The organism is Mesorhizobium sp. WSM4808, from assembly GCF_055811675.1.
Genome location: NZ_JBVVQX010000013.1, coordinates 1 through 109,029, shown reverse-complemented (window position 1 = coordinate 109,029; position 109,029 = coordinate 1). Strand labels below are relative to the sequence as shown.

Here is a 109,029-nt window from a genome sequence, read left to right as displayed (position 1 = left end):
CTTCGATTCGACCAAGGGCTGGGAAGCGCCGCGCATGTCGTTCATTGTCAACCGGCCGCCCAGCGAACCCGGGTTCCGGCTGCTGCGCCAGGAGCGCGACGGCCGCAGTCAGGGTTATTCGATCGTGCCTTATGCGACCGACAGGCCCGAGGGCGAGCGGAGCTAGCCGAACCATGCTGAACGCGATGACCAAGGACGCTGCCGCACAGGACGCGACGGTTGATCTGCAGGCCGAGTTCGAGGCGTCCAACATCGACGAGGTCATGGACAAGCTCGACCGTGAACTCGTTGGCCTGAAGCCGGTCAAGACCCGCATCCGCGAGATCGCCGCTCTCCTCCTGGTCGACCGGCTTCGCCGCAAGTTCGGGCTGACTTCGGGCGCCCCGACGCTGCACATGAACTTTACGGGAAATCCCGGCACCGGAAAGACCACCGTGGCGCTGAGGATGGCCGAAATCCTGCATCGTCTGGGCTATGTCCGCGAAGGCCACATGGTCGCCGTGACGCGCGACGATCTCGTCGGCCAGTATGTGGGCCACACCGCGCCCAAGACCCGCGAGGTGATCAAGCGTGCCATGGGCGGCGTGCTTTTCATCGACGAGGCCTACTATCTCTACAAGCCCGAGAACGAACGCGACTACGGCCAGGAATCGATCGAAATCCTGCTGCAGTGCATGGAGAACAACCGTGACGATCTGGTTGTGATCCTTGCCGGCTACAAGAACAAGATGGACCGCTTCTTCGACAGCAATCCCGGCATGCGTTCGCGCATCGCCCATCACCTCGATTTCCCCGACTATGGCGTCAGCGAACTGAAATCGATCGCCGAGATTATGCTCGCGGAGCAGAATTATCGCCTCAGCGAGGCGGCGTCCCGTGCGCTCGAAGAGTATCTTCCGATTCGCATGAGGCTGCCGCATTTCTCCAACGCGCGTTCGATCCGCAATGGGCTCGACCGGGCGCGGCTGCGGCAGGCCAACCGGCTTTTCGCATCGCGCAGCCGGGTGTTGACCAAAGCCGATCTTGTCACCATCGAGGAATCCGACATTCGCGGCAGCCGCGTGTTCGCGGAAGGGAAACTCGAAGGCGAACCGGAGACGAAGATGCGCTGACGGGATGGAGCCGGCTGGCGCAGCGACCAACACCCGCAGACAGAATTGGAGACGACGACCATGGTCACCAGGACAATCATCGCACCCTCCGTGCTTTCCGCGGATTTCTCGCGGCTCGGCGACGAGGTCGAAGCTGTCGTGCGGGCGGGTGCCGACTGGATCCATCTCGACGTGATGGACGGCCATTTCGTGCCCAACATCACCTTCGGTCCGCCGGTGATCAAGGCGATCCGCGACCGAACGGACAAAATTTTCGACTGCCATCTGATGATCGCGCCGGCCGACCCCTATCTGGCCGCCTTCGCCGACGCGGGCTGCGACATCATCACGGTGCATGCAGAGGCCGGGCCGCATCTCGATCGTTCCCTGCAGGCGATCAAAAATCTCGGCAAGAAGGCCGGCGTATCGCTGAATCCTTCGACGCCGGAGAGCGTCATAGAGTATGTGCTCGACAGGCTCGATCTGGTGCTTCTGATGACGGTCAATCCAGGCTTCGGCGGCCAGGCCTTCATTTCCGCGGTCATCGAGAAGATCAGGCGAATCAAGGCACTGGTTGGCCGCCGCCCTATTGACATCGAAATCGATGGCGGCGTCACGGCCGAAACCGCCCCGCTGGTCGCTGCGGCCGGGGCCAATGTGCTGGTCGCCGGGTCGGCCGTGTTCAAGGGGGGCACCGAGGCGGCTTATCGCGCCAACATTGGAGCCATCCGACAGACGGCCGACGGTGCGATCCGGAAAGCCGCGTAAACAATTCCATCGGAGGCAAGCATGGCGGCCGTCCCCCCTGTCTGCGATTTCGGCTGGCGCGCCATCGATGCCGTTTTGCCTGGCGTCGACGGGAGGTCGCATTCGATCTTCAGCCAGGCCGGCCCGAACGGTCTGGTCGTGGCCTTCATCTGCAATCACTGCCCTTATGTGAAGGCGGTGATTTCACGTATCGTGCGCGATGCCAACGACCTCAAGGCCGAAGGTATCGGCTTTGTCGCGATCAATTCAAACGATGCCGACACCTACCCGGAGGATTCCTTCGACCAAATGAAGCTCTTCGCCACGACGAACGGCTTCAGCTTCCCTTACCTGCACGACCAGCGCCAAACTGTAGCGCGCGATTACGCAGCCGTGTGCACTCCCGATTTCTTCGGGTTCAACAGCGAGTTGGGACTGCAATATCGCGGTCGGCTGGACGCCTCGCGACGAGAAGCTGGAGCGCCCGGGCTGAGACGCGATCTGTTCGAGGCGATGAAGCAGGTTGCCCGAACCGGCAACGGGCCGCTGGACCAAATCGCCTCGATCGGCTGCTCGATCAAGTGGAAGGATGCCGCATGAACGTCGGCGCAGGTAGGCCGCTTCGATCGCCGAAGGCGATCCTGTTCGATTTCGACGGCACGTTGGTCGACTCGGCACCGGACATAGCGGCCGCCGTCAACGAACTGCTGGCCAGTCGCGGTCTGCCGCCGCTGCGCCTGGATCAGGTCACGGCCATGATCGGCGGCGGCGTCAGGAAATTGATCGAGCGAGCCTTCGCGGCGTCGGGAGCGCCACTGCTCGGCAACGCTCTCGATGAGGCCAACCGCGTCATGGCGCCTATCTACCGCCGCCATCTGACCGGCCTGACAAGGCTGATGCCTGGAGTCAGGGAGGCTCTCACCCACTTTCATTTGGGCGGAGTAAGCATGGGGGTGGCAACCAACAAACCGCAGTTGGCGACCCGCGAAATCCTGCTTCATTTCGGATTGACGGAATATTTCGGCGCAATCGTTGGCGGAGACGCGGTGACATTCCTGAAACCGGCGCCCGATGCCCTGCTGCTGGCGTTGGCACAGCTTGGGGTCGACCCCGGTGACGCGCTGCTGGTCGGAGACAGTGGCGCCGACCTGGGCGCCGCACGCGCCGCCGGCATGCCCGTCATTCTGTTGCGCGGCGGCTACAGCCAAATTCCCGTCGAAGAGCTTGGCGCCGACCTTGTTTGCGACAGCCTTTTCGATCTGCCTTCGGCAATGCAGGGGCTGCAAGCCGATGCGTGATCGAGGCGTTCGCCGGCCGAACGCAAATTCGAACGGCCGGCTGCGCTCTATTTCGAGAATTGCTTCAGATAGGCAATGACATTGGCAATGTCTTCGTCCTGCTTAAGGCCGACAAACGCCATCTTCGTTCCTTTGACCATGGCCTTGGGATCGTGAAGATAGGTCTTCAGCGAGGGCTCATCCCATTTGACGCCCGACTTGCCAGCCGCGACCATCGCCTGAGAATAGCTGAACCCCGGGTGCGTGCCGGCCGTTCGGCCGATGACGCCGTTCAACGACGGGCCGACCTTGTTCTTGTCCTGGTCGGCGGTATGGCAGACCTTGCATTTGGCGAAGACCTTCTCACCAGCCGCCGCATCCTGTGCCTGGGATTGGCTCGCGATGAAGGGCACAACGGACATGACTGCGAAAAATGCGATTGCGCGCATGGTATTTCCTCATTGATCGTCTGGGTGCCCTGGACGATTTGCGCATGCCGATCCTTTGATCCGTCGGTATGCGCCTTACGCGGTGGAGTGGAAATTCCGCTTCTCCCGTGAAGCCGCGCCGCGTGACTCGGAAGCTAATTGGCATGTTGTGAAAGTCAATCGTACAAAGGTTTAGGGGCCTGCGAGCTCAAGAGACCTTTCCATTCGTCTTTGTTGACGGCTATCGGGCGAGCGCGTAGCTTGACCTCAATCCGGTTTCTCCATTGGCACCTCGGGAAATCCGGCAAGTGGCGGTTTGTCCTGGCTCCTGGTTGGGCTGGACTCGCCGAGATGGGCGTTTGGGAACGCGCAAGAGGTGCTGAATGGACATGGTCGATCTCATATTGACGGTTTGCCTCAGCGCCAATCCGAGCAATTGCCGAGACGAACATCTCTATTTCGAGAGCCGCGGCACTCTGTTCCAGTGCATGATCCTTGCCCCCAGCGAAATCGCGAAATGGTCTCAGGAACACCCGACCCTCAAGGTCATGCGCTGGAAATGCGCATTTCCGAGCAAGGAACGAGCCATCTGATTTGGCAGCGCGGAACCCTGGGGAGGAGGTGTCATGATGGTTTCACGGCGCATGACGCTGCGTCTGGCGGTTCTCGGGACAGCCGCTGTTCTTGCTACCAGGCCGGTCGTTGCGGCAGCCAGGATTCGCCTCGGTGTGCTGAAGTTCGGAACCGTGAGTTGGGAACTCGATACGCTAAGGCGGCACAAATTCGATGCCGCCAACGGGATCGATCTGGAGATCATCGACTTCGCCGGCGAGGATGCAACCAACGTCGCGCTGCTGGCTGGCGCGATCGACATGATCGTCTCCGACTGGCTGTGGGTCTCGCGCCAGCGCTCCGAAGGCGGCGACCTCACATTGACCCCCTATTCGACCTCCGTGGGGGCGATCATGGTGAAGGAGGATTCGCCGATCCGGACGGTCGCCGATCTCGAGGACAAGAAAATCGGCGTCGCCGGCGGCCCGCTCGACAAGAGTTGGCTGCTTATACAAGCGCTGAGCAGACGCGATCTCGGCGTCGACCTGTCGGCAGCCAGCGACATCGTCTTCGGCGCGCCGCCGCTGATTTCGGAAAAGGCGATACAGGGCGAACTCGATGCGGTGCTGAATTTCTGGCATTTTTGCGCCCGTCTCGAGGCCAATGGCTTCCGTCGACTGATCGGCGTGAACGACGCGGCAAAGGCGCTCGGGGCTCTGGGACCCGTTTCGGCCCTCGGTTACGTCTTCCATGACCAATGGGCAAACGAGAACCCGGATGCCGTCAGGGGTTTCGTGAGGGCGTCCACGCAAGCCAAGGACTTGCTGGCCAGATCCGATGACGAATGGCTGCGCCTGGCGCCGATCATTCGCGCGGAAGGCAAGGAACTGGAAAAGCTGCGCGATCGCTACCGCCAAGGCATTCCCAGACGGTCGGTCGCCGAGGAAGCGGCCGACGCCGGCAGGCTATACCATGTGCTGGCGGCGATCGGCGGCGCGAAACTTGTCGGCAGCGCGCCGGAGATGGCGCCCGGCACGTTCTGGCCGGGACCCGAGAAATGACCGCATTGGGAACCGACGGCACGCGTGACGCCCCGCCGAGCATGTCCGGCCGACGCAGCCTGGCGACGGCACTGGTGCCCGCGCTGACCGTAGCGGTTTCCCTGCTCGCGCTTTGCCTGCTGTGGAACCTTGCGGCAAGCGTCTGGCCAAGCCGTGCCTTTCCAGGACCTGCGCAGGTCTGGCAGGTGCTTCTCAGGGAGGCTGCGGGCGGCGACCTCTTTTACCATCTCGGCGTGACTCTCGGCCGGGTCGCCGCGGCATATATCGTCGCCATGATCATCGGATCCGTCATCGGCGTTTTGCTCGGCAGCCATCGTCGCGTCGACCGTTTTTTCAACCCGTGGGTGATCCTGTTCCTCAACATCCCGGCGCTGGTGGTCATCGTCCTCGGCTACATCTGGTTCGGCCTCAACGAGGCGGCGGCGATCGGCGCGGTGGCGGTGAACAAGATCCCGAATGTCGTGGTGACGATGCGCGAAGGCGCTAGGGCGCTTGATCCAAGTTACGCCGAAATGGCCACCGTCTATCGCTTCGGCCGCCTTGAACGCATCCGCCATATCCTGCTGCCGCAATTGCAGCCCTATCTTGCCGCCGCATCGCGATCCGGCATTGCCCTCATCTGGAAGATCGTCCTGGTCGTCGAACTGCTCGGCCGCTCGAACGGTGTCGGCTTCCAGATCCATCTCTATTTCCAGCTCTTCGATGTCGCCGCCATCCTTGCCTACACGCTGGCTTTCGTGGCGGTGATGCTTGTCATTGAACTTCTCCTGGTGCAGCCCGTTGAACGACATGCAACCCGTTGGCGCCGTCGTCCCGCTTAAGGTCGACATCGCCGAAAAGACCTTCAGGTCCACGCGAGGCGTCTCGATCACGGCGCTTCAGGACCTTTCCTTCGAGGTCCGGCAAGGCGAATTCGCCTGCTTGCTGGGACCGTCGGGCTGCGGCAAAACCACGACGCTGCGTATCCTGCTTGGCTTGGACCAAGACTTTTCCGGCTCCTTTCAGTTGCCGCAAGGAGGTTCGAACCGCATCGCCGCCGTATTCCAGGAACCGACCCTGCTGCCGTGGCGAACGGTGGAACAGAATGTCAGGCTGGCGTTGCCGAAAAGCTTGAGAGCGAAAAATCTGGACGGGCTGTTCGACACGCTCGGCCTCGCCGGCATGCGCTCGCTCTATCCTGCCGAACTGTCGCTCGGCCTTGCGCGCAGGGCAGCACTTGCCAGGGCTTTCGCCACCGAGCCGGCGGTGCTTTTCCTGGACGAACCTTTTGTCTCGCTCGACGAACAGACCGCCGAGCGGCTTCGGCATCTGCTTTTGACCGTGTGGTCGGCACGGCCAACGACCGTCTTGATGGTGACGCATAATCTACGCGAGGCACTGATGCTGTCGGACCGCATCATCGTGCTCGCGCCACGGCCAACCCATGTGCTCGGCGTGTTCGACGTACGGCTGCCACGGCAACATCGCAATTCGCAGGTGATGAGCGACCTCCTGCGGTCGTTCCATCATAGATTTCCGGACGTCACCTGATCGCCTGCAGGCGAGATGCATATCGGAGACCTTCATGTCGATCGATCGGCTAAGACGCAGGCTTGTGAGTGGCTTCACCTGCACCGCTGCCAGCGCCGCCTTGCTGCCATGCTGCCTCGGACGAGCCGTTCTGGCCGCAGGCGGCAGCTTGCGGTTCTCGACCAGGCAAATCGCCGACGGCGTCTTCGCCTTCCAGGGCGCGGATGAATTGATGACCGCCGCCAACAACGGTGCGATCTGCAATCTGGGCGCCGTCATCGGCACCGATGCGGTTGCCGTCATCGACAGCGGTGGCAGCCTGATCGAGGCGCACGCCTTTCTCGCCGCGATCGGAAAGCTGACAGCAAAGCCGGTTCGCTTCCTGGTCAACACCCACATGCATCCCGACCATATCTTCGGCAATGCGGCATTCCGGAAGATCGGCGCGACCATCGTCGGTCACCGCAATCTGCCGCGTGCTCTCGAGGCGCGTGGAGCGTTCTATCTGCACAACTATCGCGAACAGCTTGGCGAGGCGTTGATGGAGGGGATCGAGATCGTGCCGCCGACCATGCTGGTCGACGATCACCTGCAACTCGACCTCGGCGGGCGCATGATCGAACTGCGGGCATGGAAGGCGGCGCACACCGACAACGACCTGACCGTGTTCGATACCGCGACCAGAACGCTCTTTGCCGGCGATCTCGTGTTCATGGGCTCCTTGCCGACGCTCGACGGATCACTGCTTGGATGGCTCCGCCAGATGGATGCGCTCACCGCGATCGACGCCGCGCGCGTCGTTCCTGGCCATGGTCCTGTAACGGCCGACTGGCCACAGGCGCTGGCGGGGGAGCGACGCTATTTCGAGATTCTGGCGCGCGATATCCGAAAGGCGATCGCCGACGGAACGCCGCTGCGCGAAGCAATCAAAACCGCTGGCGAAAGCGAACGGGATAATTGGCACCTGTTCGACTATTACAACGAGCGCAACGCAACGGCCGCATTTGCCGAACTCGAGTGGGAATAGACGATGCCGACATGCGTCCAGCACCTGTAAGGCACGGCGATTTGCCAAGGCGTCGCCAAAGGCTTATCCTCAACGCCAGCCTGGGCACCACCTCTCTGCATTGGTGGAGGCATCGAAATGCAAAATCACGCTTACTCGAGCCGGCAGCTCGCTTTGCCGCTCGCATCCGTTTTTGTCGCGATCATCTTGGCCATCGGCACGCTGCTCGGCTCCTCGGGAACCGCCAGCGCACAGCAAACAACCGCGTCCTCGGACAGAATCTGGCATGACTTGAAGGGCGACGTGTTCGGCGATCGGGCAATTCTGGTCGATACCGGCGTCGTCAGGATCGAAGCGCCGAAGCGGGCGCAGGATGCCGCCATCGTGCCCGTCGACATCTATCTCGATCCAGCCAAGGCGCCGGACGGCATCAAATCCGTTACCTTGATCATCGATGCCAACCCTGCACCGGTGGCGGCAACGTTCCAGCTCGGCAAGGATGCCGGCGTGACGCATCTGTCGACGCGCGTGCGCGTCAACGACTATTCCTATCTGCGTGCCATCGCTGAGACGCAGAGCGGCCAGCTCCATATGATGCAGACCTTCGTCAAGGCATCAGGCGGATGCTCCGCCCCTGCGGTCAAGAACCAGGACGAGGCCAACGCGACGATGGGTCAAATGAAGCTGCGCCAGTTCCCGCCCAAAGAGACGATGACCAAGACTGAGGAACTGCAGTTGATGATCCGGCACCCTAACAATTCGGGCCTGCAGCGGGATCCGCTGACCCAGTATTTCATACCGGCGCATTTTGTTCAGAAACTGTCGATCTCGCAAGCCGGCCGGCCGATCCTCTCCATGGAAGGTGGAATATCGATTTCGGAAGACCCCAATTTCCGGTTCGATTTCACCGTGCATGGCAACGGCGAAATCCAGGTGGAAGCGACCGACACGGATGGCAAAACATTCCGCAATCAGTGGCCGCTGGAGACAACAGGTCTCTAAAGTATCCCTCTTGCGCCGTAATGCCGGATGCTTGCCAGCTCGATCCCCGAAGTGAAGCTCATTTCGGGAGGATCATGTCCAGGCAAAGGATGGAACTCCATCCGGCTTGCGGAGGGAGCAGGCTCTAAAAGCAGCGCACGTCGGCTTCCGACTGCGCGCGCTTCAATTCGGTACGGGCGGCCTTCGCCGGTGCGCTTTCGCGAAACAGCCCAGCGTTTTCGCCTGTGGTCAAAGACATACTCTTGAAAGTCTCGGCCCTCTCATAGTGGTCGTACGGAAGGATCGAGGCGATGACGTCGATCGAGCAGGAACAGCTTTCCAGCGCCTTACGTGTCTGGCCGTTCGTCTGCATGCAGCCGAGCACGTAATCGGCAATCGTTGCTGTCGGGTAATCTCCCGCGGCGCCCGCCGAGTTTGCGAAGGCCAGCGGCGCGGCCAGGAGCAGCGGCAAGGTCGAAAATCCAACATATCTGATCATGGGAAAACCTCCGGTTAGCCTGGGCGCGATGTGCCAAGTCGGGATCACCGTGGCAGTTGGCAACGAGCCGCAGAGTCAGTCAAGCGCCCATGGCTTCCGTATACGACCAAAGGAGGAATGCGGTACTCATCGACCGTGGTTCCGCATGGCGGCCTGATGGCCCGCTCCACACCCCAACTCCAACGATCATCTCATGCTTGGCCCACTATCGATTCCCCATGCAGCACGTAGATGGCTAGGTCGGGACCTCGAAGTGAATACCGCTAAATAAAATCCTTGCTTAGGTGAAATGTAAAACTCAAAAAATAATCAAATTTTATGCGGCCAACCGTTACTTAGCTAGTAGAAATACTTTATATAACAAATACCGTCCTAGTTATTTCCTTATATTGCACCGCATCATTTACGATATTGCGGTGCAAAAAGACACCCAGGTTTTTTTGCTTGCCTAGCGTTTTGCGATGACATAGCCTCACCCTGTTTCCGGCTTCAAGGGCGTCACCGTCATTAGGGAGCGGCGACAGTCTTTCGTAGGCCAAGGTGAGGTGGGCAGTAACGGTGCCCTCTGCACATCTGGCTTAGGTCGTGACACGCTGCCGGAAATATTTCCCCCCCGTGAATCGCTTGGGCAAGCCCTTGTGGGCTCAGCAAATGATTCATCACTATGAACCTCGGGAGGAATTCGGATGCGTGTACTTACGAAAGCTACCTATATTCTAACCACTGCGGCGTTTCTGTCGCTCGGCGCGGCCTATACGGCGTCGGCTAACGAGGACCTTGCAAAGCTGGCTTCGGATTCGAAGAACTGGGCAATGCAGACGGGTGACTACGCCAACACCCGCTATTCCAAACTCAACCAGATTACTGCGGACAATGTGAAGAACCTGCAGGTCAAGTGGACCTTTTCCACCGGCGTGCTGCGAGGCCACGAGGGTGGACCGCTTATCATCGGCGATGTGATGTATGTCCACACGCCTTTCCCGAACAATGTCTTTGCGCTCGACCTCAAGAATGACGGGAAGATCCTCTGGAAATACGAACCCAAGCAGGATCCCAACGTCATTCCGATCATGTGTTGCGATACGGTCAATCGCGGTGTTGCCTATGGTGACGGCAAGATCATTCTCAATCAGGCCGACACCACGGTCGTCGCCCTCGACGCGAAGACCGGCAAGGTCGTCTGGTCGGTCAAGAACGGTGACCAGACCGATGGCGGCAAAGGCGAATCCGGTACGGCTGCCCCCGTCGTCGTCAAGGACAAGGTGCTCATCGGCGTCTCCGGCGCCGAATTCGGCGTTCGCGGCTGGCTGGCCGCCTACAATCTGAAAGATGGCAAACTCGCCTGGAAAGCCTATTCGGAAGGTCCGGACGCAGACACCCTGATCGATCCCGAAAAGACCACGCATCTCGGCAAGCCGGTGGGCAAGGACTCCGGCACGAACACCTGGGAAGGCGAGCAGTGGAAGACAGGCGGCGGCACGACATGGGGATGGTATTCCTATGATCCCAAGCTGAACCTGGTCTACTATGGCACCGGCAATCCCTCGACGTGGAACCCCGTACAACGCCCCGGCGACAATCGCTGGTCGATGACGATCATGGCCCGCGATGCGGACACGGGTGTTGCCAAATGGCTCTACCAGATGACCCCGCATGACGAATGGGACTATGACGGCATCAACGAGATGATCCTCGTCGATGGCATGGACGTCAACGGCGCCAAGCACGACGTGCTGGTGCATTTCGATCGCAATGGCTTTGCCTACACCATGGATCGCGCCAGCGGCGAACTTCTCGTCGCCAAAAAATACGATCCGGCTGTGAACTGGGCGACCGAAGTCAACATGGACCCAAAGAGCGATCAGTATGGCCGCCCGCAGGTCGTGGCGAAATATTCGACCCAGCAAAACGGCGAAGACACCAACTCGACCGGCATCTGCCCGGCCGCGCTTGGAACCAAAGACCAGCAGCCGGCCGCCTACTCGCCGAAGACTGGGCTGTTCTATGTCCCGACCAACCATGTCTGCATGGACTATGAGCCTTACAAGGTAAGCTACACCGCCGGTCAGCCCTATGTTGGCGCCACCGTGTCGATGTACCCGGCCCCTGGCGGCGACGGCAGCATGGGCAACTTCATTGCCTGGGATGCAGCCAAGGGTGAGATCGTCTGGTCGAAGCCCGAGATGTTCTCGGTGTGGTCTGGCGCGTTGGCCACGGATGGCGACGTCGTCTTCTACGGCACGCTCGAAGGCTACATCAAGGCGGTCGATAAGGACGGCAAGGAACTCTACAAGTTCAAGACCCCGTCCGGCATCATCGGCAACATCACGACCTACGAGCAGGGCGGCAAGCAGTACATCGCCGTTCTGTCGGGTGTTGGCGGTTGGGCAGGTATTGGCCTGGCAGGCGGCCTGCTTTCGCCTGATAACGCCGCTGCCTGGCATGGCGCCGTCGATCAGGGCCGTGCCCAAGGCGATGAGGCCGCCGTCGTTGGCACCGCTGGTCTTGGTGCCGTCGGTGGCTACGCGGCACTTGCCGACTACACGACGCTGGGCGGTCAGCTCACCGTCTTCGGTCTCCCGGATTGATGCGCTGGGAACCTTGAGAACGCCTCAGGTCTTGTGAGACCAAAGGCTTGAAGAACGAGAGCCCGGATCATCCGGAAGCCATGGCCGGGCTCTCGATTCGGTTACGCACCCAAAACACCGATCAATGCCGGTCGCGCCAGCAAAACCGTGTCCATTGGCAAATGAAGGAAGTTTGAATGTCCGTTCGCATTGTAATTTCGGCTTTGGTCCTGGCTCTGCTGCCTCTGGCAAGCTCAGGCGTCGCCCAGGCCGACGACAGCATGGAAAAAGCCAAGGCGGTGAAGGAAGAAGGCGGCAAGTATTTGGATGCGGATGGAAATCCGACCTACAAGATCGAAAACGGAACCGTCGATTGGTACACGTTCAGCGGCTACCGCCGGTATCACTCCGATTGCCATGTCTGCCACGGACAGGATGCAACAGGTTCGAGCTATGCGCCGGCTTTGGTCAACAGCCTGAAAAACATGGATTACGGCACGTTCCTCTCGATCGTCGCCGAGGGCCGCAAGAATGTCGGCGGCGGCAAGGAAAACGTCATGCCTGCCTTTGGCGACAACAAGAATGTCTATTGCTACATGGACGACCTCTACATCTACCTGCGCGCGCGCGCAGATGGCGCGGCGCCCCGCGGACGGCCGCCCAAGCACGAAGACAAGGCCCAGGCGGCGAAGGATGCCGAAGCATCCTGCATGGGTGGGTGACATGATTGGCCGCGATGCATTGAAGCTGCGCGTCGTTCTGCCGATCCTCGGCACGCTCGCCTTGCTGCCGTCGAATGCGCATGCGCAAAGCGCCGGCCTTGGTGCGGCGGGAGAACTGGTCGACCCCGACATCTTGCGCGTCTGCGCCGATCCCTCGAATATGCCCTTCACCGACAAGAGCGGCGAAGGATTCGAAAACAAGCTGGCAGAGCTGGTTGCCGCGAAAACCGGGCGCAAGTCCGTCTCCTACACCTGGTTTCCCACGATCACCGGCTTCGTGCGCAATACGTTGGGGGCCAACCGATGCGACATCATCATGGGCTATGCCCAGGGCGATGAGCTGGTGCAGAACACCAACGCCTACTATCGCTCCGCCTATGTGCTGGTGCATCCGAAAAGCAAAGATATGGAAGGCGTGGAAACGATCGAGGATTCCAGACTCACGGGCAAGACGATCGGCGTCGTTGAAAGCACGCCGCCAACCGCCAACATGGCCGCCAACAAGCTCCTGCGGACCGCCAAGATCTATCCGCTTGCGGTGGATACGCGCGTCACCCCATCCATGGGGGAGGTCATGATCAAGGACATGCTGGCACACAAGATCGATGCGGCGGTGCTGTGGGGACCGATGGCAGGTTACTATGCCAAGGAACTCGGAGCTGATGTGACGATCGTTCCACTGGTGAAGGAAAAAACCGGCTCGCGCATGTCTTACCGCATTACCATGGGCGTACGTCCGTCCGACCAGGAATGGAAGCGGACGCTCAACCGGGTGATCAGGGAAAACCAGGCGGAGATCACCAGGATCCTGCTGAGCTATAACGTGCCGCTGATCGACGAACACGACAACCTGATTACCCAATGAATGGAAGGGAGACTATTTTCTTGCTGGTCGCCGCGAGCCTTCTGGGTCTGACCGAGCCGACATGGGCTGGCGATGTCGCCGAACCCAGCGGTTTCCGGATGGACGACTATCGGGCGCCGGTGCCGCGGACGCTGCAAGGCGCGAGGGTGGTGACGACGGTGGAAGCGGAAGCGCTGTGGCGGGCGAAAAAGGCGATCTTCTTCGACGTGATGCCGGACACGCCCAAACCGACCAATTTGCCGGCAGGAACCATATGGAGGGACAAGGTCAGAAAGGACATCCCAGGCAGCATATGGCTGGCCAATGTGGGATACGGCGCTATTTCGCAGGAGACCGCCAGCTATTTTCGCCAAGGCCTCGAGGCCAAGGCCGGGACGGACAAGTCGCGCGCGATTCTGTTCTACTGCATGGCGAATTGCTGGATGTCGTGGAATGCGGCGAAACGGGCCGTCGAGTGGGGCTACAGTTCGGTAATCTGGTATCCGCTCGGCGCTGATGGGTGGGAAGATGCAAACCTTCCACTGGAGGAGAAAAGACCCTATACAACGAACAATTGAAGTAAGGACTGCAATTATTCTCGATAGTTGGTTTTCAACTTTTCAAAACCTATTGTTTCATTTGTCCATTTTGAGACTTGATGGACGAGCCATTGCGTCGGTGCCCTGCAATGGTTGGCTAACGACAGGATCGGTCCCTTCGGGCTGGTATAAGAGGAGAAATGTCATGAAGAAGAACTGGAAAAAACCGACCATGTGTCAGGTTGCCGCTGGCTTCGAAATTTCACGGTATCTGCCTGCTGAAATTACTCCCAAGAAGTAGGCCGCAGAGGTGCGCGTCCCTGGCGACAGGGGCGCGCATCCCCTCGCCCCATGGATTTTCGTGAAAGATTTTGACGCACGCAAAGTGCGCGAAGCGTTTTTTGTGACTGCAAATTGCCTGCAGGTCAGAGAAGCCGGCGCGCGGGCATTTTCATGCATTTGAGGATCATCGGATCGGCGGCGGGCGGCGGCTTTCCGCAATGGAACTGCAACTACAGTCTGAGTCGTGCGGCTCGCACCGGCATGGCCGGCGTGCATTCACGAACCCAGTCAAGTGTCGCCGCCTCGGCGGACGGGTTCGGCTGGGTTCTTTTCAATGCCTCGCCCGACATTCGCCAGCAAATCGCTGCAACACCTGAACTGCAGCCTGCGGGCGATGCGCCGCTGCGCTCGACGCCTATTCGCGCGGTGGTGCTGACCAACGCCGATGTCGATCATATCGCCGGACTGCTCAGCCTGCGCGAGCGGCAGCCTTTCGCCATCTATGCAACGGCGCAGGTTCTGGCGACGCTGGAGGCGAATTCGATTTTCAACGTTCTCGATCCAGCGCTTGTGCCGCGGCGCATCCTGCCGCCGGCGAAAGAATTGGCCATTTGCGACGCAGAAGGCCGCGAGACCGGCGTAATGATCGAGCCCTTTCCAGTGCCCGGGAAGATAGCACTCTATCTGGAGGATAGAGACCATCCGGATGCCAATTTCAGCTCCGACGCAGGTAATACGATCGGAGTCCGAATTGCCGGCGTCGGCAGCCGCGGCTCCGTCTTCTATATCCCAGGCTGCGCGCGCATCGATGCGGCCTTGCGCGCGCGTCTCGCCGATGCCGCCTGTCTTCTGTTCGACGGCACGGTCTATACCGACGACGAGATGATCGTTGCCGGCGTCGGTCAGAAAACCGGCGCGCGCATGGGGCATCTGGCAATCTCGGGAGAATCGGGTTCGATCGCCGGCTTGGCCGATGTGAAGGTCGGCCGTCGTGTCTTCGTCCACATCAACAACACCAACCCCATCCTTGACGAGAACTCCGCCGAGCACGCGGCGGTCAAGGCGGCAGGCTGGGAAATCGCAAGCGACGGTATTGAGGTGGAATTTTGAGCGACTTCCGCGATGCAGCCAAAGGCGGACTCTCCACGAACGCTCTCGAAGCCGTGCTGAGGCAGGTTGGCGCCGAGCGCTATCACAATCGCCATCCCTTTCACCACAGGATGACCAGCGGCGCATTGTCGAAGGCCGAGATGAAGGCCTGGGCGCTGAACCGCTATTGCTATCAGGCGGTCATCCCCCGCAAGGATGCCATGATCCTCGTGCATGCCGAGGATCCAGCGTTTCGCGCCGCGTGGCGCAAGCGGATCGAGGATCATGACGGCGAGGACGGCTGGAGCGGCGGCATCGCGCGCTGGCTGCATCTGGCAACTTCGCTCGGCCTGGACGCCGAGGCCGTGAAGAGCGAAAGGCTGGCACTGCCGGCGACGCGCTTCGCGGTGGGCGCTTACCTTTCCTTTTGCACAAACCGGACGTTGTTCGAGGCGGTCGCGTCCTCGCTGACCGAGATGTTCTCGCCACTCATCATCGGCGAGCGGGTGCCGGCAATGCTGGCCAAATACGACTACATCACCGAGGATACACTGGCCTATTTCAGGCAACGGCCCGAACAGGCCTCGCGTGACGCCGACTTCGCCCTCGCCTACGTGCTCAGCCATGCCGATACGGCGGAGCGCCAGCAGCAGGCAATCGATGCACTGGTGTTCAAATGCGATATACTCTGGGCCATGCTTGATGCGCTTCAACACGCCTATGGCGAGCAGGGAAACATACCGCCCGGCGCCTTCCAGCCCGAGGCAGCCCTATGATGGCGCTGCGCGAAAGAGCCGTGGTGTCGCTGCAGTCGATACCTTCGCTGCCGAAGCACGTGCGCATACAGTACGATTCCGTGCGGCAGGCATTCGCCGTGCTTTCACCCGAAAAGATATTCTGGCCGAACGATGTCAGTCTCGATATTTTGCGCCGCTGCGATGGACGGTCAACGGCAGGCGATATCATTGCTGGCCTTGCCGCGGATTATGAGGCCGAACAGGAGGCCGTGGCGACCGACGTCATCGCCTTCCTGCAGGAATGGTCGGACAAGCTGCTGGTGAGGCTATGAGCACGCCCCTCCTCCCTCCAATCGGCATGCTGGCGGAACTGACGCATCGCTGCCCGCTGCAATGCCCTTATTGCTCCAATCCGCTGGAACTGCTGAAGGCCAATCGCGAACTCGACACAGAGACCTGGCTCGCCCTGTTCTCGGAGGCCGCCGATCTGGGAGTGCTCCAGGTGCATCTGTCCGGTGGCGAGCCGACACTGCGCCGCGACCTCGAGCAATTGATCGCAGGGCTTGCGGGGCGCGGCGTCTACACCAATCTGATTACCGCGGGCGTTGGCATCGTCGAGGGCCGTATCGAGGCATTTGCCGAAGCCGGCCTCGACCATCTGCAACTGAGCTTTCAGGGCGCGCGGCCGGCGACCACCGATCGCATCGGCAACCACAAGGGCGCTCACGAAAAGAAGCTGGAAACGGCACGCCGCGCACGCGCTGCCGGTCTGCCTCTTACCATCAACGCACCGATCCATCGCCATAACATCGAGGAAGTGCCGGAATTCATCGATCTCGCCCTTTCGCTGGGCGCGGAGAGGCTCGAGATCGCCAATGTGCAGTATGCCGGCTGGGCGTTGACCAATCGCGACCAACTGATGCCCGAGCGTGAAGCGGTCGACAGGCAGGCGGAGATCGTTGCGGAGGCACAGGAGCGACTGGCCGGCATCATCAACATCGATTTTGTGACGCCGGACTATTTCGCGATCTATCCCAAGCCGTGCATGGGCGGCTGGGCGCGGGACGCCTTCATGGTGACGCCTGACGGCACCGTACTGCCCTGCCATGCCGCACAGACGATCCCGTCGCTCAGCTTCGAGCGTTTCGAACCACGCAGGCTGTCCTCGATCTGGGCCGATTCACCGGGGTTCAATGCCTTTCGCGGCACGGACTGGATGCAGGAACCCTGTCGCGGCTGTGAGCGGCGCGAGATCGACTGGGGCGGCTGCCGCTGCCAGGCGATGGCGATCGCCGGCGATGCCGCTGCAACGGACCCGGCTTGCGCGAAATCGCCGGTCCATGCTCGCATGGCAATGCTGATCGACGAAGCCAAGCGCATTGCCACAGCCCCTTCGAGAGAAGAACCATTCGTCTACCGGCGGATCGGCGCCATGACCGAATCCGCCTGACCTGGCGAGAAAGCGCGTCTCACCCCCTCCGCAAAACGCGAAGCGTCTGCTCGTCAAACAATGGCTCGTCCTGGCCGATGCGCACAAACAGCAGGCTGTGCCCCTCATCCGCCGGCACCTCGAAATACTGGACGCCGTCAGGCATTTCGCCCCAGACGCCGCAGGGCGGCTCCGGAATCTCGTTGGGATCGGCAAGTGCTTTCAGCTCTTTCGCATAGGCGGCGTCGGGGCTGAATGTGTAGCGTTTGACGCCGGCGGGTACTGTGCTCTCGGTGTAAGGCGTCAGCACGCAGCGGGCGCTGACAGTCTTGTCGGTTTTTTCCAGGAACAGGCGGCGCAATGCAGCCTCGGCAGTTTCACCTGATATGATGTCGAACAGTTCGACGAGAGGATCGGCCGCGCCGCCGTCGCTGTATTTGATGGCAAGCGCGTTGTCGGCGAATTCGAAATGGATCTGGCGGAAGCCGAAGTCGCAGCGTTGCGCCCAGGCGGCCAGCCCGATATTTTTGTCAGACAACCTTTCCCAGACGCATTTGTCGATCGGCGGGCGCGACGGTGCCGGTTCGTCTGCCATCGCGGACATTGTCGCGGATGCAAGCAGGGCGCTGGCCCAGATGATCGATCTCATGGCGCTATTCATCGCTGCATCCTGTTTAGGTAAAGGCATCCCATGAGGAGCCGTCTGGATTGGCATTGGGGAAGTCGGCTGGCACGCTCAAACCAGCCCGAGCAGAAAGGCCGCGCCACCGAGAAAGCCTGCCGAGCAGAGCCATAGCAGCCAAAGCCCCCGGACCCGGCATTCGAGCACCGCCGAGCCGGGGTTGGCGGGGTCATAGTGCACGTCGACCTTGCTGCCTTCGACATACTGCCGTGCCTGGCCGCCGACGAGGCCCGGCAGCGAGGCAGTCACGGTGGCGCCGAAGGCCACACGATCGGCGCTGTAGCGCTGGCCGGCGACGCCATAGGAGTAGACGATTCGGGATTTGAAGACGGTGCGCCAGCGGCCATAGCCTGAATGGTTTCGGAGCGCCTGCAGACCTGAAGTGTCGATGCAGCCAACCACGATCGGCCATTTTGCCGCCTGCTCGGCCAACGCTTTCTGGGCGAAACCCATGCTCAGGATGAACAAGCCCATAAAAAGCAGCAACGCCGCGGCACCGAGATTCTGCGGCTTGGGCAAATGCGGCCCGATCGCTTCCAGAACACCGCCGACGGAAAACACCAGCACAACCGCGCCGAACACTAGGCCGGCCGAGAGTTGGACCATGAACTTGAAGGCGCCGTCCGGCAGGGTGCGCTCGATCACCGCTTTGCTCGGATCGGCCGGATTGTAGAAGACAGTCACCTCCGCGCCGCGGGGAAACTGGGCAAGGGTTTCAGCGACTTCGAAATTCCCCAAATTCTCTTTCACGCTGTAGCGCGAGCTTTGAAATTTCTTGCCGCCGACCTTGTATTCGAAGGTTATCGCCGGAAAATTGCGCATTTCGGTGGTGTCAGTGCTGTCCGAACCAACGCCCGAGTTTCTGACCTCACGTGCCTCGACGCGCGACGAGATGATCTTTCCCGGCGTCGGCAGCCAGCGGCTGAGCGCTTTCACCTCTCGCCATTTCATGAAGGTGATGAACGACAGCGCGCCCGCGACCACGCACGCAAAGCCGACAAGCATGATCTTGAGTTCCAACTCGTCTCCCCCCAGGAGTGCAGGAACTCGCACATAGACAGCATGGCGGCGGCAATGTCTTGTATTTTCGCAAATCTGAAAAGGCTGAGCAGCGCAAACGGCAACAGCCCACGCCGCGTCATGCAGGCTTCACGGCCAGGAACGTGTTCCATTCTTCGCTATCGCGGCCGACGTTGAAATCGTCCCTGATGAGGACGAGCCCGGCGCCTTCGAGACGGGCCGCGAAGTCGTCCCTGCACCAGTAGACCGTATGATATTCGCCTGATGTCTCGCCGTCGCCATTGCGCATCGAGACGAGGAAGGCGCCGCCCGGGCGCAGCGACCCGGCTATCTTGGCAAGCACCTGGTCGGTCTCAACGCGAGGCACATGGATGAGGACGCACAGGGCCAGGACCGCGTCGTAGGGGCCGCCGAGATCATCGGTGATGAGATCGAGCAACTCGCCATGCTTGCCACGCGCGGCCTGCAGTTCCAGAAACCGCTTGGTCGCGTCGGTGCGCCGGACTTTGACACCCAAAGTCTCCAGAAAATCCGCGTCGTATCCGGCTCCGGACCCGACTTCCAGAATCCGGCCGCCTGTACCGGCGATTGCCACCAGGCGCTTGAGCGATGCCTGCTCCCTCTCGTTGGGAGCATGGCGCACGATGGCATCATATTGTTCCGCATAATCCTCGTAAGCGCTGATCGTTTGACGGCTCTGTGCCAGAGCCTCCGATGACACACCCATCTTTTCCTCCCATGCGTCCATGTCGGTCAAAGAGCCGGACACTTTCCTCAGCCAATGCTGCCGGCGGAAGCGTGTCCATCGAGCAGCCCGATGTCGCGTTGCCCAGACCGCGGACATCAGGCAGAGCGAAGTGCGCCGGGACTGACGACTGTCTCAGTTGGCGTCGGCTACCGTCTGCCGGCCGCCGGCCCAGGCGCGCCATTGCCGTTCGTCGCCATGGAAGACATTGAGGTCTATGCGGCCGGTGACGCCGTGCGACAGGCCGGAGCCGGAATACTGCCAGAACAGCCATTTGCGGCCGGGATAGACCTTTGACGGATGCTGGGCCACGGCACGCAGCCAGAACGGATAGTCGAGGAATTCGCCTCTGAGATTGTCGCGGTAGAAATCGGGCGCGGTGTAGATGATGGGCCGCTGGCCGTAATGCCGCTCCAGCTTGTCCATGAACACCTGCATCTTTTCCAGCACCTTTTCGCGCGACGGCCGCCGCTTGCAGCTGGACTCGCCGTTCCACTCGACGTCGATCACCGGCGGTAGCGCGCCTTCGACCCTGGGCACGTTGCGGATGAACCAGTCCGCCTGCTCGCCGGCCGTGCGGCACCAGTAGAAGAAATGATAGGCGCCGCGCTTCAAGCCGGCGGCGTCGGCGCTGCGCCAGTTTTTCATGAACATCGGATCGAGGTGGTCACCTCCGTCGGTCGCCTTGATGTAGGCGAAGTTGGCGCCCTGGGCCCGCAATTTGTCCCAGTTGACGTTGCCTTGCCAACGCGAGACGTCGACGCCGTGCACTGCAAGGCGGCGAGGCGAACCCTTGCCGAAATTGATCGGCTTGGCGTCGCGAAATCCGTAACGGGTGAGCGGCCCGGCCAGCATGGCCGGTGCCGCGCGGGTCAACAGCTTGGGCGGCGACACCAAGGCTGCCGGCTCGACCGGCAGCCCGCCGACATCAGGCACTTGGGGATCAGGCACGTCGGGCGCGGCAAACACCCCCGTCTCTTCCTCCTCCGCCAAGCCGAACGGGCGCGTTTTTTCCCCCGGACCGTTGTCAGACATGGGAGCCAATCCGGCCCTTGCCGCCCTGTTGCCCCTTGCCGCCGGAGCAGCGGCGATCGGTGCCGGCGGCCGGATCACGGAACTGGTGGTCTCGTTGGACGGTTTCTGCAAATCCAGCGCATCGACGCCGGCCGTTGACGAGCAGCCGGCAAGGCATAGCGATGCGACCAAAAAACTGACGACGCCCGGAATCCGCATCTGGACCTGTACTCAAAACACAACAGACCGAGGGCAAAACGACAGCCGACGGACAAACCAGATCAGTTATGAATGAGAAATTACCAATAAAGTTTGAATCAAGTTTTTTTCGCCCATACCGAGTGCGGGCAAGCGCGATGGAAACCGGCTAGGATTTTTTGAAAACGCCGATCATCGGCCCGAGATTCCAATAGTCGTCTTTGCGGCCGATGGCAGGCGCAAACAAGCTTGATATCGTGCCGTCGAGGAACAGCGCGTTGTCGCAGCCGAGCGCATCGCGGAACAGACGGGCGAAGGCATGGAAGGTCACCGAGCCATTCGAAATCGCAAAAACCGCGACGCCGTCCTTTCGCACCCCGACACCGTCGCGGGTTTTCCGTGAAGTGCCGTCAGCCTGGAATTTTGGATGCAGCTTGCCGTCGATCACCAGCATCGGCCCCGATTGCGTCGCATAGTCGACTGTCGGGCGCCTTTTCACGAAATCCCTGGTGGCACGGACTGCGGCCTTGCCGTTTCGCATGTAGAAAATGCCGTTCGGCTGCAGGGAAAAATTGCCGCTTCCCGATCCCGTTTTCACCGAGGCCATCTCCTGGCCACGCTCGACATAGAGGCCGACCGGCGCGAGGTTCGGGTGATACATACCGGCATTGATGCCGAACAGCATGGTGCGCCCTGCCGCCTGTTGCGTGGCATGCAGATTGTGCAGCGACTGAAACGGCTTGCCCGCCGCATCCTTCCAGAACAGCTCGAGCTGATATCGTTTTGGATCGACCTCGCAAACGAGATAGCTGGTCGCCTCGAAGGTGAAGTCCCGGCATGGCGGCAGTGAAGCGGTCCACTGGCCAAATCCCATGCCAAATGCCGCCACCGACGGCAGTGCGCCCTTGGCCAATGCCAGCAGCAACGGCAATGATTGCAGGAGGGTCAGGAAATCCATGCGCTTACCGGAATCGAAGTTCGTGGTCCGGTACGGATATAACCTGTTTCAAGCGAGACTGTGAAAGGCTCTGGACTTAGGCAAGCCATCCCATGGCGACGCTCAACAACAAGACGATGCCGAGCAGGCCGCGATAGATGACGAACGGCCAAGCCGAGAAACGCTCCAGCACGTGCATCAGCCCCCATATGGCGAAGAAGGCGGAGATCGACGCAACGACCAGCCCGACAGCAAGCACCGACCAGCCATGGGCGTCGAGATGGACCTTGTGCAGTTCCCAGAGTTCCTTGAGGCCGGCGAGCGCGATGGCAGGCAGCCCGAGCAGGAATGAGAAGCGCGCCGCCTCGGCCCGCTTGAAGCCGAGCCCCAATGCCGCCGTCAGGGTCGAGCCCGAGCGCGACACGCCGGGAACAAGCGCGCCGATCTGGGCAACACCGACGAGCAGCGCATCGGTCAGCGACGCGCCCCCCATGCTGCGCCGGTGACGAGCAAAGATCTCGGCCAGCGCCAGCAGGATCGCCATTGCGATGCAGGCCCAGCCGATCACCGTCAGGCTGCGTAGCGGCGAATTGCAGGCGTTGAGCACGCCAGACAGCGCCACGCCGGCGATGACGATCGGGATCGTCGCCAGCACGATCCAGAGCGCCAGCTTGAAATGCCGGTCGGCGAAATCGCGTCGCGCCAGAGCGTTGAAAGAACCAAACAGGATATTCCTGACATCACTCCAGAAATAGCTGACCACCGCGGCAAGAGCCGCGAGTTGCATGGCGGCGGAGAAGGCGGAGCCAGGATCCTGCCAGCCGAGCACGGCCGGCACGATGCGCATATGGGCGGTCGAGGAAATCGGCAACAGTTCGGTGATGCCTTGCACCACGCCGAGGAACGCCACCTTGGCGAACCCCAGGCCGACGAAGCCCGTATCCAGGCCTTGTGTGCAGATATCGGCCAAAATCGAATTCCGTGCATGAGAGATCGGAGTTGCGTGGACCGACCATCGGTCAATCCTGGGCAAGCCTTATCGTCATGGGCCGGATAATCAATTTACGGATTTGTAAGCTGGCGTGCCGAAGTGCACGCCGTTCGAAACCGGCCCACCTTGGAGCCGGCTTGAGATACACAGCGAAAATCGCAAAGCGACTACGGGCAGAGCCAGAGTTTCTGGCATGTCCTGGCGATCACATGCGCCGGCGGCACTTCGGGCTCATCGGTCGAAGGCCGGCGAGCCCGTTCGAGCAGCATGCGCACCTGTTCGGGGCGCACACGATCGCGCTCCATCACAAGCAGGACCATCGGATCGCTCAAAAGCTCGTCCAGGGTGCTGATGCTGTCGTTCATCCGTCGTCTCCTCGAATGCCGTACCCGCGACCCATAAATAGGGAGACAATGATGGCCCGCCAATGACGCTTTGCCGGCTATCTCGTGTCGATTTGGATTAAATTTTGGCCATGCTTGCGCTCTCCCCTGGCCCTTGGCGCTGCGCGTCGATCCACTCCTTCCACAACAAGGGGAGAAGGGAAAAATCAGCCTGGCGGAGGGGCGCCTTCGTATTTCGGCAGGCTGTCATCGAGCACCACCCAGGGCTGCTTCGAGCCCGTGAAAATATGCATTTGCGGCTTGAAAACCGTGGGATCGTCGAGCCATGCGAGTGGGGGTGAAGCCATGACGCCGAAAGCCGTCATGGCAGCCACGGAAAGCGGCTGCCCGCTAACAGCCGGCGGCCTTGGCGTTCACTCCGTTTCGCCGACGACCTCGTCCCAGGTTTTGACCTTGGTCTGGCCGTTGAGGAACGGCAGCGCGGCGGCCGTCAGTTCGGGGGCGAAGAAAGTGTCGTAGTGGGTGCGGTTGGGCAGGATCGCCAGGCGGCTTTGCGACAGGTTCTCGCGCATCCAGCCGGCATCCTTCAGCCCGCCGCCGAGCATCTGATAGAACTTGATCTCGTGTTCGGGCTTGTACATATCGCTGTCGCCATAGACCAGCATGACCGGCATCTTCAGCTTGGCGACGTCGGCCGCGTAGTCGCGGTTCTGACGCATGAAGCCGCCCAGCGCATCGAGGAGCTTCGGGAACTCCTCAGGATGCGGCGCCACGGCGACGTAGGATTTGTACATCGGCGTCTCCTTCATGAACTCAGCCGCGGCCGCGCTCACCTGTGCCTGCTGGGGACGCATCTCGTCATAGAAGCCGTCCGTGGCGTAGCCGGTCGATACCAGGACGAGGCGGCGCACCGCTTCGGGATTCTGGACGGCCATGCGGAAGGCGACGCCGCCGCCCAGCGAATAGCCCATGACATCGACCTGATCGTAACCGAGCGCCTTGACGATGGCGGCCATGTCGTCGCCCATCGCCTCCACGGTGAATGGGCGGTCGCCCAGCGCGGTGCGACCGTGACCCTGCAGGTCGACGCCGATGACGGTGCGGTTTTCGGCAAGTTTCGGCAGGATCGGCGCGAACATATCCGTGGTGCCGAGACCGCCATGCAGCAGAAGCAGCGGCTCGCCCTTGCCATAGATGGCATAATAATAATTCAGGCCGTTGATCGGCAGCAGGCCGGACTTTTCCGGCTTCGGCAGTGCGTTCGTCTCAGTCGTCACGGCGGGTTTTGTCTCCTCCGCATTGGTGGTGCCTGGGCAGCCAACGAGCGCTGCAACCGAAGCAAGAATGGCGAAAAACAGGGTTTTAGACATATCGATCTCCTCTCGTCATGCCGGTATCAGAGCGTCATGCGGATCAAAGCGTTTTGGCGAGTTCTTCGAGCTGGTCGGCGCACTGTCCCCAACCCTCGTGGAAACCCATCTTCTCATGCTGTTCGCGGTCGGCGACGCTCCAGTGCCTGACCCGAGCGATGTAGCGGGTCTTGCCATTGCCCTCGTCCTCGAAGGTCAGCGCGACGGTCATGAACGGCTTTTCCGAAGGCTGCCAAGCCTCTGTGTAGGCGTCGGTGAGGACGATCTTCCTGCCGGGAACGACTTCGAGGAAGACTCCCGGGTTGGGGAATTCGTTGCCGTCCGGGCTAGCCATGACGACAAGGCTCGAGCCGCCGGTGCGCACATCCATCTCGGCGCGAGGCGTCGTCCACGGCTTTGGCGAGAACCAGCGCGTAATCAGTTTCGGGTCAGTCCAGCAGCGATAGACGTTTTCGCGCGGTGCATCGATGATGCGGGCGAGAACCAGTTCACGGTCGTTGGTGGGGGCGATGTCGAGCTTGATGGTCATGATGGCATCCTGCGTTTGATCTGGCTTCCGTCCCAAGGACGAGCCGATGAACCGCAAACCGACATCGCCCGCAAAGAAAATGTCGACACCGTCTCGATGGGCCGAGACGTCACCCACCTTCGTCATCAATGGGCGAAGCAGGAGCGCAGCGACGCAGCGCAGACCCGAGGATGACGAAGCGATAAAAACCTCTGCGCCGAGAAACCGGACGTGTCAGTGGCGTTTGGCTTGCACCAGATAAGCCTCGATCTCGGTCTCGCCGAGCCACCTTGCCGCCTCCAGCCGGTGCAGGCCTTCGACGAGGATGTGGCGCTTGCCGTCATGGCGGACCTGGATCGGCGTCTTCATGCCGTTTTCCAGGATGTCCTCGGCCAGATGGCGGACGGTCTCGGGATGCAGCGTCTTCTTGCGCGCCGTCGGCACGTAGATCTCGTCGACCTTGACCTTTTGCACTCTGAGCATTCCGACCCCCGTGGCGGAAACGCCGCCTCCCCTGAGATAGTCCGTTTGATGGAGGCGGCCAAGGGTGCGGCTAACGAATGCTGGCCCGATCGTTTCTATTTGACGCGTGACCGGCAGATCGCCGAAATGGCGGCCCTCGACCTTTTCAGGTGTTCATGACCCATCTGCCGACCGAATTCCCCGATTTCGGACTGACACCGGAGCAGCGCCGCCACGCGGTGCGTGGCCATTATTACGAATGGCCGGGGATGGATGGCGAGCGCGGCGAGATCTGGTGCTACAGCGACCGGTTTTCCTATCGCGCCGGAGAGACTGTGGCCTTGCATGTCAGCTCGACAGCTGCGACGTTCGGCATGACAATCATCCGGGATGGCGGCAGCGAAACCAAAGTGTTCGAGAAATCGGGCATCGCAGCACGCTGGCAGGAAAGTCCGGAACAATGTTCGGCTGAAGGCTGCGGCTGGGACGCTTCGCTCGAATTCCGTGTCGAGAACGACTGGCCGTCCGGAGCCTATCGGGTCACGCTGACCGCAGACGGGCGCGACGGCAAGCCGATCCAATACCACCATATTTTCATCGTCAGCCCGCAGCCGGGCCGTAAACCCGGCCGTGTGCTGCAGGTGGCGGCGACGGGCACCTGGCTGGCCTACAACACCTGGGGCGGCTCCAACCACTACCAGGGCATCACCGGGCCGGACCGCAACCAGTATTCGCCCATCGTGTCGACGCAACGCCCCTGGTGCCGCGGCTTCGTCGTGCTGCCGAAAGATGCGCCGCGTGTGCCGCTGGAAGTCGCCGTGCCGCCGAAGACGGTGCCGCGTTATCCGCATATGGAATGGGCGCTCGCCACCGGCCATTCGAAAAAGTACGCCTCGTCGGGCTGGGCGAGCTACGATAGCCACTTCTTCCGCTTTGCCGAGCGGGCCGGCTATCAAGTCGATCTCGCCAGCCAGCATGATCTCCATTTTTCGCCCGAAATTCTCGACGGCTACGACTGCGCCGTCTTCGTCGGCCATGATGAATACTGGACCTGGGAAATGCGCGACGCCGTCGACGCCTATGTCGAGCGCGGCGGCCATGCGGCGCGCTTTGCCGGCAATTTCATGTGGCAGACGCGGCTGGAAGACGAGGCCCGCCGGCAGGTCTGCTACAAATATCGCTCGCGTGCCGAAGACCCCGCCTATCTCCCAGGCGGCGACGTCACCCGCGCCACCAATTCCTGGGAAGCGCCGGAAATCGGCCGGCCGGGTTCGGCGACCTTCGGGCTCAACGCGACGCGCGGGGTCTATACCGGTTGGGGCGGCTGCGCGCCGCGCGGCGTGCGTGGTTTTCCGGTCTATAGGCCCGAGCATTGGGTCTTTGCCAGCACCGGCATCTACTATGGTGACCTGCTGGGCGCCGACAGCCATGTCTATGGCTATGAGGTCGACGGGCTCGACTTCGAGATACGCGGCGGCCTGCCCTACCCGACCGCTACCAGCGGCGCGCCAGACGGCTTGCAGGTTCTCGCCGTCGCCATGGCGAGCCAGGTCGAGGAAAGCGCCGATATCCCGATCGAGGACCAGTTTCTCACCGACGAAGACGGCCGCTTCACCGCCGAGACGCTGTTCGGCGAGGCGAGCGACGCCAATCTGGAAAAGGTCAAACGCGGCAACGGCATGATCGTCAATTTCCCGCGCGGCAAGGGCGAGGTGTTCCACGCCGGAACCTGCGAATGGGTCGCCGGCCTGCTAAGACAGGACCCGATGGTCGAACGCGTCACAAAAAATGTCCTCGATCGTTATCTCGGAAAGTCCTGACATGTCGAAAGTCCAGACCGCCACGCAAGCCACTGACGCCCGGCGAGACTCGCATCTGTTCTATCTGTCCAGCCTGCGCCGGCCGCTGATCGACCGTGCCGAGGGCATCTATATGTGGACGCAGGATGGCCGCCGCTTCATCGACGGCTCGAGCGGCCCGATGGTTGCCAATATCGGCCATTCAAACCGCAATGTGCTGGATGCCATGAAGCGGCAGATGGACCGCGCCACCTTTGCCTATCGGCTGCATTTCGAGAACGAGCCGGCCGAGGAGTTGGCACGCGAACTGGCCGGCAAGCTGCCGGAAGGCATGGACCGAATCTTCTTCGTCTCGGGCGGCTCGGAAGCGACCGAATCCTGCATCAAGCTGGCGCGGCAATGGGCCGTCGCCACCGGCCAGGTCAGCCGCTGGAAGGTGATCACCCGCTTCCCCTCCTATCATGGCGGCACGCTGGGTTCGCTCTCGGTCACCGGCGACGATGCGCTGGCCGAAACGTTCGAGCCGATGATGCGGGCGATGCCGACCGTGCCGGCGCCGAATGCCTGGCGCGACCGCGACAACCTCTCGATGGACCAGCGCGGCATCCGCTATGCCGACATGCTGGAGGAGAAGATTCTTGCGGAAGGTCCAGACAGCGTGGTCGCTTTCATCATGGAGCCGATCGGCGGTGCGGCGACCGCGGCACTGGTCGCGCCGGACAGCTATTACCCGCGCATCCGCGAGATCTGCGACCGCTACGGCATCCTGCTCATCCACGACGAGGTGATGAGCGGCGCCGGCCGCACCGGCAAATTCCTCGGCGGCGACCACTGGAACTGCAAGCCCGACATCGTCGCGCTGTCGAAGGGGCTGGGTTCGGGCTATGCGCCGCTTGGCGCGCTCGCCGCCCCGATGCGGCTGGTGCAGCCGCTGCTTGACTCCGGCGGCTTCCAGCACGGCCACACCTATGCCGGCAATCCGCTGGCCTGCGCCGCCGGGCTTGCCGTGCTCGGTGAAATGGACCGGCTTGGCCTGATCGCCAATGCGGCCGCCATGGGCGACGTGCTGATGGACGAGCTGAAGGGGCTGGCGAAGCGGTTTCCGTTCATCGCCGACGTGCGCGGCAAGGGCCTGCTCACCGGCGCCCAGATGGTTGCTGATCCAGAGACGCTGAGGCCGATCGACCAGACCAAGAAAGCCACGCAGCGGCTGCTCGACCTCGCCTATGAGCGCGGGCTGATCATCTATGGCCGCAGGGTCAAGGGCGGCGTCGACGGCGACAATTTCATGGTCGCGCCGCCGATGATCGTCACCAGCGAACAGGTCGGCGAGATCGTTTCCATCATCGGCGACTCGCTGGAGTCGCTGGCTGCCGAACTCGACCTGCCGGTCGAAGGCTGAGGCGACAAAGATGGCGCCTAGAAAAGTCATCATCACCTGCGCCGTCACCGGCTCGGTGCACACGCCGTCGATGTCGCCCTATCTGCCGGTGACGCCGGACCAGATTGCCACTGAGGCGATCGCCGCTGCGGAAGCCGGGGCCTCGATCCTGCATCTGCACGCCCGCGACCCGAGGGATGGCCGCCCGACCGCCGATCCGGACGTCTACATGCAGTTTTTGCCGCGCATCAAGCAGGCGACCGATGCGGTGATCAACATCACCACCGGTGGCTCATCGCTGATGACGCTCGATCAGCGGCTGGCAGCCCCTTTGCGGGCCGAACCCGAAATGTGCTCGCTCAATATGGGCTCGATGAATTTCGCGCTGTTCCCGATGCTCGACAGGCCGAGGGAATGGCAGCACGAATGGGAGCCGAAGCTGCTCGAAGCGACGCGCGACACCATCTTCAAGAACACGTTTGCCGATATGGAGGGCGTGCTGGAGAGGCTGGGCAAGGGCTGCGGCACGCGCTTCGAATTCGAATGCTACGATGTTGGCCATCTCTACTCGCTGGCGCATTTCCGCGACCGAGGGCTGGTGTCTGGCCCATTGTTCATCCAGTTCGTGCTGGGCATTCTGGGCGGCATCGGCGCCGATCCCGACAATCTCGTCCATATGAAGCGGATCGCCGACAAATTGTTCGGCGACAGCTACCAGTTCTCCGTGCTGGCCGCCGGCCGTCAGCAGATGCCGCTGATCTCGATCGCGGCGGCCATGGGCGGCAATGTCCGTGTCGGGCTGGAGGACAGTCTCTATGACGGCCGCCAGCTGGCGAAATCCAATGCCGATCAGGTGCGCCGCATCCGTGGCATTCTCGACGGGCTGTCGCTGGAGGTTGCAACGCCAACCGAAGCACGCGACATGCTGGCGCTCAAGGGCGGCGACCGGGTGGCGTTTTGAGAGACGACCGTGATCAATCCAACATCCAATGACGTCCTCTTACGCCCCGGCCGGATCGAAGACGTCGAAACCATCCACGCGGCGATCCTGAAGCTCGGCACGCATATCGGTGCGCCGGAGGAAATCATCTCCACACCCGACGATCTCAGAATGTACGGCTTTGGCGAAAAACCCGCCTTTTCGACCCTGATCGCCGAAGTCGGCGGGGAATTTGCCGGGCTTTGCCTGCATTTTCCGATCTTTTCAACCTGGATGGGGCGGCCTGGAGTCTATGTGCAGGACCTCTATGTCGAGGATCGTTTTCGCGGCCGCAAGATCGGCGAGCGGCTGCTGCGGCACGTTGCGGCGCAGTGCCGGAACGAAGGCGGCGTTTATCTCCGACTGTCGGTCGACACCGACAATGAAGGTGCCAAGACCTTCTATGAAAGGCTGGGCATCGCCTGGTCGAGCTATGAGCAGACCCAAAAAATCATCGGCGAGGCGTTCTTTGCCTTCGCCGATGCGCCCCAAAACGAGGATCCGGAATGAAAGCCTTCTATGCCGAGGAACAGAAGCGTCACGACCCCAAGGCCTTTCTGTCAAGCGGTGCGGCACAGCCCAATCCGGAAAAGCCGGAGCGCGTGGAGAGATTGTTAGCCGGCGCAAAATATGCTGGCTGCACGATCGAGCGGCCTCGGGATCATGGGCTCGGCCCGGTCGCGGCTGTGCATACGCCCGAATACCTTGATTTCCTCGAGCATATCTACACGCGCTGGCAGCGCATCGAGGGCGCTTCGGCCGAAGTGATCCCCAACATCCATCCGATCGCGCGCAACGGCTCCTACCCGGCCTCGGCAGTCGGCCAGGCCGGCTACCACATGGCCGATACTGCTTGCCCGATCTCGGGCGAGACTTGGCAAAGCGCGCTGTGGAGCGCCTGGAGCGCGGTCGACGCGGCCGAGGCGGTGATGTCAGGCGCGCCGGCCGCCTATGCGCTATGCCGCCCGCCCGGCCACCACGCCTTTGCCGATGTCGCCGGCGGCTTCTGTTTCATCAACAACTCGGCCGTCGCGGCGCAGGTTCTGCGTAAGCAGGCCGCACGGGTGGCGATCCTCGATGTCGACCTGCATCACGGCAACGGCACGCAAGGCATCTTCTACGCACGGCCGGATGTGCTGACCGTCTCGCTGCATGCCGATCCGGTGCGCTTCTATCCGTTCTTCTGGGGTCATGCCGACGAGCGCGGCGAAGGCCCCGGCCTCGGCTACAATTTCAACCTGCCGCTGCCGCGCAAATCCGCCGACGCGGCGTTTCTCGAGGCGCTCGAGGTGGCGTTCCAGCGCATCCGGGCCTTTTCGCCGGACGCGCTGGTCGTTGCGCTCGGCCTCGACGCGTTCGAGGGCGATCCGTTCGGCGGACTTTCGGTGACGACGCCTGGCTTCTCGCGCATCGGCGAGGCTATCGCCAAGCTCGATCTGCCGACGGTCATCGTCCAGGAAGGCGGCTATCTCTGCGACGAACTCGGCGACAATCTGACTGCGTTCCTCACCGGCTTCGGCGGCAAGACGCGGTGAATGCTCAAGCCAGCGTCAGGAGCGCTGCTGCCTGAGCATGGCGATCACACGGTGTACGCTCTCCAGCGTCTCGTCGATTTCGGCTGCAGTGTTGTAGTGGGCGATGCCGATACGCACGACGCCATGCTCGGCTGGAATGCCGAGCTGGTGGACGATCTCCCAGGCGTAGTTATGGCCGGACCACAGGAAGATGTTTTCGGCATTCATCTGCCGCACGATCGTTTCGGGCACGATGCCATCGACGGTGAAGGAAACCGTCGGCACGCGCTCGCCGAGCCGCTTCGGATCGGTAATGCCCCGGATGGTCAGGCCCTCGATATCGGACAGGCCATCGATCAGCTGTTGCGCCAGCGGGTTTTCATAGGCGATCGAAACCGCAAACGCCTTGGCAATCTTCTGCCTTCTTGAACCGCCCTCGCCCGCCGCCGCGCCAAGGTCGGCAAAGTAATCGACCGCGGCCGTGAGGCCGGCCATCAGCTCGATCTGCGGCGTGCCGAGTTCGAACCGCTCCGGCAAGCCGTTGGACGAGCAGCGGCATTTGTAGGGCTGCAGGTCGTCGATGACGTCGCGCCGGCCCCACAATATGCCCATATGGGGGCCGAAGAATTTGTAGGCCGAACAGATCAGGAAATCGCAGCCGAGTTCCTGCACGTCGATCAGGCCATGCGGCGCGAACTGGACGGCGTCGACATAGACAAGGGCCCCGGCATTCCTGGCTATGGCGGTCAGCGCCTTCACCCGGTTGATCGAGCCGGTCAAATTGCTGGCGTAGTTCAACGCGACCAGCCGTGTCTTCTCGGAAAGCAGACCAGCCAGCGTCGCCTCTTCGACCTGCCAGCTCTTTTCGTCGAACGGCAGCCAGCGCACGACGAGCCCGAGATCCTCGGCCAGCTGCAGCCAGGGCGACACATTGCCCTCATGGTCCATGCGGGTGAGGATGATCTCGTCGCCGGGCTGCATCGTGCGGCCGAGCGTGCGCGACATGTGATAGGTCAGCGTCGTCATGTTGGCGCCGATGATGATTTCCTCAGGGCTCGCCGAGCCAAGGAAATCGGCCATGGCCTGGTGCGCTTCATCAACGACCTGCTGTGCGGCAAGCGTCGTTTCGAAATAGCCGCCAAGGTTGGCATTGGTGGTCAAAAGGCAGCGCGACACGGCGTCCGCGACCGCCTGTGGCACCTGCGTGCCGGCAGGGTTATCGAGATAGATGCGGCGGCGGCCCTTGTCGGTCAGGAAGAGAGCCGGAAATTTTTCACGCACTGCCTCGACTGGAAAATTCATTGCTGCCCGCTCCCATTGTGCTCATTCAGTATTCGGAGACTGACGACCTGTTCAAGGACAGGGATTGCCGACCCGCTGGTGGATCGCGTCCACCGCCTTCTGCATTTCTTCGGTCCAGGTGACGTCGACGGAAGACAGCGCCATGTCGAGCTGCGAAAGCGTCGTTGCGCCGACGATGTTGGAGGCTACGAACGGCCGGCTCGAGACATAGGCATTGGCAAACAGTGCCGGCTCCAGGCCAAAGGAGCGCGCCAGCTCATTGTACTCAAGTTGCGCTTCAGCGGCACCTGGCGTCTCGTAGCGCTGGCCGCGATTGAACAGCTGCGAGCGGGACCCCTGCGGTCGCGCGCCATGGTCGTATTTGCCGGTGAGATAGCCCTGGGCCAGCGGCGAATAGGGCAGCAACGACACTTGCTCGCGCTCACAGACCTCGGCGAGGTTTACCTCGAAAGTGCGGTTGACGAGATTGTAAGCGTTCTGGATCGACGCGACGCGCGGGCCGATGCCCTTGTCGGCTTCGGCAAGGAACCGCATCACGCCCCAGGAACTCTCGTTCGACAGCCCGAAATGGCGGATCTTTCCAGCCTTCACCAGTTCGTCGAAGACGCCAAGCGTCTCGGCGATCGGTGTTTCGTCGGCCGGTGCGCCGACGGAATCGGCGCGCGGCGACACGGCGCCGACGCGCGTCGGATTGGCACCCCAGGGGATATCCCGCTCCGGCCAGTGGATCTGATAGAGGTCGATATAGTCGGTGCCGAGCTTGGCCAGCGACTTGTCGATGGCGTCAAAGATATCGGCGCGCACCAGTTGCGACGGCCTGTCGCCGCGAAACCATGCGTTGGCCGTGCGGCCGACGACCTTCGAGGCCAGGATCACCTTGTCGCGGTTGCCCTTGGCCTTCATCCAGCTGCCGATGATCCTTTCGGTCCGTCCCTGCGTCTCCGCCTTGGGCGGGATCGGATAGAGCTCAGCGGTGTCGATGAAATTGACGCCACGCGAGAAAGCCAGGTCCATCTGGGCGTGGCCTTCGGCCTCGGTGTTCTGCTGGCCCCAGGTCATGGAGCCCAGGCAGATCTGGGTCACAAGAAGATCGGTCCGACCGAGACGGCGTTTGTGCATGAAATTCGGCTCCGGAGGAAGGCTGGCGCGACTGCGCGGAGGAAGCCGCATCTATAGGCAAAGCAGAGCCGCTCTCCAAGCCTCGCCAGACCGACTTTTGCGTGAACCAGCCGGGTTAGCGGCGAGCACCGGCTAGTGCACGGCGCTTGGCCTCGTCGATCAGCATGTTGGCCACTTGCATTCGGATCATGGCGCGCTGGCGCAAATGCGGGGCGACACGGTCGGGATGGTTGGCAAAGGCAAAGCGGCGGCGCATGCGGCTGAAGTCGGCGATTTGCTTGGGCTGATCGAGGCCAAGTTCGACGGCGATGGCTTCGGGATCGATCGGCGGCAGCTTTTCCTCGGGCTTTGGCTCTTCGCCGGCGAGAGCCAGCTTGGCATGATCGAGCAAGGCGGCGAATTCCGTCGCCAGATCCGCGCCCGCCTCGCGATATTCGGCAGCGGAAACCTTGATGCGGCCGGAATGGAGTTCATCGGCCACCGAAAGATAGTCAAACGGGATGGATGGACGAGCGCCGGCCTCTTCGCCCTCGCCATTCTTGTCGGGGGCGATGAAGAGGTCGTCGAGCAACGAAGCGAAATCCCGCTTGGCGCCAGTAGCGATGTCAGCCTCCCCCTCGCCCGACCATTCGGGTATCAAAGCATAGAACCGGCTCGTTAAAAATGCATGGCACCGATCTTAACGAATTTAGCCTTCGCCTCGTCTACCGCTTCACCCACCGCAATCCCAAAAACAAAAGCCGGACTGCATTTTCACGCAGTCCGGAATTCGCCAGGAGTGGCGAGGAAAAACCGGCCATGTAGCCAGCATTCGAGGCTACGATACGCACCGGCCAAAAGTTTCGCCGGGTTGCAGAAAATGGCGAAAAAATTCGCCAAGACAAAAATTCGCCAAGACATGGCAGGTATGCAAATGCTGCACTGCACAATTGTCACGATTCACCTATATTGGCTGGCGTGGAGGACCAATTTGGGGCTTGAATCATGGGTTTCTTCACTGAAATGTTCGCCCGGCCGCGGCCGCAGGAGCATCTGAGATACCGCTCGGCGCTCGCGCTGCTTCATTCGATGAGCAATGCCGACCGTGCCGACATCGGTATCAAGCCGGCCGACTTCCCCCGCATCGCCCGCGAAATGTCCGTTCGCTAGGTACTTCCGGAGATGTCCCGGATCGATCCGGGACATCTCCAAAAAACTCAATTCCCTAGCGCGATCCCAGGAACGTCGCCTTGCCCAACGGCACGCCATTGTGGCGAAGAATGTCGTAGGCCGTGGTGAGGTGGAAATAGAAGTTGGGCATGGCCACATGCAGCAGATACTGCAGGCCGGGCATCGAACTTTCCCGTCCGCCAAGCTTCAGCTCGATGATCTTGTCGTCGGAGCCGTCGAACTCGGCAGCCGAAAAAGTCGCCAGAAGGTCGAGCGTCTTCGTGATGCGAGCCTGGACATCGGCAAAACTCGCCTCGTTGTCCTCATATTTCGGCACTTCGCGGCCGGCGAGCCGTGACGGCGCGCCCTTGGCATGATCGGTGGCGATCTGCACCTGCCTGGTCAAGGCGAACATGTCTGGCGCGAGCCGCGCCGTCAGAAACACCTGCGGGTCGATCTTGCGGTCAAGCGCATTCTGTTCGGCGGTCGCCAGCACATCGGAAAGCGCTTTCAGCCTGGCCGAAAACACCGGCACGGACGCCTCATACATCGATATCGTCACGTCAAATCTCCTGTCCGGCCGAACGCCGGCGGACGCGACGTAGCGCCTTCGCGCGCGATTCTTCAAGTCCGTCGAGCCTGCGTCACCACGTTGCCGCAATCGCCGTCGTAGAATCCTCTATCGAGCGGAGGTTCCCGATGAGACGCGCCCTTTTCGCAGCGACTGCCTTTCTCTCCCTGGCACCGATCGGCCAGACGGTATTGGCTGCCGACGATGCCCCCGAAGCACCCTATATCGACGATCGGTCGAGCGCCGACGCGGTTGTCCGTTCGCTGTACAGCGCCATCAGCCGGCACGAATTCGCCCGCGCATGGGGGTATTTCGGCGATACAAAGCCGGCAAAGGATTTCGATAGTTTCGTCAAGGGCTATGATGGGACGGACAAGGTCGAAGTCCAGACCGGGACGGTTTCCGACGAAGGCGCGGCTGGCAGCATTTTCTACAACGTCCCCGTCGCCATCCGCGCGACGGACAAGGCTGGCGGCGAAAAGGTCTTTGCCGGGTGCTATACGCTGCGCCAGGTGAATGCCCAGATCCAGGCGGGGCCGCCCTTCGATCCAATCCATATCGAAAAAGGCGCGCTAAAACCCTCCACCGCCGATTTCGAAGAGGCGCTGCCACCAAGCTGCGGCGACGGGCCGCCACCGCCAAAGAAAGACACCGCACTGGAGCAGGCCAAGAAGGCCTTTCTGGCAACCTATGGCGACCAGTGCGACAAGCAGTTCCTTGCCAATGAGCCGACCGTTTTTTCGATTAAATACAAGGACAAGGATGCGCAGCCCGGCGATCCCGACAAGGAGACGCGGCTGTTCCATTTTTCCTGCTCGGCCGCGGCCTACAATGAAAGCTCGATCTACTACATGACCGACGACGTGTCGGGCGTGCAGCAGTTGCAGTTCGCCGAGCCCAAGATGGACATCCGCTACGAGAACAATGACAGCAACGGCAAATTGCTGGGCATGAGTATCGTCGGTTTCCAGACGTCGGGCTGGGCAGTCAATTCCGCCTATGACGAGGCTGCCCACACGATCACCACGTTCAACAAGTGGCGCGGCATCGGCGATGCGTCCGACGCAGGGACGTATCTGTTCCGCAATGGCAATTTCTCGCTGGTCCAGTATGACGTCGATGCGTCCTATGACGGCGAGCAAAATCCCGAGACTGTCATCGACTACAACACGGCGCCCTGAGCGTCACACGAGCTTGCAGGCTGCGTCGATCAGGGCGCCTTCGACAGCATCCAGTTGAGCGTGCCGCGCCAGTCGGTCATGCGGATCGGAGTGCCATGGGTGCCGGTCTCGAAGCGGACGAAGCGGGTCGGATAGGTCTTCGATTTGGTCAGGATCGAGCGAAAGAACGCCTCCTGCTTTGCCACGGGGTAGACCACGTCATGGCTGCCCTGGCCGAAGAAGACCGGCACGCGGCGCTTGAAGGCCGGGCTGGTGAAAAAGCTCTCGTCCCACAGCGAACCGAGCAGCAGCAGGCCGTTGATGCGGCCGCCCATGTCCTTGCGCGCGGCCAGCTTCCAGCACAGCGCGCCGCCCATAGAGCCGCAGGCGACGAAGATCTTCGCGCCTGGCGACTGTTCGGCATAATGACCGATCAGCGCCGCCACCTGCGCCGCTCCCGTATCGCCGAAATCGGGGAAATCAGGACTGAGATAGAGGCCGCCATTGCCGGCCATCAGGTTCTTGAGCCGGTTGAAATTGCCGCCGAATGTGAAGTCGTCGACACCCTGCTTGCGGCTGCCGCCCTGCCCGTGCAGATAAAGCACGATGATGCCGGCGCCCTCGGTCTTGCCGACGGCGACATGCCTGACATCGCCGGCATCGGTCTTCAGCAACAGATCCTGCTGCATCTTGCGGACGCTGGTGTCGGTGTATTGGGCGTTCACCCGCCGCTCCGGCACCTGGTCACGCTGGTTGATGTCGCGCATCTCGCGGTAGTCGATGACCGTGTAGGTGCCGTTGATGTCAGACGACAGCGTGGGCGGATAGGCGAAGAGATCGTCCTTGAAGGGTTTTAGGGACAGCGTCTGGCTTTGCGCGGCCGAAGACAGCAACGCGGTCGCGACTGCAAAGGCACAGAAAATTTGGCAGCGAATAGACATGCCCAAGGCATGCGTAATTCGCCTTGGGTTTGTCAATCCTGCAGCACGCCGCCGGCGCCTTCGAGTGCCTCGCGTGTGTCGACATCGACTGACGCCGCCGCGCCGATTTCGACATCGATGACATCGAGCCCTTCGGTCTCGACCAGATGGCGCGCGCCGGTGTCGCCTTCGAGATGGGCGATCGCCGGAAACAGCGAGCGCGGCAAAAGCACAGGGTTGCCGCGCTTGCCGTCATGCGAGGCGCGGACCACCGCATTGCCGCCGGCCTTGCGGAAAGCATCGATCAATCTGTCGAGATCATCGGACGTGATATCAGGCATGTCACCGAGAACGATCATCACGCAGGCGGAATCTTCCGGCAGATAGGCGATGCCGGCTTTCAGCGAGGTGGACAGGCCCTCGGCAAAATCGGGATTGTCAGCGAAGGTCACGTCGAGGCCCGCCAGCGCAGCGCGCACCCGCTCGCGCTGGTGGCCGGTGACGATGACAGTGCCGGACGCCTTCGAGCCGAGCGCCCGCTCGGCGGTGCGGCGCACAAGCGGCTTGCCGTCGAACAGCGCCAAAAGCTTGTTCGGCCCGCCCATGCGGCTTGAGCGGCCAGCGGCCAGCAGCACGATGCCGACCTTGAGCTGGCTTTTGGCCGGCAGCGGTTCGCGCGGCTGCGGCCGTGTCGGGATTTCCATCAACAGCCCGCCGACCCCCATGGCGGCAATATCCCTGGCCGTCACGTCGAGGCCAGCGATCAACCGGTCCAGCACCCAGTCGAAACCATTCTCCTTGGGGCTGCGGGCGCAGCCGGGCGCGCCGATGATGCGCTTGCCATCGAGCGTGCCGAGCACCAGCAGATTGCCGGGATCGACCGGCATGCCCGCGCGGATGACTGCACCACCCGCCTTCTCGATCGCCGCGGGAATGACATCGGCAAAATCGCTCATCGCCGAAGCGCCGAAGATCACCACCATGTCGTTGTCGCGCGCCAGCGAAGCCGTGGCCTCCGCCACCTGAGCGATCTCATGCGGCGTGCGGCGCTCCGCAGTCAGCCTGCCGCCCGTGCGCGCCAGCCGCGCTTCCGTGACGCGCAGCGTCTTGTCGAGGACGGAAGGCTTGATGCCGGGCAGAACCGTCTGGATGACGCCGACACGCACGGGCCGGTAGGCATTGACGGCAAAGATCTCGCCTGCGGCGCAGATTTTCGTCGCAGCGTCGACCAGCGCTGAACTGACCGCGAAGGGAATGATCTTCACGGTCGCGACCATCTGGCCTTTCTCGACCGGCGCATGCTGCGCCAGCGTGGCGATGGTGATGGCGGGATCAATGGCATTGATGGCATCGATGACAGCGGCATCGACCGTGAAGATGCCCGGCGCCTTGGCATGGAGATTGACCCGCCCGGTCGCGGCAGGCCTGACTTCGATCCCGCGAAAGGTCATGCTCTCGGCGATCGTCTGCGCGGCGGCATCCTCGCCGAGGTCGTCGACGGCCAGCACGGCCGCAACGACCTCAGAAATGCCGGCAGCCCGCAGCAGCGCCACATCTTCAGCGCTCAGCCTGTGCGCCTTGCGGAAGCGGCGTTCGCCGGCGGTGGTCGAATGCGCCAGCACCGCGCCTTCCGCGGTCTCGATCGGGATCGGGCCGAATTTCACGCCGCCGCGCCCTTGGCATCAAGACCGCGCGAGCGGAAGGCGTGGATTGCCTGGGCCAACACCGCAACGGCGATCTCTCCCGGGCTGGCAGCACCGATGTCGAGCCCGATCGGCGCATGGATACGGGCGATCTGATCGGCGCTCGCGCCCAGCGCCAGCAGGCGTTCGACCCGCTTGGCATGCGTCTTCCTGCTGCCGAGCGCCCCGACATAGAAACAGTTGGCGTCGAGCGCGGCCTTCAGCGCGAAATCATCGACCTTCGGATCATGGGTGACGGCGGCAAGTGCGGTGTAGCTGTCGAGCGGCTGGCGCTTCAGCACATCCTCCGGCCATTCGGCATGGAGCGCCACGTCGGGAAAGCGGTCCGGCGTAGCGAAAGCGGTGCGCGGATCGATGATCTCCACGGGATAGCCGGCGATCTTCGCCATCGGCGCCAGCGCCTGGCTGATGTGTACGGCGCCGATCACCACGAGGCGTGGCTGCGGCAGATGCGCGTTGAGAAAGAAAGTCCTCCCTTCGGCCTCGACCGAACCGGAATTGCCTGTGCGAAACGCCCTGGCGATGGCAGCGCCGAGATCGCCGGCGACCTGATCGCCCTCGCGCACAATCCGGTCGCGGCCGTCACCGAGATCGGTGACCAGGATCGCCGCGCGGCGAGCGCGTCGTTCGGCGTTCAAAATTTTTAAGGCGTAGGGATCCATCCGAGATCAGCCCAGTCTTTCCACGTACACCTTGATGCGGCCGCCACAGGACAAGCCGACCTGCCATGCGGTTTCATCGGCAACACCGAACTCCAGCATCCTGGCCTTGCCGCTGTCGATGACGTCGATGGCCTCGCTGACCACAGCGCCTTCGACGCAGCCGCCGGAAACGGAGCCGTGGAAATTGCCGTCGGCATCAATGACCAGATGGCTGCCTACAGGTCGGGGCGCCGATCCCCAGGTCTCGACCACTGTCGCGATGGCCACGTCCTTGCCGTCCTTCATCCAGCCCTCCGCGATGATCAGCGGGTCGCGGGCCTCATCCAGATAAATGCTGTTTTCCATGACCGTTTCTCCAGAAGTCTGTTTTTCTCGGGATCTGTTTTCCGGGTGGGAAAGATATGGTTATGCGGCGTGCCTCGCGCCAGCTTCCAGCCATCGGCGCGGATCGACGGATTGTGCCGACTTCTTGTCCAATGACGCGCAGAGATCGGCCAGCGCATCGAGATTGTGCACCGAGCGGAACTCGTCGACATGCGGCAGCATCGCCTTGACGCCACGGGCGCGCGCTTGGAAGCCGTCGAAGCGCAGCAATGGGTTCAGCCAGATCAGACGCCGGCAGGATTTGTGCAGGCGCTCCATTTCCTCCGACAGGCCGTCGACATCGTCGCGCTCCAACCCGTCGGTGATCAGAAGCACGACCGCCCCCTGCCCCAGCACGCGCCGCGACCATATCAGGTTGAACTCGGCAAGTGTGTCGCCGATGCGGGTGCCGCCCGACCAGTCCTTGACCGCCGCAGAACAGTCGGCAAGTGCTGCATCGGGATCGCGGTGGCGCATCTGCCGGGTCAGATTGGTCAGCCTTGTGCCAAAAACGAACGTGTGCACGCGCCGGCGTTTTTCCGTGAGCGCATGCAGGAAATGCAGGAAGATGCGCGTGTACTGGCTCATCGAGCCTGAAATGTCGGCCAGAACCACCAAAGGCGGATGAACTTCGCGGGCTGAGCGGAATTTCGGCAGAATCAGTTCGCCGCCGGTGCGCGCAGCCGAACGCATCATGGCGCGCGGATCGATGCGGCGGCCATGCGCATCGGCCTTGAAGCGCCGGGTCCGCACCATGTCGAAAGGCAACCGCAACTGCGCGATCGCCTTCTTGGCGTCGGCCATCTCGGCGGCGTTCATCTGGGCAAAATCCTTGGCCCGCAGCACCTCGTTGCCGGAAAAAGTGAAGCGGGCGTCGACCTCGATCTCGGGAATTTCCTGTGGCGGCTGGTTCTTCTGGTGGCCCTCGAACATCGCCTGGCTGACCCGGTTTTCAGCGGCGCGTGGCTTCTGCTTTTCCCTGGTGTCGGGTGCCACCGGCGAAAACATAGCCAGCATCTTCTCGATCAGTTCGCGCGACTTCCAGAACAGCCGGAAGGCTTCGTCGAAAGTGGCGTGATCCTCATGCCGCGACACCAGCACGGCGTGCAGCGTCCAGTAGAAATCGTCGCGCGAACCAATGCCGGCGGCGAGCACCGCCTCGATGGCGTCCTTGACCGAGGCCGGCCCGACCCGCATGCCGGCCTTGCGTAAGGTGCGGGCAAAATAGACGATGTTGTCGGCAATCCGCCCGTGCGGCATGGCCTCTTTCGGTTCGGGGCGCGGCATCGCCTACTCCGCCGCCGAAAGCTCGGCCTTCACCTCGTTGAGGATGCGCCGGCCTTCGCCCTGTTCGATGCGGGCAATGTCGTCCTGGTATTTCAACAGCACGCCGATCGTGTCGGAGACGGTTTCCGGATCGAGCGCCACCTTGTCGAGTTCGGTCAGCGCGCCGGCCCAGTCGATGGTTTCGGCGACGCCAGGCACCTTGAACAATTCGATCTGGCGCAGCTTCTGGATGAAGGAGACCACTTCGGCCGAAAGCCGCTGGTTGGCCTGCGGCACCTTACGGCGCACGATCTCGAGTTCGCGCTCGGCGTTGGGATAGTCGACCCAGTGATAGAGGCAGCGCCGCTTCAGCGCATCGTGGATTTCGCGGGTGCGATTGGTGGTGATGATGACGATCGGCGGTTCTTCCGCCTTTATGGTGCCGAGTTCGGGCACCGTCACCTGGAAGTCGGACAGGATTTCGAGCAGAAAGGCCTCGAAGGCCTCGTCGGTGCGGTCGAGCTCATCGATCAGGAAAACCGGGGCAGCGCCCGTCTTTCCGGTCAGCGCATCGAGCACCGGGCGGCGGATCAGGTATTTTTCGGAAAAGACGTTGCGCTCCATGGCGGAGCGCTCGACCTTGCCGGCCGCCTCCTCCATGCGGATCTCGATCATCTGCGCGGCGTAGTTCCACTCATAGACGGCGGACGAAACGTCGAGGCCTTCATAGCACTGCAGGCGGATCAGCCGGCGACCGAGCGCCTGTGCCAACACCTTGGCGATCTCGGTCTTGCCGACGCCGGCCTCGCCCTCGAGGAAAAGCGGCCGCTTCATACGCAACGACAGGAACAGCACGGTCGCCAGCGACCGGTCCGCCACATAGTCTGCACCGGTCAGGAGATCGAGCGTCTCGTCGATCGTCCGTGGCGCGGCGCGCGGTTTCAGCTCGGTCATTCTTTCTCCGTGAACGCCGCCGCTCCGCTGTCCAGAACGTGGTAGCCGCGGGCGTGGTAAATCAGCGGCCGCAAATTATCGCCCATACGCAGACCTGTCACCTTGCCAAAAAGCACACGATGGGTGGCCAGATCCTTGGTGTCGATCAATTCGCAGTCGAACACGGCAAGCGCGCCTTTCAGGGTCGGCGCGCCGGTGGAGATCACATCCCATTCGCCAAGCGCGAAACGTTCCTCGACCGGCAGGCCGGTGATGCCGGAAAAGCCGACCGACAGCGGCTCCTGGTGCGAGGCCAGCGTGTTCAGGGCAAACCTGCCGTTTTTCACGAACAACTCATTCTTGGCATTTTCGCGGTTGAGACAGACCAGGATGGTCGGCGGCGTGTCCGACACCGAACAGGCGGCGATTACCGTCGTGCCGCGCTTGCCGGCCGGCCCGTCGGTGGTGACCACATGGACGTGGCCGGCAAAGTGGCTCATCGCGTCGCGATAGGCCTGCGGCCCAATGTCGTTCTTCTTCAGCACCGGAATTTTTCCATGGTCAGGATCCTACCGACATATATGGCCAGACATAGCCCGCCACAAGCGAAGTGCCTGAGCCATATCCCGAAATTCGCGTGTTGCACCAAGGCCGTGCAGCCTTTAGGTCTTGGCGGCATAGTGCCGGGAGCATAGAGCCGGCACGGAGGGACCCATCGCTCGAATGCGACCCAGGACAAGAACAATAGCGGCGCTGTTCTGGCTGTTTCTGGCCAGTGCCGCGAATGCCCAGACGCTGCTCGTCGGCGTCGCGGCACCGCTATCGGGACCATCTGCCATTCTCGGCAAGCAGATCGAGGCCGGGACCGGCCTGGCGGCCGACGCGAACGGCATCGAACTGAAGACCGTGGATGACGCCTGCACCGCCGATGGTGGCGCTGTCGCGGCCAGGGAATTCGCCGCTGCCAAGGTCAATATCGTGGTCGGCTTTCTCTGCACCGAGGCGATCGAGGCGGCGATGCCGATCCTGAAGGACGCCGGCATTCCGGTCATCACCATTGGCGTACGGACCGAAAGCCTGACCGACCGCCGCGCCAAGACCGGCTGGCCGGTCTATCGCCTCGGGCCACGCGGCGACGATGAGCGCAACGCCATCGCGTCCGCCCTCACCCATCTATGGCAGAACGAGCTGTTCGCCATTATCGACGACGGCACCATCTACGGACGTGAGATCGTCGAGACGTTGCGGGCAGCGGCCGAACAGGCAGCGCTGAAACCGGTATTCGTCGACACGTTCCGGCCACAGCTCGACAACCAGATCGGCATGATCGGCCGGCTGAAGAAGGCTGGCGCGACGCATGTCTTTGCCGGTGGCGACGGCGACGACATCGCCATCATGGGCCGCGATGCCGCACAGCTTCAGGCGGGCATCGTCTTTGCCGGCGGCGAAAATCTCCGCACACCGCCGGGCGATGTACCCTATGCCGTGGGCACGCTGATGATCGCACTGCCTGAATGGGCCGATGTCGCCGATCCAAAAGTGCTGGCGGCATTTGACGCTAAGAAGATCGTGCCTGACGGCTATGCGCTGCCGGCCTTTGCGGCGGTCGAAATCGCCAAGGCAGCATCAGGCTTGTCCGAAAGCTCGGGCAAGCCGCTGACGGAGGCCCTGACCGGACAGGATTTCACCACGGCGATCGGGCCGATCCGCTTTGATGCAAAAGGCGACCTCAGCCAGAGCCCCTACCGCGTCTTCCGTTTCGACGGCACGCGCTTCGCGCCCTTGGAAAGCAACTGATGTTTCGCACCGGCCCACGCAACCTGATCACCGACGTTGCCGGCCTGCGCGTCGGCAATTCGTCCGACGCCAGCCTGAAGTCCGGCGTCACGACCGTGCTTTGCGACACGCCGACAGTGGCTGGCGTTCAGATCCTGGGCGGCGCGCCGGGCACGCGCGAGACAGACCTGCTCGAACCGCACAATTCCGTCGATGTGGTGCACGCCGTCGTGCTTTCAGGCGGTTCGGCTTTCGGCCTCGACGCGGCGTCCGGCGTGCAGGCGGCATTGCGCGAACGCGGCATCGGCCTGGAGGTCGGTGGTTTTCGCGTGCCGATCGTGCCGTCGGCGATCCTGTTCGACCTGCGCAATGGCGGCGACAAGGATTGGGGCCGTTATCCGCCCTACCGCGAGCTTGGCTATGAGGCCGCGCAAACTGCCGCCGCCGATTTCCAGCTTGGCACGATCGGCGCCGGCACCGGCGCGCTGACCTCGGGGCTGAAAGGCGGCCTCGGCTCCGCCTCGACGCTGCTGGATAGCGGCGTCACCGTCGGTGCGCTGGCCGCCGTCAACCCGACCGGATCGGTGACCACAGGCCGAACCCGCCATTTCTGGGCAGCACCGTTCGAAATCGGCGACGAATTCGGCGGGCTTGGTTACCCCTCGCCGATGCCGGCCGATGCGAAACGGATTCTTTTGAAACACCGCGACAAGCATGTTGGCAGGCAGATGGAGATCGGCGGCAACACCACCATCGCCGTCATTGCCACCGATGCGGTGCTCACAAAAGCTGCCGCCAAGCGCCTGGCGATATCGGCGCATGACGGGTTCGTGCGCGCGATATGGCCGACGCACACACCGGCCGATGGCGACCTTGTGTTCGCGCTGGCGACCGGCACGAGCGGTATCGAACTCTCCGCCGATGCGGCGATCGATCTCTACGCCGCAGCCGGCGCCACCATGGCGCGCGCCATCAGTCGCGGCGTCTACGCGGCAACCCCTGCCGAAAACGATCTGTTTCCGGTCTGGTCGTCACGCCTGAGGTGAAGCGATCAATCAGACCCGATCGGACTTTTCTTCCTCGAACGTCACCGCAACATCGGAATTCGCCGACAGCCAGACCTTCTTGCCGTCGACTTCGGCAATCAGGCTCAGGGGAATATAGTGATGATGGCCCTTGTGAGCGCCCTCGCCGCTATCGGCCTTGGTCAGCTTGATGCGCTGGCCATCGACCTTGTCGACAGTGCCGACATGCACGCCGTCGGCGCCGACGACTTCCATATGCTCGCGAATTTTGCTGGTGTCGGTCATGGTGGTCTCCATTGGGACTGCCGACGATAACAAATGACGGGCCGATTGGATGCATCGGCTTTCGCACCGCACGACGTTTTGATTTCGGCGTGCTAGGGGATTGAGACGATCACGGGGGTGAAGACCGATGCGAATGCTCTTTCTGTTTGCCGTTGGCCTGCTTGCACAGTTTGCCACCTCGATCGCGGCTCATGCCGGCGATGTCGCCGAACTTGAAATCCTCGGCTTCACCAAGGACGGCAGCGTCTTTGCTTTCGAGGAATATGGCGTGCAGGATGGATCGGGTTTTCCCTATGCCAACCGCTACTACATCGACACCAGCACCGACAGCTTTCTCAAGGGCACGCCGATCCGGGTCCGGCTTGAGGACGAGAATGCCAAACTGGATGCGGCGCGCCTTCAGGCCCGGCAAAAAGGCGAAGCCATTGTCAGTCAGGCCGAGTTGGACGCCAATCGCGGCATCACCGCCGGCTTCAACCCGGTGACCGAACTTTCGGCCGATCCGCACCGGATGGCAGTCAACCCGCGCCCGATCTTTTCGCCGGTCGACCCACCGCTCGAGTTTCGGCTCGACGAGCTCGGCATGAACAACACCGAGGGCTGCGAGAGCCAGGGCAAGATCAACGGCTTCCGGCTGCTGCGTATCGAGGCGCAGGATGGCGGCACGACCAAGCTGCTGCACGAGGACAAGTCGATACCGAAAAGCCGGGGTTGCCCGAACGGCTACCGCATCGGCGCTGTGCAGACCTTTTCGATGGACAGTCTCAGCGCCTATGCCGTGCTGATCGCGGTGCGCCAATACGGCTTTGAAGGCCCGGACTTTCGCTGGATCGCGGTGACCGGCCGCCTGTGACACCGCTTGTCCCACCCGCCCCGCGCGATCGTTCGCTGAACCGCCTTCGCCGCGCGATACCGACGCCGCGCACTGCGTTTTATGGCGCCTTGCTATGGGCCACGACGATGGGCGCCAGCGCGCTCGTCGCCCTGTTGTTGGACGACTGGGAGACGCCGGCGAAAATCCGCATTGTCACCGCGCTGTTTGCGGTGGGAGCTGCGCTGGCTTTTCCCATCGGCCTGTTCGCGGCGCGGCTGGTCTCGCAGGGAAGACGCTGGGAAGTCGCCTTTGCCGCGGCCTTCGTGTGCCTAGCCGCGGCGACGATCGGCCTGACCGCCGGGCTGTTTGCCCTGCAGTACCGCTCCTACTACGCCGAGTGGCATGCGCCTGCTTTCACCCGCACCTGGGTCCTCCAGTTCGTCTTCACGACGTTGATTGCGCTTTATCAGTTCGTGGTGCTGGGCATCCGGCTCTATTTTCCAGTTGGTTTCATCGCTCTGTTTGCCGCGGGCGTCTGGTTTGCGCGCCAGCAGCGTTGAGCATTTTGCTCGCCTCTGTTAGGACGCGGGCAAACTTCTCGATATGTCAGGACTGACCGATGATCCCTCGCTATTCCCGGCCGGAAATGGTTGCCATCTGGTCGCCAGAAACCCGGTTCCGCATCTGGTTCGAGATCGAAGCCTATGCCTGCGACGCGCTGGCCGAACTCGGCGTCATTCCCAGGGAAGCGGCAAAAACCATCTGGGAAAAGGGCGGGGCGGCAAAATTCGATGTCGAGGCGATCGACGAGATCGAGCGCGTCACCAAGCATGACGTCATCGCCTTCCTCACCCATCTCGCCGAATTCGTCGGCCCGGACGCCCGCTTCATCCACCAGGGGATGACCTCGTCCGATGTTCTCGACACCTGCTTTGCCGTACAGCTTACCCGGGCCAGCGACATCCTGCTCGCCGACATCGATGGCTTGCTTGCAGCGCTTAAGCGCCGCGCCTTCGAGCACAAGGACACCGTCACCATCGGCCGCAGCCATGGCATCCATGCCGAGCCGACGACCTTTGGCGTCAAGCTGGCGCAGGCCTATGCCGAATTCTCGCGCTGCCGCGAGCGGTTGGTGCACGCGCGCGAAGACATCGCCACCTGCGCGATTTCGGGCGCGGTCGGCACCTTCGCCAACATCGACCCCTATGTCGAGGAACACGTCGCGGCAAAGCTCGGCCTGAAGCCCGAGCCGGTGTCGACGCAAGTGATCCCGCGCGACCGCCACGCCATGTTCTTTGCCACGCTCGGCGTCATCGCCTCGTCGGTCGAGCGGCTGTCGATCGAAATCCGGCATTTGCAGCGCACCGAAGTGCTGGAAGCTGAAGAGTATTTTTCGCCGGGCCAGAAGGGCTCGTCGGCCATGCCGCACAAGCGCAACCCGGTGCTGACCGAAAACCTCACCGGTCTTGCCCGCATGGTGCGCTCCATGGCGCTGCCGGCGATGGAAAATGTGGCGCTCTGGCACGAGCGCGACATCTCGCACTCCTCGGTCGAGCGCATGATCGGCCCGGATGCCACCGTGACGCTCGATTTCGCACTGTCACGGCTGACCGGCGTCGTCGACAAGCTGCTCGTCTATCCCGACAACATGCTGAAGAACATGAACAAGTTCCGCGGCCTCGTGCATTCGCAGCGCGTCATGCTGGCGCTGACCCAAGCCGGCCTGTCGCGCGAAGACTCCTACCGCCTGGTGCAGCGCAACGCCATGAGGGTGTGGGAGCAAGGCGCTGATTTCCTTGAGGAACTTTTGGCCGACAAGGAAGTGACCGCAGCGCTGCCTGAAGCCGAAATCCGCGAGAAATTCGACTTGGGCTATCATACCAAGCATGTCGACACGATCTTCAAGCGGGTGTTTGGAGAAGCCTGAGCTTCCTTCTCCCCGTCACTATACGAGGAGAAGGTGCCGGCAGGCGGATGAGGGGCGGTGCCGACTTCGGCGACAATCACCCATTCACGCTTTGAGAAATTCACGACTTTGGCGCTGCCCCTCATTGCCCTGCCGGGCATTTCTCCCCGTTAGTGACGGGGAGAAAGACGCTCTCAAGCCTTGCCGGGAACAGTCCTGATCACCGTGCCCCACGGATCTTCGCGGGTTGCCGGGCTCGTCACCTTGTCCGAACGCATCTCGACCCAGGCAAGGCCCGACCGGCTCGAATCGCGGCGGCCGGCGCCTGAACTCTGCCAGGCGTTGGCGCCGATGTGGTGGTGATAGCCGCCCGACGACAGGAACACCGCCTGGCCACCGTATTTGGCCATGGTGTCGAAGCCAAATTCCTGGTTCCACCAGGCTTCGGCGTCTTCCGGCCTGCCGACACGCAGGTGGACATGGCCGACGATGCTGTTTTCCGGCGTACCCTGCCAGCCGGCATCACCCGCCGGCACTTCGGCAACGACGGACGGAATGTTCAGCCGTTCTGTCGCCATGGCAATCTTGTCGCCATTCCACTTCCAGTCCTGCGCACGGCGGTCGGCATAGATCTCGATGCCATTGCCTTCGGGATCGGTCAGGTACAGAGCTTCGCTGACCAGATGGTCGGAAGCGCCCTCGATCGCGATCTTGTTTGATATGGCGTGGTTGATCCAGCGGCCGAGGTCGGCGCGGCTGGGCAGCAGGAAGGCGGTGTGGAACAGCCCGGCGCTGCGCGGATCATCCGGCTTGGCTGAAGCGTCCTGCTCAAGCACCAACAAGGGACGGTTGGCGGCGCCCAGGGTGATCGCGCCATCGGCACGGCTCAACTCCTGCAGACCGACAATTTCGCGGTAATAGGCGGCAAGGCTTTCCGCGTCGCGCGCCTTCAGCCCGACGCGGGCAACGCTGACCGGGGTGGTGGCGGCAAAAGGCAACTCGCTCATCGAATGCTCCGTTCGACCGGCCTGCGATGAAGCTCCCAAGGCGAGAAGCCCCACTCCGCCGATCATTGTACGTCGTGTCAGTTCCAAAGTCAGGGTTCCCGCGCACGGCTGTTTCTTTTCCTGACCACAGATCGTCCATCGGCATCGTTCACACAAGACGCGAAGAAGCGAACATGGTGTTCACTATTGTGATCAAAAGCGGCGTTCCTGCTGGTTGCACGAAGCGATGCCGCTCGCTATCTCAGCGCCATGAAGGTCAAGGAAGCAGATATCCTCATCGTACCGGGCTACACCAATTCCGGCCCCGACCATTGGCAGAGCCGCTGGCAGTCGAAACTGTCGACGGCGCGCCGCGTCGAACAGGCCGAGTGGTCGAAGCCGGTTCGCGAGGACTGGACGGCGAGCGTCGCCAAGGCGGTCAACGAGGCCGAGCGGCCGGTCGTCCTGGTGGCGCACTCGCTCGGTGTCGCCGCTGCAGTGCAAGCCATTCCGCAGTTCCGCAAGCCGGTCGCCGGGGCCTTCTTCGTGGCACCTCCCGACGTCGCCAATCCCGAGATCAGGCCCAGGCACCTGATGACCTTCGGCCCCTATCCGCGTGAGCCGCTGCCCTTTCCCTCGATCGTGATCGCCAGCCGCAACGATCCGTTCTGCGCCTTCGATGTCGCGGAGGATATCGCCGGCGCCTGGGGTTCGCTGTTCATCGATGCCGGTGAGACCGGTCATCTCAACCCGGATTCAGGTTTTGGTCCTTGGCCCGAAGGTTCAATGACCTTCGCCAAATTCCTGACGGATCTGAAACCTTGAGCGTCTTCAGGACCCGATCGAATCGCGGACGCTCTTGATCAGCGTTTTTGCCCCAAGCCCGATCAGCGAATGCTCGGAGCCCATGGCCAGCAGGCGATAGCCCATCGACACGACCCGGCCGGCAATTGCCGGCTCGACAACGTAGATCGCCGCATGTTTGCCGGCCTTGCGGGTGCGCTCGGCCACCGATGCCACCGTCTCCATCATGCTTTCCAGCGTCGAATTGACGGTCGCACCATTGCTCCAGGCGATCGAGAAATCCGACGGGCCGAGGAAGATGCCGTCGATGCCGGGCGTGTCGAGGATGCCATCGAGCGCATCGAGGGCGGCACGCGTCTCGACCATGGCGAAGGCCATCGTGCGCTGGTTGGTGTCGCGCAGCCAGTCGGCCTGGTCGCCTTGGCCGTGGCGTGGAAAAGCGTAGGTCGGACCCCAGGAGCGCTCGCCGAGCGGCGGGTATTTCATGGCGGCGGCGAACAGTTTTGCATCGGCAACCGAATTCACCATCGGCGCGATGACTGCCTCGGCGCCGAAATCGAGCGCGCGGCTTGCCATGTCGAAACGGCCAACGGGAATGCGCACCAGCGCCGGCTTGCCGGCAGCGAGCACCGGCACCAGGCCACGCAGCACGCTGTCTTCGTGATGGCCGCCATGCTGCATGTCGAGCGTGACGGCATCAAAGCCCTGCTTGGCGACGATCTCGACGGTCAAGGCATCCGGCACGCCGGACCATGCGGTGAACAGCGTTTCGTCGGCCGCGAGGCGGGACTTCAGGGACATGGATACTTTCCTTGTTAACTCCGGCAGTTTCAGCCGGAAACCGCGACAAAGGCAAAGAAAAACCGCCCGGATAGGCCGGGCGGTCGATTGGTCCAGCGTATGGCCGGCATCAGCGCATGGCCCGGATCAGGTGTTCTTGATCTGCTCGATCGCCTGCGCCATCAGTTCGTCCATGGTGCGGCGGATCTGGTGGTCCGACTGCTCGACGCCGGCCGCGTCGAAATCCCCGCGGATCTTGCGGAACACGTCGTGGTCGCCGGCTTCCTCGATGTCGGAGATAACCACTTCCTTGGCATAGGCGTCGGCATCAGCGCCGGATTTTCCGAGCTTTTCGGCGGCCCACAGGCCGAGCGCCTTGTTGCGGCGCGCCGAGGCCTTGAACCGAAGCTCCTCGTCGAATGCGAATTTACGCTCAAAGCCCTCTTCGCGGTCTTTCATGCTGCTCATGGCGTCCCTCCGGTCAAATTCGATTCGTTGGCGGTGAATATGTGCGTTGCCAAAGCACAAACCAAAAGGTCGCGGGTCGGTCAATACGCTTCATCGAATGCTGCGCTGCGGCATTTCAGTCCCGAAAGCGGTTGATTGGAAGGATTTGCCGATTGAGCAAACGATGTGATTGGGATAGACCCGGCATTGAACCCTACCGTAGCCGCACTATTTCAGGCAGACGGACAGGAAATGGTCTGATACCGCCCTGTCCGGAACCCCAGAGAAAAATCCAGATGAAAAATCGCCGCCGCATTTATGAAGGCAAGGCCAAGATACTCTATGAGGGACCCGAACCGGGCACGCTTATCCAGTTCTTCAAGGATGACGCCACCGCGTTCAACAAGAAGAAGCACGAGGTCATCGACGGCAAGGGCGTCCTCAACAACCGCATTTCCGAGTACATCTTCAACCATTTGAACCGCATGGGCATTCCGACCCATTTCATCCGCCGGCTGAACATGCGCGAGCAGCTGATCAAGGAAGTCGAGATTATTCCGCTCGAAGTGGTGGTGCGCAATGTCGCCGCCGGTTCGCTGTCCAAGCGGCTCGGCATCGAGGAAGGCACCGTTCTGCCGCGCTCGATCATCGAATTCTATTACAAGGCCGACGCGCTCGACGATCCGATGGTGTCGGAAGAGCACATCACCGCGTTCGGCTGGGCGAGCCCGCAGGAGATCGACGACGTCATGGCGCTGGCCATCCGCGTCAACGACTTCCTCTCTGGCTTGTTCATGGGCGTCGGCATCCAGCTCGTCGACTTCAAGATCGAATGCGGCCGGCTGTTCGAAGGCGACATGATGCGCATTGTCGTTGCCGACGAGATCTCGCCGGATTCCTGCCGCCTGTGGGACGTGGCGACGCAGGACAAGCTCGACAAGGACCGTTTCCGCCGCGACATGGGCGGCCTCGTCGAGGCTTACCAGGAAGTTGCCCGCCGCCTCGGCATCATGAACGAGAACGAACCGCCGCGCCCAACCGGCCCGGTGCTTGTCGCCTCGACCGACGGCCTCAAAGGCAAGCCGCACTGATCGCGGCTTGCCTCCCGATACTCAGAACAGGAGCATGTCCAGCGTGATCAAGGCCCGCATTACCGTCACCCTCAAGAACGGCGTGCTCGACCCGCAAGGCAAAGCGATAGAACACGCGCTGTCCGGCCTGGGCTTCGGCGGCGTCGGCACGGTGCGGCAGGGCAAGGTGTTCGACGTCGAGCTGGCGGAAAGCGACAAGGCCAAGGCCGAAGCGGACCTCAAGGCCATGTGCGACAAGCTGCTGGCGAACACGGTGATTGAGAACTACGCGGTGGAGATCGCCTAAATTGAAAGCAGCCGTCGTCCTCCTGCCTGGCCTCAACCGCGACCGCGACATGATCGCGGCGCTGACCAAGATTTCGGGAACACCGCCGGTCACCGTGTGGCAGACCGACACCGAAATCCCCGATGTCGACCTGATCGCTATTCCGGGCGGCTTCTCCTTCGGCGACTATCTGCGCTGTGGCGCGATCGCTGCGCGCATGCCGGTCATGCGGGCAGTGGCCGAAAAAGCGGCCGCCGGCGTGACGGTCATCGGCGTCTGCAACGGTTTCCAGATCCTGGTCGAGGCCGGCCTTTTGCCGGGCGCCTTGATGCGCAACACCTCGCTGAAATTCGTCTGCCGGCAGGTGAAGCTCGAGATCACCAACGCCAACACCATGTTCACCCGCCGCTATCAGCCGGGCCAGATCATCCGCTCGCCGGTCGCGCATCATGACGGCAATTATTTCGCCGACGCCGACACGCTTGCCCGTATCGAAGGCGAAGGCCAGGTGGTGTTCCGCTATGCCGAGGGCACCAACCCCAACGGCTCGATCAACGACATTGCCGGCATCGTCAACAGCCAAGGCAATGTGCTCGGGCTGATGCCGCATCCGGAAAACCTGATCGAAGCAGCCCATGGCGGCACCGACGGCCGCGGACTGTTCGAGAGCGCCCTCGGCATCGCTGCCTGACGATATCGAAGCGAACAGCTTGAAAACAGCCGGACATTCCTGTCTCTTTGGAGCAAGTCTGGTTCATTGGGGAGAGAGACGGTCATGAAACTCTATTCGCGGCCGTTGTCGCCCTACTCGTCGATCGTGCGGGCACTGGCCTACATCAAGGATGTGCCGCTCAAGATCATCGCGCCGCCGCCCGGTTTTCCCATCCCGGAAGAGTTTCGCGCCATTTCGCCGATGAACCGGGTCCCGGTGCTGATCACCGGCTCGGGCGAGACGATCGTCGAATCGGTGGTCATCGCCGAATATCTCGAGGAACGGTTTCCGGAACCGGCGCTGCTGCCGCCCGATTCCAAGGATCGCGCGCTGGTGCGTATGTTCGCCCGCATCACCGATCTCGATGTGCTGACCCCGATGATGAAGCTTTTCGAGCTTCATTCCGTACCGAAGCGAAACAATGTCGAGATCGACGCCCAGTTCGCCCGCCTGCATCATGGACTGGCGGCGATCGAGGCGCGCATGGCGCAAGGGCCCTTCGCATTCGGTGACGACATCAGTTTCGCCGATGCCTGGCTGACGCCGACACGGTTCATCTTCAACAATTTCCGCGCCATGACGGGACGCCACGACCTGCTCGACGCCTATCCCAAATTCGATGCCTATGAGCAGATCGCCTCGCAACACCCGGCATTGTCGCGCGTGTGGGGCGAGATGACCGATGGTTTGAAGATTTTTCTGTCCGAACTCGAGATGGGTGCCGCTTGATCAGACGCAAGACGATCGCGCTGGTCGCCGCGGCGGGCTTTGTGCTGGCATCCTGCCAGTCGACGCCAAAGAGCACGCCTGTTCCCTCGGGCAAAAGCGCGGCGCTGCTGGCCATGGAACAAGTGGCGATCGCCGCCCACAAATGCTGGATCGCCAGCAAGGACCCAGCCTTTAAACCGTACCAGATGGCCAATGAGCTGAATTCGTTCAGCGGCACGCCGCGTTTCCTGCTGGTGCCGGCCAAGCACTATGGCGGCAAACCTTTGCTGGTAGTGCAGGCGCAAGGCAATTCTAGTCGCGTCGACGTCTTCGGACCGCTGATGAACGATCCGCTCGGCGCCCGCATCGGCTCCGACATTGCGCGCTGGCAGGCCGGCAATCCGGCCTGCGCCGCGACGGCCTAGCCCATGGGCCAGTTCCTGCAGATTGTGGGACTGGTCGTCGGTCTCGCCGGGCTCATCCTGCAGTTCTGCATCAGCATTCCGGCGTCGATGGAAGCCGGCCGCAGCCTGCTCGGCTCCATCATTTTCGTCTTCAGCTTCTTCACCATCCTGACCAACATCGGCGCGGTGCTGGTTCATACCTCGCTGCTGTCTCCCTCCGGCTATGCGTGGTTGCCCGCCTTCGCCGGGCCGCGAATGCGCGCGGGCGTGGCGGTTTCGATCGCGCTGGTGTTCATCGTCTATGCCACGGTTCTGGCACGGCTCTGGCAGCCGCAGGGCCTGTTCCTGCTCTGCGACGTCCTGCTGCATTATGTGACGCCGGTGCTGTTCGTGCTGTGGTGGCTGATCGCAGGCGCTGACGGCAGGACGCGCTGGAGCGACATTTCCTGGTGGGTGATCTATCCCATCGCTTATCTGGTCTATGCGCTGGTGCGGGCGCCGTTTGCCGGCGAGGTGCCCTACCCTTTCCTGGACATCGCCAAGAACGGCGCGACCAGCGTCCTCATCTCGGCCGCAGCCATCACCGGACTTTTCCTCGTGCTGTGCGTGGTCGCCGTCCTTGCGGACCATGCCGTTGCACGCACCAGGGCATCGAGCGTCCGTTAGAATTGTGCGGACCTCCTGTCCGCATTTCCCGGGACCATCATCTTTCCCAAACCGGTTCCCACTTTTGGGATCAGGGTCAGTCCCAGAACGGCCTGATGCCCTCGCGGTGGGCGTCGCAGCGCGTGACGCCGATATCCTTGAGCTGGTCGTCAGTCATCTCCAGCAGCGCCAACCGGCTGCGGCGGCGATCCAGCAGGTTGTCGATCCATCTTGCCAGCGACCTCAGCACGCGCACAAGGCGGCGGGCAAAACCGCGCTGAGCCGATGGACGTGTCGATTGGCCTGATAATGCAGCGCTCGAATGACGCATTGTCGCGATTGTAATCATTTTCTTTCTGCCGACGTTCTAGATTGTACCCTTTTTTGCACGCGACTGGTATGTATTGACTCATCTATCGGTGCAATATAGAAAATTGTCACCATGACAACTTGGCTTCCCGATCTCACCACCGGCTCCGGGCCGCTGTATCAGCGCCTGGCGGATTCCATCGAGACGGACATCGATCGGGGCGTGATCGCTGCCGGCGCAAAGCTACCGCCGCAGCGCGACCTCGCCTACGACATCGGCACCACCGTCGGCACGGTCGGCCGGGCCTATCAATTGCTGCGCGAGCGTGGGCTGGTGAGCGGCGAAGTCGGGCGTGGAACCTATGTGCTCGGCCAGCGCGCGAAGCCGGATGTTCCGGCTCCGGACGTCGGCGGCGAAGGCACGCGCTATATCGATGCGCCTAAGGGCAAGCTGCGTTTCGACAGCACCGCAGCACCTGATATCGGCCAGGGCGACATTGTCGCCGGAGTCCTGTCGCGCACGGCGCAGGACCATCCGCATGAGATCTCGAGCTACACGCGGGACTTCCCCGACCGATGGTACGAAGCCGGCGCGCGCTGGTTGGCGCGCAATTCGTTTCGCCCGAATGCCGACACCATCGTTCCCACGCTCGGCACCCATGCGGCGGTGATGGCGGCGATCGCGGCCCTCACCATGCCTGGCGACTATGTTGCCTTCGAGCACCTCACCTACTCGCAGATTTCCCGCAGTGCCGGCCTGATCGGCAGGCGCACCGCGTTGGTGGCATCGGACGAGGAAGGCATCGATCCGCAGGATTTCGAGCGCGTTTGCGCGCAAAAGCATCCCAAGATGATCTTCCTGATGCCGACGGCTCAGAATCCGACGCTGGCCACCTTGTCGGCGGCGCGCCGCGAGGCGATCGCCCATGTCGCACGCGAATACAACGTCGTCCTCATCGAGGACGACCTCTATGGCAATCTGACCGATGATCCGACACCATTGCTGGCCGAGTATGCGCCTGAACGGACCATTGTCGCGGGCGGCCTGTCGAAGTCGGTCGCAGCCGGTGTGCGCGGCGGCTGGCTTTCCTGCCCGCCCGCCTACCGCCACCGCATCCGTGTCGCCCACAAGATGATGACCGGCGGCATGCCCTTCCTGCTGGCGGAGGTGAATACAAGGCTGGTGCTGTCAGGTCAGGCGGATGAGATACGCAAGCGCAGCATCGCCGAAATCGGCGCCCGCATCGCCATCGTGCGCGAGACTTTGGCCGGCTTCGCGGTCAAGTCGCATGACAGGGTGCCCTTTGTCTGGCTGACCCTGCCCGACCCCTGGCTTTCCGGCACCTTCAAGAACGCCTGCCTGGAGCACGGCGTGCTGATCGACGACGAGGACGAATTCAAGGCCGGCCGTTCCGAGCAGGTTTTCCATGGCGTCCGCTTTGGCGTTTCGCAGCCGAGACAGCGCGGGGATATCGCTGAAGGCGTCGCGGCGATCCGGCGACTTCTCGATGAAGGCCGCGCTGGCTACGACAGCTTCTCCTGACGCTGCGTGGCTTTGTCCGGTTTTCCGTCGTTTTTCGTCAATCCATGGGTGTATCGGCCGCAAGGCTTGCGATAAGACGGGACTCAAAATCCCAACGTCCCGGATATAAATCGCCGCCCATGACCATTTCCAATTCCGTGCCGATCACCCCTGAGCTCATTGCCTCACACGGGCTCAAGCCCGACGAGTATCAGCGCATCCTCGATCTTGTCGGGCGCGAGCCGAGCTTCACCGAACTCGGCATCTTCTCGGCGATGTGGAATGAGCACTGCTCCTACAAATCCTCGAAGAAATGGTTGCGCACGCTGCCGACCACTGGACCTCAGGTCATCCAGGGGCCGGGCGAGAATGCCGGCGTGGTCGACATCGGCGACGGCGACTGCGTCGTCTTCAAGATGGAGAGCCACAACCACCCGTCCTACATCGAGCCCTACCAGGGCGCGGCGACCGGCGTCGGCGGCATATTGCGCGACGTCTTCACCATGGGCGCCCGGCCGATCGCGGCGATGAATGCGCTGCGCTTCGGCTCGCCTGACCATCCCAAGACCCGGCACCTCGTTTCAGGCGTGGTTTCCGGCGTCGGCGGCTATGGCAACGCCTTCGGCGTGCCGACGGTCGGCGGCGAGGTCAATTTCGACGCCCGCTACAATGGCAACATCCTGGTCAACGCCTTTGCGGCGGGCCTTGCCAAGACCGATGCGATCTTCCTGTCGGAAGCCAAGGGTGTCGGCCTGCCGGTCGTCTATCTCGGCGCCAAGACTGGCCGCGACGGTGTCGGCGGCGCCACCATGGCCTCGGCCGAATTCGACGACAAGATCGATGAGAAGCGCCCGACAGTGCAGGTCGGCGATCCCTTCACCGAAAAGTGCCTGCTGGAAGCCAGCCTCGAACTGATGGCTTCGGGCGCAGTCATCGCCATCCAGGACATGGGTGCCGCCGGCCTCACCTGCTCGGCGGTGGAAATGGGCGCCAAGGGTGACCTCGGCATCGAGCTCGATCTCGACAAGGTGCCGGTGCGCGAAGAGCGCATGAGCGCCTACGAGATGATGCTGTCGGAAAGCCAGGAGCGCATGCTGATGGTGCTGCGCCCGGAAAAGGAAAAGGAAGCCGAGGCGATCTTCCACAAATGGGGGCTCGACTTCGCCATCGTCGGCAAGACCACCGACGATCTGCGCTTCCGCGTGCTGCACCAGGGGGATCAGGTCGCCGATCTGCCGATCAAGGATCTCGGCGACAAGGCTCCGGAATATGACCGGCCGTGGGTCGAGCCGAAAAAGCCGGCGCCGCTGGCCGCCAATGACATTCCGCAAGCCGACGTTGCCGACGCGCTGCTGAAGCTGCTCGGCGGGCCCGACCTGTCTTCGCGCCGCTGGGTCTGGGAGCAGTATGACACGTTGATCCAGGGCAATTCGCTGCAGCTTCCAGGCGGCGATGCCGGCGTGGTCCGGGTCGAAGGCCATGCGACCAAGGCGCTCGCCTTCTCCTCCGACGTGACGCCGCGCTATTGCGAGGCCGACCCTTATGAGGGCGGCAAGCAGGCGGTGGCCGAATGCTGGCGCAATTTGACCGCCACCGGCGCTCTGCCGCTGGCCGCCACCGACAACCTCAATTTCGGCAACCCGGAACGGCCCGAGATCATGGGCCAGTTGGTCGGCGCGGTGAAGGGCATCGGCGACGCCTGCCGCGCGCTCGGCTTCCCGATCGTCTCCGGCAATGTCTCGCTCTACAACGAGACCAACGGCCAGGGCATCCTGCCAACCCCGACCATCGGCGGCGTCGGGCTGATCGCCGACTGGTCGAAGATGGTGCGGACCGGCTTTGCGGCCGAGGGCCAGATGATCCTGCTGGTCGGCGCACCGGCGTCCTGGGGAACGCATCTCGGGCAATCGGTCTATATGCGTGACGTACACGGCCGCACGGATGGCCCGCCGCCGCCGGTCGACCTCGATCACGAAAAACGCGTCGGCGACCATGTGCGCGCGCTCATCGCATCCGGCATCGTCACAGCGGCGCATGACGTTTCCGATGGCGGTGTCGCCGTTGCACTTGCCGAGATGGCGATGGCGTCCGGAATCGGCGCCGCCGTTCCCGGGCTTGTCGGCACCGACCCGATCCCGGTCTGGTTCGGCGAGGACCAGGGCCGTTATCTCCTGACGCTGTCGATCGAACCGCATGGTGACGAATGGGACGCCATTCGCAAGCAGCAGGGCGAACTCGGCATCTTCGCGCCGTGGATCGGCTCGACCGGGGGCAGCGCGCTGAAGCTTGGCGACGCCAGGGCAATCCCGGTCAGCGAACTCTCCGCGGCGCACGAAGGCTGGTTCCCCCACTTCATGGACCAGGCCAGTTGACGAGAGCATGATCCCGAAAAGTGGGAACGGTTTTTCGGGAAACTCATGATCAATCACAGGAAACTGGCTGCCCGGGCGCTGCTTGCAGTCGTTTTCTGGCCGTCGCTGTTCTTCTTCTGGTTCCTGGGACCGTTCGTCTTTTTCCTGCTGTCGACAACCTCGAGCGAGGTGTGCATGCGGCTGGAAACGCGCGCGGAGTTCCTTGCCGCGGCCAATGGCGCCATCCCCATGCTCATCGCGCAGAATCTCATCTACGCGGTCCCGATCATCTGCCTGGTTCTGTGGGACCGCCTGGCGCCGGATCCGGCACGGGCAAGGCATATCGTCACCTGCATCAAGCTTTTTGCCAGCGCGATGGTCGTAGGCGCGTTGTGGGAGTACGGCTCGTCGCTCATCTGCGACGGTTATGGCCAGGGGTTCTTCTCACCGGCTTGGCAAATGACGAGCTATCTCCCCATTGTCGGCCTCGTGCTCAACGCGCCGCTCTATGTGCTGGCCTTTAGCCTTGGCCGTGCTTTCTCGACACGCGACGAAGTTGCCGAGGATGAAGCAAGCCCACCGGCCTAGTCTTTCTCTGAAGCCGTCGGGCCGTCTTGCCGTTGGTGGGACAGAACGGCTTCAATCCGGACCGGAAAGGCTTTAGGCTCGCCCGACTCTCATCTTATGGCCTGACACCGGCCGCTCGAAACAGGATTTTGCCATGGCAATGGACGCCCACGACATCGAAAAACTGATCAAGGACGGCATTCCGGACGCCAAGGTCACGATCCGCGATCTCGCCGGCGACGGCGACCATTATGCGGCCGAGGTGGTGGCCGAGAGCTTTCGGGGGAAAAGCCGCGTGCAGCAGCACCAGATGGTCTATGACGCGCTGAAAGGGAATATGGGCGGCGTGCTGCACGCACTCGCCTTGCAGACCAGCGTTCCCGACTGACCTTAGCGCTTGGCCCAACACGGCTCATCCTTTGCGCCATTTCAGCCACGGCACGGCTAACGTCTTGTTTCGAGCAATCGTTGGGTTTATTTGAAGGGATATGTTTCGAGCCTGACTCCCACAGGCGGGAAAGGATATTCCATGAGCGGTATCAACGACTACATCGACAATGAAGTGAAGGGCAACGACGTCGTCCTTTTCATGAAGGGCACGCCCGGTTTCCCGCAATGCGGATTTTCCGGCCAGGTCGTCCAGATCCTCGACTATATCGGCGCCGACTACAAAGGCGTGAACGTCCTGGACTCGGCCGAACTGCGCCAGGGCATCAAGGAATACTCCAACTGGCCGACGATCCCGCAGCTCTACGTCAAGGGCGAATTCGTCGGCGGCTGCGATATCATCCGCGAGATGTTCCAGGCCGGTGAGTTGCAGACGTTCCTCGTCGAGAAGGGTGTCAGCGTCAAAGGCGCCGCCTGATTTCTGTTTTGTGCATGCCCGAAAATCGACGTTGATTTTCGGGCATCGAGCACTAGGCACCCGAGGCAGCCCCACCTCGGCAATTTTCATGTCCTGAACCCAGGACCAGGACGAGCCAATGCGCCGGCCCGCCGGCGCATTTTCGTTTGAAAGATCGGACTTGCCGTGGACCAGCCAAAACCAGCGCCGCAATCGGCAAGCAAACTGCCCATTCCGCGCTGGGAGTTCATCGCCCTGTGCGCGGCGCTGATGGCGCTGAACTCGCTGGCCATCGACATCATGCTGCCGGCGCTGCAGCAGATCGGCGCCACGCTCGGCGTCGAAAATGAAAACCACCGGCAGTACGTCATAACGGCCTACATTCTGGGCTTCGGCGGCGGACAGTTGTTCTTCGGGCCGATCTCGGATCGCTTCGGGCGTCGCGCACCACTGGTCGCCGGGCTGGTGATCTATGTCGCCGCGGCCGCGGCTGCCGCCATTGCGCCAAGCTTTGAGACACTTCTGCTGTGCCGGGCCGTGCAAGGCATTGGTGCGGCCGCGACCCGCGTCATCGCCGTATCGATCGTGCGCGATACGTTCGACGGCCGGCGCATGGCCGAGGTGATGTCGCTGATCTTCATGGTGTTCATGGCGATACCGGTCATTGCTCCCGGCATCGGCCAGTTCATCATGCTGTTTGCGACCTGGCATTGGATCTTCGTCACCATGGCCGTCGGTGCGCTCCTCGTCTCGGCCTGGTCGCTGCTGCGCCTTCCTGAAACGCTGCATCCCGAACATCGCCGGCCGTTGACACTCAACTCCATTGTCGGCGGGTTTCGCATCGTGCTCACCAACCGCATTGCGATCTGCTATGCCTTCGCCAGCACCTTCATCTTCGGCGCCATGTTCGGCTTCATCGCTTCGGCGCAGCAGATCTATGTCGACATCTTCAAAGTCGGCGAGATGTTCCCGGTCATCTTTGCCGGGGTTGCGGGCGTGCTCGCCTTCTCCAACTTTCTGAACTCGCGCCTTGTCGGCCGCATCGGCATGCGCCGCCTGTCGCAGAGCGCGCTGCTGCTGTTCCTGGTCATCAGCCTTGCCTGGCTGGTGGTCTCGCTGGAAATGAAGATGCCGCTCTGGCTGTTCATCACCTTCTTTGCCTGCGCCATGCTTCCGTTCGGCGCGCTCGGCGCGAACTTCAACGCGCTGGCCATGGAGCCGCTCGGGCAACTGGCCGGCACGGCGTCGTCGATCCTCGGTTTCATGCAGACGTTTCTCGGCGGCATTCTCGGCACGCTGATCGGCCAGGCCTTCAATGGCACGGTGACGCCGCTGGCCGCCGGCTTCTGCAGCGTGTCGATCGCGGCGCTGCTGATGATCTTCATCGCCGAGCGCGGCAAGATGTTCCAGCCGCAGAACCCGCCCGTTTCAGGGCACATCACCGACTTGCATTAGGATGCACCCTCAAGGGCCGCCGTGAATCGAGGGGCGAGCATACGCCCCGCGATTGCTTCACCCATGCTGTCCGAAAAGGGCAATGGCAGAGCATCATCGAGTGCCCTGAGAATGGATGCCACGAAGGCCCGGCTGCGCTGGGCATCGGTTCCCAGATCGGCATATGTGGCGCGAGGCTTGCCGATCAGTGTGCCGTTGCGGCGAAGCGAGAACCGCAGTGTCAGGGACATGCCCGCGGTTCCGGGTGGCGGCTTCCAGCAGGCATAGATAGCGTCCGACATCTCCCTTATCGTATCGACAGGATCGGAACTGCGACAACTGCGCTCCTGCGATCTTGCTTCCTGGGAACTGGTAGACAGAGCGGCGGCAAGAGCCGCGGCGACAAATGCGAACCGAGGTTTCATTCGAGAGCCTCCGGATTTGCGTGAACCGCTCCTTCGGCTAACGCAGCGATCAATCCTGTGCCGCCCAGAGTTCGCGGCGCAATTCGTGCCAGCTTTCGCGATCGGGCGCGACAAGCAGGCCGCCGCCGAGATGCGAGGGCAGATAGGTGCTGCCGTCGAAACGCGCCGCGTGGCCGCCGGCCTCGGCATGGATCAGCACGCCGGCCAGATGATCCCACGGCATCAGCTTGTTGTAGACGACGAAGTGGGCATGGCCGCTCGCCAAGAGGCGGTATTCGTGCGCGGCGCAGCGATAGGCGAATTGCGACAGGATCTTCGTCTGGTTGCGCGCCAGCCGCGACCGCTCCGGCTCGGCCATATATTGCCAGGAGACGGAGCCGGTCATCTGCGCGATCGGCGCGGGTGCCGCGACATGCACCTTCTCCAGGCTGCCATGCGCATGCCGGATATGGCTGCCGGCGCCCCTGGCGCCAATCAGCCAGTCCTTGCCGACGGGATCGTGGATGATGCCGGCAACCGTCTCGCCCTGGACCACGACCGCCAGCATGACGCCGAACAAAGGCACGCCGGAGGCGAAGTTGAAAGTGCCGTCGACCGGATCGATGACGAAGGCCAGATCGGCATCGCCCAGACCATCGAGCAGTGCCGGATTGTCGGAACAGGCCTCCTCGCCGACGATCATCGCCTGGGGATAGCGCTCGCGCAGCCGCGCGGTGATCAGCCGCTCGGCATTGACGTCGGCTTCGGTCACAAGGTCGGCGGCCGAGGTCTTCTGCCTGACATCGCCATCGCCCAGCCGGCGAAAGCGCGGCATGATCTCGGTCAGCGCCGCCTCGGCCAGAATGCCGGCCAGCCAATCGATCGCGGTGTCGTCAAATGTCATCGGAAATGTCTTGCCTTGTGGTGAGGGTGTCGTTGAGGGCAGCGAAGTCGAACAGCTTCCTGTCGAGCAGGTGCGATGGCCTGCTGTTCGACAGCGCGCGCAGCATCGTATCCTTGCGGCCCGGCATACGCTTTTCCAGATCCTCGAGCATCGCCTTCATGGCGTTGCGCTGAAGACCTTCCTGGCTGCCGCAGAGATCGCAGGGAATGATCGGGAATTGCATGGCGGCAGCGAATTTTTCCAGATCGGCCTCGGCGCAGTAGCTCAATGGCCGCAGCACCATGACGTCGCCGTCGTCGTTGAGCAGTTTTGGCGGCATGGCGGCGAGACGGCCGCCATGGAAGAGGTTCATGAAGAAGGTTTCGAGAATATCCTCACGATGGTGGCCGAGCACCAGCGCCGAGCACCCCTCCTCGCGCGCAATGCGGTAGAGATGGCCGCGCCTTAGGCGCGAGCAGAGCGAGCAATAGGTGCTGCCCGCCGGCAGCTTGTCGGTGACGACGGAATAGGTGTCCTGATACACGATCCGGTGCGCAATGCCGTGGCTGTCGAGATAGTCCGGGAGGATATGTTTGGGGAAATTCGGCTGGCCCTGGTCGAGATTGCAGGCCAGAAGATCGACCGGCAAGAGCCCGCGCCATTTGAGGTCGAGCAGCACCGCGAGCATTCCGTAGGAATCCTTGCCGCCAGACAAGGCAACGAGCCAGCGCTGGCCGGGCTTCAACATCGTGAAATCGTCGATCGCCTGCCGGGTCAGCCGCAGCAGCCGCTTGCGCAATTTGTTGAATTCGACCGAGGACGGGACGTCGGCGAACAGCGGGTGGAAGCCGCCTTCGCTGTCGGCGATCGGTTCGATGTCTGGAAGCATGTTCATGGCACGTCGCTTTCAGTGGCCCAGAGCGCCGGATTAGCGGACATGACCGACAAAGAAAAGGCCGCCTCGACGGGCGGCCTTTTCTTGGTGTCGCAGAACGCGCTCGTTTTAGCGCGAGTAGAATTCGACGACCAGGTTCGGTTCCATCTGCACGGCGAACGGAACGTCCGCCAGGCCGGGGATGCGCGAGAAGGTCGCGACCATCTTGTTGTGATCGGCTTCGATGTAGTCCGGCACGTCGCGCTCGGCGAGACCGACCGCTTCCAGAACGATGACCAGCTGCTTCGACTTTTCGCGCACTTCGACGACATCGCCCGGCTTGCAGCGATACGAGCCGATGTTGACACGCTTGCCGTTGACGTTGACGTGGCCGTGGTTGACGAACTGACGGGCGGCGAAAATGGTCGGCACGAACTTGGCGCGGTAGACGACCGCGTCGAGACGCGATTCGAGCAGGCCGATCAGGTTCTCCGAGGTGTCGCCCTTGCGGCGGTCAGCCTCTTCATAAACCTTGCGGAACTGCTTTTCCGAAACGTCGCCATAGTGACCCTTCAGCTTCTGCTTGGCGCGCAGCTGCAGGCCGAAATCGGAAAGCTTGCCCTTGCGGCGCTGGCCATGCTGGCCGGGACCGTATTCACGCTTGTTGACCGGGGACTTCGGGCGGCCCCAGATATTTTCGCCGAGACGGCGGTCGATCTTGTACTTCGCGGATTCGCGCTTGCTCATCGCATTCCCTTTTCAAAACAATACACCCGGAACCTCATGGTCCGGGTGAAGGAAACGCGCCCTCCTCTGGCCTCCGTTTTCGAGACCTGACAGGGTTTTCCCACGCAACGCGGCGGAAAACCCACGGGACACGTCAGTTCAAACAAGATAGTAGAATTGGATTTCCACGCATCTTGCGCACATAAAGAAAACCACCGGGCATTGCGGCCCGGTGTTGGCGCGCTGATTAAACGGAGATTTAACCGGTGTCAAGCTTGTGGCTGGCGCAGGCCATGGCGACGATATAGCGTCTCTGGGTTGAGTACAGTGCCGGATGTGGCGGGAGGTTGCGCCAGCGGCATCAGGAAGGGACCGGAGCAGAGGAGCTACAATCGCATGAAGAAATTCTTCCTTACCCTGACAGGGGCCGCTGTGTTGGCGGGATCCATGGCGGTCCTGACACAGGAGCCGGCGGAGGCCAGGCATTGGCACGGACACCGACATCACCAGGCTTGTCGCATCGTGATCAAGAAGAAGGTTATCTGGCGGCACGGCCACAAGAAGGTCATACGCTACAAGATCAAGCGCTGCAGCGGGCGCTGGTAGGCTCCTATCCGGTCTCAGGCGGCCGACATCGATTCAAAGCCCGCGGTTTTGGCCGCGGGCTCTTTGATTCCGGATGCTTAATCCTTATCCTTAGTCTTTCGACTTCTTCTCCGGCAGGCCCTTGCGCTTCGTCTCGGCGAATTCCTCGAGCTGCTTTTCGCTCATCGATTCGTACATTCCCTTGGAAGCGCCCTGGAGTTCGCTCTTCTTGGTCTCGCCGCGCTTGGCCGACAGAGCCGCGCCGGCGGCTTTCTGCTGGGCTTTCGAGGTGGCTGGCATGGTTCTTTCTCCCGTTGGAACCTGGAGAAAAACGCAACGACTGCCGTGATGTTCCGCTTCGCAATCACGACATAGCCAGCCCGAAGCCCTGTATCAGGCGACGGGTCGGGAAATCGGCTCTTGCCGATGTGAAGACGGCAAGGTCGGGTCCTTCAGGCAGCATCTCGCCACGACCGCTCGGATCGATGTCGGCGAGAAGCGACAGCGCCCGGCGCGCAATCGCTTCAGCGGGGTCGAGCCAATCGACCGGCCAGGGCGCCGTCTTGCGCATGCGATTGGCCAGAAAGGGGTAGTGTGTGCAGGCGAGCACGACGATATCCGTACGCAGCGCATCATGTTCGACGAAGCACGGCGTGATCTCGGTGCGTACGGCCTCCTCATCGACGAAGCCCTCACGCATGTAGATCTCAGCCAGTCCCGCCAGCCTGTCGCTGCCGACCAGGCGGACATGGCATTTCTGCGCCCATTTGCTGATCAGGTCGCGCGTGTATTGGCGCTTGACGGTGCCAGGCGTCGCCAGCACCGAAACCAGCCCTGAGCGCGTACGTTCCGCCGCCGGTTTGATCGCAGGCACCATGCCGACGAAAGGATGCTCGGGAAATCTATCGCGCAACGCATCGATCACCAACGTCGAGGCGGTGTTGCAGGCGATGACGGAAATGGCCGGCGCAAAGCGCTCAAGCAGTTTGCCGAACAATTCGAGTATATGCGCCCTCAGCGCCGGCTCTTCCCAAGCGCCGTAGGGAAACGCAGCGTCGTCGGCGACATAGATGAAGCGGCGGTCGGGCATCAGCACGCGCGCCTCGCGCAGCACGGTAAGCCCGCCGATGCCCGAATCGAACATCAGGATCGGCCGCTCAGTCATTGTCGGTTCCTTTTCCGCCAAGCGGCGGTATGTCATCGTCCTTGCCGGTGTCGGCAAGGCGTGCCGCCTCCGCCTTGCGGGCACGCGCGGCGGCCGCGGGCAAGCGCCGTGGATCGTCGCCAGGGGACCCGTCGCCGCGCGGCATCGCCGGCGAAAACCTGTCGAGCGACGAAATGATGCCGCGCAGCACCTTCAGCTCCGGTTCGGCAAAACCGGGGCGTGTCAGCACCGCGCGCAGATTGTCGATCATTTTCGGCTTCTTCGGCGCCGGCCGGAAATAGCCGCGCGCTTCCAGCGCGCCTTCGAGATAGGCGAACAGGCCGTGCAATTCTTCCTTGCTTGCCGGTTTCATGTCCGGGCCGGAAAAATTGGTCTTGGTCTCGTCCTCCAGGCCGGACTTCATCCATTCGTAGGACATCAGAAGTGCTGCCTGGGCGATGTTGAGCGAGGAGAAATCGGGATCGACCGGGAAAGTGACGATCTCGTCGGCAAGGCCGACCTCGTCATTGTAGAGGCCGAAGCGTTCGCGTCCGAACAGGATGCCGGTGCGCTGGCCCATCACGTGGCGCGCCCGCAGCAGCCTGCCCGCCTCAACCGGCCCGCGCACGGATTTGAAGCCGTCGCGCTGCCTGGCCGTGGTGGCGAAGACAAAGTTCAGGTCGGCGAGCGCCGAGGCCAGATCGTCGAAGACGGTGACAGCGTCGATGACATGATCGGCGCGGCTGGCCGCAGCGCGCGCCTTCTCGCTCGGCCAACCATCACGCGGGTTGACCAGGCGCAGCTCCGACAGGCCGAAATTGGCCATGGCGCGCGCGACCATGCCAATGTTCTCGCCAAGCTGAGGCTCGACGAGGATAATCGCCGGGCCGGCGACTGCAATGCTATCGGGATCTTTGATGACGGGCATGATTGTCAATGAACTGCTGTTTGCGGCATTTCAGCGTCCCTGCCACATTCGGCCGGGAAAATGAAGCATTCGCAAATGACGACGGCTCTGGCCTCCAATTCGTGACCGATCGCCGTTTGCGTGGCCAAAAGCGCTTTGATATACGGGCGACATCTCCCGGCCCAACGCCGCGCGGGCAAGGCCGTCCCATATCCAGCAACGAGGCATTCTTTCCATGGCGAAGATCAAGGTGGCGAACCCGGTCGTCGAACTCGACGGCGACGAGATGACCCGCATCATCTGGCAGTTCATCAAGGACAAGCTGATCCACCCTTATCTCGACCTCAAGCTTGAATATTACGACCTCGGCATCGAGCACCGCGACGCCACCAACGACCAGGTGACCATCGATTCGGCCAACGCCATCAAAAAACACGGCGTCGGCGTGAAATGCGCGACGATCACCCCCGACGAACAGCGCGTCGAGGAGTTCAAGCTGAAGAAGATGTGGAAGTCGCCGAACGGCACCATCCGCAACATCCTCGGCGGCACCATCTTCCGCGAGCCGATCATCATGAAGAACGTGCCGCGCCTGGTGCCCGGCTGGACCAAGCCGATCATCGTCGGCCGCCATGCCTTCGGCGACCAGTACCGCGCCACCGATTTCCGCTTCCCCGGCAAGGGCAAGCTGACCATCAAATTCGTCGGCGAGGACGGCCAGGTGATAGAGCACGATGTGTACGACGCGCCCGGCGCCGGTGTCGCCATGGCCATGTACAATCTCGACGACTCGATCCGCGAGTTCGCCCGCGCCTCGCTGAACTACGGCTTGCTGCGCAACTATCCGGTCTATCTGTCGACCAAGAACACCATCCTCAAGGCCTATGACGGTCGCTTCAAGGACATCTTCCAGGAAGTCTACGAGGCCGAGTTCGAGGCCGAGTTCAAGTCGAAGAAGCTGTGGTATGAGCACCGCCTGATCGACGACATGGTGGCCTCCGCCCTGAAATGGTCGGGCGGCTATGTCTGGGCCTGCAAGAACTATGACGGCGACGTGCAGTCCGACACGGTGGCGCAGGGTTTTGGCTCGCTCGGCCTGATGACCTCGGTGCTGATGACGCCGGACGGCAAGACGGTGGAAGCGGAAGCCGCGCATGGCACCGTCACCCGCCACTACCGCCAGCACCAGAAGGGCGAGGAAACCTCGACCAACTCGATCGCCTCGATCTTCGCCTGGACGCGTGGCCTCGCGCACCGCGCCAAGCTCGACGACAATGCCGACCTGAAGCGTTTTTCCGAAACGCTGGAAAAGGTCTGCATCCAGACGGTCGAGTCAGGCTTCATGACCAAGGACCTGTCGCTCTTGATCGGCCCCGACCAGCCATGGCTGTCGACCACCGGTTTCCTCGACAAGATCGACGAGAACCTGCAGAAGGCGATGGCCTGACAAGTAAGCAAGATGGGCAAGCCCATCGTCTACGGGGCGGAGTACAGCGTCTATGTACGCATCGTCCGCCTCGTGCTCGCGGAAAAAGGCATCGACTACGAGCTTGTGCCGGTCGATGTCTTTGCCGCCGAGGGGATTCCCGCCTGGTATTTCGAGCATCATCCGTTCGGCCGCATCCCGGCCTTCTGTTATGACGGGTTTCGCCTGTTCGAGACCAATGCGATTGCCCGCTATATCGACGAGGCCTTCGACGGACCGGCGCTGCAGCCTGCCGACGCGCGCGGCCGCGCCAGGATGGGCCAGATCATAGGCATGCTCGACGCCTATGGCTATCGCGCGATGGTCTGGGATGTTGCCGTCGAGCGGCTGGAGAAGGCTGAGCCGGATTCGGCGTTGATCGCCGGCGGCCTTGCTCAGGCCGAGACGGTGCTGAAGGTGCTGAGATCGCTGAAGCCACAAGGTCCGTGGCTGCTTGGCGACCAACTGACGCTGGCGGACCTGCACGCCGCGCCGATCATCGCCTATTTCGTCAAGGTCACGCAAGGGCGCGATCTGTTGGCGCGGTTCGCGGATATCCGGGACTGGTATACACGCGTCGCCGATCGTGCGAGCTTTACGCGGACTGAAAAGGTCGCTTAGGCCGAGTGAACTTCCTCAACGCCGGCACCGCCCCTCATTGCCCTGCCGGGCATTTCTCCCCGTAAAACGGGGAGAAAGAGGCTGGCCGCAACGCCGGCGCCTCTTTTTTTGCAAGGCTGGCGATTGGCGAAAGCCGCGACGAAAGCGCCCTTCTCCCCGTTTACGGGGAGAAGGTGGCGGCAGCCAGATGAGGGGCAGCGCTACTTGGGAAGGTAGGGCTCCCCTTGAACTGCCCACTGGCTCACGCCGCTTCGAGTGCCGCCCTCACCGCTGCAATCGCATCATCGGCCTTGGAAGCGTCGGGGCCACCGGCCTGGGCCATGTCGGGCCGCCCGCCGCCGCCCTGCCCGCCCAATGCGGCGGAGGCCACGCGGACAAGGTCGACGGCGCTGAAGCGGCCGACGAGGTCGTCGGTGACGGCCACCACGACGCTTGCCTTGTTGTCTTCGCCAGCGCCGACGAAGACGACGACGCCGGAGCCGAGCGAGCTCTTGCCGGCATCGGCCAGCGGCTTCAAATCCTTCGGCGAGACACCGGAGACCGTCTTGCCGAGGAAGCCGATACCGGCGACCGTCTCATTGGCGGCTGGAGCATCGGCTGACGATCCCCCGCCCAGCGCCAGCTTCTTGCGCGCCTCGGTCAGTTCCTTCTCAAGCTTCTTGCGCTCTTCGAGCAGCGTCTCGACGCGCGCCGGCACATCGGCCGGCGAAATCTTGAGCACGGCCGCCGTCGCCTTCAAACGCCGGTCCTGCTCGTCGAGATGTTTGCGCGCGGCTTCGCCGGTCAGCGCCTCGATGCGGCGCACGCCGGCCGCGACCGCGCTGTCCGACACGACACGCACCAGGCCGATATCGCCGGTCGCCCGGACATGCGTTCCGCCGCAGAGCTCGACCGAATAGGGCCGGTTGGCCTTGGCGCCGTGAACGCCGGTGCCCATCGACACGACGCGCACTTCGTCGCCGTATTTCTCGCCGAACAGCGCCATGGCGCCTTCGGCAATGGCATCGTCGACCGACATCAGGCGCGTGGACACCGGGCCGTTCTGGACGACGATCTCGTTGGCCATGCGCTCGACCTCTTCGAGATCCTCCGGTGAAATGGGCTTGTTGTGCGAGATGTCGAAGCGCAGGCGCTCGGGCGCGACCAGCGAGCCCTTCTGCGCGACATGGCTGCCCAGCACCTCGCGCAGCGCCTCATGGACCAGATGCGTCGCGGAATGGTTGGCGCGCAACCTGGAGCGGCGCGCATGGTCGACTTTGAGCTCGACGGCAACACCGGTCTTGACCGTGCCGCTGGCCACCTCGCCGATGTGGACGAATAGCCCATCGGCCTTCTTCTGCGTGTCGGAAACCTCGATCGAGAAGCCCTCGCCTGAAATAACGCCGGTGTCGCCCATCTGGCCGCCGGACTCGGCATAGAACGGGGTCTGGTTGACGACGATCGCCACCGCGTCACCCTTGCCGGCGCTGTCGACAGCCTTGCCGTCCCGGACAAGCGCCTGGATGATGCCTTCGGCAGCTTCAGTCTCATAGCCGAGGAACTCGGTGGCGCCCGCCTTCTCGCGCACGGAGAACCAGATGGTCTCGGTCGCCGCGTCGCCGGAGCCTGCCCAATGCTTTCGCGCCTCGGCCTTCTGCTGCTCCATCGCATTGGTGAAGCCTGCAAGATCGACCGAGATACTGCGCTGGCGCAGCGCGTCCTGCGTCAGATCAAGTGGGAAGCCGTAAGTGTCGTAGAGCTTGAAGGCCGTTTCGCCGTCCAGCATGTCGCCGGCATGCAGCGTCTCCGTCGCCTCGGAGAGCAGGCCGAGGCCGCGCACCAGCGTCTTTCGAAACCTGGTCTCCTCAAGCTTCAGCGTCTCGGTGATCAACTGTTCGCCGCGCAGCAATTCCGGATAGGCCTGGCCCATTTCGCGCACCAGCGCCGGCACCAGCTTCCACATCAGCGGTTCGTTGGCACCGAGCAACTGCGCATGACGCATGGCGCGGCGCATGATGCGGCGCAGGACATAGCCCCGGCCTTCGTTCGAAGGCAGCACGCCATCGGCGACCAGGAAGGAGGACGAGCGCAGATGATCGGCGATGACCCGGTAGGACGCGACCGTCTCCTTGTCGGGGCCCTGCCCGATCGCGGACGAGGCCGCGTCGATCAGGTGACGGAACAGATCGGTCTCGAAGACGCTTTCCACCCCTTGCAGGATGGATGCCATGCGCTCCAGGCCCATGCCGGTGTCGATCGAGGGGCGCGGCAGGTCGATGCGCTCCTCCTTCGTCACCTGTTCATACTGCATGAACACCAGGTTCCAGAATTCCAGGAAACGGTCGCCATCTTCCTCCGGGCTGCCGGGAGGGCCGCCCCAGATGTGTTCGCCGCGGTCGATGAAGATTTCAGAGCACGGCCCGCACGGTCCGGTGTCGCCCATCGCCCAGAAATTGTCCGAGGTCGCGATGCGAATGATGCGGTCGTCGGAAAAACCGGCGATCTTCTTCCAGAAGCCGGCCGCCTCGTCATCCGTGTGATAGACGGTGACCAGCAGCTTGTCCTTGTTCAGCCCGAACTCCCTGGTGATCAGGTTCCAGGCAAGCTCGATGGCGCGCTCCTTGAAATAGTCGCCGAAGGAGAAATTACCGAGCATCTCGAAGAAGGTCAGATGGCGCGCGGTGTAGCCGACATTGTCGAGATCGTTGTGCTTGCCGCCGGCGCGAACGCTCTTCTGGGCGGTCGCGGCGCGCGAATAGGGCCGCTTCTCCAGACCGGTGAAGACGTTCTTGAACTGCACCATGCCGGCGTTGGTGAACATCAGCGTCGGGTCGTTGCGCGGCACCAGTGGGCTCGACGCGACGATCTCGTGACCCTCCTTCCGGAAGTAGTCGAGAAATGTCGACCGGATTTCGTTCACGCCACTCATGATGCTGCCTTTTTGGAAAAGCCGCCGGCAAACCGGCGGAAATGGGCTCTGCGTTTTAGAAGATTAGGACTTGGCCTTTTAGCCGCCGCGCTTCACCCTGTCCAGCAACACGGAATTGGTCCAATCCACGGCCTTTGCCGGCCGTTCGACCCGGCCTGGTTCCGCCGCCGAAACGCAAAACCGCCGGCACTGGGCCGGCGGTTTCGAAACGCAATAACGCGGAACTCGATTACATAAGCCTGAGATAATAGAACGCGATTATGGCCGAACTCCGGCCGGCATCGCGCACGAAGCTGTTACATCGCGCCGGATTCTTCCTCGAAACCGTCATCATCGCCGCGCTCAGGGCCGCCATTCTCGAGGAATTTCTCGGCGATCAGCCCGGCATTCTGCCTGATCGACAACTCGATCTCGCGTGCCGTGTCGGGATTGTCACGCAGGAACAGCTTGGCATTTTCGCGGCCCTGGCCGAGACGCTGCGAGTTATAGGAAAACCAGGCGCCAGACTTCTCGACAATACCAGCCTTGACCCCGAGATCGACCAGTTCGCCGGTTTTGGAGACGCCCTCACCAAACATGATGTCGAATTCGACCACCTTGAAGGGCGGCGCCAGCTTGTTCTTGACCACCTTGACGCGGGTCTGGTTGCCGACAACCTCGTCGCGGTCCTTGATCGAGCCGATGCGGCGGATGTCGAGGCGCACCGAAGCGTAGAATTTCAGCGCATTGCCGCCGGTGGTGGTTTCAGGCGAGCCGAACATGACGCCGATCTTCATGCGGATCTGGTTGATGAAGATGACCATGGTGTTGGAGCGCGAAATCGACGCGGTCAGCTTGCGCAGCGCCTGGCTCATAAGGCGGGCCTGCAGGCCGGGCAGCGAATCGCCCATCTCACCTTCAATTTCGGCGCGTGGCGTCAGCGCCGCGACCGAATCGACCACCAGCACGTCGATGGCGCCGGAGCGCACCAGCGTGTCGCAGATTTCCAGCGCCTGCTCCCCAGTGTCGGGCTGCGAGATCAGAAGGTTTTCGAGATCGACGCCAAGCTTGCGGGCATAGACCGGGTCAAGCGCGTGCTCGGCATCGACGAAAGCGCAGATGCCGCCCTTCTTCTGGGCTTCGGCAACGGTGTGCAGGGCAAGCGTCGTCTTGCCCGAGCTTTCCGGCCCGTAGATCTCGATGATGCGGCCGCGCGGCAGGCCACCGACGCCAAGCGCGATGTCGAGGCCAAGCGAGCCGGTCGGCACCGTTTCAATCTCGACGACCTGATCGTTGGCGCCGAGCCGCATGATCGAGCCCTTGCCGAAAGCCCGCTCGATCTGCGACAGCGCCGCATCCAGAGCCTTTGATTTGTCCACTGCCTTGTCCTCTACCAGCCGCAAAGAATTCTGAGCCATGATACATCACCCCTTGGTCGTCAATGAAGGCCGGACAATCCGTAATCCCTGCCTATTTGTACCTTTTTTGTTCTCATTTGGCAAGAGGGGTCAAATAACTGAAAAACAAGCAATATCCGGATTTGTTCTTTTTTTGTCCAGGGATTCAATCAGGAATGCACCGCACGTTGGGCCAGACGGCTCGGTTGTTTCGACCTGCCGAATCGCCGCCTCGCATGCGAAGCTCCGTCGCACCTAGCGCTTGTGCGGCTGGAATAACAAAGGTCATATCGCCGGTATGCTGAAATCCGCGAAAATACTGGCCATAGGCGGCGCCCATATCGACCGGCGCGGCCAGGTGTCCGGCGCTTACGTGCCGGCTGCCTCCAATCCCGGCACGATGCGCGAGGATGTCGGCGGCGGCGTCTTCAACGCTTTGCGCAGCGCCGTGCGGCGCGGCGTCTCCGCGTCGCTCATGTCGGTTCGCGGCGGCGATGCCGCTGCCGATACCGTTTCGCGAGCCATCGCCGAGACAGGCATTACCGACCTGTCGGCGGTCTTCCTCGACCGCACGACGCCGAGTTACACGGCGCTGATCGACAGCGAGGGCGAGCTGATCGTCGGCTTCGCCGACATGGCGCTCTATGAGTTGGCCTTTCCCAAACAGATTCGCCGCTCCAGGGTGCGCGAAGCAATCGCGGCCGCCGATGCCGTGTTCTGCGACGCCAACCTGCCGACGGCGGCGCTGGAACGGCTGGTCGCGCTCGCCGCGGGCAAGCCGGTTTTCGCCATTGCCATCTCACCGGCCAAGGCGGTGCGGTTGATACCGGTGCTGAAGGAGCTCTCGCTCGTCTTCATGAACCGGCGCGAGGCCATGGTTCTGGCCGGCGTCGCCGCGAATGCCAGGGAGCGCGAGGTCGTCGACGGGTTGCGATGCAGCGGCCTCGTCAGTGGCGTGGTCACGGCAGGCGAGGCGCCCGTGCTGGGGTTCGATGAAACAGGCGCCTTTTCGATCATGCCGCCCAATCCCCGAAAGGTCGCTGACGTCACCGGGGCCGGTGATGCGCTGGCGGGCGCAACGGTCGCTGCCTTGCTGCGCGGACTGCCGCTACGGTCAGCACTGCGCGAAGGCATTGCCGGGGCGACGCTTGCCATCGAAAGCGCCAACGCCGTTCCGGAGTTCACCGCGGCTGATTTCACTGAAGCGTTGGCTCTTGTGCCGGATGCCAGGGAAGTGGCATGAGACCGGCGAATTCATAGTGCCGCGATGTGCCTTGTGTCCCGACGGACGCGCCGCATTCCGGATTGGAGACCCTGATGACCCCTGAGACCGCCCGCCCCTGCATCGACATCCACGCGCCGGTGGCGCAGGCCCTGGCTGCCGGCCGGCCGGTGGTGGCGCTGGAAAGCACCATCATCACCCATGGCATGCCCTACCCCGACAATGGCGCCATGGCGGCCGATGTCGAAAAGATCATCACCGATGGCGGCGCCGTGCCGGCGACGATCGCCGTGGTTGGCGGCCGCATCAAGATCGGGCTTTCGGACGGCGAGCGCGAATCGCTGGCGATGACGGGCGACGCCATGAAGCTGTCGCGCGCCGATTTCGGTTTTGCCGTGGCGCAAGGGCGCACCGGTGGCACCACGGTCGCCGCCACGATGATCGCGGCGCATATGGTCGGCATAAAAGTGTTCGCCACCGGCGGCATCGGCGGCGTGCACAAGGGCGCCGAAAAGAGTTTTGACATTTCCGCCGATCTCGACGAGTTGGCGCGCACCCCGGTCATTGTCGTCTCGGCCGGCGCCAAGGCCATCCTCGACATCGAAAAGACGCTGGAGGTGCTGGAGACGCGCGGCGTGCCGGTGGTCGGCCTTGGCTGCGAGACGATGCCGGCCTTCTGGTCCAGGCATTCGCCGTTCCGCGCGCCGCTGACCTTGCACGAGCCGGAAGAGATCGCGCATTTCTACCAGACGAGGGCAGCGCTGGGGCTCGCCGGCGGCATGCTGATTGCCAATCCTGTGCCGGAAAACCATGAAATCCCGGCTGAGGAGATGGCGGGCTATATCGAGGCCGCGCAGCAGGCCGCCGAGGCGCTCAACGTGACCGGCAAGGCGGTGACGCCGTTCCTGCTGGGAAAGATTCTCGAACTGACTGGCGGCAGGAGCCTGAAGACGAACATCGCGCTGGTCGAGAATAATGCGCGGCTGGCGGCGAGGATTGCCAAGGCGCTTTAGGGTCACGCAGCGAAGGTCCCCCTCACCCGGATTGCCGAGACCGAATTGCAAAGAGCAATTCGGGGCAATCCGACCTCTCCCCGAGGGGTCCCCGAGGGGGGAGAGGAGTTGGCCAGCGCCGGCGCAAACCTCTTCTCCCCAACGGGGAGAAGGTGGCCGCGAAGCGGCCGGATGAGGGGGCGGCCTCGCGCTGACGGGACAGCTACTTCCCCGCCCGACGCCCCGCCTCATACGCCCGCCGTGCCCAGATCGTCATCTCGTCGGGATCATCGAAAACGCTGTCTGGAACGCTCCAGTAGGGCATAGCGACCAGCTTGCCGTGGCGCGAGCCGGTATAGGTCCATTGCGTGCAGGCGGCGGCCTCGAACTCGGGCACGCTTTGCTCGTCGGCCTTCAACAGCAATTCGCCACGCAGCACGATGGCGACGATGACACCGTCGAAATAGATGCCCTTGCCGCCGAACAGTTTTCGGATGCTGACAGGGCCGAGGCCCTCGAACAGTTCGGCGATGCGTTCATTGTCCATGCCGCGATCATGTCACCGGCGTTTGGCCTTGTCATCGCCGCAACCAAAATCATGCTGACAGGTTGTGTGAGGTCGATCGGAGTTTCCCGCTATGCCCGTTCTGCTCAAAGGCTCCTGCCGCTGCAATGCCGTCCGTTTCGAGGTGGAGAGCCACACGCCGGCGCCATTCATGCTGTGCTACTGCTCGATCTGCCGCAAGCAGCAGGGCGGCGGGGGGTTTGCCATCAATCTCGGCGCCGACAACGAGACGCTGAACATAAGGGGTAAAAGGAGGCTCGGCGTTTACCGCGCCAGCATTGAGGACGATGAGCATCCGCATTGCGAAATCTCAACCGGCGAGCGCAATTTCTGCAAGAAATGCGGCTCAGCCCTTTGGCTCTACGACCCGACATGGCCGGAGCTGGTGCATCCCTTCGCCTCGGCGATCGACAGCGATTTACCCATTCCGCCAAGCAAGGTGCACCTCATGCTGAAATACAAGGCGAACTGGGTGGAGCCGGTGGTTGGCAAGCATGACAAGGTCTTCGACATCTATCCCGAGGAATCGATCGCCGACTGGCACAAGCGGACGGGCATGTGGGTGGAGTGAATTTCTTCGCGCCGTTTACGGGGAGGTGAGGAGTGATCCGCGCAGCGGACGAAAAGCCAATTGCTTGGCCTTCGAACGACGAACGCCGGCAGATGAGGAGCGGCGCTAACTTTGGAGAGGCCGGCGCTGCCTATCATCCGTCACTTCGTGACACCTTCTCCCCGTAAACGGGGCGAAGGAAAAACTCAGGAAGCGCGTGCCTCTGCCAGCGCCTTCAGGTCGGCCGGCTTCAGTTCGACGGATTCGCCGCAGCCGCAGGCCGAACTCTGGTTCGGATTGTGGAATGTGAAGCCGGTGCGCAGCGTCGTCTGCTCGAAATCCATCTCGGTGCCGAACAGGAAAAGTGCTGCTTCCGGTGCGACATAGACATGCGCGCCGTCGCGCTCGATATGGTCGTCCTTGGTGTTGGGCTCGGTCACCAGATCGACCGTATATTCCATGCCGGCGCAGCCGCCCTTCTTGATGCCGAGGCGGATGCCGTGCGCATTCTCACGGGTGGCGACAATCTCGCGCACCCGGTCGGCGGCCTTTTCGGTCATGGTGATGACGGCGAAGCGTCCCATTCTTTTTCCTTCCATTCCATGCAGGTTCAAGGCCTGCCGAATGATTCCTCACCTAAAATGGTGAAGTTTTATCCCTGGCGCAAGTATGCCAGGCTCGACGCTAGTACCAACCCACCGCCACCTGCGCCTCTTCCGACATGCGGTCGGCCGACCACGGCGGGTCGAAGGTCATGTTGACCTCGACGCCGGACACGCCTTCGACGGCGCCGACGGCATTTTCGACCCAGCCGGGCATTTCGCCGGCGACAGGGCAGCCCGGAGCGGTCAGCGTCATGTCGATCTTGACCGAGCGATTGTCCTCGATGTCGATCTTGTAGATCAGGCCGAGCTCGTAGATATCGGCCGGGATTTCCGGATCGTAGACCGTCTTCAGCGCCGAGACGATGTCGTCGGTCAGCCGCGCCAGCTCGTCGGCGGGGATGGCCGATCCCGAAACCAGCGCATTGGGCGCGGTTTCCGGAGTGGTCTCGGCAGCGATGCTTGCATCATCCATGGTCGTCACCCAAAAAACTCGTCATCCGAAGAATTTGCGCGCTTTTTCAAGCGCCTCGGCCAAAGCGTCGACTTCGGCCCTGGTATTATACATGCCGAACGATGCCCTGCATGTGGAGGTTACGCCGAACCGTTTCAACAGCGGCTGGGCGCAATGGGTGCCGGCGCGGACAGCAACGCCCTGCCTGTCTATCACCATCGACACGTCATGCGCATGAATGCCTTGCAGTTCGAACGAGATGATGGCGCCCTTGCCGGGCGCATCACCGAAGATGCGCAGCGAATTGATGGAGCGCAGCCGCTCATGCGCGTAGTTCTTGAGGTCTTCCTCATGGGCGGCAATGCGCTCGCGGCCGATCGTTTCCATATAGTCGAGCGCGGCACCCAGCCCGATCGCCTGGACGATCGGCGGCGTGCCGGCCTCGAAGCGGTGCGGCGGCTCGTTGTAGGTGACGATGTCTTCCGTCACCTCCTCGATCATCTCGCCGCCGCCCATGAAGGGCCGCATGCCAGCGAGAATGTCCTTCTTGCCGTAGAGCACGCCGATGCCCGACGGGCCATAAACCTTGTGCCCGGTGAAGACGAAAAAGTCGCAGTCGAGATCCTGCACATCGATCGGCATGTGGACAGCGCTCTGGCTGCCGTCGACCAGCACGGGAATTCCACGCGAATGCGCGATGCGCACGATCTCCTTGATCGGCGTCACAGTGCCAAGCGCGTTCGACATGTGGGTAATGGCGACCAGTTTGGTGCGCTCGGTCAGCCGCTTCTCGAATTCCTCGATGTGGAAAACGCCGAGATCGTCGACCGGCACCCAGACCAGTTTGGCGCCCTGCCGCTCGCGGATGAAATGCCACGGGACGATGTTGGAGTGGTGCTCCATGATCGACAGCACGATCTCGTCGCCCTCGCCGATGTTGGGCATGCCATAGCCATAGGCGACCGTGTTGATGGCCGAAGTCGTGTTCGAGGTGAAGATGATGTTGTCGGTGCTCGGCGCGTTTAGGAAGCGGCGCACCGTCTCTCGGGCCTTTTCGTAGGCGTCGGTCGCGGCGTTCGACAGAAAATGCAGGCCGCGGTGGACGTTGGCGTATTCCTGGGAATAGGCATGCTGGATTGTGTCCAGCACCGCCTGCGGCTTCTGTGCCGAGGCGCCATTGTCGAGATAGACCAGCGGCTTGCCATAGACTTCCCGCGACAGGATCGGGAAATCGCGGCGGATCGCTTCGACGTCGTAGAAATCTCCGATCTTGCCCGGTGCGTTCATCAGATCACCCGTGTGCCGCGAACCAGCCGTCGAGCCGCGCTTCCAGCGCTTCGACGATCGCCTCGTCGTCAAGTTCCTCGATCACCTCCGCGACGAAGGCCTTCACCAGCAACCCCCGTGCGCTTTTCTCGTCGACGCCACGCGCCATCAGGTAGAACAGATGGTTGTGGTCGATTTCGGTGACCGTCGCGCCGTGGCCGCAAATCACGTCGTCGGCGAAGATTTCAAGCTCGGGCTTGGTCGAGAACTCGCCATCGTCCGACAGCAACAGCGTGTTGCAGGCCATCTTGGCGTTGGTCTTCTGCGCATATTGATGGACGTTGATGCGGCCCTGGAACACACCGCGCGCCTTGCCCGTCACCACATTGCGGATGATCTCCGTCGAGGTCGTGTGCGGCACGGCATGGTCGAGAACCATGGTCACGTCGGTGTGGGTGTCGCCGGCCAGGAGGTTGATGCCGCGAAGCTTGAAATCGGCGCCTTCGCCAGTCGTCCTGACCATGATCTCCTGGCGCACGAGCTTGCCGCCGGCATTCATGACGAACAGCGTCAGTTTCGCATTCTTGCCGATATGGGCCTTGAACTGCGCCAGATGCGTCGCTGTTTCCGGCTGCTCCTGGACGATCAGCCACGTCACCTCGGCGCCCTCGTCGAGCACGATCTGGCTGACCGAGCTGCCCAAGGCAGCGCCATCACCCGTCTGGCGCTCGACGATAACGGCCTTGGCGCCGGCGCCGACACGAACGGCCAGGCGCACATGGGTCTGGCCGCCGGCCTGCAGGTTCTGCAGCTCGACCGGCTTTTCAAGTTCCACACCATCGGCGATGTCGACAAAATACCCGTCGGCGACAAAAGCCGTGTTCAGCGCGCCGATGGCGTCGTCGCTGCCATAGGGGTCGAGCCCAGCTGCTGCGCTGCCGTCGATCAGCTTTTCCGAAAGGCGCTGGAAAGAGACGCCTTCAAGAACCGGCACTTTGGCGTCGGACTTGCCGTTCAGGATCGACACCACGGTGGAACCGTCGACGATCGGCGCAATGGCTTTGGCCATGGCGGCTGGGTCGAAGTCCGGCACGGTATTCAGCAACCGGCGCAGGTCGGTGTAATGCCAGGATTCGACACGCCGCGTCGGCAGGCCGTGCTTGATCGTCTCGATGGCGTCGTCGCGCTTCAGCATCACCGCGCCGTCGCCGGGCAGCAGCGACAGCCGGTCGCCGAACGCGTCGATCAACGCTGTCTCGGCCGGTGTCCGCTGCGGTTGTGTGTGCATGTTCATCGGTATTACCTCTGGCATCTCACGCGGCTTCGCCGATCACGCCGGCATAGCCATTGGCTTCCAGGTCAAGCGCCAGCGACTTGTCGCCGGACTTGATGACCTGGCCCTTGTAGAGAACGTGCACGCTATCGGGCACGATGTGCTCAAGCAGGCGCTGGTAGTGGGTGATGACCAGGAACGCCCGGTCCGGCGCGCGCAGCGCGTTGACGCCGTCGGACACGATCTTCAGCGCATCGATATCGAGGCCGGAATCGGTCTCGTCGAGCACGCACAGTTTCGGCTCCAGCAGCTTCATCTGCAGGATCTCTGCCCGCTTCTTCTCGCCACCGGAGAAGCCGACATTGAGCGGCCGCTTGAGCATCGCCATGTCCATGCTGAGCGAGGCGGCGGCTTCCTTCACGCGCTTCAAAAATTCCGGGATCTTCAGCGGCTCCTCGCCACGCGCCTTGCGCTGCTCGTTCATCGCCACCTTCAGGAATTCCATGGTCGCGACGCCCGGTATCTCCATCGGATACTGGAAGGCGAGGAAAATGCCTGACGTGGCGCGCTCGGCCGGATCCATTTCGAGGATCGACTGGCCGTTGTAGAGGATGTCGCCTTCGGTCACCTCATAGTCCTCGCGACCGGCGAGGATGTAGGACAGCGTCGATTTTCCCGAGCCGTTCGGCCCCATGATCGCGGCGACCTCGCCGGCTTTCACCGTCAGGTTCAGGCCGCGGATGATTTCGGTGCCATCGTCGACGATGCGGGCGTGCAGGTTTCTGATTTCAAGCATTTTTTTGTTTCCTGAATATATATCCGGTCAGCCGACCGAGCCCTCAAGGCTAATCCCGATCAGCTTCTGCGCCTCGACCGCGAACTCCATCGGCAGTTGCTGGATGACGTCCTTGACGAAGCCGTTGACGATCAGCGCGATCGCTTCCTCTTCAGGGATACCGCGCTGCATGACATAGAATTTCTGGTCCTCGGAAATCTTCGACGTCGTCGCTTCGTGCTCGAACTGCGCCGTCGAGTTCTTGGCTTCCATGTAGGGCACGGTGTGCGCGCCGCACTGGTCGCCGATCAGCAGACTGTCGCAGTTGGTGAAGTTGCGGGCGTTGGTCGCCTTGCGGTGCGCCGAGACCTGGCCGCGATAGGTGTTCTGCGAGAAGCCGGCCGCGATGCCCTTGGAGATGATGCGGCTCGACGTGTTCTTGCCGAGATGGATCATCTTGGTGCCGCTGTCGACCTGCTGGTAGCCGTTCGACACGGCGATCGAATAGAACTCACCTTGGGAATCGTCACCGCGCAGGATGCAGCTCGGATATTTCCAGGTGATGGCCGAACCGGTTTCGACCTGCGTCCATGAAATCTTGGAGCGGTCGCCACGGCAGTCGCCGCGCTTGGTGACGAAATTGTAGATGCCGCCCTTGCCCTCGGCGTCGCCGGGGTACCAGTTCTGCACCGTCGAATATTTGATCTCGGCATCGTCGAGCGCCACCAGTTCGACGACGGCGGCATGCAACTGGTTCTCGTCGCGCTGCGGCGCCGTGCAGCCCTCGAGATAGGAGACGTAAGCCCCCTCCTCGGCGATGATCAGCGTGCGCTCGAACTGGCCGGTGTTCTTCTCGTTCATGCGGAAATAGGTCGACAGCTCCATCGGGCAGCGCACGCCCTTGGGCACGAAGACGAACGAGCCGTCGGTGAACACAGCCGAATTCAGCGTGGCGTAGTAATTGTCGGAGGTCGGCACGACCGAACCAAGATATTTCTTCACCAGCTCCGGATGCTCGCGGATGGCTTCCGAGATCGAGCAGAAGATGACGCCGGCCTGCGCCAGTTCCTTCTTGAAGGTGGTGACGACGGAGACGGAATCGAACACGGCGTCGACAGCGACGCGGCCCGATTTGTAGACGTTATCGCTGACTTCCTCGAGCTCCGAGGCGTCGGTCTTCTGCACGCCGGCAAGGATTTCCTGCTCCCGCAGCGGAATGCCAAGCTTTTCGTAGACTTTCAACAGTTCGGGATCGACATCGCTGAGCGAGGTCGGGCCGGGCGTGCTCTTGGGCGCCGCGTAGAAATAGATGTCCTGGAAATCGATCTTCGGATAGTGGACGCGCGCCCAGGTCGGCTCGTCAAGCGTCAGCCAGCGGCGATACGCTTCCAGACGCCATTCCAGCATCCAGGACGGTTCGTCCTTCTTGTCCGAAATGAAACGGATGATGTCTTCGCTGAGGCCCTTGGGGGCCTTGTCCATCGCGATTTCGGTCTGGAATCCGTATTTGTATTGGTCGACGTCGATCTTTCGGACCCGATCGATCGTGTCCTGCACAGCAGGCATATGCGTTCTCCATCCACGCCGGGGTCAAGGCCCGACAGTTTTCAAACTATGGCACCGCCAAAAACGAACCCCGAAGAGGTGCTCGCGGCAGCGTAAGTTTAATATAGTGCGCTTCGACCGGGAATTCACCCGGCCAGCATGAAACGCACGGCTCTACCAGGCCGAAAGGCCCAAATTCGTCCAACCGCTACGCGGCCCGTTCTCTATCCGCCCTACGTGCGGTAATTCCCGCCAGTGCGACGCGAAACAGCTCGATGTCTTCCGCGCCGGTCGCCGGTCCGATCGACACCCGCAAGGCGCCGAGACTGTCGCCGTACCCCATGGCTTTCAGCACATGGCTCGGTCCGACCTTGCCAGACGAACAGGCAGAGCCGGCCGACAGCGCTACACCGGCCAGATCGAAGGCGATCTGCGCGGTTTCGGCTTTGACGCCCGCAATAGCGAAGAATGCCGTATTGGCAAGCCTTGGCGCACCGGTTCCGAAGATTTCCGCGTCCGGCACCAGCGATTTGACGATGGCCTCGATCTCGTCGCGGCGCTGGCGCACCGCATCCATGGCCGGCAATCCGGCCAGGGCCTCGCGGGCGGCCGCGCCAAAACCGGCAATGGCAGCGAGGTTTTCGGTGCCGCCGCGATGGCCCTTCTCCTGGCCGCCGCCATTGATCAACGGCTTCGGCATCATCAGGTCAGAGGCGGCGACGATGGCGCCGACGCCCTTGGGACCACCGATCTTGTGCGACGACAGAATCAGATAATCGGCGTAACCCGCTGATAGATCGATGGAAACACGCCCAGCGGCCTGCACGGCGTCGACTGTAAGGATACCGCCCGCCGCCTTGACGATCCCGGCGATGCGATCGATCGGCTGGATGACGCCGGTTTCGTTGTTGGCGGCGTGGATGGCGACCAGCGGCAGGCCTTCGCTCTTGTCGTGACCGCCGAGCGCCGACGCCAAGGCGCCGAGGTCGGCGATGCCGTTGGCGTCGACGCCGATCCGCGTCACCTGCGCTGCGGGGAACCGTCCGCCGTTCAACAGGCAGGGATGATCGGCCTCCGACACGTAAAGCCGGCTCATACGCACCGTGCCGCGCCCCATCTGCCAGTCGGGTGACAGCAGCGTCGAGGCTGCTTCCGTGGCACCGGAGGTGAACACGACATGCTCCGCTTTGGCGTTGACTAGCGCCGCCACGTCACGCCTGGCGGTCTCGATCAGGCGGCGGGCCGCGCGCCCCTCGGCGTGAACCGATGACGGATTGGCCGCGACGTCAAGGGCCGCAACCATAGCCTCGCGGGCCACGGCAAGCAGCGGCGCACTGGCATTGTAGTCGAGATAGGCGCGTATTCCGGCCATTTTCGTCCGTCAAATCCCGTCAGAAGCCATTCCGCTGTCGTATGGCGTTATTTCCTTGAAATTCCAAGGCGAGCCGTCCTATTTACGCGGCTTGCGGCGCGGGTGGCCGGGCTCGATGTCTTGCCACTCAGTTTTGAACAATTCTAAACTAGCTTCTAAGAAGACGCTCGCCCTGCGTCAAGGCCAGAGGAAACGTTCCAGGCACCGCGCGTTCGTATTACCAAGTGGAGTATTTTATGCCTGAGGTCATTTTCACCGGTCCTGCCGGCCGCCTGGAGGGTCGCTATCAGCCTTCCAAGGAAAAGAGCGCGCCGATTGCCATCGTCCTGCACCCGCACCCGCAATTCGGCGGCACGATGAACAACAAGATCGTCTACGACCTCTTCTACATGTTCCAGAAGCGGGATTTCACCACGCTTCGCTTCAATTTCCGCGGCATCGGCCGCAGTCAGGGCGAATTCGACCATGGCACCGGCGAGCTGTCGGACGCCGCCGCCGCTTTGGACTGGGTGCAGTCGCTGCATCCCGATTCCAAGAGCTGCTGGGTCGCCGGCTACTCCTTCGGCTCCTGGATCGGCATGCAGCTTCTGATGCGCCGGCCGGAGATCGAAGGCTTCATTTCGATCGCGCCGCAGCCCAACACCTATGATTTCTCGTTCCTGGCGCCCTGCCCGTCATCGGGCCTGATCATCCATGGCGATGCCGACAAGGTGGCGCCGCCGAAGGATGTGCAGGGTCTGGTCGACAAGCTGCACACGCAGAAGGGCATCACCATCACGCAAAAGACCTTGCCCGGCGCCAACCATTTCTTCGCCAACGATGCCGACCTGCTGCTCGAGGAATGCGCCGACTATCTCGACCGCCGGCTGGCCGGCGAATTGTCGGATCCGCGTCCGAAGCGGCTGAGATAAACAAGGCAAGAACGGACGGCGATGTACGAACCTCCTCATTTCAGGGAAACGCGGCCGGAAATCCTGCACGGGCTGATCCGGACGCATCCGCTGGGCCTGTTGGTTTCCAACGGGCCCGATGGGCCGGTCGCCAACGCTGTCCCGTTCCTGCTCGACGCGGAAATCGGGCCTAACGGCAGGCTGCGCGCCCATCTGGCGCGGGCCAACCCGCAATGGCGCCTGTTGGCCGACAACCCGGCATCCCCCGTGCTGATCGTCTTCCAGGGCAGCGATGCCTATGTGACGCCGTCCTGGTACGAGACCAAGCGCGAGACCGGCAAGGTGGTGCCGACGTGGAATTACGCCATCGTGCAGGTTCGCGGCACCGTCAAGGTGATGGATGATCAGGACTGGCTGGCGCAGCAGATCGCCGATCTGACCGTCTCCCAGGAAGGCGCCCGCGCCGCACCCTGGGCGGTGACCGATGCGCCGGAGCCCTTCATCCAGTCGCAGATCAAGGGCATTATCGGGCTGGAAATCGAGATCAGCGAAATCCACGGCAAGTGGAAGGTCAGCCAGAACCGGCCGGTCGCCGATCGCGTCGGCGTTGCACAGGGGCTGGAAAGCGAAGACCACCAGTCGCCCGGCATGGCCGGCCTGGTCAGATCCTATGGCGGACTGGACGGCAACTGAACTTCGAATGCTCAGGCAGCCTTCCTTGTCGGTCCGATCAGCCGAAACGTTCTCTTGCGGACCGGCAGTCCCGACGGCATCGGCCGGAAAATGAAGCCGAGCCGGGCAAAGACCAGCCCGCAGGCGAGCGCGAAGCCGCAGCCAAGGCCGAAGCCGGCGACGGTGTCGCTGGGATAGTGCGCGCCAACGAAGATACGGGTCGAGGCGATGCAGGCGGTGGTCGCCAGGGCGATGTACCAGCGCCGCGGAAACAACAGCAAAGCGACCCCGAACACCGCGCCCATCGTCGTACCATGGCCGGACGGAAAGCCGGCGAAGCGCGCATCGAAAGCGAAGGGGTGCAGGGTCAGCACGCCAAAGTCCTCGTAATAGAGGGGGCGAGCCCGGCCAATGGCATATTTCAGCACATTGACGGCGATCCCCGACAGGCCGGTGGCGCACAGCACCAGAAAAGCCAGGCAGGTCCAGTTGTAGAGCAGCATCAGCGAGCGCCGGGAGAGGCTTCGCCAATCCGTCAGGTTCGCGGCGACAAGCAGAAGCACTGAGGGAATGAGATACCAGCCACCCAGGCCGAACTGGGTGAAAAAGTCGGCAGTCCGGGCAAATCCCGCCGACCACTTGCCGTGAAGCATTCCGGCCGGGGTGTCGAGACGAACAAACGCTGCCGCCGTCAGCAAAACCCAGACCAGCACCCAGACCGACCACAAAACGTTCGGGTATCTGGCCGGGCGGGTGGCAAGGCGGCTTTTGGCGATCTGCATCGTATCGCGAAAATTGTCGAGCGACCGGCGCCCTATCCCAAGGAGCAGGCTCGAAACGGGCGGGCGTGATTTCACCAGCATAGGAAATTCGATCCCATTGTCGCCGTCATGGGCATCGGCGAGCCGTCACTGGGTTACACGATAGAGGCCGAGCGACAGCTTGTCTCCCGACGAATAGTTGAGGCCGTCGACCTCGGCAACGCGGTTCGCCGACTTGCCTTGCGCCGCTAGCAACCCATTCAGTTTCTGCTCGTCGCCGACCTGCGCCAGAGCCAGCGCGCAGGCAGGATCGCCGAGCAGATGCTTGGCGACGCCATCGACATCGGTCAGGACGGTCTTGGTGCCGACCAGGAACACCAGGCTCGGCTCGTGATATTCCGCCGAAGCGAGCACCGTGGTGGCGCAAGGCCTGTTGGCCTGGAACGCCGCCTCGATCGCCGGGCTCAGCCAGATCGATTTCAGCGAAGGCGCGATGACGCCGAACAACAACCCATAGGTGATGCCCGCGCAGACGGCGATGGCGCCGATGCGCAAGAGCGGCACTTGCAGTTGTCGGGAAAAAGCGAAATATCCTGCTGCCAGCGCCGCCGCGGCGGCCGGGATGCTCCACCAGGAGAAGGCGCCGGTGAGATAGATCGGCGCTCCGACGCAGACCGCCGCCAGGCCAAGGCTGACCACGGCAAGACCGAATGCGGTCGACCACCACAACCAATCCTGCCAGCGCCTGAGCGGCGCATTCGCCTCCTGCGGCGGCAAGGTCAACAGCCAGCCGATCAGCAGCGCCATGCCGGGATAGGCCGGCAGGACATAGTGCGGCAGCTTGGTCGGGATCAGCTCGAAAACCAGCCAGAACGGAATGTACCAGGCGAGGCAGAAACGCAGCCGGGGATCGTCGCGCAGACGGTTGAGGGCCTGCAGCCCGGCGCCGACCGCGATCAGACCGAACGGCCACATGAACAAGGAATAGGTCAGCATGTAGAAGCCCGGCGGCAGGCCGTGCGATTCCTCGCCCGAGGCGACCTTGGCCATCATGTCCTTGCCGACGGCATCGCTGAGGAAGGCGCCGCCGCTCTTCCAGGTGATGAGGGCGACCCAGGGCAGCACGATGAGCAGCACCAGGGCGACACCGCGCACAAGCTTCAGCTTCAGGAGCCAGCGCCAGTCGCGCTCGAAGGCAAACAGGGCGGCGACCGTCAGCACCGACAGGAGCGGAGCCACCGGCCCCTTGATAAGGATTCCAAGGCCTTGAGCGGCCCAGAAAATCCACGGCAGATGGGCGGCGACCGGTTCGTTGCGGCGCGATGCCAGATAGATCTGGGCGAGCGCGCCTTGCGCCGCCACGCAGCAGGCCAGCAGCATGGCGTCGGTCTTGGCGTCACGGCCCTCGAAGGCGGTGGCGAAGATAGCCGCCATTATCAGGCCGGCGGCGAGACCGGCATTGGCCCCGAACAGCTTGGTGCCTGTCCAGGCAATGCCGACTACGGCCAGGGCAATGCCGAGCATGGAGACTAGGCGGTAGACCCAGATCGGCGCCGCCGCCCCCTCGCCGCTCAGCGCCACGGCCGCCGATTGCAGCCAATAGATGCCGATCGGCTTCTTGTAGCGCGAGGCATCCTGAAAACGGATGTCGACATAGTCGGAGGTTTCGACCATCTGCTTGGTGGCCTGGACAAAACGGGATTCGTCCCGGTCGACGGGTGGAAGGCTCGCCAGTCCGCTGAACGTCATCAGCACGCTGAACAGAAAGAGAAAAAGATAGTTCCTGTTCATCGCGGAGCTTCCGGATCTGATCTGCGGGATGGCCCCGTCGCGGCGCCTCAGGCCCTGCCCTGCGCGGCGCCTCAATACGCCAGCCCAAACGACGAAGCAAGGATTCGCAATGCCATCCGCGCGGGCACCAAAACAGGAAACCACTTTTGCTGATCGCTGGACCTTTGTCTGGCGCACGATCAGTCGCAAAACCGGAAACCACTTTTGCTGATCGCTGGACCTTTGTCGACGCGCGATCAGGCGCAAAACCGGAAACCACTTTTGCTGATCGCGCTTGGATGCTAAACGCCCGCGTTCATGCACACCCGAGCCACGCTGGCCGGGCGCTTTCGGGAAAGAAAAAATGCCTGCCTTCAAATCGGATTTCCTGCGCACGATGAGCGAGCGCGGTTTCATCCACCAGACTTCGGATGATGCCGGTCTCGACAATATCTTCGCCAAGGAAACGGTGACGGCCTATATCGGCTTCGACGCCACCGCCAAAAGCCTGCACGCCGGCTCGCTGATCCAGATCATGATGCTGCACTGGCTGCAGCAGACCGGTCATCGGCCGATCGCGCTGATGGGCGGCGGCACCTCGATGATCGGCGACCCCTCTTTCAAGGACGAGGCGCGCAAGCTTTTGACCCCGCAGGACATCGAAGACAATCTAGCCGGCATCCGCCGCAACTTCACGCCCTACCTCAAATTCGGAAGCGGTCCGAACGACGCCATCATGGTCAACAACGCCGACTGGCTGATGGAGATCAACTACGTCAATTTCCTGCGCGATGTCGGCCGTCACTTTTCCGTCAACCGCATGCTGGCGTTCGATTCCGTCAAGCTGCGGCTCGATCGCGAGCAGTCGCTGTCGTTCCTCGAATTCAACTACATGATCCTGCAAGCCTATGATTTCGTCGAGCTCTACAAGCGTCTCGGCTGCCGCCTGCAGATGGGCGGCTCCGACCAGTGGGGCAACATCATCAACGGCATCGATCTCGGCCGCCGCATGGAGGACGCGCAACTCTATGCGCTGACCACGCCGCTGCTCACCACGTCGTCTGGCGCCAAGATGGGCAAGTCCGCCTCGGGCGCGGTCTGGCTCGATGCGGAGATGCTGAGCCCCTACGAATTCTGGCAGTATTGGCGCAACACCGAGGATGCCGACGTCGCGCGCTTCCTCAAGCTCTACACGACGCTGCCGCTGGACGAGGTGGCGCGGCTCGGGCGGCTCGGCGGATCCGAGATCAATGAGGCCAAGAAGATCCTCGCCACCGAGATCACCGCCCTGCTGCACGGCCGTGCAGCAGCCGAGCAAGCCGGCGATACGGCGCGCAAGACGTTCGAGGAAGGTGCGCTCGCGGAATCGCTGCCGACCGTCGAAGTCGACAAAACGGCGCTTGAAACCGGCGTCGGCATTCTGTCGCTGCTGGTCACCGCCGGACTGGCGGCATCGAACGGCGAAGCGCGGCGCCATGTGCAGGGCGGTGCCGTGCGCCTGAACGACGAGCCGGTGAGCGACGAGCGCCGCCTGGTGACCCCTCGGGATTTGAGTCCGGAAAACGTCGTAAAGCTTTCTCTGGGAAAGAAAAAACATATTCTGGTACGGCCGGTTTGAGCAGAACTCGATCCATGCCGGCCGCCTGCTAGGCGTACGGTTTGATTTTCCCACAAGAATCTATCCAGACGTAAAAAGGATCATTTTGGAAAGATTCTTTGCCCGTCGGGGTCAGGAAACGCAGCTTGAAATTCACGGTGACAATTTTTGCTGCATAGCCTGACACTACGGTCCACCAATCCGGCGGGAAGAGAGGCTCACGCGGTCCGTCAAAGCGACCAATGCGACAGCAGTTTGGGTTATTCTGCATAAAATCAGAAGCGTCTTTGTAGTTGACGATTGTGACATTGGAAAAATCGGTAGACTTGTCTGCATACCTCAGAAGAGACCTTCCTCTCTCCTGAGTAAGTTCGACAAGCTTTGGAATATCCGCAACGGCAGCCGCCAAGAGCTCCTCTTCCGACAGGAACCTGCGCTGCGCAAAGCAGAAATTGGACGCGTTGAGTGACCGCCGGCGATGACCAAGAGTGCGGCACCAGCACCCAATGCAATCAATTTCCTGGCGACCATGATCCGCGCCACTCACCGATACTCAAAAATCGACCTGAATATTCCGGGCGCGATCACCGACAGCGGATTGATGTCCAGCAGCGGCTTGTTGGCATTGCCTTTGAGCCGGTAGGTGACGCCGATCAGGCCACGGTCGCGGCCATTGCCGAGCAGCGCGCCAACGATGGGCAATTCGCCGAAGATGCGATTGAGGCCATAGACCGGCATGAACGTGCCGGTCATGTCCATGTTGTTGTTCTGATCGTAGAGCATGCCCTGGAACGTCGTGCCGATGCGCGGTCCGCGCAGCACGCCATTGGCCAGTTTCAGATAGCCGCTGCCCTTGTCGATCTCGGCGTAACCGCGTTCGAACTTCACCCGCGACGTATCCAGCTTGCCTTTGACCGCCTGATTGAGGCTGCGGTTGTCGCCGGCCGGCGTGGTCGAGACGATGGAGGCGAGTTTCGGTTCGTTGACGACGAAAAAGTTGCTGGTGTCGACCTTGCCCTTGAGCGATCCGTCGCTCGGCCCGGCCAGTGCGAGCGTGATCACGCCGCCTTCCATATGTTCGTAGATGTTGAGGAATCTCAGAATGGCGCCGGCGTCCGCAGACTGCATGTTGAGCGCGCGCCGGCCGGCGCCGGCGGTGTTGCTGATTGATATGGCCGCACCCGAACTTGCCGTGGCGCTGACCTTCAACCCGTTCACCCGCGAGCCGGCCGCGCTGTAGTCAAGCTTCAGATTGGACAATTGCTCGTCGTGGAAACCGGTCAGCCGGTCGACATCGGCGCTAACGGAAATGGCATCGGAACCGGTGGTCTTGGTAGCCGTGTCGACGTCCGAAGTGAACTGCTTGATGAGCGAGCGGGCATCGAGCGCGTTGCCCGATATGTCGACCGCATAGCCCTTGCCGGACCGCTTCACCGACACGGCAACGTCGTCGCCCCTGTTCAAGGTAACCTTGCTGAACCGCGCCGACGACAAGGCGCCATTGACCAGCACGATGCTGCCGTCGACGGAGAACGTCTTTCCGTCGAGGTCGAAATCGGACAGCGTCGTGGTGTCGCCGGACTTGGTCATGACGAAGGTGACATTGGCAGGAACCCCTGCCCCCTTGCTCCAGCCGGCCCAGGGAATGTCCAGCTTGGCGTTGGTCAGGTCGGCCGAGACGTTCTGGTCGCCGCTACCGTTCTTGTCGATCGCCACCTTCACCGTTCCGGCAAGCAGCGGCTTCAGGCCGGGCATGGCGGCGGCGCGGATCTTGTCGTCAAGCACCAGAGCCACCTTGCGGCTGCGCGCCGGCCCGTCATCCCTGAGCGGCTCGACCAGATCGAGTTCGGCCGGAACGCCGTTCAGCAATGCCTTGGCGGAGATCACCGCCTTCTCCGGATCGACCGTGATCGAACCGTCGGCATCCGTCACGATCTGGCCCTCGAAAGGCTTGGCCAAGGACATGCCGCTGTAGTCGAGCGACACCAGCCAATCGAGCTTCGAGGAGTCGACACCGGACTGCAGCGGAATATCCGCCTTGACGTGGCCGGTGACGCTGCCCGACAGGTCTTCCGGCAGGATGCCGACATGGCGCATGGCGTTGATCGGCTCGTAGGATGCGAGTTCGGCGACGGCCGACGCTTCGCCGTCGACGTCGATATCGAGCGCGCCGACGACCGGCGGGCGGTTGGCCGCCTTGACCGTCAGCGTGCCGTTGCTGGCCGCCACGGTGCGGCCGCTAGGCATGTAGACGGTGCCCGAGGACAGGGAGATATCGACATCGTTGCCGTGGAAACCGACGACGCCGACCGCGTCGCGTATCGGCGGGATGCGGCCGGCGGTGTCGAAGCGCGATCCCTCGATCTGGAAGCGGCCGAACACCTCATCGGCCGAAAGCGGCACGCCGTTGCCCAGGCGGCCCGGCACCACCTGGAACTGAAGGTTGGCGTCGACGACACGGCCGCCGAACAGATTGGCCAGCACCCAGAGCCGGGCATTGCGCGCCGAAAACCACGGCCACAGCTGCTTGACGTGAGAGACCTGCATGTCGTGGATGTTGAACGCCAGATTGATCCCCGGCACTTTGCCGTCGACGAACGCCACGGCGGCGGTGCCAAGCATCTCGCCGGAGCCGGCGGACCGAAGCGCGATCTGCTCGGCGACCAATTTGTGGCTCACCGTATTGTAGACCCCGGCAATCCGGGCGAGGAAGGTGAGCGCCGGCTCGGGCGACTCCGAAGGCGCAAGCGACGACCCGTCGCTGGTCAGGTCGTACCGATAGGAGGGTTCTTCACCCACCGCTCCGCTTGCCGGCTTCGGCCCGATCGAACCGGCGAAATCGAATGTCGAGCGGCCAGTCTTCAGCAGCAATCTGTCGACCTGGATCTTGTTGCTGCCCGCAACCAGCGTCGCATTGATATCGACGTCCGCCGGCAGCAGTCCTCGCGTGCCGAGATCGAGGACAGAACCCGTCGACGACAAAGCGGCCGTCAGCCGCGATGCGTTCGCGCCGAACCCTTCCGATCCCGTCAGCTTCAGCGCGACGGTTCCCAGCTTGCCGGCAGCGGCCGCCATGTCGCCGGTATCGGCCAGATCGACGCTCGCATCCAGTGCCGTGACGCGGTGCGCCGCGATATCGCGGGAGGCGGAAGCGGCAACGGTAGCCGTCCTGCCGTCAATGTCCGCCGTGGACGAGAACTGCATGCCGCCCGGGCCCGACTGCACGACGGTGGCGTCGGTGATCTTGACGAGCTTGATCGCTCCGGTTTCGGGCAGCACGAATTCGACGTTGCGAAGATCGATCCGGCGCAGCGAATCCTCCCGCACGGCATCGAGTGCGTGGTTGATGTTTCCGAACACCGCGGCCGACAGCTTCTCCGGATCGATGAGCCCGTCCGCATTGCGCAGGCCGGCGGTCCAGTTGCCGCCTGACGGCATCGCCGCCACGACGATGCGGGCATCCGAGATCCTGGCGCTGGTCAGCCGCACATCTCCCCACAGCAGCGGGAACAGACGCACGCCGAAGCGCACGCGGCCGGCATCGGCCATCGGCTTGCCATCTGATGTCTTCAAGCTGACGTCGCTGACCTGAAGCGCGATGAAACTCGAACCGTCGAGCGTGATGCGGGCAGGCCCGACCGCGACATTGACATCGACGCCCGCCAGTTTCTCGAGCGCCGTTTCCGCCTCGGTGCGAAGCCGGTCGGATCCGATGCCGGAGGCGCCAATCAGATAAACGAGCACGGCGGCCAGCAGCACGAAAGCGACCAGACCGGCGAACAGTCGCGACAGGATGCGAAAACCGCGTCCGATCGAAGCCTGACCGAGCGGCGGCACACGGCAGGCGGACGGAAAGGTCCCCAGGTCGGTGATCTCATCACGCCTGAACCGGATCTTCTCGTGCTGCGGTCGCTCCTGATCCACGCAATTTTCCGTTGTACGAACTCGATCGTGGACGAATCCCCGTCCGACACTATATCGGTGTGGCTTCGCGCGTAACCTCAAACAAGGGCATCGGTATGGCTGACCTCGACGTAGGCGATCTCGCGCCGCAATTCGACCTGCCGCGGGACGGCGGCGGATCAGTCAGCCTTGCCGCATCGTCCGGCAAGCCCATCGTGCTGTATTTCTATCCGCAGGACGACACAACAAGCTGCACGCAGGAGGCGATCAGCTTCTCGCAGCTGAAGCCGGACTTCGAGAAGGCCGGCGCCGTGGTGCTCGGCCTGTCGCCCGACCCCGTCAAGAAGCACGACAAGTTCAAGTCCAAGTACAATCTCACCATCGACCTCGCCGCCGATGAGGAGCGCAAGGTGATCGAAGCCTACCATCTGTGGGTCGAGAAATCGATGTATGGCCGCAAGTATATGGGCGTCGAGCGCGCGACGTTCCTGATCGGCCGCGACGGGCGGATCGCCAGGATTTGGCGCAAGGTCCGCGTCAAGGGCCATGCGGAAGAGGTGCTCGAGGCCGTTCGCGCGCTTTGAGGTTTTGTCGGCGAGGTTGGCCCGGTTTCCCTTACAACCATATGCACGCCTGGCGGGCGTTCGCTGCGGGCAAGCCGGCGCTGCAAGCCTTTGTTAACCTTAATAATGTGTAGTCAAGCTGTCGTGGTGTCGTAAACGAAAGCTTGGTCCCGTGAACGCAACCGGTCAGTCCGCAGTCTTCGGCAGGCGTAAGGAGCCCCATACGGTCATCATCGCCCGGGGCAACGAGATCAGGCATTTCACGATCCGACCGTGGCTGGCGGCCTTTATCGGCTCGGCGCTCGCCGCCATTGCCGTCGGCTACCTCATGGCCACCTCCTATCTGGTGCTGCGCGACGATCTGATAGGCGCCACCACGGCGCGCCAGGCGCGCATGCAGCAAGCTTATGAAGATCGCATTTCGGCGCTTCGCGCCCAGGTCGACCGCATCACCAGCCGGCAGTTGCTCGACCAGCAGCTGATGGAAACCAAGGTCAGCGAACTGCTTGAACGGCAGAGCCAGTTGAGCCAGCGTCACGGCCGCCTTGGCCCGCTGCTCGAACGCGCCGAGAGCGAGGTCGGGGCAGCGCCGGCCGAAGATCCGGCAGCGGTTGCGAAGCCGGACAAACGCGCCGAAGTGACCGGCAGTATCAAGGAGCCCGCGCGGAACTATGCGGTCGCCAGCCTGAGCGCCGGTCCCGGCGCCGGCGACACAAGGCCGTTCTCGCTGTGGTCGACCCGCTCCGATCCGCTGCCCAACGATTCAGCCGCCGATCGTGCCGACAAGCTCTTCGTCTCGATCAACCAGTCGCTGAAATCCATAGAGAGCGACCAGTTGACCCGCATCAGCACGCTTGCCGACAATGCCTACAAGAGCGCCGATGCCATTACCCAGGCGCTCGAGGCGGCCGGACTGCCCGTCGACAGCGACTTTGGCAAGGGCGACAGCGATGTCGGCGGACCGCTGATCCCGCTCGACAGTTCGATGATGTTCGACAGCAAGGTCAAAGAGTTGGACGAAGCGCTTGACGCCCTCGACCATCTCAAGAAGGAAGCGCGCCAGCTGCCGCTGACCAACCCCGCACCAGGCCACTCCGTCACCAGCCCGTTCGGCGTGCGCACCGACCCGATCCTCGGCACCGCGGCACTGCATTCCGGCATGGATTTCAGGGCCCCGATCGGCATGGCCGCCAAGGTCACCGCACCCGGCACCGTCACCAAGGCCGGCTGGAACGGCGGCTATGGCCGCATGGTGGAAGTCGACCACGGCAATGGCTTTGCGACACGCTACGGGCATCTCAGCGAGATCGACGTCACCGTCGGCGAGAAACTGGACGCCGGCGCCGTCATCGGCAAGACCGGCAGCAGCGGCCGCTCGACCGGCCCGCATCTGCACTACGAAGTCCGCCACAATGGCGAAGCGATCGATCCCTTGCGCTTCCTCACGGTCGGCAAGAAGGTCGCGCAGTATCTGTAAGCGATCCTGGGCTCCTGCCCCATGCGCCGATGACCATCATGATGGCTGACTAAGGCGCTTCCATCGACAGAAACGCCGTCGCTGCCGCAACCAGGGTGATCGCACCGACCTTCAACGCGGCCTCGTCGACACGAAACCGGGCGTGATGGAGCGGAAAGACCGATCCGATCTCCTCGTTTCGGATTCCCAGCCGAAAATAGACCGAAGGACGTTTCTCGCTGTAGTAGCCAAAGTCGTCCGCGATGGTCCATCCGGGCGCGCTGAGGACGTTGTCGGCACCGATGCAGGCCTTGGCGCTGGCGGCAATCAGCTCAGTCATCTCGACATCGTTGACGACACCCGGTTCGCCCTTGTGGATGTCGACCTCGACACGCGCGCCGTGGCTCGTCGCCGTACCCTCGGCTATCGTACGAACACGGCGCCAGGCCCGCTCGCGGGTTGCATCGCTGCCGCTGCGGATGGTGCCTTTCAACGTGACCTTGCCGGCGGTGACATTATAGGCGTTGCCGCCATTGATGGCCGTCACGGAAATCACCAGCGGGTCGTACGGGTCGATCTCGCGCGAAACGATCTTCTGCAATTCGCTCACCAGGGAGCAGGCCACGGCCAACGCATCGACACCTTCATGCGGTTTTGCCGCGTGCGCGGCCGAGCCGATGACGACCACATCGAACGTGTCACAGGCCAGAGTGTATGGACCGGAGCCGACGGCGATCTTGCCGGACGGCGTGTAGGGATCGACGTGGACGCAGATCGCGGCGTCGATGTCGTCCAGAAGCCCCTCTTCCACCACCCGCCTGCCGCCCGACGGTTCGTCTTCCTCGGCCGGCTGGAAGATCAGGCGAACGGTGCCGCCAAAACTGTCCCGCGACCGGTGAAGATGCGCGGCCACTGCGAAAGCCATCGATGCATGGGCGTCGTGACCGCAGGCATGCATCACGCCTGGATTCGTCGATGCATAATCGACGCCGGACTCCTCCTCGATCGGCAAGGCATCGATGTCGGCGCGAATGGCGATCTTTCGATTTGACGGCTTGCCGGTGCCGACAATATCGACGGCAAGGCCAAAGCCGGCAACGTCGCGAATGTCGGCAATTCCCTGATCCACGAGCATCTGCCTGAGATAGCGCTGCGTGCCGGCCTCCTGGTTCGAAAGCTCGGGATTGCGGTGCAGATGGCGGCGGACCTCGATCATCCGATCGAGAATTCCGGCGTCGATATCGGTCGTCACGGTTTTCGCAACACCATCCGCCGTGGCCGAACCCTCAGGATTTGACATGGATCTCTCGCGGGAACTTCGTCAGGGTCTCATGGCCGGTTTCGGTGACCAGGATGGTCTCGCTGATCTCGATGCCCCAGCCATCCATCCACATGCCGAGGATGGAATGAACGACATTGCCCGGTTCAAGCACGGTCTTGTCGCCCGGCCTGAGGCTGATCGTATGCTCGCCCCAGTCCGGCGGATAGGCGACGCCGATGGAGTAGCCGATGCGCGATTCCTTCTTCAGTCCGTAGCGCTGGATGACCTTGCGCCAGGCGGCTTCGACGGCTTCGGCTGATGTTCCTGGCCTGACCGCGTCGAGCACCGCATCCATGCCCTCGATCACCGCTTTTGCCGTGTCCGAAACATTTGTCGGCGTCTTGCCAAGCTGCATGGTCCTGGCGAGGCCGGCGGCATAGCGGCGGCAGACGCCGGCAAGTTCCAGCGCAATCGTCTCGTTGTCTCCGAACCGCCTGTCGCTCCACATGATGTGCGGCGCCGAGGCATTCTCGCCACCGAGGATTGTCGGGGGAAGAGCGGTGATGTCGCCGGCAAAATCCGGGCTGCCCGCAACCTGCGCCGCCTGGATGGCGGCGATGGCATCGCACTCGCGAACACCCGGTGCGATCACCTCGAAGGCCCGCGTGACGGCCGCTTCGGCCAAGATGGACGCCTTGCGCAAATACGCGATCTCGGGCGCCGATTTGACCGCGCGGATCCAGTTCACCAGCAGGTCGGCATCGTGCCATTTCGCATTGGGCAGTCCCGCGACAAGCCGGGCATGCCCTTTCGGAGAGAGATAGTAGGCTTCGAGTTCGATGCCGATATGTCTGCTACCCCAGCCCTTCGAGACGATCCAGTTCGCGATCCAGTCCATGGGATGGCGATCGACGCGCTGAACATGATCTTCCGGAAAGCCAACCACGTTTTCCGGTTTCATCCAGGCGGTCAGAAGACCGCCGGCCGCATCCATGGCGCGCCCGATCCAGACCGGCTCGACCTCCTCGATTGGAACCAGCACCACCTGCGGCGTGTAGAACGACCAGCCATCATAGCCGGTGATGTAATGCTGGTTGGCAACGTCGTTGACGACAAGGAGCTCGAGACCGCGCTTCGCCATCTCGGTGCGGATCTTGCGAAGCCGCTGTTGGTACTCGTCGCGGGCAAACGGCAATTCGATCATCTTTGCTCCATCTTTGTCAGATCAACGGTCGCGGGGTTCGCTCACCATTGAAGGGGTTTCGCCACGGCGGCAATCGGCCAGGGCGACGCGTGGGCAGGTCCTGAACCGAATAGGCCCTCCACGGCCTTCCCTGGAAACTTCGTCGTGAATTTATTTTTGAATTCCATTTGACTGAATAAATAAGCAATGCAAAGCTGCGCTCTCCTAAGGGGCGCAAGGCATGGCACTGCGGGGGACCAATCAGGAGTTCGGGCGGCCGTACAATCGGCGCATCGTGCTTGAGTCCATCCGCCTTCATGGACCGATCGCCCGCGGCGAGATCGCCCGGCGCGTCGGCCTCACCGTCCAGACGGTATCGACCATCGTTCGCGAACTGGAAGATCAGGACTACATCCTGTCGCTGCGCGAAGAGCCGAAGGGGCGCGGCCTGCCGCCGGCGACGCTGCGGATCAACCCCGAGGGCGGCTATGCCGTCGGCATCCACATCACTCCGCTTGGTATCAGCGCCGCCTTGATCAATCTGAGCGGCGACGTGATCGAGAGCATTTACCGCGAAGCGCCGAATGCGACGCCGGACCACGCCTTCGAACTGATCGGGGCGATGGTGGTGGAATTGACCAGACTGCGGGCTGGCGGGCGGGTGCTCGGGGTCGGCATGGCCCTGCCCGGCCCATTCGACGTGGAGTCCATGAGTTTCGTCGGGCCAACCACCATGACCGGCTGGAAGGATGTGGCGCTGCGCGAACGGCTGGCGGCCTCCACCGGATTACCGGCCTTCTTTGAAACCGATATGGCAGCGGCCGCCATGGGCGAGCGCCTCTACGGCCTCGGCGCCCAGTTTTCCGAATATTACTATCTCTATTTCGGCGTTGGCCTTGGCGGCGTCATGGTTCATGAGGGCAGCGCCTTGCGCGGCGCCTGGGGAAATGCCGGCGAGATCGGGCATATTCCCGTTATTCCGGGCGGCGAGGCTTGCCCGTGCGGCAACAGCGGCTGTCTCGAAAGATATTTGTCGCTCGAGGCACTCCGGCGCTGGAACGGCAGCGAGGCGGATTGGGTCGCCGAAGTCGCACCGATCTTTCACAACGCCGTCGCCGTCATCGAGAACCTGTTCGACCCGGAGACGGTCATCCTCGGCGGGCTGGCGTCCACCGACCTGCTCGAAATGCTGGCTGGTTCGGCCGGAGGCCTGCACAACTCCGTCTCGGCCCGCAAGGACCGCACGACGCCCAGGGTTGTGGTCGCGCGCGGCGGACAGCATTCCGTGCTGCGCGGCGCCGCCGCCCTTGCGGTTTCCGGGGTGCTGTCACCTCGCTTCGGGCAGATGTTCGCGGCCGAACGCGAACGCGAGCGCGACCTTCTCAAAGGCAGGGAGATTGCGGCATGAGTGAACCCCTGCTGGTGCTCGACAACGTCACCAAGAACTATGGCGCGATCGAAGCGCTCAAGGGGATCAGCTTCTCGATCGGCAAGGGCGAGGTCGTGGCGCTGCTGGGCGACAACGGCGCCGGCAAATCGACACTGGTGAAGATCATATCGGGCGGACTGGAGCCGACGTCGGGTCGCATGCTGTTCGAGGGCAAGGAATTCCTTGCCAAATCACCGGCCGAGGCCAAGGCCGCGGGCATCGAGACCGTCTATCAGGATCTCTCGCTGTGCACCAATGTCGACGTGGTCGCCAATTTCTTCATGGGCCGTGAGATCACACGCAAGTTTCTCGGCATTCCCGTGCTCGACGAGCACGCCATGGAAGCCGTTGTTGGAAAGGCGCTGGCCAATGCCGGCACCCGCATTCCCTCGCTGCGGGCCAATGTCGAGCATCTCTCGGGCGGCCAGCGGCAAGCCATCGAGCTCAACCGTTTCGTGCACTGGGGTGGCAAGCTGGTGCTGCTCGACGAACCGTTCGCCGCCCTCGGCGTCGAACAGACACGGCGCGGCCTCGACATGATCCGCCAGGTGGCGAACCAGGGCATCGGCGTCGTCATCATCACCCATATCATGCAGCAGGCTTTTCAGGTCGCCGACCGGATCGTGGTGATCCGCCAGGGCGTTGTGGCCGGCGATGTCGCACGCAATAAAACAAGTCCCGATGCGGTGATCAACATGATCACCGGTGAGACGCTTGCCGGTGCCGGACCGACAGGCTGAGGGACAAAAGAGGGGTCCGGCTTAAGAGGAGCGAACGACATGAAGCGAATACTTCTTGCTGTCTTCGGTATCCTTGCACTGGCCTTTGCCACGCTCACGCCGGCATTCGCCCAGTCCAAGGGTATCGTCTACTATATGGTGCCGACCCTGCTGGACGAGTTCCAGACCGGCTCGGTGAGCGCGCTGGAACTGTTCCTGAAGCAGACCGGCTACGAGATGAAGACGCTGAACGCCGACAACAAGACCGACGCCCAGCAATCGCAGATGAACGACGTCATCGCGCTGAAGCCGGCGGCCATCATCCTGGCGGCAGTCGACTTCAATGCCCTGAAACCGTCGATCGAGGCGGCCCGGGCCGCCGGCATCCCGGTGGTCGAGTTCGACCGCCAGATCACCTCGACGCCATCCGACTTCACCTCTGTCGCCGGAACGGTCGAGATCGGCTACGTCGCCGCCGACCAGGCCGAGAAGCTGCTGAAGGCAAAGCACGGTTCGGTGAAGGGCAAGGTGCTGCAAGTCCTCGGCGATCCCGGCGATCCCTACACGCTTGACATCCAGAAGGGCTTCGAGGAGAAGATGAAGGCGTTTCCCGACGTCAAGATCATCTCGCTTCCGGCCATGCAGTGGGAAGCCAGCAATGCCGGCACAATCGTTGCCGACCAGATGCTGGCGAACCCGGACATCGACCTGATCTTCAGCCATGCCGCGCACCTTTCGGTCGCTGCCGTCGCCTCGCTCGAGGCGGCCGGCAAAAAGCCGGGCGACGTCATGCTGATGAGCTCGAACGGCGCTCCGGTCGGCCTCGACCTGATCCGCAAGGGCTGGCTCAACGCCGAAATCGAGCAGCCGCTCTACGCGCAGGCCGCGGCTGTCGCGATGTTCATGGACAGGATCGTCAAGAAGCAAGAGATCAAGCCCGGTGAATACGACGTGCTCGGCTTGAAATCGACCGTGACCAAGGAAGCCTGGGGTCCGAACATCAAGATCCCCGGTGCCGCCATCACCAAGGAGAACGTCGACAACCCGGCCTTCTGGGGCAACCAGAAGCCGCCGACGGACACCGTCAAGCCGGTCGAATAGTCATTGAAAGCGCTCCGGGCCGTAACGGCCCGGAGCCTACCCTTTCACAACGCCGCGTCCAAAAGACGCCGTGGCGAATTTGAATCCGCGCCCGAACCCGACGAAATCGAATTGATTTCGCGGGGCATGCGCCAACCGGATCAGCCCATGAACCCGCGCACACGCAAAGCCCTGGAGTTCGTACTCGACAACCTCGTCTGGTTCATGTTGCTGTTCGTGCTGGTGGTCTTCTCCATCTTCGTCCCGAACTACTTTCAGCTCGGCATCTTCGCCAACATCATCGAGGCTTCCAGCGTGCTCGGCGTCATGTCGATCGGCCTGGCGCTGGTGATCATCGCCGGCCACATGGATCTGTCGGTCGAATCCGTCGCAGCGCTTAGCGCCATGGCGGTCGGCATCCTGTTTTGCTCGTCGGGCATCGGCATGGGCGTGCAGTTGCATCCCGAATGGCTGATGGTTCCGGTTTCGCTGCTGCTGGCGCTGGCAGTCGGCGGCCTCATCGGCGCCTTCAACGGCTATCTGGTGGTGAAGGTGAAGATGAGCGCTTTCATCATCACGCTGGCGTCCTACATCTGGGTGCGCGGCCTCGTGCTGGTCGTGTCGGGCGGCCGCTCGGCGCAGGATCTTGCACCGGCCATCCGCTGGTTCGGCATCCAGCGCCTTGTCGGCCTGCCGCTCACCGCCTGGATCGCGGTTGGCTGTTTCGTGGTCTTTTCGCTGATCATGGCCAAGACTCCATTCGGCCGGCATCTCGTGATGATCGGCGGCAACGAGACGGCGACCTTCCGCGCCGGCATCCGGGTGAACCGTAATCTCATCATCGCCTTCGTGCTTGCCGGCGCGATTGCCGGCCTTGCCGGCTGGCTGCTGGCGATCCGCACCTCGGGCGCCACCGCCAATCTTGGCGTCGGCTTGCTGTTCAACGCCTTCGCCGCGGTCGTCATCGGCGGGGTCAGCCTGAAAGGCGGTGTCGGCACCCTCCCCGGCGTGTATGCCGGCGTACTTTTGCTCTCGGCCATCAACACGGCGATCAATTTGATGGGCCTGCCGGCCAATTTCACCCAGGTGATCCACGGCCTGCTGGTGTTGGCCGCAGTGCTGCTCGACGCCTTCAAGCAAACCATTCGCCAAAGACTCGCATGACAGGACGGCTCGCATGACCAATCGGTTACAAGACAAGGTAGCGCTGATCATCGGCAGCGCCCGCGGCATCGGCAAGGGCATTGCGCTACGCTTTGCCGAGGAAGGCGCAAGGCTGGTGCTGGCCGACACCGAGGCCGAGGCCGGGCAAGCCACCGCTGACGAACTGGGCGCCCCCTTCATCCGCACCGACATCTCGCAAATGAGCGACGCCGAGGCCGCCGTGGCGCTGGCGCTGAAGCAGCATGGCCGCCTCGATATCATCGTGCAGAATGCCGGCATCTATCCCTGGCAGCTGATCGAGAACACCAGCGCCGACGACTGGGACCGCGTCATGGCGGTCAACCTGCGCGGCACCTTCAATGCCAGCCGCGCGGCCTTGGTGCCGATGAAGGCGCAAGGCTTCGGCCGTATGCTCTACACCTCGTCCATCACCGGCCCGCATGTCACCAGCCCCGGCCACGGCCACTATTCGGCCAGCAAGGCCGGCATCAACGGCTTCATCCGCGCCGCCGCGCTCGAATTCTCCGGCTACGGCATCACCGTCAACGGTGTCGAGCCCGGCAACATCCTGACCGAAGCCATCGAGCTGCATCGCGGCGCGGCCTACATCAAGAACATGGAGGACTCCATCCCGCTCGGCCGCCTTGGCAGCCCGCGCGACGTCGCCAACGCCTTCCTGTTCCTCGCCTCCGACGACGCCAGCTACATCACCGGCACGACCATTGTTGTCGATGGTGGGCAGCTGTTGCCGGAAGGCAATGATTTTCGGCTGCTGCCGCCGTGATTGCAGCATCTACCGAACGACTCGGTTCCGTGTCTTGGCAACAGTTTGAATGGACTAATGGAATGGTGGGCGATGACGGGCTCGAACCGCCGACATCTTCGGTGTAAACGAAGCGCTCTACCAACTGAGCTAATCGCCCGCTCCGGGCCGGACCTTTAAGCGGTCAGGGTCCGCTTCGCAAGGCCAAATGAGCGCAGGATGCCCTGGTTGGATGCCGGTTTTGCCAACAAAACGCCGGCTGTCAAAAAACCTTCTCCTGTTTGCTGTTATGCTGTCCTGTCACGCTTGACACCCGGTGGCGAACCCCTTATCCAGCGCCCCAACGACGAACACGGCTGACACGTGTTCGCCATGCGCGGGTGTAGCTCAGTTGGTTAGAGTGCCGGCCTGTCACGCCGGAGGTCGCGGGTTCGAGCCCCGTCACTCGCGCCATTTCTCTCAAGGGTATCAAGCTCTTGGCTTCAGAGAAATGTCGACATTGATTGTCAAAAACATTGTCTTGCAAGAGACCTGAGGTCCAAGAGACCTGAGGTCACTCAGGTCCTTTCAGCCCTTGCCTACGCTTGGCCCTGCAAGATCACCCCCTCGCCAGCAGTGCCTCGACCTCCTGCAATGTCGGCATCGACGGTGCAGTCCCCGGTCGCGTCACGGAGATACCGGCGACGGCGCAGGCGAAGCGCACCGCCTGCAGCGGCTCCACGCCCCTCGAAAGTGCTGCGGCAAGCCCGCCATTGAAGGCATCGCCTGCCCCCGTGGTTTCGACCACCGGGCCGGCGCTGACGGCTGGAAGATGGTCGGAGCGCTCCTTCGAGTGCAAAAGCGCGCCCTTGTCGCCGAGCGTGACGATGACCGTGCCGACCCCCTTTTTCAGCAGACTGTCCGCGGCGGCTCGCGCCTCGTCGACCGAGGACACCTTCATCCCGGTCAGTTCCTCCGTCTCGGTCTCGTTGGGCGTGAGATAGTCGCACAGCGTGTAGATGCGGTCGGGAAGCTTTGCCGCGGGGGCCGGGTTGAGGATCGTCGTCACCCCTGCCCCACGCGCGATCTCCAGCGCCCGCATGGCTGCTTCGATCGGCTGTTCGAGTTGGGTGACAAAGACGCCGGCATTGCTGATCAATGCAGCATTGGCTTCGATATCGGCTGGAGAGATCAGCATGGCAGCACCGGGGCTGACGATGATGGCGTTGTTGCCGGTGGTCTCCTCGACGAAGATGTAGGCCGCACCGGTGTAGCTTTCCGGCGTATCGATGACGGCATTTTTCACGCCCGCCTGCGCCCAGGTCTGCCTCGCCATGTCGGCGAAGGGATCGACGCCGAGGCGGGTGAGGAAGGTGACGTCGGCGCCGAGCTTACCGGCGGCCACGGCCTGGTTCGAACCCTTGCCGCCCGGCCCCAGCGTGAAGGATGTGCCGAGGATGGTTTCGCCCATGCGCGGCTGCCGCTGCGCCCTGTAGGCGGTGTCGGCGACGAACACACCCAATATGACGACAGGCTTCATGACGACCGGCTTGCCCGAAGCCATGCCGCTACTGCGCATCCGGCGGCACGACGCCCTTGCGGAAGGCGAAGCAGCCGTAGAAGCGGCGCTCACCTGTCTGGATGACGCAATAGGCCTGTTTGGCGCGCTCGTAGAAGGCATAGCGCTCGACCGCGATCATCGGCCACGACTTGCCCTCGGCGTTGTCGACCTCCTTCTGCACTTCGCTTTGCACGGGCGGAATCTCGTCGGGCTTGCCGACGATTTCCATGCGCGCGGCCGAATCGTCGACGAATGTATCGAGCGGGTAGAGCGACAGCACCGCCTTGACCACTTGCACCGCCGAGGCATCGATGCGCAGCACGCGGCCGAGCGCGGTCTGGCGCGCCACCGAATCGGACGGAAAATTGGTGTCGGCGATGATCAGATCATCGCCATGCCCCATTGCCCGCAATGCCTGCAGCACGTCGGCATTGAGCAGCGGGTTGATGCCTTTGAGCATGGTATTCCTCGTGAGTTGGGATCAGAGACGCTTGCCGGTCTCTGCGTCGAAAAGATGGATCTGGTCGAGTCGTGGCTTCAGCTTCAACGTATCGCCCGGCTTGAAGTCGTGACGCTCGCGAAACAGCGCCACCATCTCGCCTTCGCCGAAGCGCAGGAACACCAGCGTTTCCGAGCCGGTCGGCTCGACCACCGAAATCTTCGCCGGCACGCCGTCGGGATGGATTTCGAGATGCTCCGGTCGCACGCCATAAACGACGGCTTGCCCGTCCTGTGCGGCGTTGCCCGATGCGATCGGGAACAGCGTGCCCGCGATGTCGACACCGGGCTTGTCGCCTTTGCGCATGGTGCCCTTGAGCAGGTTCATCGACGGCGAGCCGATGAAGCCGGCGACAAACAGGTTGGCCGGTCTGTCGAACAGCTCCAGCGGCGCGCCGACCTGCTCGATGCGGCCGTCGCGCATGACGACTATCTTGTCGGCCATGGTCATGGCCTCGATCTGGTCGTGGGTGACATAGATGGTGGTGGTCTTCAGCCTCTGGTGCAGTTCCTTGATCTCGGTGCGCATCTGCACGCGCAGCTTGGCGTCGAGATTGGACAGCGGCTCGTCGAACAGGAAGACCTGCGGATTGCGCACGATGGCACGGCCCATGGCCACGCGCTGTCGCTGGCCGCCGGAAAGCTGGCGGGGATAGCGCTTCAGATAGGGATTGAGGTCGAGGATATCGGCGGCGCGCTTGACCCGCTCGGCGACCAAGGCCGGATCGGTTTTCCTGAGCTTGAGCGCGAAGGCCATGTTCTGCTCGACCGTTTTGTGCGGATAGAGCGCATAGTTCTGGAACACCATGGCGATGTCGCGCTTGGCCGGCGGCAGATGATTGACGACGCGGTCGCCGATGGCGATCGTACCGGCGGAGACGGTCTCCAGCCCAGCCACCATCCTGAGCAATGTGGACTTACCGCAACCCGAAGGGCCAACCAGCACCACGAACTGTCCGTCTGCGATATCGACGCTGACTTCGTGCAGAACCTTGACCGTTCCAAAGGCCTTGGCCACCTTGCTGATCGCGACTTGCGCCATGTCTCCCCCATCGGCTCCATTAGCCGTAGGCGCAGAAGCTAACCAACGCGACCTGTCAGGGCAAGTCGGTCCCTTATAGATAAAAACCCGTTCTCGTTGACACGGCGTTTGGTTGTGAGAATAGTGGCTGGCGCTGGTCAAAATGTCGGTACCCGATCCGCAGGGAAATTCAATCGACGCAGGGTGGGGTCCTGCCTAATTCGTTTCCGAAACGGGAGCATCGTTGGCGCTCCGGCGTCCGACAGTTGGCCGATTTATTCACACTGATGTTCTGGGAGGAAATAGGCGATGAGAACGGGTCTTTACGACAAACTGGTTCGAGCCGGCGCCACAAGGCGCGACATATTGAAGGGCGCGGCCAGCATGGCCGCGATCGCAGCCGCATCCGGCGCCGGACTTGGCGCCTTGACGCGCCCGGCCTCAGCGGCAAGCGAATTGCGCACAAAAATCCTGCAGATCCCAGGCGTCGGCAAAGGCCAGCCGACGGACGCCGATTTCCAGAAGGTCGGGGAACTCTGCCTCGAGGCGACCAAGGCCAATGTCAAGGAAGGCGAATTCGCCGGCGTCGAGCTGACCTTCATGGGTCTCAACAACCAGAACCTGCACAATGTGCTGTTCCGCGGCTTCCTGAAGCCGTGGGAGACCTACACCGGCGCCAAGATCAACTGGATCGACCTGGCGCAGGCCGATTACAACGCCCGCCTGCAGCAGTCGATCGCGACCGGCACCGTCGATTTCGACATCATCGAAATGGGCGCGCCGTTCGAAGGCGATGTCTGCGGCAAGGGCCTGACGTCGGAAATGCCCGACTGGGTCAAGACCCAGATCGATTTCGACGATCTGGTCAGCTACCTGAAGCCGCCGGTCGGCACCTGGGACGGCAAGCAATACCGCGTGACCGTCGACGGCGACGCGCACAACTTCAACTACCGCACCGACGTGTTCGCCGATGCCGACCTCGCCAAGGCCTGGAAGGACGGCGGTGGTGAAGGTGAATGGGGCGTGCCGAAGACCTGGCAGCAGGTTCAGGCAGTGACCAAGTTCCTCAAGGGCAAGAAGCTCAAGGACCAGGACGTCTATGGCTATCTGGACGCGCCAAAGCCCTGGGGCGGCTTCGGCTTCTATTTCCTTGGCAGCCGCGCCACCGCTTATGCCAAGCACCCCGACGACAAGGCCTGGCTGTTCGACGCCGACACGATGAAGCCGCGCGTCAACAATCCGGCCTGGGTGCGCGCCATCCAGGACGTCATCGACGCGCTGCCGTCCGAACCCGCCGACCAGATCAATGCCGATCCGAACACGACCGCCTTCCAGCAGTTCCTGGCCGGCACCGGCTCGATGGTCACCTGGTGGGGCGACGTCGGCTCAAACGTCAAGACCAACGACTCTTCCGTCGTCGGCGACGTCACCGGCTTCTCGATCCTGCCGGGCTCCGACGATGTCTACAATGCGAAGACCGGCGCCTGGGACAAGCTTGCCAGCGGCCCGAACTATGCGCCCAACTGCGCCTATCTCGGCTGGGGCGTCTATGTGATGGCCCGCGTCGATGCCGACGAAAAGAAGAAGAAGGCGGCATGGTCCGCCGCCGCCCATCTCGGCGGCAAGGACCTGTCGATCTGGACGGCGATGTATCCGTCGGGCTTCCAGCCCTACCGCAACTCGCATTTCGACATTCCCGAATGGGTGGCGGCCGGCTACGACGAGGCCTTCATCACCTCCTACCTCAAGTCGGAATCAGACAGCTACAACCATCCGAACGCGGCGATCGAGCCACGCATCCCCGGCATCTTCCAATACTACAGCGCCGCCGAGGACATCCTGGCCAACACTTTCGCCGGCAAGATGAAGGCGCAGGAAGGCGCCGACGCCATCGCGGCGGCCTGGGAGAAGCTGACCGATCAGATCGGCCGCGACAACCAGATCAAGCTCTACAAAGCCTCGCTCGGCATGTAGGCTGGCCTATGAACCGTGGGGGGGGGGGGGGGGGCGGGCCCCCGGGGGAGGGGGGGGGGGGGGGCGGGCGGGGCGCAGGGGGGGGGTTTTGGGGGGGGCGGCGTGGGCCGCGCGCCCCGGGGCGGGGGGGGCCGGGCCCGGCGGGGGGG

At 62.5% G+C, this 109,029-nt stretch carries 116 protein-coding genes, 2 tRNA genes and 1 pseudogene (1 of these 119 only partly in view); 63 read left to right on the top strand and 56 right to left on the bottom strand.

Translation table 11 applies throughout. The annotated features are described in order from the left end of the window. The 5 genes in view from AC0L2U_RS22975 to gph are tightly spaced (at most 60 nt apart) and all read left to right on the top strand, a layout consistent with a single transcriptional unit that may run on beyond the window. A protein-coding gene (locus AC0L2U_RS22975) for a ribulose bisphosphate carboxylase small subunit (protein ID WP_013532057.1) crosses the window boundary here: on the top strand, window positions 1-166 show its final stretch. The gene continues 269 nt to the left of window position 1, outside the view; 166 of the gene's 435 nt are visible here — the last part of the coding sequence; its start codon lies off the left edge, out of view; its stop codon occupies window positions 164-166. 7 nt (window positions 167-173) lie between these two features. Further along, window positions 174-1,112 (top strand): CbbX protein, encoded by a 939-nt coding sequence (gene cbbX / locus AC0L2U_RS22970; protein WP_473602698.1) that lies wholly within the window; start codon window positions 174-176, stop codon window positions 1,110-1,112. Window positions 1,113-1,172: 60 nt separating this feature from the next. Continuing rightward, window positions 1,173-1,859: a ribulose-phosphate 3-epimerase gene (gene rpe / locus AC0L2U_RS22965; protein ID WP_473602697.1), complete on the top strand. Its 687-nt coding sequence runs from the start codon at window positions 1,173-1,175 to the stop codon at window positions 1,857-1,859. Between the two features lie 21 nt (window positions 1,860-1,880). Next, on the top strand, window positions 1,881-2,438 hold the full coding sequence (locus AC0L2U_RS22960; protein ID WP_473602696.1) for a thioredoxin family protein: 558 nt from the start codon (window positions 1,881-1,883) through the stop codon (window positions 2,436-2,438). Then, entirely contained in the window at window positions 2,435-3,136 is a 702-nt protein-coding gene (gene gph, locus AC0L2U_RS22955; protein WP_473602695.1) for a phosphoglycolate phosphatase, read from the top strand. The genes AC0L2U_RS22960 and gph overlap by 4 nt, the downstream gene beginning before the upstream one ends. Window positions 3,137-3,183: 47 nt before the next feature. On the opposite strand, the gene AC0L2U_RS22950 is transcribed toward gph, so the two are convergent. Further along, window positions 3,184-3,564: a c-type cytochrome gene (locus AC0L2U_RS22950; RefSeq protein ID WP_027036924.1), complete on the bottom strand. Its 381-nt coding sequence runs from the start codon at window positions 3,562-3,564 to the stop codon at window positions 3,184-3,186. A gap of 362 nt (window positions 3,565-3,926) precedes the next feature. Between AC0L2U_RS22950 and AC0L2U_RS22945 the strand changes: the two genes are divergently transcribed. From AC0L2U_RS22945 to AC0L2U_RS22920, 6 genes are all read left to right on the top strand, one after another. After that, window positions 3,927-4,136, top strand: coding sequence for a hypothetical protein (locus AC0L2U_RS22945; protein WP_027036925.1), 210 nt, complete (start codon window positions 3,927-3,929; stop codon window positions 4,134-4,136). A 33-nt stretch (window positions 4,137-4,169) separates the two neighbouring features. Next, on the top strand, window positions 4,170-5,156 hold the full coding sequence (locus AC0L2U_RS22940; RefSeq protein ID WP_473602694.1) for an ABC transporter substrate-binding protein: 987 nt from the start codon (window positions 4,170-4,172) through the stop codon (window positions 5,154-5,156). Next, window positions 5,153-5,977 (top strand): ABC transporter permease, encoded by an 825-nt coding sequence (locus AC0L2U_RS22935; protein WP_127810613.1) that lies wholly within the window; start codon window positions 5,153-5,155, stop codon window positions 5,975-5,977. The genes AC0L2U_RS22940 and AC0L2U_RS22935 overlap by 4 nt, the downstream gene beginning before the upstream one ends. After that, window positions 5,946-6,686: an ABC transporter ATP-binding protein gene (locus AC0L2U_RS22930; RefSeq protein WP_473602733.1), complete on the top strand. Its 741-nt coding sequence runs from the start codon at window positions 5,946-5,948 to the stop codon at window positions 6,684-6,686. Before AC0L2U_RS22935 ends, AC0L2U_RS22930 begins: the two co-directional genes overlap by 32 nt. A 34-nt stretch (window positions 6,687-6,720) precedes the next feature. Further along, entirely contained in the window at window positions 6,721-7,692 is a 972-nt protein-coding gene (locus AC0L2U_RS22925; protein ID WP_473602693.1) for a quinoprotein relay system zinc metallohydrolase 2, read from the top strand. 117 nt (window positions 7,693-7,809) lie between these two features. Beyond that, window positions 7,810-8,673 (top strand): quinoprotein dehydrogenase-associated SoxYZ-like carrier, encoded by an 864-nt coding sequence (locus AC0L2U_RS22920; RefSeq protein ID WP_473602692.1) that lies wholly within the window; start codon window positions 7,810-7,812, stop codon window positions 8,671-8,673. A 124-nt stretch (window positions 8,674-8,797) separates the two neighbouring features. On the opposite strand, the gene AC0L2U_RS22915 is transcribed toward AC0L2U_RS22920, so the two are convergent. After that, entirely contained in the window at window positions 8,798-9,151 is a 354-nt protein-coding gene (locus AC0L2U_RS22915) for a hypothetical protein (protein ID WP_127810616.1), read from the bottom strand. Between the two features lie 686 nt (window positions 9,152-9,837). Between AC0L2U_RS22915 and AC0L2U_RS22910 the strand changes: the two genes are divergently transcribed. From AC0L2U_RS22910 to pqqE, 8 genes are all read left to right on the top strand, one after another. Then, window positions 9,838-11,739, top strand: a complete 1,902-nt coding sequence (locus AC0L2U_RS22910; RefSeq protein ID WP_127321098.1) for a methanol/ethanol family PQQ-dependent dehydrogenase — start codon at window positions 9,838-9,840, stop codon at window positions 11,737-11,739. A gap of 176 nt (window positions 11,740-11,915) precedes the next feature. Next, on the top strand, window positions 11,916-12,440 hold the full coding sequence (locus AC0L2U_RS22905; protein ID WP_127327544.1) for a c-type cytochrome, methanol metabolism-related: 525 nt from the start codon (window positions 11,916-11,918) through the stop codon (window positions 12,438-12,440). A gap of 1 nt (window position 12,441) precedes the next feature. Continuing rightward, on the top strand, window positions 12,442-13,305 hold the full coding sequence (locus tag AC0L2U_RS22900) for a quinoprotein dehydrogenase-associated putative ABC transporter substrate-binding protein (RefSeq protein ID WP_164873994.1): 864 nt from the start codon (window positions 12,442-12,444) through the stop codon (window positions 13,303-13,305). Then, complete coding sequence (locus AC0L2U_RS22895) at window positions 13,302-13,862, top strand: PQQ-dependent catabolism-associated CXXCW motif protein (RefSeq protein WP_473602691.1); 561 nt, start codon at window positions 13,302-13,304, stop codon at window positions 13,860-13,862. Before AC0L2U_RS22900 ends, AC0L2U_RS22895 begins: the two co-directional genes overlap by 4 nt. Before the next feature lie 414 nt (window positions 13,863-14,276). Next, complete coding sequence (gene pqqB, locus AC0L2U_RS22890; protein ID WP_128288652.1) at window positions 14,277-15,215, top strand: pyrroloquinoline quinone biosynthesis protein PqqB; 939 nt, start codon at window positions 14,277-14,279, stop codon at window positions 15,213-15,215. Further along, window positions 15,212-15,970 (top strand): pyrroloquinoline-quinone synthase PqqC, encoded by a 759-nt coding sequence (gene pqqC, locus AC0L2U_RS22885; protein ID WP_127810618.1) that lies wholly within the window; start codon window positions 15,212-15,214, stop codon window positions 15,968-15,970. Before pqqB ends, pqqC begins: the two co-directional genes overlap by 4 nt. Beyond that, entirely contained in the window at window positions 15,970-16,263 is a 294-nt protein-coding gene (pqqD, locus tag AC0L2U_RS22880) for a pyrroloquinoline quinone biosynthesis peptide chaperone PqqD (protein WP_292141135.1), read from the top strand. Before pqqC ends, pqqD begins: the two co-directional genes overlap by 1 nt. Then, window positions 16,260-17,381 (top strand): pyrroloquinoline quinone biosynthesis protein PqqE, encoded by a 1,122-nt coding sequence (pqqE, locus tag AC0L2U_RS22875; RefSeq protein ID WP_127810620.1) that lies wholly within the window; start codon window positions 16,260-16,262, stop codon window positions 17,379-17,381. Before pqqD ends, pqqE begins: the two co-directional genes overlap by 4 nt. A 19-nt stretch (window positions 17,382-17,400) precedes the next feature. Here the strand turns inward: pqqE and AC0L2U_RS22870 are convergent, their stop codons facing one another. The 4 genes from AC0L2U_RS22870 to AC0L2U_RS22855 form a co-directional block, all read right to left on the bottom strand. Further along, window positions 17,401-18,021 carry a hypothetical protein gene (locus tag AC0L2U_RS22870; RefSeq protein WP_127810621.1) on the bottom strand — a complete coding sequence of 207 codons (621 nt, stop codon included), beginning with the start codon at window positions 18,019-18,021 and terminating at the stop codon, window positions 17,401-17,403. Window positions 18,022-18,096: 75 nt separating this feature from the next. After that, entirely contained in the window at window positions 18,097-19,062 is a 966-nt protein-coding gene (locus AC0L2U_RS22865) for a DUF3592 domain-containing protein (RefSeq protein WP_245481743.1), read from the bottom strand. Window positions 19,063-19,180: 118 nt separating this feature from the next. Then, the gene (locus AC0L2U_RS22860; protein ID WP_127810622.1) at window positions 19,181-19,789 is read right to left on the bottom strand and encodes a class I SAM-dependent DNA methyltransferase; all 609 of its coding nucleotides are present in this window, start codon (window positions 19,787-19,789) and stop codon (window positions 19,181-19,183) included. 153 nt (window positions 19,790-19,942) lie between these two features. After that, window positions 19,943-20,953 carry a glycoside hydrolase family 25 protein gene (locus AC0L2U_RS22855; RefSeq protein WP_372337994.1) on the bottom strand — a complete coding sequence of 337 codons (1,011 nt, stop codon included), beginning with the start codon at window positions 20,951-20,953 and terminating at the stop codon, window positions 19,943-19,945. Between AC0L2U_RS22855 and AC0L2U_RS22850 the strand changes: the two genes are divergently transcribed. Then, window positions 20,841-21,116: a hypothetical protein gene (locus AC0L2U_RS22850; protein WP_245481745.1), complete on the top strand. Its 276-nt coding sequence runs from the start codon at window positions 20,841-20,843 to the stop codon at window positions 21,114-21,116. The genes AC0L2U_RS22855 and AC0L2U_RS22850 overlap by 113 nt on opposite strands. A gap of 72 nt (window positions 21,117-21,188) precedes the next feature. On the opposite strand, the gene AC0L2U_RS22845 is transcribed toward AC0L2U_RS22850, so the two are convergent. The 7 genes and pseudogenes from AC0L2U_RS22845 to AC0L2U_RS22815 form a co-directional block, all read right to left on the bottom strand. Further along, window positions 21,189-21,977, bottom strand: a complete 789-nt coding sequence (locus AC0L2U_RS22845; protein ID WP_127327552.1) for a phosphodiester glycosidase family protein — start codon at window positions 21,975-21,977, stop codon at window positions 21,189-21,191. A gap of 76 nt (window positions 21,978-22,053) precedes the next feature. After that, window positions 22,054-22,926: an undecaprenyl-diphosphate phosphatase gene (locus AC0L2U_RS22840; protein WP_127269867.1), complete on the bottom strand. Its 873-nt coding sequence runs from the start codon at window positions 22,924-22,926 to the stop codon at window positions 22,054-22,056. Window positions 22,927-23,114: 188 nt separating this feature from the next. Beyond that, window positions 23,115-23,312: a hypothetical protein gene (locus AC0L2U_RS22835; protein WP_013532087.1), complete on the bottom strand. Its 198-nt coding sequence runs from the start codon at window positions 23,310-23,312 to the stop codon at window positions 23,115-23,117. Between the two features lie 185 nt (window positions 23,313-23,497). Next, a pseudogene (locus AC0L2U_RS22830) lies at window positions 23,498-23,614 on the bottom strand (GFA family protein); the annotation flags it as partial. 90 nt (window positions 23,615-23,704) lie between these two features. Next, window positions 23,705-24,661, bottom strand: coding sequence for an alpha/beta fold hydrolase (locus AC0L2U_RS22825; RefSeq protein WP_473602690.1), 957 nt, complete (start codon window positions 24,659-24,661; stop codon window positions 23,705-23,707). A gap of 43 nt (window positions 24,662-24,704) precedes the next feature. Then, window positions 24,705-25,190 carry an SRPBCC family protein gene (locus AC0L2U_RS22820; protein ID WP_127269871.1) on the bottom strand — a complete coding sequence of 162 codons (486 nt, stop codon included), beginning with the start codon at window positions 25,188-25,190 and terminating at the stop codon, window positions 24,705-24,707. A 213-nt stretch (window positions 25,191-25,403) separates the two neighbouring features. Further along, window positions 25,404-25,652 (bottom strand): ParB N-terminal domain-containing protein, encoded by a 249-nt coding sequence (locus tag AC0L2U_RS22815; RefSeq protein ID WP_127269873.1) that lies wholly within the window; start codon window positions 25,650-25,652, stop codon window positions 25,404-25,406. 155 nt (window positions 25,653-25,807) lie between these two features. On the opposite strand from AC0L2U_RS22815, the gene AC0L2U_RS22810 reads away from it, so the two are divergent. From AC0L2U_RS22810 to AC0L2U_RS22790, 5 genes are read left to right on the top strand one after another with little or no spacing between them, the layout of a single operon-like run. Continuing rightward, window positions 25,808-27,451 (top strand): N,N-dimethylformamidase beta subunit family domain-containing protein, encoded by a 1,644-nt coding sequence (locus tag AC0L2U_RS22810; protein ID WP_473602689.1) that lies wholly within the window; start codon window positions 25,808-25,810, stop codon window positions 27,449-27,451. 1 nt (window position 27,452) lies between these two features. After that, window positions 27,453-28,832 (top strand): aminotransferase family protein, encoded by a 1,380-nt coding sequence (locus AC0L2U_RS22805; protein ID WP_127810626.1) that lies wholly within the window; start codon window positions 27,453-27,455, stop codon window positions 28,830-28,832. A gap of 10 nt (window positions 28,833-28,842) precedes the next feature. Further along, window positions 28,843-29,772 (top strand): 3,5-dioxohexanoate:acetyl-CoA acetone transferase, encoded by a 930-nt coding sequence (gene kce / locus AC0L2U_RS22800; RefSeq protein ID WP_127810627.1) that lies wholly within the window; start codon window positions 28,843-28,845, stop codon window positions 29,770-29,772. A gap of 12 nt (window positions 29,773-29,784) precedes the next feature. Further along, window positions 29,785-30,300 (top strand): GNAT family N-acetyltransferase, encoded by a 516-nt coding sequence (locus AC0L2U_RS22795; RefSeq protein WP_128288662.1) that lies wholly within the window; start codon window positions 29,785-29,787, stop codon window positions 30,298-30,300. Continuing rightward, on the top strand, window positions 30,297-31,325 hold the full coding sequence (locus AC0L2U_RS22790; RefSeq protein WP_127810628.1) for a histone deacetylase family protein: 1,029 nt from the start codon (window positions 30,297-30,299) through the stop codon (window positions 31,323-31,325). Before AC0L2U_RS22795 ends, AC0L2U_RS22790 begins: the two co-directional genes overlap by 4 nt. Window positions 31,326-31,340: 15 nt before the next feature. Here the strand turns inward: AC0L2U_RS22790 and AC0L2U_RS22785 are convergent, their stop codons facing one another. The 3 genes from AC0L2U_RS22785 to AC0L2U_RS22775 all read right to left on the bottom strand — a co-directional run bounded on the left by AC0L2U_RS22785 (window position 31,341) and on the right by AC0L2U_RS22775 (window position 34,296). After that, window positions 31,341-32,606: a cysteine desulfurase-like protein gene (locus tag AC0L2U_RS22785; protein ID WP_127810629.1), complete on the bottom strand. Its 1,266-nt coding sequence runs from the start codon at window positions 32,604-32,606 to the stop codon at window positions 31,341-31,343. Between the two features lie 51 nt (window positions 32,607-32,657). Then, window positions 32,658-33,725 carry an aldo/keto reductase gene (locus tag AC0L2U_RS22780; protein WP_127810630.1) on the bottom strand — a complete coding sequence of 356 codons (1,068 nt, stop codon included), beginning with the start codon at window positions 33,723-33,725 and terminating at the stop codon, window positions 32,658-32,660. 115 nt (window positions 33,726-33,840) lie between these two features. Continuing rightward, complete coding sequence (locus tag AC0L2U_RS22775; protein WP_127321613.1) at window positions 33,841-34,296, bottom strand: hypothetical protein; 456 nt, start codon at window positions 34,294-34,296, stop codon at window positions 33,841-33,843. Between the two features lie 413 nt (window positions 34,297-34,709). Here AC0L2U_RS22775 and AC0L2U_RS22770 point away from each other — a divergent pair, with 413 nt between their 5' ends. After that, complete coding sequence (locus AC0L2U_RS22770) at window positions 34,710-34,874, top strand: hypothetical protein (RefSeq protein WP_023706483.1); 165 nt, start codon at window positions 34,710-34,712, stop codon at window positions 34,872-34,874. Window positions 34,875-34,929: 55 nt separating this feature from the next. On the opposite strand, the gene AC0L2U_RS22765 is transcribed toward AC0L2U_RS22770, so the two are convergent. Next, window positions 34,930-35,436 (bottom strand): DUF1993 domain-containing protein, encoded by a 507-nt coding sequence (locus AC0L2U_RS22765; protein WP_127396334.1) that lies wholly within the window; start codon window positions 35,434-35,436, stop codon window positions 34,930-34,932. A gap of 137 nt (window positions 35,437-35,573) precedes the next feature. Between AC0L2U_RS22765 and AC0L2U_RS22760 the strand changes: the two genes are divergently transcribed. Further along, the gene (locus AC0L2U_RS22760) at window positions 35,574-36,626 is read left to right on the top strand and encodes a DUF1176 domain-containing protein (RefSeq protein ID WP_128362918.1); all 1,053 of its coding nucleotides are present in this window, start codon (window positions 35,574-35,576) and stop codon (window positions 36,624-36,626) included. A gap of 29 nt (window positions 36,627-36,655) precedes the next feature. Here the strand turns inward: AC0L2U_RS22760 and AC0L2U_RS22755 are convergent, their stop codons facing one another. From AC0L2U_RS22755 to AC0L2U_RS22725, 7 genes are read right to left on the bottom strand one after another with little or no spacing between them, the layout of a single operon-like run. Further along, complete coding sequence (locus tag AC0L2U_RS22755) at window positions 36,656-37,546, bottom strand: alpha/beta hydrolase (protein WP_128288658.1); 891 nt, start codon at window positions 37,544-37,546, stop codon at window positions 36,656-36,658. 32 nt (window positions 37,547-37,578) lie between these two features. Beyond that, a complete protein-coding gene (locus AC0L2U_RS22750) occupies window positions 37,579-39,189 on the bottom strand; it encodes an NTP transferase domain-containing protein (RefSeq protein WP_292679866.1) in 1,611 nt (536 codons plus the stop codon). Continuing rightward, window positions 39,186-39,890: an XdhC family protein gene (locus tag AC0L2U_RS22745; protein WP_128288659.1), complete on the bottom strand. Its 705-nt coding sequence runs from the start codon at window positions 39,888-39,890 to the stop codon at window positions 39,186-39,188. The genes AC0L2U_RS22750 and AC0L2U_RS22745 overlap by 4 nt, the downstream gene beginning before the upstream one ends. A gap of 6 nt (window positions 39,891-39,896) precedes the next feature. Next, entirely contained in the window at window positions 39,897-40,235 is a 339-nt protein-coding gene (locus tag AC0L2U_RS22740) for an XdhC family protein (RefSeq protein ID WP_013532112.1), read from the bottom strand. Between the two features lie 60 nt (window positions 40,236-40,295). After that, window positions 40,296-41,540, bottom strand: coding sequence for a vWA domain-containing protein (locus tag AC0L2U_RS22735; protein WP_128362915.1), 1,245 nt, complete (start codon window positions 41,538-41,540; stop codon window positions 40,296-40,298). Window positions 41,541-41,543: 3 nt separating this feature from the next. Continuing rightward, a complete protein-coding gene (locus tag AC0L2U_RS22730; protein WP_023810354.1) occupies window positions 41,544-42,473 on the bottom strand; it encodes an AAA family ATPase in 930 nt (309 codons plus the stop codon). Then, window positions 42,470-42,997, bottom strand: coding sequence for a flavin reductase (locus AC0L2U_RS22725; RefSeq protein WP_095791541.1), 528 nt, complete (start codon window positions 42,995-42,997; stop codon window positions 42,470-42,472). Before AC0L2U_RS22725 ends, AC0L2U_RS22730 begins: the two co-directional genes overlap by 4 nt. Window positions 42,998-43,175: 178 nt before the next feature. Here AC0L2U_RS22725 and AC0L2U_RS22720 point away from each other — a divergent pair, with 178 nt between their 5' ends. Next, on the top strand, window positions 43,176-44,249 hold the full coding sequence (locus tag AC0L2U_RS22720; RefSeq protein WP_292657578.1) for a branched-chain amino acid ABC transporter substrate-binding protein: 1,074 nt from the start codon (window positions 43,176-43,178) through the stop codon (window positions 44,247-44,249). After that, window positions 44,249-45,274 carry a P1 family peptidase gene (locus AC0L2U_RS22715; RefSeq protein ID WP_473602688.1) on the top strand — a complete coding sequence of 342 codons (1,026 nt, stop codon included), beginning with the start codon at window positions 44,249-44,251 and terminating at the stop codon, window positions 45,272-45,274. Before AC0L2U_RS22720 ends, AC0L2U_RS22715 begins: the two co-directional genes overlap by 1 nt. A gap of 9 nt (window positions 45,275-45,283) precedes the next feature. Here the strand turns inward: AC0L2U_RS22715 and AC0L2U_RS22710 are convergent, their stop codons facing one another. After that, window positions 45,284-45,538 (bottom strand): DUF2171 domain-containing protein, encoded by a 255-nt coding sequence (locus AC0L2U_RS22710; protein ID WP_127269889.1) that lies wholly within the window; start codon window positions 45,536-45,538, stop codon window positions 45,284-45,286. A 127-nt stretch (window positions 45,539-45,665) separates the two neighbouring features. On the opposite strand from AC0L2U_RS22710, the gene AC0L2U_RS22705 reads away from it, so the two are divergent. From AC0L2U_RS22705 to purB, 3 genes are all read left to right on the top strand, one after another. Further along, a complete protein-coding gene (locus tag AC0L2U_RS22705; protein ID WP_292630495.1) occupies window positions 45,666-46,391 on the top strand; it encodes a DUF2259 domain-containing protein in 726 nt (241 codons plus the stop codon). A 107-nt stretch (window positions 46,392-46,498) separates the two neighbouring features. Beyond that, window positions 46,499-46,912, top strand: coding sequence for a hypothetical protein (locus AC0L2U_RS22700; protein WP_127269893.1), 414 nt, complete (start codon window positions 46,499-46,501; stop codon window positions 46,910-46,912). A gap of 59 nt (window positions 46,913-46,971) precedes the next feature. Then, window positions 46,972-48,279: an adenylosuccinate lyase gene (gene purB, locus AC0L2U_RS22695; protein WP_127269895.1), complete on the top strand. Its 1,308-nt coding sequence runs from the start codon at window positions 46,972-46,974 to the stop codon at window positions 48,277-48,279. A gap of 173 nt (window positions 48,280-48,452) precedes the next feature. Here the strand turns inward: purB and AC0L2U_RS22690 are convergent, their stop codons facing one another. Further along, the gene (locus AC0L2U_RS22690; protein WP_128289303.1) at window positions 48,453-49,265 is read right to left on the bottom strand and encodes a VOC family protein; all 813 of its coding nucleotides are present in this window, start codon (window positions 49,263-49,265) and stop codon (window positions 48,453-48,455) included. A 249-nt stretch (window positions 49,266-49,514) separates the two neighbouring features. Between AC0L2U_RS22690 and AC0L2U_RS22685 the strand changes: the two genes are divergently transcribed. Then, window positions 49,515-50,069 (top strand): RBBP9/YdeN family alpha/beta hydrolase, encoded by a 555-nt coding sequence (locus AC0L2U_RS22685; RefSeq protein ID WP_127332048.1) that lies wholly within the window; start codon window positions 49,515-49,517, stop codon window positions 50,067-50,069. Between the two features lie 6 nt (window positions 50,070-50,075). Here AC0L2U_RS22685 and AC0L2U_RS22680 read toward each other — a convergent pair whose 3' ends face one another. Together AC0L2U_RS22680 and AC0L2U_RS22675 are read right to left on the bottom strand one after the other, a co-directional pair. Next, window positions 50,076-50,849, bottom strand: a complete 774-nt coding sequence (locus AC0L2U_RS22680) for an HpcH/HpaI aldolase family protein (protein WP_127269901.1) — start codon at window positions 50,847-50,849, stop codon at window positions 50,076-50,078. 126 nt (window positions 50,850-50,975) lie between these two features. After that, a complete protein-coding gene (locus AC0L2U_RS22675; protein WP_013532126.1) occupies window positions 50,976-51,296 on the bottom strand; it encodes a DUF1476 domain-containing protein in 321 nt (106 codons plus the stop codon). A 275-nt stretch (window positions 51,297-51,571) separates the two neighbouring features. Here AC0L2U_RS22675 and purC point away from each other — a divergent pair, with 275 nt between their 5' ends. The 6 genes from purC (at window position 51,572) to AC0L2U_RS22645 (ending at window position 55,121) form a co-directional block, all read left to right on the top strand. Beyond that, window positions 51,572-52,366: a phosphoribosylaminoimidazolesuccinocarboxamide synthase gene (gene purC / locus AC0L2U_RS22670; protein ID WP_013532127.1), complete on the top strand. Its 795-nt coding sequence runs from the start codon at window positions 51,572-51,574 to the stop codon at window positions 52,364-52,366. A gap of 43 nt (window positions 52,367-52,409) precedes the next feature. Further along, window positions 52,410-52,652: a phosphoribosylformylglycinamidine synthase subunit PurS gene (purS, locus tag AC0L2U_RS22665; protein ID WP_027162361.1), complete on the top strand. Its 243-nt coding sequence runs from the start codon at window positions 52,410-52,412 to the stop codon at window positions 52,650-52,652. Between the two features lies 1 nt (window position 52,653). Continuing rightward, the gene (gene purQ / locus AC0L2U_RS22660; protein WP_127269903.1) at window positions 52,654-53,322 is read left to right on the top strand and encodes a phosphoribosylformylglycinamidine synthase subunit PurQ; all 669 of its coding nucleotides are present in this window, start codon (window positions 52,654-52,656) and stop codon (window positions 53,320-53,322) included. An 84-nt stretch (window positions 53,323-53,406) separates the two neighbouring features. Beyond that, window positions 53,407-54,072, top strand: a complete 666-nt coding sequence (locus AC0L2U_RS22655; protein WP_473602687.1) for a glutathione S-transferase family protein — start codon at window positions 53,407-53,409, stop codon at window positions 54,070-54,072. Then, window positions 54,069-54,476 (top strand): hypothetical protein, encoded by a 408-nt coding sequence (locus tag AC0L2U_RS22650; protein WP_256748273.1) that lies wholly within the window; start codon window positions 54,069-54,071, stop codon window positions 54,474-54,476. The genes AC0L2U_RS22655 and AC0L2U_RS22650 overlap by 4 nt, the downstream gene beginning before the upstream one ends. Window positions 54,477-54,479: 3 nt before the next feature. After that, window positions 54,480-55,121, top strand: a complete 642-nt coding sequence (locus AC0L2U_RS22645) for a Pr6Pr family membrane protein (RefSeq protein ID WP_292679862.1) — start codon at window positions 54,480-54,482, stop codon at window positions 55,119-55,121. A 76-nt stretch (window positions 55,122-55,197) separates the two neighbouring features. On the opposite strand, the gene AC0L2U_RS22640 is transcribed toward AC0L2U_RS22645, so the two are convergent. Continuing rightward, complete coding sequence (locus AC0L2U_RS22640) at window positions 55,198-55,449, bottom strand: DUF1127 domain-containing protein (protein WP_292679861.1); 252 nt, start codon at window positions 55,447-55,449, stop codon at window positions 55,198-55,200. A 93-nt stretch (window positions 55,450-55,542) separates the two neighbouring features. Here AC0L2U_RS22640 and AC0L2U_RS22635 point away from each other — a divergent pair, with 93 nt between their 5' ends. From AC0L2U_RS22635 to AC0L2U_RS22610, 6 genes are all read left to right on the top strand, one after another. Next, a complete protein-coding gene (locus AC0L2U_RS22635; RefSeq protein WP_473602686.1) occupies window positions 55,543-56,952 on the top strand; it encodes an aminotransferase-like domain-containing protein in 1,410 nt (469 codons plus the stop codon). Between the two features lie 119 nt (window positions 56,953-57,071). After that, window positions 57,072-59,303, top strand: coding sequence for a phosphoribosylformylglycinamidine synthase subunit PurL (purL, locus tag AC0L2U_RS22630; protein ID WP_473602685.1), 2,232 nt, complete (start codon window positions 57,072-57,074; stop codon window positions 59,301-59,303). A gap of 45 nt (window positions 59,304-59,348) precedes the next feature. Continuing rightward, the gene (locus AC0L2U_RS22625; protein WP_473602684.1) at window positions 59,349-59,870 is read left to right on the top strand and encodes a hypothetical protein; all 522 of its coding nucleotides are present in this window, start codon (window positions 59,349-59,351) and stop codon (window positions 59,868-59,870) included. A 133-nt stretch (window positions 59,871-60,003) separates the two neighbouring features. Beyond that, window positions 60,004-60,237 carry a BolA/IbaG family iron-sulfur metabolism protein gene (locus AC0L2U_RS22620; protein WP_010909092.1) on the top strand — a complete coding sequence of 78 codons (234 nt, stop codon included), beginning with the start codon at window positions 60,004-60,006 and terminating at the stop codon, window positions 60,235-60,237. Window positions 60,238-60,378: 141 nt separating this feature from the next. Then, on the top strand, window positions 60,379-60,714 hold the full coding sequence (grxD, locus tag AC0L2U_RS22615) for a Grx4 family monothiol glutaredoxin (RefSeq protein ID WP_006332883.1): 336 nt from the start codon (window positions 60,379-60,381) through the stop codon (window positions 60,712-60,714). A 165-nt stretch (window positions 60,715-60,879) separates the two neighbouring features. Beyond that, on the top strand, window positions 60,880-62,148 hold the full coding sequence (locus tag AC0L2U_RS22610) for a multidrug effflux MFS transporter (protein WP_128363819.1): 1,269 nt from the start codon (window positions 60,880-60,882) through the stop codon (window positions 62,146-62,148). Here the strand turns inward: AC0L2U_RS22610 and AC0L2U_RS22605 are convergent. The 4 genes from AC0L2U_RS22605 to rpsD form a co-directional block, all read right to left on the bottom strand. Then, on the bottom strand, window positions 62,145-62,378 hold the full coding sequence (locus AC0L2U_RS22605; protein ID WP_236382783.1) for a hypothetical protein: 234 nt from the start codon (window positions 62,376-62,378) through the stop codon (window positions 62,145-62,147). The genes AC0L2U_RS22610 and AC0L2U_RS22605 overlap by 4 nt on opposite strands. Window positions 62,379-62,601: 223 nt before the next feature. Further along, window positions 62,602-63,435, bottom strand: coding sequence for an inositol monophosphatase family protein (locus AC0L2U_RS22600; protein WP_292334954.1), 834 nt, complete (start codon window positions 63,433-63,435; stop codon window positions 62,602-62,604). After that, window positions 63,425-64,309 (bottom strand): tRNA 2-thiocytidine(32) synthetase TtcA, encoded by an 885-nt coding sequence (ttcA, locus tag AC0L2U_RS22595; RefSeq protein WP_473602683.1) that lies wholly within the window; start codon window positions 64,307-64,309, stop codon window positions 63,425-63,427. The genes AC0L2U_RS22600 and ttcA overlap by 11 nt, the downstream gene beginning before the upstream one ends. A 108-nt stretch (window positions 64,310-64,417) precedes the next feature. After that, a complete protein-coding gene (gene rpsD / locus AC0L2U_RS22590) occupies window positions 64,418-65,035 on the bottom strand; it encodes a 30S ribosomal protein S4 (protein WP_023759539.1) in 618 nt (205 codons plus the stop codon). A 375-nt stretch (window positions 65,036-65,410) separates the two neighbouring features. On the opposite strand from rpsD, the gene AC0L2U_RS22585 reads away from it, so the two are divergent. Further along, window positions 65,411-65,620 carry a hypothetical protein gene (locus tag AC0L2U_RS22585; protein ID WP_473602682.1) on the top strand — a complete coding sequence of 70 codons (210 nt, stop codon included), beginning with the start codon at window positions 65,411-65,413 and terminating at the stop codon, window positions 65,618-65,620. Window positions 65,621-65,710: 90 nt separating this feature from the next. Here AC0L2U_RS22585 and AC0L2U_RS22580 read toward each other — a convergent pair whose 3' ends face one another. From AC0L2U_RS22580 to AC0L2U_RS22570, 3 genes are all read right to left on the bottom strand, one after another. Further along, window positions 65,711-65,899 (bottom strand): DUF3008 family protein, encoded by a 189-nt coding sequence (locus tag AC0L2U_RS22580; RefSeq protein ID WP_023810328.1) that lies wholly within the window; start codon window positions 65,897-65,899, stop codon window positions 65,711-65,713. Window positions 65,900-65,963: 64 nt separating this feature from the next. Then, window positions 65,964-66,764: a glutamate racemase gene (gene murI, locus AC0L2U_RS22575; RefSeq protein WP_127272587.1), complete on the bottom strand. Its 801-nt coding sequence runs from the start codon at window positions 66,762-66,764 to the stop codon at window positions 65,964-65,966. Continuing rightward, window positions 66,757-67,671 carry an RNA methyltransferase gene (locus AC0L2U_RS22570; RefSeq protein ID WP_128364130.1) on the bottom strand — a complete coding sequence of 305 codons (915 nt, stop codon included), beginning with the start codon at window positions 67,669-67,671 and terminating at the stop codon, window positions 66,757-66,759. Before AC0L2U_RS22570 ends, murI begins: the two co-directional genes overlap by 8 nt. A gap of 214 nt (window positions 67,672-67,885) precedes the next feature. On the opposite strand from AC0L2U_RS22570, the gene AC0L2U_RS22565 reads away from it, so the two are divergent. Both AC0L2U_RS22565 and AC0L2U_RS22560 read left to right on the top strand, forming a co-directional pair. Next, window positions 67,886-69,097, top strand: coding sequence for an NADP-dependent isocitrate dehydrogenase (locus AC0L2U_RS22565; RefSeq protein ID WP_127321786.1), 1,212 nt, complete (start codon window positions 67,886-67,888; stop codon window positions 69,095-69,097). 12 nt (window positions 69,098-69,109) lie between these two features. Further along, window positions 69,110-69,736 (top strand): glutathione S-transferase family protein, encoded by a 627-nt coding sequence (locus AC0L2U_RS22560; protein WP_473602681.1) that lies wholly within the window; start codon window positions 69,110-69,112, stop codon window positions 69,734-69,736. Between the two features lie 241 nt (window positions 69,737-69,977). Here the strand turns inward: AC0L2U_RS22560 and alaS are convergent, their stop codons facing one another. Both alaS and recA read right to left on the bottom strand, forming a co-directional pair. Then, a complete protein-coding gene (gene alaS / locus AC0L2U_RS22555) occupies window positions 69,978-72,644 on the bottom strand; it encodes an alanine--tRNA ligase (RefSeq protein ID WP_473602680.1) in 2,667 nt (888 codons plus the stop codon). Window positions 72,645-72,940: 296 nt separating this feature from the next. Further along, the gene (gene recA / locus AC0L2U_RS22550; protein WP_027036993.1) at window positions 72,941-74,041 is read right to left on the bottom strand and encodes a recombinase RecA; all 1,101 of its coding nucleotides are present in this window, start codon (window positions 74,039-74,041) and stop codon (window positions 72,941-72,943) included. Between the two features lie 277 nt (window positions 74,042-74,318). Between recA and AC0L2U_RS22545 the strand changes: the two genes are divergently transcribed. Both AC0L2U_RS22545 and AC0L2U_RS22540 read left to right on the top strand, forming a co-directional pair. Continuing rightward, window positions 74,319-75,263, top strand: a complete 945-nt coding sequence (locus AC0L2U_RS22545) for a carbohydrate kinase family protein (RefSeq protein ID WP_473602679.1) — start codon at window positions 74,319-74,321, stop codon at window positions 75,261-75,263. A 74-nt stretch (window positions 75,264-75,337) separates the two neighbouring features. Next, window positions 75,338-76,255: a pseudouridine-5'-phosphate glycosidase gene (locus AC0L2U_RS22540; RefSeq protein ID WP_473602678.1), complete on the top strand. Its 918-nt coding sequence runs from the start codon at window positions 75,338-75,340 to the stop codon at window positions 76,253-76,255. Between the two features lie 202 nt (window positions 76,256-76,457). On the opposite strand, the gene AC0L2U_RS22535 is transcribed toward AC0L2U_RS22540, so the two are convergent. Further along, window positions 76,458-76,781 carry a TfoX/Sxy family protein gene (locus AC0L2U_RS22535; RefSeq protein ID WP_473602677.1) on the bottom strand — a complete coding sequence of 108 codons (324 nt, stop codon included), beginning with the start codon at window positions 76,779-76,781 and terminating at the stop codon, window positions 76,458-76,460. A 91-nt stretch (window positions 76,782-76,872) separates the two neighbouring features. On the opposite strand from AC0L2U_RS22535, the gene AC0L2U_RS22530 reads away from it, so the two are divergent. Beyond that, window positions 76,873-77,370, top strand: coding sequence for a GFA family protein (locus AC0L2U_RS22530; protein WP_127381282.1), 498 nt, complete (start codon window positions 76,873-76,875; stop codon window positions 77,368-77,370). Between the two features lie 185 nt (window positions 77,371-77,555). Here the strand turns inward: AC0L2U_RS22530 and sufA are convergent, their stop codons facing one another. The 7 genes from sufA to AC0L2U_RS22495 all read right to left on the bottom strand — a co-directional run bounded on the left by sufA (window position 77,556) and on the right by AC0L2U_RS22495 (window position 84,636). Continuing rightward, window positions 77,556-77,933 (bottom strand): Fe-S cluster assembly scaffold SufA, encoded by a 378-nt coding sequence (gene sufA, locus AC0L2U_RS22525; RefSeq protein ID WP_127329621.1) that lies wholly within the window; start codon window positions 77,931-77,933, stop codon window positions 77,556-77,558. A gap of 100 nt (window positions 77,934-78,033) precedes the next feature. Continuing rightward, entirely contained in the window at window positions 78,034-78,426 is a 393-nt protein-coding gene (locus tag AC0L2U_RS22520) for an SUF system Fe-S cluster assembly protein (RefSeq protein WP_013532157.1), read from the bottom strand. A 21-nt stretch (window positions 78,427-78,447) separates the two neighbouring features. Continuing rightward, the gene (locus tag AC0L2U_RS22515; protein WP_473602676.1) at window positions 78,448-79,692 is read right to left on the bottom strand and encodes a cysteine desulfurase; all 1,245 of its coding nucleotides are present in this window, start codon (window positions 79,690-79,692) and stop codon (window positions 78,448-78,450) included. A 4-nt stretch (window positions 79,693-79,696) separates the two neighbouring features. Next, the gene (gene sufD / locus AC0L2U_RS22510; protein ID WP_128289736.1) at window positions 79,697-80,965 is read right to left on the bottom strand and encodes a Fe-S cluster assembly protein SufD; all 1,269 of its coding nucleotides are present in this window, start codon (window positions 80,963-80,965) and stop codon (window positions 79,697-79,699) included. A 19-nt stretch (window positions 80,966-80,984) separates the two neighbouring features. Beyond that, window positions 80,985-81,740, bottom strand: coding sequence for a Fe-S cluster assembly ATPase SufC (sufC, locus tag AC0L2U_RS22505; RefSeq protein ID WP_056562278.1), 756 nt, complete (start codon window positions 81,738-81,740; stop codon window positions 80,985-80,987). Between the two features lie 27 nt (window positions 81,741-81,767). After that, a complete protein-coding gene (gene sufB, locus AC0L2U_RS22500; RefSeq protein ID WP_473602675.1) occupies window positions 81,768-83,285 on the bottom strand; it encodes a Fe-S cluster assembly protein SufB in 1,518 nt (505 codons plus the stop codon). 187 nt (window positions 83,286-83,472) lie between these two features. Further along, window positions 83,473-84,636, bottom strand: coding sequence for a cysteine desulfurase family protein (locus AC0L2U_RS22495; RefSeq protein ID WP_127395583.1), 1,164 nt, complete (start codon window positions 84,634-84,636; stop codon window positions 83,473-83,475). Between the two features lie 236 nt (window positions 84,637-84,872). On the opposite strand from AC0L2U_RS22495, the gene AC0L2U_RS22490 reads away from it, so the two are divergent. Both AC0L2U_RS22490 and AC0L2U_RS22485 read left to right on the top strand, forming a co-directional pair. Further along, the gene (locus tag AC0L2U_RS22490) at window positions 84,873-85,547 is read left to right on the top strand and encodes an alpha/beta hydrolase (RefSeq protein WP_023669128.1); all 675 of its coding nucleotides are present in this window, start codon (window positions 84,873-84,875) and stop codon (window positions 85,545-85,547) included. Window positions 85,548-85,568: 21 nt separating this feature from the next. Further along, window positions 85,569-86,219, top strand: a complete 651-nt coding sequence (locus AC0L2U_RS22485) for an FMN-binding negative transcriptional regulator (protein WP_127319484.1) — start codon at window positions 85,569-85,571, stop codon at window positions 86,217-86,219. An 11-nt stretch (window positions 86,220-86,230) separates the two neighbouring features. On the opposite strand, the gene AC0L2U_RS22480 is transcribed toward AC0L2U_RS22485, so the two are convergent. Beyond that, the gene (locus AC0L2U_RS22480; protein WP_473602674.1) at window positions 86,231-87,061 is read right to left on the bottom strand and encodes a phosphatase PAP2 family protein; all 831 of its coding nucleotides are present in this window, start codon (window positions 87,059-87,061) and stop codon (window positions 86,231-86,233) included. A gap of 45 nt (window positions 87,062-87,106) precedes the next feature. Next, complete coding sequence (locus AC0L2U_RS22475) at window positions 87,107-88,750, bottom strand: ArnT family glycosyltransferase (RefSeq protein WP_128289739.1); 1,644 nt, start codon at window positions 88,748-88,750, stop codon at window positions 87,107-87,109. A 343-nt stretch (window positions 88,751-89,093) separates the two neighbouring features. On the opposite strand from AC0L2U_RS22475, the gene tyrS reads away from it, so the two are divergent. Beyond that, on the top strand, window positions 89,094-90,347 hold the full coding sequence (tyrS, locus tag AC0L2U_RS22470) for a tyrosine--tRNA ligase (RefSeq protein WP_128289741.1): 1,254 nt from the start codon (window positions 89,094-89,096) through the stop codon (window positions 90,345-90,347). A gap of 28 nt (window positions 90,348-90,375) precedes the next feature. Here tyrS and AC0L2U_RS22465 read toward each other — a convergent pair whose 3' ends face one another. Continuing rightward, window positions 90,376-90,735, bottom strand: a complete 360-nt coding sequence (locus tag AC0L2U_RS22465; RefSeq protein ID WP_128289742.1) for a hypothetical protein — start codon at window positions 90,733-90,735, stop codon at window positions 90,376-90,378. Between the two features lie 134 nt (window positions 90,736-90,869). Beyond that, complete coding sequence (locus tag AC0L2U_RS22460) at window positions 90,870-94,250, bottom strand: hypothetical protein (RefSeq protein ID WP_473602673.1); 3,381 nt, start codon at window positions 94,248-94,250, stop codon at window positions 90,870-90,872. A 95-nt stretch (window positions 94,251-94,345) separates the two neighbouring features. Here AC0L2U_RS22460 and AC0L2U_RS22455 point away from each other — a divergent pair, with 95 nt between their 5' ends. Next, window positions 94,346-94,813 (top strand): peroxiredoxin, encoded by a 468-nt coding sequence (locus AC0L2U_RS22455; RefSeq protein ID WP_127395577.1) that lies wholly within the window; start codon window positions 94,346-94,348, stop codon window positions 94,811-94,813. A 151-nt stretch (window positions 94,814-94,964) separates the two neighbouring features. Further along, a complete protein-coding gene (locus tag AC0L2U_RS22450; protein WP_128289768.1) occupies window positions 94,965-96,269 on the top strand; it encodes a M23 family metallopeptidase in 1,305 nt (434 codons plus the stop codon). Window positions 96,270-96,318: 49 nt separating this feature from the next. Here AC0L2U_RS22450 and AC0L2U_RS22445 read toward each other — a convergent pair whose 3' ends face one another. Both AC0L2U_RS22445 and AC0L2U_RS22440 read right to left on the bottom strand, forming a co-directional pair. Beyond that, window positions 96,319-97,548 (bottom strand): M20 metallopeptidase family protein, encoded by a 1,230-nt coding sequence (locus AC0L2U_RS22445; protein WP_292630437.1) that lies wholly within the window; start codon window positions 97,546-97,548, stop codon window positions 96,319-96,321. Then, window positions 97,535-98,713, bottom strand: coding sequence for a M24 family metallopeptidase (locus AC0L2U_RS22440; RefSeq protein ID WP_473602672.1), 1,179 nt, complete (start codon window positions 98,711-98,713; stop codon window positions 97,535-97,537). Before AC0L2U_RS22440 ends, AC0L2U_RS22445 begins: the two co-directional genes overlap by 14 nt. A 220-nt stretch (window positions 98,714-98,933) precedes the next feature. Here AC0L2U_RS22440 and AC0L2U_RS22435 point away from each other — a divergent pair, with 220 nt between their 5' ends. From AC0L2U_RS22435 to AC0L2U_RS22415, 5 genes are all read left to right on the top strand, one after another. Continuing rightward, window positions 98,934-100,100, top strand: coding sequence for an ROK family transcriptional regulator (locus tag AC0L2U_RS22435; RefSeq protein WP_128289767.1), 1,167 nt, complete (start codon window positions 98,934-98,936; stop codon window positions 100,098-100,100). Then, on the top strand, window positions 100,097-100,861 hold the full coding sequence (locus AC0L2U_RS22430) for an ATP-binding cassette domain-containing protein (protein ID WP_127381266.1): 765 nt from the start codon (window positions 100,097-100,099) through the stop codon (window positions 100,859-100,861). Before AC0L2U_RS22435 ends, AC0L2U_RS22430 begins: the two co-directional genes overlap by 4 nt. A gap of 39 nt (window positions 100,862-100,900) precedes the next feature. Beyond that, window positions 100,901-101,941 (top strand): sugar ABC transporter substrate-binding protein, encoded by a 1,041-nt coding sequence (locus AC0L2U_RS22425; RefSeq protein ID WP_128289765.1) that lies wholly within the window; start codon window positions 100,901-100,903, stop codon window positions 101,939-101,941. Between the two features lie 147 nt (window positions 101,942-102,088). Then, entirely contained in the window at window positions 102,089-103,084 is a 996-nt protein-coding gene (locus AC0L2U_RS22420; protein WP_013532177.1) for an ABC transporter permease, read from the top strand. 13 nt (window positions 103,085-103,097) lie between these two features. Beyond that, on the top strand, window positions 103,098-103,868 hold the full coding sequence (locus AC0L2U_RS22415; RefSeq protein WP_127810673.1) for an SDR family NAD(P)-dependent oxidoreductase: 771 nt from the start codon (window positions 103,098-103,100) through the stop codon (window positions 103,866-103,868). 63 nt (window positions 103,869-103,931) lie between these two features. On the opposite strand, the gene AC0L2U_RS22410 is transcribed toward AC0L2U_RS22415, so the two are convergent. Next, window positions 103,932-104,007 (bottom strand) — tRNA-Val (locus AC0L2U_RS22410). Between the two features lie 216 nt (window positions 104,008-104,223). Between AC0L2U_RS22410 and AC0L2U_RS22405 the strand changes: the two genes are divergently transcribed. After that, a tRNA-Asp gene (locus AC0L2U_RS22405) sits at window positions 104,224-104,300 on the top strand. A 145-nt stretch (window positions 104,301-104,445) separates the two neighbouring features. Here the strand turns inward: AC0L2U_RS22405 and rbsK are convergent. Genes rbsK through AC0L2U_RS22390 form a run of 3 tightly spaced genes read right to left on the bottom strand, consistent with a single transcriptional unit; the run spans window position 104,446 to window position 106,927 of the window. Next, a complete protein-coding gene (gene rbsK, locus AC0L2U_RS22400) occupies window positions 104,446-105,390 on the bottom strand; it encodes a ribokinase (protein WP_127810674.1) in 945 nt (314 codons plus the stop codon). Between the two features lie 4 nt (window positions 105,391-105,394). After that, complete coding sequence (locus tag AC0L2U_RS22395; RefSeq protein WP_128289764.1) at window positions 105,395-105,847, bottom strand: RbsD/FucU family protein; 453 nt, start codon at window positions 105,845-105,847, stop codon at window positions 105,395-105,397. Window positions 105,848-105,868: 21 nt separating this feature from the next. Then, window positions 105,869-106,927, bottom strand: a complete 1,059-nt coding sequence (locus AC0L2U_RS22390) for an ABC transporter ATP-binding protein (protein ID WP_127266589.1) — start codon at window positions 106,925-106,927, stop codon at window positions 105,869-105,871. Between the two features lie 288 nt (window positions 106,928-107,215). Here AC0L2U_RS22390 and AC0L2U_RS22385 point away from each other — a divergent pair, with 288 nt between their 5' ends. Continuing rightward, entirely contained in the window at window positions 107,216-108,880 is a 1,665-nt protein-coding gene (locus AC0L2U_RS22385; protein ID WP_013532183.1) for an ABC transporter substrate-binding protein, read from the top strand. Window positions 108,881-109,029: the final 149 nt, after the last annotated feature.

What these genes read in the sequence shown, in the direction of transcription:
- AC0L2U_RS22940 (WP_473602694.1), top strand. Translation starts at nt 4,170, where the DNA reads ATGATGGTTTCACGGCGCATGACGCTGCGTCTGGCGGTTCTCGGGACA.
- sufC (WP_056562278.1), bottom strand. Translation starts at nt 81,740, where the DNA reads ATGCTTGAAATCAGAAACCTGCACGCCCGCATCGTCGACGATGGCACC.
- AC0L2U_RS22740 (WP_013532112.1), bottom strand. Translation starts at nt 40,235, where the DNA reads ATGGAAAACAGCATTTATCTGGATGAGGCCCGCGACCCGCTGATCATC.
- AC0L2U_RS22905 (WP_127327544.1), top strand. Translation starts at nt 11,916, where the DNA reads ATGTCCGTTCGCATTGTAATTTCGGCTTTGGTCCTGGCTCTGCTGCCT.
- sufA (WP_127329621.1), bottom strand. Translation starts at nt 77,933, where the DNA reads ATGGGACGCTTCGCCGTCATCACCATGACCGAAAAGGCCGCCGACCGG.
- AC0L2U_RS22475 (WP_128289739.1), bottom strand. Translation starts at nt 88,750, where the DNA reads ATGAACAGGAACTATCTTTTTCTCTTTCTGTTCAGCGTGCTGATGACG.
- AC0L2U_RS22810 (WP_473602689.1), top strand. Translation starts at nt 25,808, where the DNA reads ATGACCCATCTGCCGACCGAATTCCCCGATTTCGGACTGACACCGGAG.
- AC0L2U_RS22760 (WP_128362918.1), top strand. Translation starts at nt 35,574, where the DNA reads ATGAGACGCGCCCTTTTCGCAGCGACTGCCTTTCTCTCCCTGGCACCG.
- AC0L2U_RS22675 (WP_013532126.1), bottom strand. Translation starts at nt 51,296, where the DNA reads ATGAGCAGCATGAAAGACCGCGAAGAGGGCTTTGAGCGTAAATTCGCA.
- pqqD (WP_292141135.1), top strand. Translation starts at nt 15,970, where the DNA reads ATGGCGCTGCGCGAAAGAGCCGTGGTGTCGCTGCAGTCGATACCTTCG.
- AC0L2U_RS22895 (WP_473602691.1), top strand. Translation starts at nt 13,302, where the DNA reads ATGAATGGAAGGGAGACTATTTTCTTGCTGGTCGCCGCGAGCCTTCTG.
- rbsK (WP_127810674.1), bottom strand. Translation starts at nt 105,390, where the DNA reads ATGGCTTCGGGCAAGCCGGTCGTCATGAAGCCTGTCGTCATATTGGGT.
- AC0L2U_RS22385 (WP_013532183.1), top strand. Translation starts at nt 107,216, where the DNA reads ATGAGAACGGGTCTTTACGACAAACTGGTTCGAGCCGGCGCCACAAGG.
- AC0L2U_RS22815 (WP_127269873.1), bottom strand. Translation starts at nt 25,652, where the DNA reads ATGCTCAGAGTGCAAAAGGTCAAGGTCGACGAGATCTACGTGCCGACG.
- AC0L2U_RS22540 (WP_473602678.1), top strand. Translation starts at nt 75,338, where the DNA reads ATGACCCCTGAGACCGCCCGCCCCTGCATCGACATCCACGCGCCGGTG.
- purL (WP_473602685.1), top strand. Translation starts at nt 57,072, where the DNA reads ATGACCATTTCCAATTCCGTGCCGATCACCCCTGAGCTCATTGCCTCA.
- AC0L2U_RS22645 (WP_292679862.1), top strand. Translation starts at nt 54,480, where the DNA reads ATGGGCCAGTTCCTGCAGATTGTGGGACTGGTCGTCGGTCTCGCCGGG.
- alaS (WP_473602680.1), bottom strand. Translation starts at nt 72,644, where the DNA reads ATGAGTGGCGTGAACGAAATCCGGTCGACATTTCTCGACTACTTCCGG.
- AC0L2U_RS22735 (WP_128362915.1), bottom strand. Translation starts at nt 41,540, where the DNA reads ATGCCGCGCCCCGAACCGAAAGAGGCCATGCCGCACGGGCGGATTGCC.
- AC0L2U_RS22805 (WP_127810626.1), top strand. Translation starts at nt 27,453, where the DNA reads ATGTCGAAAGTCCAGACCGCCACGCAAGCCACTGACGCCCGGCGAGAC.
- AC0L2U_RS22705 (WP_292630495.1), top strand. Translation starts at nt 45,666, where the DNA reads ATGCGAATGCTCTTTCTGTTTGCCGTTGGCCTGCTTGCACAGTTTGCC.
- AC0L2U_RS22960 (WP_473602696.1), top strand. Translation starts at nt 1,881, where the DNA reads ATGGCGGCCGTCCCCCCTGTCTGCGATTTCGGCTGGCGCGCCATCGAT.
- AC0L2U_RS22825 (WP_473602690.1), bottom strand. Translation starts at nt 24,661, where the DNA reads ATGTCTAAAACCCTGTTTTTCGCCATTCTTGCTTCGGTTGCAGCGCTC.
- AC0L2U_RS22420 (WP_013532177.1), top strand. Translation starts at nt 102,089, where the DNA reads ATGAACCCGCGCACACGCAAAGCCCTGGAGTTCGTACTCGACAACCTC.
- AC0L2U_RS22910 (WP_127321098.1), top strand. Translation starts at nt 9,838, where the DNA reads ATGCGTGTACTTACGAAAGCTACCTATATTCTAACCACTGCGGCGTTT.
- AC0L2U_RS22780 (WP_127810630.1), bottom strand. Translation starts at nt 33,725, where the DNA reads ATGCACAAACGCCGTCTCGGTCGGACCGATCTTCTTGTGACCCAGATC.
- AC0L2U_RS22580 (WP_023810328.1), bottom strand. Translation starts at nt 65,899, where the DNA reads ATGCCAGCCACCTCGAAAGCCCAGCAGAAAGCCGCCGGCGCGGCTCTG.
- AC0L2U_RS22870 (WP_127810621.1), bottom strand. Translation starts at nt 18,021, where the DNA reads ATGAATAGCGCCATGAGATCGATCATCTGGGCCAGCGCCCTGCTTGCA.
- AC0L2U_RS22690 (WP_128289303.1), bottom strand. Translation starts at nt 49,265, where the DNA reads ATGAGCGAGTTGCCTTTTGCCGCCACCACCCCGGTCAGCGTTGCCCGC.
- AC0L2U_RS22445 (WP_292630437.1), bottom strand. Translation starts at nt 97,548, where the DNA reads ATGTCAAATCCTGAGGGTTCGGCCACGGCGGATGGTGTTGCGAAAACC.
- AC0L2U_RS22520 (WP_013532157.1), bottom strand. Translation starts at nt 78,426, where the DNA reads ATGGATGATGCAAGCATCGCTGCCGAGACCACTCCGGAAACCGCGCCC.
- AC0L2U_RS22920 (WP_473602692.1), top strand. Translation starts at nt 7,810, where the DNA reads ATGCAAAATCACGCTTACTCGAGCCGGCAGCTCGCTTTGCCGCTCGCA.
- AC0L2U_RS22730 (WP_023810354.1), bottom strand. Translation starts at nt 42,473, where the DNA reads ATGACCGAGCTGAAACCGCGCGCCGCGCCACGGACGATCGACGAGACG.
- murI (WP_127272587.1), bottom strand. Translation starts at nt 66,764, where the DNA reads ATGACTGAGCGGCCGATCCTGATGTTCGATTCGGGCATCGGCGGGCTT.
- AC0L2U_RS22415 (WP_127810673.1), top strand. Translation starts at nt 103,098, where the DNA reads ATGACCAATCGGTTACAAGACAAGGTAGCGCTGATCATCGGCAGCGCC.
- AC0L2U_RS22515 (WP_473602676.1), bottom strand. Translation starts at nt 79,692, where the DNA reads ATGAACGCACCGGGCAAGATCGGAGATTTCTACGACGTCGAAGCGATC.
- AC0L2U_RS22565 (WP_127321786.1), top strand. Translation starts at nt 67,886, where the DNA reads ATGGCGAAGATCAAGGTGGCGAACCCGGTCGTCGAACTCGACGGCGAC.
- AC0L2U_RS22820 (WP_127269871.1), bottom strand. Translation starts at nt 25,190, where the DNA reads ATGACCATCAAGCTCGACATCGCCCCCACCAACGACCGTGAACTGGTT.
- AC0L2U_RS22770 (WP_023706483.1), top strand. Translation starts at nt 34,710, where the DNA reads ATGGGTTTCTTCACTGAAATGTTCGCCCGGCCGCGGCCGCAGGAGCAT.
- AC0L2U_RS22430 (WP_127381266.1), top strand. Translation starts at nt 100,097, where the DNA reads ATGAGTGAACCCCTGCTGGTGCTCGACAACGTCACCAAGAACTATGGC.
- AC0L2U_RS22625 (WP_473602684.1), top strand. Translation starts at nt 59,349, where the DNA reads ATGATCAATCACAGGAAACTGGCTGCCCGGGCGCTGCTTGCAGTCGTT.
- recA (WP_027036993.1), bottom strand. Translation starts at nt 74,041, where the DNA reads ATGGCTCAGAATTCTTTGCGGCTGGTAGAGGACAAGGCAGTGGACAAA.
- AC0L2U_RS22480 (WP_473602674.1), bottom strand. Translation starts at nt 87,061, where the DNA reads ATGCTGGTGAAATCACGCCCGCCCGTTTCGAGCCTGCTCCTTGGGATA.
- AC0L2U_RS22655 (WP_473602687.1), top strand. Translation starts at nt 53,407, where the DNA reads ATGAAACTCTATTCGCGGCCGTTGTCGCCCTACTCGTCGATCGTGCGG.
- AC0L2U_RS22915 (WP_127810616.1), bottom strand. Translation starts at nt 9,151, where the DNA reads ATGATCAGATATGTTGGATTTTCGACCTTGCCGCTGCTCCTGGCCGCG.
- AC0L2U_RS22605 (WP_236382783.1), bottom strand. Translation starts at nt 62,378, where the DNA reads ATGTCCCTGACACTGCGGTTCTCGCTTCGCCGCAACGGCACACTGATC.
- purB (WP_127269895.1), top strand. Translation starts at nt 46,972, where the DNA reads ATGATCCCTCGCTATTCCCGGCCGGAAATGGTTGCCATCTGGTCGCCA.
- AC0L2U_RS22455 (WP_127395577.1), top strand. Translation starts at nt 94,346, where the DNA reads ATGGCTGACCTCGACGTAGGCGATCTCGCGCCGCAATTCGACCTGCCG.
- AC0L2U_RS22785 (WP_127810629.1), bottom strand. Translation starts at nt 32,606, where the DNA reads ATGAATTTTCCAGTCGAGGCAGTGCGTGAAAAATTTCCGGCTCTCTTC.
- AC0L2U_RS22715 (WP_473602688.1), top strand. Translation starts at nt 44,249, where the DNA reads ATGTTTCGCACCGGCCCACGCAACCTGATCACCGACGTTGCCGGCCTG.
- cbbX (WP_473602698.1), top strand. Translation starts at nt 174, where the DNA reads ATGCTGAACGCGATGACCAAGGACGCTGCCGCACAGGACGCGACGGTT.
- pqqB (WP_128288652.1), top strand. Translation starts at nt 14,277, where the DNA reads ATGCATTTGAGGATCATCGGATCGGCGGCGGGCGGCGGCTTTCCGCAA.
- AC0L2U_RS22490 (WP_023669128.1), top strand. Translation starts at nt 84,873, where the DNA reads ATGCCTGAGGTCATTTTCACCGGTCCTGCCGGCCGCCTGGAGGGTCGC.
- AC0L2U_RS22935 (WP_127810613.1), top strand. Translation starts at nt 5,153, where the DNA reads ATGACCGCATTGGGAACCGACGGCACGCGTGACGCCCCGCCGAGCATG.
- AC0L2U_RS22395 (WP_128289764.1), bottom strand. Translation starts at nt 105,847, where the DNA reads ATGCTCAAAGGCATCAACCCGCTGCTCAATGCCGACGTGCTGCAGGCA.
- AC0L2U_RS22440 (WP_473602672.1), bottom strand. Translation starts at nt 98,713, where the DNA reads ATGATCGAATTGCCGTTTGCCCGCGACGAGTACCAACAGCGGCTTCGC.
- AC0L2U_RS22900 (WP_164873994.1), top strand. Translation starts at nt 12,442, where the DNA reads ATGATTGGCCGCGATGCATTGAAGCTGCGCGTCGTTCTGCCGATCCTC.
- AC0L2U_RS22620 (WP_010909092.1), top strand. Translation starts at nt 60,004, where the DNA reads ATGGCAATGGACGCCCACGACATCGAAAAACTGATCAAGGACGGCATT.
- AC0L2U_RS22680 (WP_127269901.1), bottom strand. Translation starts at nt 50,849, where the DNA reads ATGTCCCTGAAGTCCCGCCTCGCGGCCGACGAAACGCTGTTCACCGCA.
- AC0L2U_RS22585 (WP_473602682.1), top strand. Translation starts at nt 65,411, where the DNA reads ATGAAGAAATTCTTCCTTACCCTGACAGGGGCCGCTGTGTTGGCGGGA.
- AC0L2U_RS22755 (WP_128288658.1), bottom strand. Translation starts at nt 37,546, where the DNA reads ATGTCTATTCGCTGCCAAATTTTCTGTGCCTTTGCAGTCGCGACCGCG.
- AC0L2U_RS22860 (WP_127810622.1), bottom strand. Translation starts at nt 19,789, where the DNA reads ATGGGTGTGTCATCGGAGGCTCTGGCACAGAGCCGTCAAACGATCAGC.
- AC0L2U_RS22720 (WP_292657578.1), top strand. Translation starts at nt 43,176, where the DNA reads ATGCGACCCAGGACAAGAACAATAGCGGCGCTGTTCTGGCTGTTTCTG.
- AC0L2U_RS22535 (WP_473602677.1), bottom strand. Translation starts at nt 76,781, where the DNA reads ATGGACAATGAACGCATCGCCGAACTGTTCGAGGGCCTCGGCCCTGTC.
- AC0L2U_RS22790 (WP_127810628.1), top strand. Translation starts at nt 30,297, where the DNA reads ATGAAAGCCTTCTATGCCGAGGAACAGAAGCGTCACGACCCCAAGGCC.
- AC0L2U_RS22495 (WP_127395583.1), bottom strand. Translation starts at nt 84,636, where the DNA reads ATGGCCGGAATACGCGCCTATCTCGACTACAATGCCAGTGCGCCGCTG.
- sufB (WP_473602675.1), bottom strand. Translation starts at nt 83,285, where the DNA reads ATGCCTGCTGTGCAGGACACGATCGATCGGGTCCGAAAGATCGACGTC.
- AC0L2U_RS22425 (WP_128289765.1), top strand. Translation starts at nt 100,901, where the DNA reads ATGAAGCGAATACTTCTTGCTGTCTTCGGTATCCTTGCACTGGCCTTT.
- grxD (WP_006332883.1), top strand. Translation starts at nt 60,379, where the DNA reads ATGAGCGGTATCAACGACTACATCGACAATGAAGTGAAGGGCAACGAC.
- AC0L2U_RS22685 (WP_127332048.1), top strand. Translation starts at nt 49,515, where the DNA reads ATGAAGGTCAAGGAAGCAGATATCCTCATCGTACCGGGCTACACCAAT.
- AC0L2U_RS22635 (WP_473602686.1), top strand. Translation starts at nt 55,543, where the DNA reads ATGACAACTTGGCTTCCCGATCTCACCACCGGCTCCGGGCCGCTGTAT.
- AC0L2U_RS22560 (WP_473602681.1), top strand. Translation starts at nt 69,110, where the DNA reads ATGGGCAAGCCCATCGTCTACGGGGCGGAGTACAGCGTCTATGTACGC.
- AC0L2U_RS22530 (WP_127381282.1), top strand. Translation starts at nt 76,873, where the DNA reads ATGCCCGTTCTGCTCAAAGGCTCCTGCCGCTGCAATGCCGTCCGTTTC.
- tyrS (WP_128289741.1), top strand. Translation starts at nt 89,094, where the DNA reads ATGCCTGCCTTCAAATCGGATTTCCTGCGCACGATGAGCGAGCGCGGT.
- pqqE (WP_127810620.1), top strand. Translation starts at nt 16,260, where the DNA reads ATGAGCACGCCCCTCCTCCCTCCAATCGGCATGCTGGCGGAACTGACG.
- AC0L2U_RS22545 (WP_473602679.1), top strand. Translation starts at nt 74,319, where the DNA reads ATGCTGAAATCCGCGAAAATACTGGCCATAGGCGGCGCCCATATCGAC.
- rpsD (WP_023759539.1), bottom strand. Translation starts at nt 65,035, where the DNA reads ATGAGCAAGCGCGAATCCGCGAAGTACAAGATCGACCGCCGTCTCGGC.
- AC0L2U_RS22835 (WP_013532087.1), bottom strand. Translation starts at nt 23,312, where the DNA reads ATGAACGACAGCATCAGCACCCTGGACGAGCTTTTGAGCGATCCGATG.
- AC0L2U_RS22945 (WP_027036925.1), top strand. Translation starts at nt 3,927, where the DNA reads ATGGACATGGTCGATCTCATATTGACGGTTTGCCTCAGCGCCAATCCG.
- AC0L2U_RS22925 (WP_473602693.1), top strand. Translation starts at nt 6,721, where the DNA reads ATGTCGATCGATCGGCTAAGACGCAGGCTTGTGAGTGGCTTCACCTGC.
- AC0L2U_RS22600 (WP_292334954.1), bottom strand. Translation starts at nt 63,435, where the DNA reads ATGACATTTGACGACACCGCGATCGATTGGCTGGCCGGCATTCTGGCC.
- rpe (WP_473602697.1), top strand. Translation starts at nt 1,173, where the DNA reads ATGGTCACCAGGACAATCATCGCACCCTCCGTGCTTTCCGCGGATTTC.
- AC0L2U_RS22845 (WP_127327552.1), bottom strand. Translation starts at nt 21,977, where the DNA reads ATGGATTTCCTGACCCTCCTGCAATCATTGCCGTTGCTGCTGGCATTG.
- AC0L2U_RS22485 (WP_127319484.1), top strand. Translation starts at nt 85,569, where the DNA reads ATGTACGAACCTCCTCATTTCAGGGAAACGCGGCCGGAAATCCTGCAC.
- AC0L2U_RS22640 (WP_292679861.1), bottom strand. Translation starts at nt 55,449, where the DNA reads ATGATTACAATCGCGACAATGCGTCATTCGAGCGCTGCATTATCAGGC.
- AC0L2U_RS22435 (WP_128289767.1), top strand. Translation starts at nt 98,934, where the DNA reads ATGGCACTGCGGGGGACCAATCAGGAGTTCGGGCGGCCGTACAATCGG.
- AC0L2U_RS22745 (WP_128288659.1), bottom strand. Translation starts at nt 39,890, where the DNA reads ATGGATCCCTACGCCTTAAAAATTTTGAACGCCGAACGACGCGCTCGC.
- gph (WP_473602695.1), top strand. Translation starts at nt 2,435, where the DNA reads ATGAACGTCGGCGCAGGTAGGCCGCTTCGATCGCCGAAGGCGATCCTG.
- purC (WP_013532127.1), top strand. Translation starts at nt 51,572, where the DNA reads ATGAAAAATCGCCGCCGCATTTATGAAGGCAAGGCCAAGATACTCTAT.
- AC0L2U_RS22930 (WP_473602733.1), top strand. Translation starts at nt 5,946, where the DNA reads ATGCAACCCGTTGGCGCCGTCGTCCCGCTTAAGGTCGACATCGCCGAA.
- AC0L2U_RS22710 (WP_127269889.1), bottom strand. Translation starts at nt 45,538, where the DNA reads ATGACCGACACCAGCAAAATTCGCGAGCATATGGAAGTCGTCGGCGCC.
- ttcA (WP_473602683.1), bottom strand. Translation starts at nt 64,309, where the DNA reads ATGAACATGCTTCCAGACATCGAACCGATCGCCGACAGCGAAGGCGGC.
- AC0L2U_RS22850 (WP_245481745.1), top strand. Translation starts at nt 20,841, where the DNA reads ATGGGAGCCAATCCGGCCCTTGCCGCCCTGTTGCCCCTTGCCGCCGGA.
- sufD (WP_128289736.1), bottom strand. Translation starts at nt 80,965, where the DNA reads ATGAACATGCACACACAACCGCAGCGGACACCGGCCGAGACAGCGTTG.
- AC0L2U_RS22700 (WP_127269893.1), top strand. Translation starts at nt 46,499, where the DNA reads ATGGGCGCCAGCGCGCTCGTCGCCCTGTTGTTGGACGACTGGGAGACG.
- AC0L2U_RS22950 (WP_027036924.1), bottom strand. Translation starts at nt 3,564, where the DNA reads ATGCGCGCAATCGCATTTTTCGCAGTCATGTCCGTTGTGCCCTTCATC.
- AC0L2U_RS22390 (WP_127266589.1), bottom strand. Translation starts at nt 106,927, where the DNA reads ATGGCGCAAGTCGCGATCAGCAAGGTGGCCAAGGCCTTTGGAACGGTC.
- kce (WP_127810627.1), top strand. Translation starts at nt 28,843, where the DNA reads ATGGCGCCTAGAAAAGTCATCATCACCTGCGCCGTCACCGGCTCGGTG.
- AC0L2U_RS22570 (WP_128364130.1), bottom strand. Translation starts at nt 67,671, where the DNA reads ATGCCCGTCATCAAAGATCCCGATAGCATTGCAGTCGCCGGCCCGGCG.